General features: G+C 30.2%; 92 protein-coding genes, 1 tRNA gene and 2 pseudogenes (1 of these 95 running past the window's edge). 49 read left to right on the top strand and 46 right to left on the bottom strand.

What is annotated here, in order from left to right:
• Nucleotides 1-34: 34 nt before the first annotated feature.
• Entirely contained in the window at nucleotides 35-808 is a 774-nt protein-coding gene (locus tag WHD07_RS16960) for a C40 family peptidase (RefSeq protein WP_343329345.1), read from the top strand.
• A 73-nt stretch (nucleotides 809-881) separates the two neighbouring features.
• On the opposite strand, the gene WHD07_RS16955 is transcribed toward WHD07_RS16960, so the two are convergent.
• Both WHD07_RS16955 and gyrA read right to left on the bottom strand, forming a co-directional pair.
• Complete coding sequence (locus WHD07_RS16955; RefSeq protein ID WP_343329344.1) at nucleotides 882-2,165, bottom strand: tetratricopeptide repeat protein; 1,284 nt, start codon at nucleotides 2,163-2,165, stop codon at nucleotides 882-884.
• Nucleotides 2,149-4,680, bottom strand: a complete 2,532-nt coding sequence (gyrA, locus tag WHD07_RS16950; protein ID WP_343329343.1) for a DNA gyrase subunit A — start codon at nucleotides 4,678-4,680, stop codon at nucleotides 2,149-2,151. Before gyrA ends, WHD07_RS16955 begins: the two co-directional genes overlap by 17 nt.
• A gap of 275 nt (nucleotides 4,681-4,955) precedes the next feature.
• Here gyrA and WHD07_RS16945 point away from each other — a divergent pair, with 275 nt between their 5' ends.
• The 5 genes from WHD07_RS16945 (at nucleotide 4,956) to WHD07_RS16925 (ending at nucleotide 18,295) form a co-directional block, all read left to right on the top strand.
• Nucleotides 4,956-7,520: an ATP-dependent Clp protease ATP-binding subunit gene (locus tag WHD07_RS16945; protein ID WP_105047947.1), complete on the top strand. Its 2,565-nt coding sequence runs from the start codon at nucleotides 4,956-4,958 to the stop codon at nucleotides 7,518-7,520.
• Between the two features lie 229 nt (nucleotides 7,521-7,749).
• Nucleotides 7,750-11,544 carry a two-component regulator propeller domain-containing protein gene (locus WHD07_RS16940; protein WP_343329342.1) on the top strand — a complete coding sequence of 1,265 codons (3,795 nt, stop codon included), beginning with the start codon at nucleotides 7,750-7,752 and terminating at the stop codon, nucleotides 11,542-11,544.
• A gap of 176 nt (nucleotides 11,545-11,720) precedes the next feature.
• Entirely contained in the window at nucleotides 11,721-14,774 is a 3,054-nt protein-coding gene (locus WHD07_RS16935) for a TonB-dependent receptor (protein ID WP_343329341.1), read from the top strand.
• A gap of 23 nt (nucleotides 14,775-14,797) precedes the next feature.
• Nucleotides 14,798-16,384, top strand: a complete 1,587-nt coding sequence (locus tag WHD07_RS16930) for a RagB/SusD family nutrient uptake outer membrane protein (protein WP_343329340.1) — start codon at nucleotides 14,798-14,800, stop codon at nucleotides 16,382-16,384.
• Between the two features lie 111 nt (nucleotides 16,385-16,495).
• Nucleotides 16,496-18,295 (top strand): alkaline phosphatase, encoded by a 1,800-nt coding sequence (locus tag WHD07_RS16925; RefSeq protein WP_343329339.1) that lies wholly within the window; start codon nucleotides 16,496-16,498, stop codon nucleotides 18,293-18,295.
• Nucleotides 18,296-18,365: 70 nt separating this feature from the next.
• Here WHD07_RS16925 and WHD07_RS16920 read toward each other — a convergent pair whose 3' ends face one another.
• From WHD07_RS16920 to WHD07_RS16905, 4 genes are read right to left on the bottom strand one after another with little or no spacing between them, the layout of a single operon-like run.
• On the bottom strand, nucleotides 18,366-19,133 hold the full coding sequence (locus WHD07_RS16920; RefSeq protein WP_343329338.1) for a hypothetical protein: 768 nt from the start codon (nucleotides 19,131-19,133) through the stop codon (nucleotides 18,366-18,368).
• A gap of 30 nt (nucleotides 19,134-19,163) precedes the next feature.
• Nucleotides 19,164-19,901: an MIP/aquaporin family protein gene (locus WHD07_RS16915; RefSeq protein WP_343329337.1), complete on the bottom strand. Its 738-nt coding sequence runs from the start codon at nucleotides 19,899-19,901 to the stop codon at nucleotides 19,164-19,166.
• Between the two features lie 29 nt (nucleotides 19,902-19,930).
• Entirely contained in the window at nucleotides 19,931-21,427 is a 1,497-nt protein-coding gene (gene glpK / locus WHD07_RS16910; RefSeq protein ID WP_343329336.1) for a glycerol kinase GlpK, read from the bottom strand.
• Between the two features lie 36 nt (nucleotides 21,428-21,463).
• Nucleotides 21,464-23,023 carry a glycerol-3-phosphate dehydrogenase/oxidase gene (locus tag WHD07_RS16905; protein ID WP_343329335.1) on the bottom strand — a complete coding sequence of 520 codons (1,560 nt, stop codon included), beginning with the start codon at nucleotides 23,021-23,023 and terminating at the stop codon, nucleotides 21,464-21,466.
• Nucleotides 23,024-23,320: 297 nt separating this feature from the next.
• Between WHD07_RS16905 and WHD07_RS16900 the strand changes: the two genes are divergently transcribed.
• From WHD07_RS16900 to WHD07_RS16890, 3 genes are all read left to right on the top strand, one after another.
• Nucleotides 23,321-24,112, top strand: coding sequence for a DeoR/GlpR family DNA-binding transcription regulator (locus tag WHD07_RS16900; protein ID WP_343329334.1), 792 nt, complete (start codon nucleotides 23,321-23,323; stop codon nucleotides 24,110-24,112).
• Between the two features lie 247 nt (nucleotides 24,113-24,359).
• Nucleotides 24,360-25,082 carry an NYN domain-containing protein gene (locus tag WHD07_RS16895; protein WP_105047941.1) on the top strand — a complete coding sequence of 241 codons (723 nt, stop codon included), beginning with the start codon at nucleotides 24,360-24,362 and terminating at the stop codon, nucleotides 25,080-25,082.
• Nucleotides 25,083-25,265: 183 nt separating this feature from the next.
• Nucleotides 25,266-26,294 (top strand): TlpA disulfide reductase family protein, encoded by a 1,029-nt coding sequence (locus tag WHD07_RS16890; protein ID WP_343329333.1) that lies wholly within the window; start codon nucleotides 25,266-25,268, stop codon nucleotides 26,292-26,294.
• A gap of 74 nt (nucleotides 26,295-26,368) precedes the next feature.
• Here the strand turns inward: WHD07_RS16890 and WHD07_RS16885 are convergent, their stop codons facing one another.
• The 7 genes from WHD07_RS16885 to WHD07_RS16855 all read right to left on the bottom strand — a co-directional run bounded on the left by WHD07_RS16885 (nucleotide 26,369) and on the right by WHD07_RS16855 (nucleotide 34,443).
• The gene (locus WHD07_RS16885) at nucleotides 26,369-27,322 is read right to left on the bottom strand and encodes an acetyl-CoA carboxylase carboxyltransferase subunit alpha (protein ID WP_105047939.1); all 954 of its coding nucleotides are present in this window, start codon (nucleotides 27,320-27,322) and stop codon (nucleotides 26,369-26,371) included.
• Between the two features lie 74 nt (nucleotides 27,323-27,396).
• Nucleotides 27,397-28,311, bottom strand: coding sequence for a DMT family transporter (locus WHD07_RS16880; RefSeq protein WP_343329332.1), 915 nt, complete (start codon nucleotides 28,309-28,311; stop codon nucleotides 27,397-27,399).
• On the bottom strand, nucleotides 28,298-29,389 hold the full coding sequence (locus tag WHD07_RS16875) for an LptF/LptG family permease (RefSeq protein ID WP_211296695.1): 1,092 nt from the start codon (nucleotides 29,387-29,389) through the stop codon (nucleotides 28,298-28,300). Before WHD07_RS16875 ends, WHD07_RS16880 begins: the two co-directional genes overlap by 14 nt.
• A 70-nt stretch (nucleotides 29,390-29,459) precedes the next feature.
• Nucleotides 29,460-30,590 (bottom strand): tRNA guanosine(34) transglycosylase Tgt, encoded by a 1,131-nt coding sequence (gene tgt, locus WHD07_RS16870; protein ID WP_105047937.1) that lies wholly within the window; start codon nucleotides 30,588-30,590, stop codon nucleotides 29,460-29,462.
• A gap of 325 nt (nucleotides 30,591-30,915) precedes the next feature.
• A complete protein-coding gene (gene rluF, locus WHD07_RS16865; protein ID WP_105047936.1) occupies nucleotides 30,916-31,806 on the bottom strand; it encodes a 23S rRNA pseudouridine(2604) synthase RluF in 891 nt (296 codons plus the stop codon).
• 68 nt (nucleotides 31,807-31,874) lie between these two features.
• The gene (locus WHD07_RS16860) at nucleotides 31,875-33,119 is read right to left on the bottom strand and encodes a hypothetical protein (RefSeq protein ID WP_343329331.1); all 1,245 of its coding nucleotides are present in this window, start codon (nucleotides 33,117-33,119) and stop codon (nucleotides 31,875-31,877) included.
• A 1-nt stretch (nucleotide 33,120) separates the two neighbouring features.
• Nucleotides 33,121-34,443 carry a DUF4270 family protein gene (locus tag WHD07_RS16855; protein WP_343329330.1) on the bottom strand — a complete coding sequence of 441 codons (1,323 nt, stop codon included), beginning with the start codon at nucleotides 34,441-34,443 and terminating at the stop codon, nucleotides 33,121-33,123.
• Between the two features lie 247 nt (nucleotides 34,444-34,690).
• Here WHD07_RS16855 and WHD07_RS16850 point away from each other — a divergent pair, with 247 nt between their 5' ends.
• The 3 genes from WHD07_RS16850 to WHD07_RS16840 all read left to right on the top strand — a co-directional run bounded on the left by WHD07_RS16850 (nucleotide 34,691) and on the right by WHD07_RS16840 (nucleotide 37,612).
• The gene (locus WHD07_RS16850) at nucleotides 34,691-35,701 is read left to right on the top strand and encodes a Kelch repeat-containing protein (RefSeq protein ID WP_343329329.1); all 1,011 of its coding nucleotides are present in this window, start codon (nucleotides 34,691-34,693) and stop codon (nucleotides 35,699-35,701) included.
• Between the two features lie 165 nt (nucleotides 35,702-35,866).
• Entirely contained in the window at nucleotides 35,867-36,901 is a 1,035-nt protein-coding gene (locus tag WHD07_RS16845; RefSeq protein WP_343329328.1) for a sensor histidine kinase, read from the top strand.
• Nucleotides 36,902-36,904: 3 nt separating this feature from the next.
• On the top strand, nucleotides 36,905-37,612 hold the full coding sequence (locus tag WHD07_RS16840) for a LytR/AlgR family response regulator transcription factor (protein ID WP_105047931.1): 708 nt from the start codon (nucleotides 36,905-36,907) through the stop codon (nucleotides 37,610-37,612).
• A gap of 1 nt (nucleotide 37,613) precedes the next feature.
• On the opposite strand, the gene WHD07_RS16835 is transcribed toward WHD07_RS16840, so the two are convergent.
• Entirely contained in the window at nucleotides 37,614-38,216 is a 603-nt protein-coding gene (locus WHD07_RS16835; protein ID WP_343329327.1) for an alpha-ketoglutarate-dependent dioxygenase AlkB family protein, read from the bottom strand.
• A gap of 59 nt (nucleotides 38,217-38,275) precedes the next feature.
• Here WHD07_RS16835 and WHD07_RS16830 point away from each other — a divergent pair, with 59 nt between their 5' ends.
• The 3 genes from WHD07_RS16830 (at nucleotide 38,276) to WHD07_RS16820 (ending at nucleotide 44,118) form a co-directional block, all read left to right on the top strand.
• The gene (locus tag WHD07_RS16830) at nucleotides 38,276-39,151 is read left to right on the top strand and encodes a sugar phosphate nucleotidyltransferase (protein ID WP_343329326.1); all 876 of its coding nucleotides are present in this window, start codon (nucleotides 38,276-38,278) and stop codon (nucleotides 39,149-39,151) included.
• Nucleotides 39,152-39,245: 94 nt separating this feature from the next.
• Nucleotides 39,246-41,234: an excinuclease ABC subunit UvrB gene (uvrB, locus tag WHD07_RS16825; protein ID WP_343329325.1), complete on the top strand. Its 1,989-nt coding sequence runs from the start codon at nucleotides 39,246-39,248 to the stop codon at nucleotides 41,232-41,234.
• A gap of 136 nt (nucleotides 41,235-41,370) precedes the next feature.
• Nucleotides 41,371-44,118 carry a hypothetical protein gene (locus tag WHD07_RS16820; RefSeq protein WP_343329324.1) on the top strand — a complete coding sequence of 916 codons (2,748 nt, stop codon included), beginning with the start codon at nucleotides 41,371-41,373 and terminating at the stop codon, nucleotides 44,116-44,118.
• Between the two features lie 42 nt (nucleotides 44,119-44,160).
• Here WHD07_RS16820 and WHD07_RS16815 read toward each other — a convergent pair whose 3' ends face one another.
• Nucleotides 44,161-45,048 carry an IS3 family transposase gene (locus WHD07_RS16815; protein ID WP_343331022.1) on the bottom strand — a complete coding sequence of 296 codons (888 nt, stop codon included), beginning with the start codon at nucleotides 45,046-45,048 and terminating at the stop codon, nucleotides 44,161-44,163.
• An 8-nt stretch (nucleotides 45,049-45,056) separates the two neighbouring features.
• Nucleotides 45,057-45,368, bottom strand: a complete 312-nt coding sequence (locus WHD07_RS16810) for a transposase (RefSeq protein ID WP_343328339.1) — start codon at nucleotides 45,366-45,368, stop codon at nucleotides 45,057-45,059.
• A gap of 361 nt (nucleotides 45,369-45,729) precedes the next feature.
• On the opposite strand from WHD07_RS16810, the gene WHD07_RS16805 reads away from it, so the two are divergent.
• The gene (locus WHD07_RS16805; protein ID WP_343329323.1) at nucleotides 45,730-47,202 is read left to right on the top strand and encodes a vanadium-dependent haloperoxidase; all 1,473 of its coding nucleotides are present in this window, start codon (nucleotides 45,730-45,732) and stop codon (nucleotides 47,200-47,202) included.
• Between the two features lie 269 nt (nucleotides 47,203-47,471).
• Complete coding sequence (locus WHD07_RS16800) at nucleotides 47,472-48,065, top strand: hypothetical protein (RefSeq protein ID WP_343329322.1); 594 nt, start codon at nucleotides 47,472-47,474, stop codon at nucleotides 48,063-48,065.
• 128 nt (nucleotides 48,066-48,193) lie between these two features.
• On the opposite strand, the gene WHD07_RS16795 is transcribed toward WHD07_RS16800, so the two are convergent.
• Nucleotides 48,194-49,162 carry an IS110 family transposase gene (locus WHD07_RS16795; protein ID WP_343328560.1) on the bottom strand — a complete coding sequence of 323 codons (969 nt, stop codon included), beginning with the start codon at nucleotides 49,160-49,162 and terminating at the stop codon, nucleotides 48,194-48,196.
• A 355-nt stretch (nucleotides 49,163-49,517) separates the two neighbouring features.
• Between WHD07_RS16795 and WHD07_RS16790 the strand changes: the two genes are divergently transcribed.
• The 4 genes from WHD07_RS16790 to WHD07_RS16775 all read left to right on the top strand — a co-directional run bounded on the left by WHD07_RS16790 (nucleotide 49,518) and on the right by WHD07_RS16775 (nucleotide 52,011).
• Nucleotides 49,518-50,195 carry a hypothetical protein gene (locus WHD07_RS16790; RefSeq protein ID WP_343329321.1) on the top strand — a complete coding sequence of 226 codons (678 nt, stop codon included), beginning with the start codon at nucleotides 49,518-49,520 and terminating at the stop codon, nucleotides 50,193-50,195.
• A 156-nt stretch (nucleotides 50,196-50,351) separates the two neighbouring features.
• On the top strand, nucleotides 50,352-51,050 hold the full coding sequence (locus WHD07_RS16785; protein WP_343329320.1) for a hypothetical protein: 699 nt from the start codon (nucleotides 50,352-50,354) through the stop codon (nucleotides 51,048-51,050).
• Nucleotide 51,051: 1 nt separating this feature from the next.
• Entirely contained in the window at nucleotides 51,052-51,267 is a 216-nt protein-coding gene (locus WHD07_RS16780) for a DUF6140 family protein (RefSeq protein ID WP_343329319.1), read from the top strand.
• A 165-nt stretch (nucleotides 51,268-51,432) separates the two neighbouring features.
• The gene (locus WHD07_RS16775; RefSeq protein ID WP_343329318.1) at nucleotides 51,433-52,011 is read left to right on the top strand and encodes an NAD(P)H-dependent oxidoreductase; all 579 of its coding nucleotides are present in this window, start codon (nucleotides 51,433-51,435) and stop codon (nucleotides 52,009-52,011) included.
• Nucleotides 52,012-52,139: 128 nt separating this feature from the next.
• Here WHD07_RS16775 and WHD07_RS16770 read toward each other — a convergent pair whose 3' ends face one another.
• Nucleotides 52,140-53,108 (bottom strand): IS110 family transposase, encoded by a 969-nt coding sequence (locus WHD07_RS16770; protein WP_343328560.1) that lies wholly within the window; start codon nucleotides 53,106-53,108, stop codon nucleotides 52,140-52,142.
• Nucleotides 53,109-53,484: 376 nt separating this feature from the next.
• On the opposite strand from WHD07_RS16770, the gene WHD07_RS16765 reads away from it, so the two are divergent.
• The gene (locus WHD07_RS16765) at nucleotides 53,485-54,348 is read left to right on the top strand and encodes a type II CAAX endopeptidase family protein (RefSeq protein WP_343329317.1); all 864 of its coding nucleotides are present in this window, start codon (nucleotides 53,485-53,487) and stop codon (nucleotides 54,346-54,348) included.
• Between the two features lie 99 nt (nucleotides 54,349-54,447).
• On the opposite strand, the gene WHD07_RS16760 is transcribed toward WHD07_RS16765, so the two are convergent.
• Entirely contained in the window at nucleotides 54,448-55,416 is a 969-nt protein-coding gene (locus WHD07_RS16760; protein ID WP_343328560.1) for an IS110 family transposase, read from the bottom strand.
• Nucleotides 55,417-56,291: 875 nt separating this feature from the next.
• Here WHD07_RS16760 and WHD07_RS16755 point away from each other — a divergent pair.
• The 4 genes from WHD07_RS16755 to WHD07_RS16740 all read left to right on the top strand — a co-directional run bounded on the left by WHD07_RS16755 (nucleotide 56,292) and on the right by WHD07_RS16740 (nucleotide 59,024).
• The gene (locus WHD07_RS16755; RefSeq protein ID WP_343329316.1) at nucleotides 56,292-57,446 is read left to right on the top strand and encodes a hypothetical protein; all 1,155 of its coding nucleotides are present in this window, start codon (nucleotides 56,292-56,294) and stop codon (nucleotides 57,444-57,446) included.
• 195 nt (nucleotides 57,447-57,641) lie between these two features.
• Nucleotides 57,642-57,770: a hypothetical protein gene (locus WHD07_RS16750; RefSeq protein WP_343329315.1), complete on the top strand. Its 129-nt coding sequence runs from the start codon at nucleotides 57,642-57,644 to the stop codon at nucleotides 57,768-57,770.
• A 46-nt stretch (nucleotides 57,771-57,816) separates the two neighbouring features.
• The gene (locus WHD07_RS16745) at nucleotides 57,817-58,128 is read left to right on the top strand and encodes a transposase (RefSeq protein WP_343328339.1); all 312 of its coding nucleotides are present in this window, start codon (nucleotides 57,817-57,819) and stop codon (nucleotides 58,126-58,128) included.
• 8 nt (nucleotides 58,129-58,136) lie between these two features.
• Complete coding sequence (locus WHD07_RS16740) at nucleotides 58,137-59,024, top strand: IS3 family transposase (RefSeq protein WP_343330977.1); 888 nt, start codon at nucleotides 58,137-58,139, stop codon at nucleotides 59,022-59,024.
• Between the two features lie 46 nt (nucleotides 59,025-59,070).
• Here the strand turns inward: WHD07_RS16740 and WHD07_RS16735 are convergent.
• A pseudogene (locus WHD07_RS16735) lies at nucleotides 59,071-59,670 on the bottom strand (IS110 family transposase); the annotation flags it as partial.
• 486 nt (nucleotides 59,671-60,156) lie between these two features.
• Between WHD07_RS16735 and WHD07_RS16730 the strand changes: the two are divergent.
• Together WHD07_RS16730 and WHD07_RS16725 are read left to right on the top strand one after the other, a co-directional pair.
• The gene (locus WHD07_RS16730; RefSeq protein WP_343329314.1) at nucleotides 60,157-61,233 is read left to right on the top strand and encodes a Fic family protein; all 1,077 of its coding nucleotides are present in this window, start codon (nucleotides 60,157-60,159) and stop codon (nucleotides 61,231-61,233) included.
• Between the two features lie 154 nt (nucleotides 61,234-61,387).
• Nucleotides 61,388-62,569: an alpha/beta hydrolase gene (locus tag WHD07_RS16725; protein ID WP_343329313.1), complete on the top strand. Its 1,182-nt coding sequence runs from the start codon at nucleotides 61,388-61,390 to the stop codon at nucleotides 62,567-62,569.
• 42 nt (nucleotides 62,570-62,611) lie between these two features.
• Here WHD07_RS16725 and WHD07_RS16720 read toward each other — a convergent pair whose 3' ends face one another.
• Together WHD07_RS16720 and WHD07_RS16715 are read right to left on the bottom strand one after the other, a co-directional pair.
• Complete coding sequence (locus tag WHD07_RS16720; RefSeq protein WP_343331022.1) at nucleotides 62,612-63,499, bottom strand: IS3 family transposase; 888 nt, start codon at nucleotides 63,497-63,499, stop codon at nucleotides 62,612-62,614.
• Nucleotides 63,500-63,507: 8 nt separating this feature from the next.
• Nucleotides 63,508-63,819 carry a transposase gene (locus WHD07_RS16715; RefSeq protein WP_343328339.1) on the bottom strand — a complete coding sequence of 104 codons (312 nt, stop codon included), beginning with the start codon at nucleotides 63,817-63,819 and terminating at the stop codon, nucleotides 63,508-63,510.
• A gap of 18 nt (nucleotides 63,820-63,837) precedes the next feature.
• On the opposite strand from WHD07_RS16715, the gene WHD07_RS16710 reads away from it, so the two are divergent.
• Nucleotides 63,838-64,116, top strand: coding sequence for a hypothetical protein (locus WHD07_RS16710; RefSeq protein WP_343329312.1), 279 nt, complete (start codon nucleotides 63,838-63,840; stop codon nucleotides 64,114-64,116).
• Nucleotides 64,117-64,246: 130 nt separating this feature from the next.
• Here the strand turns inward: WHD07_RS16710 and WHD07_RS16705 are convergent.
• Nucleotides 64,247-65,178: pseudogene (locus tag WHD07_RS16705) on the bottom strand (IS110 family transposase); the annotation flags it as partial.
• Nucleotides 65,179-65,239: 61 nt separating this feature from the next.
• Between WHD07_RS16705 and WHD07_RS16700 the strand changes: the two are divergent.
• The 7 genes from WHD07_RS16700 to WHD07_RS16670 all read left to right on the top strand — a co-directional run bounded on the left by WHD07_RS16700 (nucleotide 65,240) and on the right by WHD07_RS16670 (nucleotide 72,271).
• Nucleotides 65,240-65,551 (top strand): transposase, encoded by a 312-nt coding sequence (locus WHD07_RS16700; RefSeq protein WP_343328339.1) that lies wholly within the window; start codon nucleotides 65,240-65,242, stop codon nucleotides 65,549-65,551.
• A gap of 8 nt (nucleotides 65,552-65,559) precedes the next feature.
• Complete coding sequence (locus WHD07_RS16695; protein ID WP_343330977.1) at nucleotides 65,560-66,447, top strand: IS3 family transposase; 888 nt, start codon at nucleotides 65,560-65,562, stop codon at nucleotides 66,445-66,447.
• Nucleotides 66,448-66,921: 474 nt separating this feature from the next.
• On the top strand, nucleotides 66,922-67,788 hold the full coding sequence (locus tag WHD07_RS16690) for a helix-turn-helix domain-containing protein (protein WP_343329311.1): 867 nt from the start codon (nucleotides 66,922-66,924) through the stop codon (nucleotides 67,786-67,788).
• 84 nt (nucleotides 67,789-67,872) lie between these two features.
• Nucleotides 67,873-68,739 carry a nuclear transport factor 2 family protein gene (locus WHD07_RS16685; protein ID WP_343329310.1) on the top strand — a complete coding sequence of 289 codons (867 nt, stop codon included), beginning with the start codon at nucleotides 67,873-67,875 and terminating at the stop codon, nucleotides 68,737-68,739.
• A gap of 11 nt (nucleotides 68,740-68,750) precedes the next feature.
• Nucleotides 68,751-69,410, top strand: coding sequence for an oxygen-insensitive NAD(P)H nitroreductase (gene nfsB / locus WHD07_RS16680; RefSeq protein ID WP_343329309.1), 660 nt, complete (start codon nucleotides 68,751-68,753; stop codon nucleotides 69,408-69,410).
• A 212-nt stretch (nucleotides 69,411-69,622) separates the two neighbouring features.
• Nucleotides 69,623-70,612: an IS30 family transposase gene (locus WHD07_RS16675; protein WP_343329308.1), complete on the top strand. Its 990-nt coding sequence runs from the start codon at nucleotides 69,623-69,625 to the stop codon at nucleotides 70,610-70,612.
• A 249-nt stretch (nucleotides 70,613-70,861) separates the two neighbouring features.
• Nucleotides 70,862-72,271, top strand: coding sequence for a glycoside hydrolase family 28 protein (locus WHD07_RS16670; RefSeq protein WP_343329307.1), 1,410 nt, complete (start codon nucleotides 70,862-70,864; stop codon nucleotides 72,269-72,271).
• A gap of 251 nt (nucleotides 72,272-72,522) precedes the next feature.
• Here WHD07_RS16670 and WHD07_RS16665 read toward each other — a convergent pair whose 3' ends face one another.
• Nucleotides 72,523-73,701: an AIR synthase related protein gene (locus WHD07_RS16665; RefSeq protein ID WP_343329306.1), complete on the bottom strand. Its 1,179-nt coding sequence runs from the start codon at nucleotides 73,699-73,701 to the stop codon at nucleotides 72,523-72,525.
• Between the two features lie 73 nt (nucleotides 73,702-73,774).
• Nucleotides 73,775-75,958 carry a glutamine synthetase III gene (locus WHD07_RS16660; RefSeq protein ID WP_343329305.1) on the bottom strand — a complete coding sequence of 728 codons (2,184 nt, stop codon included), beginning with the start codon at nucleotides 75,956-75,958 and terminating at the stop codon, nucleotides 73,775-73,777.
• A gap of 168 nt (nucleotides 75,959-76,126) precedes the next feature.
• Here WHD07_RS16660 and WHD07_RS16655 point away from each other — a divergent pair, with 168 nt between their 5' ends.
• From WHD07_RS16655 to WHD07_RS16640, 4 genes are all read left to right on the top strand, one after another.
• Nucleotides 76,127-77,152: a glutamine synthetase beta-grasp domain-containing protein gene (locus WHD07_RS16655; RefSeq protein ID WP_105047854.1), complete on the top strand. Its 1,026-nt coding sequence runs from the start codon at nucleotides 76,127-76,129 to the stop codon at nucleotides 77,150-77,152.
• Between the two features lie 184 nt (nucleotides 77,153-77,336).
• Entirely contained in the window at nucleotides 77,337-78,962 is a 1,626-nt protein-coding gene (locus WHD07_RS16650) for a sensor histidine kinase (RefSeq protein ID WP_343329304.1), read from the top strand.
• A complete protein-coding gene (locus WHD07_RS16645; protein ID WP_343329303.1) occupies nucleotides 78,955-79,581 on the top strand; it encodes a response regulator transcription factor in 627 nt (208 codons plus the stop codon). Before WHD07_RS16650 ends, WHD07_RS16645 begins: the two co-directional genes overlap by 8 nt.
• Before the next feature lie 124 nt (nucleotides 79,582-79,705).
• Nucleotides 79,706-80,005: a hypothetical protein gene (locus tag WHD07_RS16640; protein ID WP_343329302.1), complete on the top strand. Its 300-nt coding sequence runs from the start codon at nucleotides 79,706-79,708 to the stop codon at nucleotides 80,003-80,005.
• An 81-nt stretch (nucleotides 80,006-80,086) separates the two neighbouring features.
• Here the strand turns inward: WHD07_RS16640 and WHD07_RS16635 are convergent, their stop codons facing one another.
• Nucleotides 80,087-81,019, bottom strand: coding sequence for a calcium/sodium antiporter (locus WHD07_RS16635; RefSeq protein WP_343329301.1), 933 nt, complete (start codon nucleotides 81,017-81,019; stop codon nucleotides 80,087-80,089).
• Nucleotides 81,020-81,723: 704 nt separating this feature from the next.
• Here WHD07_RS16635 and WHD07_RS16630 point away from each other — a divergent pair.
• From WHD07_RS16630 to WHD07_RS16610, 5 genes are all read left to right on the top strand, one after another.
• Nucleotides 81,724-81,954, top strand: coding sequence for a DUF2007 domain-containing protein (locus WHD07_RS16630; RefSeq protein WP_105047849.1), 231 nt, complete (start codon nucleotides 81,724-81,726; stop codon nucleotides 81,952-81,954).
• Nucleotides 81,955-82,015: 61 nt separating this feature from the next.
• Nucleotides 82,016-82,089 (top strand) — tRNA-Arg (locus WHD07_RS16625).
• Nucleotides 82,090-82,520: 431 nt separating this feature from the next.
• Nucleotides 82,521-83,009: a hypothetical protein gene (locus tag WHD07_RS16620; protein WP_343329300.1), complete on the top strand. Its 489-nt coding sequence runs from the start codon at nucleotides 82,521-82,523 to the stop codon at nucleotides 83,007-83,009.
• 611 nt (nucleotides 83,010-83,620) lie between these two features.
• Nucleotides 83,621-86,917 (top strand): Eco57I restriction-modification methylase domain-containing protein, encoded by a 3,297-nt coding sequence (locus tag WHD07_RS16615; RefSeq protein WP_343329299.1) that lies wholly within the window; start codon nucleotides 83,621-83,623, stop codon nucleotides 86,915-86,917.
• 11 nt (nucleotides 86,918-86,928) lie between these two features.
• Nucleotides 86,929-90,729: a hypothetical protein gene (locus tag WHD07_RS16610; protein WP_343329298.1), complete on the top strand. Its 3,801-nt coding sequence runs from the start codon at nucleotides 86,929-86,931 to the stop codon at nucleotides 90,727-90,729.
• A gap of 307 nt (nucleotides 90,730-91,036) precedes the next feature.
• Here WHD07_RS16610 and WHD07_RS16605 read toward each other — a convergent pair whose 3' ends face one another.
• From WHD07_RS16605 to WHD07_RS16575, 7 genes are all read right to left on the bottom strand, one after another.
• Nucleotides 91,037-92,233, bottom strand: a complete 1,197-nt coding sequence (locus tag WHD07_RS16605) for a primase-helicase family protein (RefSeq protein ID WP_343329297.1) — start codon at nucleotides 92,231-92,233, stop codon at nucleotides 91,037-91,039.
• 2 nt (nucleotides 92,234-92,235) lie between these two features.
• Entirely contained in the window at nucleotides 92,236-92,574 is a 339-nt protein-coding gene (locus WHD07_RS16600) for a hypothetical protein (protein ID WP_343329296.1), read from the bottom strand.
• Nucleotides 92,574-92,909 carry a helix-turn-helix domain-containing protein gene (locus WHD07_RS16595; RefSeq protein WP_343329295.1) on the bottom strand — a complete coding sequence of 112 codons (336 nt, stop codon included), beginning with the start codon at nucleotides 92,907-92,909 and terminating at the stop codon, nucleotides 92,574-92,576. Before WHD07_RS16595 ends, WHD07_RS16600 begins: the two co-directional genes overlap by 1 nt.
• 109 nt (nucleotides 92,910-93,018) lie before the next feature.
• Nucleotides 93,019-94,071 carry a hypothetical protein gene (locus WHD07_RS16590; RefSeq protein ID WP_343329294.1) on the bottom strand — a complete coding sequence of 351 codons (1,053 nt, stop codon included), beginning with the start codon at nucleotides 94,069-94,071 and terminating at the stop codon, nucleotides 93,019-93,021.
• Nucleotides 94,072-94,077: 6 nt separating this feature from the next.
• A complete protein-coding gene (locus tag WHD07_RS16585; RefSeq protein WP_343329293.1) occupies nucleotides 94,078-95,322 on the bottom strand; it encodes a site-specific integrase in 1,245 nt (414 codons plus the stop codon).
• A gap of 327 nt (nucleotides 95,323-95,649) precedes the next feature.
• The gene (locus WHD07_RS16580) at nucleotides 95,650-96,639 is read right to left on the bottom strand and encodes an ISAon1 family transposase (RefSeq protein ID WP_343331012.1); all 990 of its coding nucleotides are present in this window, start codon (nucleotides 96,637-96,639) and stop codon (nucleotides 95,650-95,652) included.
• The gene (locus tag WHD07_RS16575) at nucleotides 96,626-96,976 is read right to left on the bottom strand and encodes an ISAon1 family transposase N-terminal region protein (RefSeq protein WP_343328804.1); all 351 of its coding nucleotides are present in this window, start codon (nucleotides 96,974-96,976) and stop codon (nucleotides 96,626-96,628) included. Before WHD07_RS16575 ends, WHD07_RS16580 begins: the two co-directional genes overlap by 14 nt.
• Nucleotides 96,977-97,249: 273 nt before the next feature.
• Here WHD07_RS16575 and WHD07_RS16570 point away from each other — a divergent pair, with 273 nt between their 5' ends.
• The gene (locus WHD07_RS16570; RefSeq protein WP_343329292.1) at nucleotides 97,250-98,134 is read left to right on the top strand and encodes a ChaN family lipoprotein; all 885 of its coding nucleotides are present in this window, start codon (nucleotides 97,250-97,252) and stop codon (nucleotides 98,132-98,134) included.
• Nucleotides 98,135-98,226: 92 nt separating this feature from the next.
• Here WHD07_RS16570 and WHD07_RS16565 read toward each other — a convergent pair whose 3' ends face one another.
• The 6 genes from WHD07_RS16565 to WHD07_RS16540 all read right to left on the bottom strand — a co-directional run bounded on the left by WHD07_RS16565 (nucleotide 98,227) and on the right by WHD07_RS16540 (nucleotide 108,110).
• Nucleotides 98,227-99,672: a M16 family metallopeptidase gene (locus WHD07_RS16565; RefSeq protein WP_343329291.1), complete on the bottom strand. Its 1,446-nt coding sequence runs from the start codon at nucleotides 99,670-99,672 to the stop codon at nucleotides 98,227-98,229.
• 10 nt (nucleotides 99,673-99,682) lie between these two features.
• Nucleotides 99,683-100,999: a pitrilysin family protein gene (locus WHD07_RS16560; protein WP_343329290.1), complete on the bottom strand. Its 1,317-nt coding sequence runs from the start codon at nucleotides 100,997-100,999 to the stop codon at nucleotides 99,683-99,685.
• A gap of 53 nt (nucleotides 101,000-101,052) precedes the next feature.
• Nucleotides 101,053-102,636, bottom strand: a complete 1,584-nt coding sequence (locus WHD07_RS16555) for a DUF6850 family outer membrane beta-barrel protein (protein ID WP_343329289.1) — start codon at nucleotides 102,634-102,636, stop codon at nucleotides 101,053-101,055.
• Nucleotides 102,620-103,861, bottom strand: coding sequence for a DUF4876 domain-containing protein (locus WHD07_RS16550; RefSeq protein ID WP_343329288.1), 1,242 nt, complete (start codon nucleotides 103,859-103,861; stop codon nucleotides 102,620-102,622). The genes WHD07_RS16555 and WHD07_RS16550 overlap by 17 nt, the downstream gene beginning before the upstream one ends.
• A 40-nt stretch (nucleotides 103,862-103,901) precedes the next feature.
• Nucleotides 103,902-106,790: a TonB-dependent receptor gene (locus WHD07_RS16545; RefSeq protein ID WP_343329287.1), complete on the bottom strand. Its 2,889-nt coding sequence runs from the start codon at nucleotides 106,788-106,790 to the stop codon at nucleotides 103,902-103,904.
• A gap of 153 nt (nucleotides 106,791-106,943) precedes the next feature.
• A complete protein-coding gene (locus WHD07_RS16540; protein WP_343329286.1) occupies nucleotides 106,944-108,110 on the bottom strand; it encodes a FecR family protein in 1,167 nt (388 codons plus the stop codon).
• 121 nt (nucleotides 108,111-108,231) lie between these two features.
• Here WHD07_RS16540 and WHD07_RS16535 point away from each other — a divergent pair, with 121 nt between their 5' ends.
• Nucleotides 108,232-108,810, top strand: a complete 579-nt coding sequence (locus WHD07_RS16535) for an RNA polymerase sigma-70 factor (protein ID WP_343329285.1) — start codon at nucleotides 108,232-108,234, stop codon at nucleotides 108,808-108,810.
• A gap of 272 nt (nucleotides 108,811-109,082) precedes the next feature.
• Here the strand turns inward: WHD07_RS16535 and WHD07_RS16530 are convergent, their stop codons facing one another.
• The 6 genes from WHD07_RS16530 to WHD07_RS16505 all read right to left on the bottom strand — a co-directional run bounded on the left by WHD07_RS16530 (nucleotide 109,083) and on the right by WHD07_RS16505 (nucleotide 112,228).
• On the bottom strand, nucleotides 109,083-109,262 hold the full coding sequence (locus WHD07_RS16530; RefSeq protein WP_343329284.1) for a hypothetical protein: 180 nt from the start codon (nucleotides 109,260-109,262) through the stop codon (nucleotides 109,083-109,085).
• Between the two features lie 114 nt (nucleotides 109,263-109,376).
• Nucleotides 109,377-109,649, bottom strand: coding sequence for a hypothetical protein (locus WHD07_RS16525; RefSeq protein WP_343329283.1), 273 nt, complete (start codon nucleotides 109,647-109,649; stop codon nucleotides 109,377-109,379).
• Nucleotides 109,650-109,651: 2 nt separating this feature from the next.
• Nucleotides 109,652-109,927 (bottom strand): ATP-dependent Clp protease adaptor ClpS, encoded by a 276-nt coding sequence (locus WHD07_RS16520; RefSeq protein WP_105047834.1) that lies wholly within the window; start codon nucleotides 109,925-109,927, stop codon nucleotides 109,652-109,654.
• A gap of 10 nt (nucleotides 109,928-109,937) precedes the next feature.
• Entirely contained in the window at nucleotides 109,938-110,774 is an 837-nt protein-coding gene (prmA, locus tag WHD07_RS16515) for a 50S ribosomal protein L11 methyltransferase (protein ID WP_343329282.1), read from the bottom strand.
• An 80-nt stretch (nucleotides 110,775-110,854) separates the two neighbouring features.
• The gene (gene tpiA, locus WHD07_RS16510) at nucleotides 110,855-111,613 is read right to left on the bottom strand and encodes a triose-phosphate isomerase (protein ID WP_158838163.1); all 759 of its coding nucleotides are present in this window, start codon (nucleotides 111,611-111,613) and stop codon (nucleotides 110,855-110,857) included.
• A 114-nt stretch (nucleotides 111,614-111,727) separates the two neighbouring features.
• The gene (locus tag WHD07_RS16505) at nucleotides 111,728-112,228 is read right to left on the bottom strand and encodes a TlpA disulfide reductase family protein (protein WP_343329281.1); all 501 of its coding nucleotides are present in this window, start codon (nucleotides 112,226-112,228) and stop codon (nucleotides 111,728-111,730) included.
• 103 nt (nucleotides 112,229-112,331) lie between these two features.
• Here WHD07_RS16505 and pyrF point away from each other — a divergent pair, with 103 nt between their 5' ends.
• The gene (pyrF, locus tag WHD07_RS16500; protein WP_343329280.1) at nucleotides 112,332-113,147 is read left to right on the top strand and encodes an orotidine-5'-phosphate decarboxylase; all 816 of its coding nucleotides are present in this window, start codon (nucleotides 112,332-112,334) and stop codon (nucleotides 113,145-113,147) included.
• A 4-nt stretch (nucleotides 113,148-113,151) separates the two neighbouring features.
• A complete protein-coding gene (locus tag WHD07_RS16495; RefSeq protein WP_343329279.1) occupies nucleotides 113,152-113,934 on the top strand; it encodes a helical backbone metal receptor in 783 nt (260 codons plus the stop codon).
• A gap of 231 nt (nucleotides 113,935-114,165) precedes the next feature.
• On the opposite strand, the gene WHD07_RS16490 is transcribed toward WHD07_RS16495, so the two are convergent.
• Nucleotides 114,166-115,343, bottom strand: the 3' portion of a protein-coding gene (locus tag WHD07_RS16490) for a RagB/SusD family nutrient uptake outer membrane protein (RefSeq protein WP_343329278.1). 439 nt of this gene lie beyond the right edge of the window; only the last 1,178 of its 1,617 coding nucleotides appear in the window; the start codon falls outside the window, past its right edge — the gene reads right to left on this strand; the stop codon is at nucleotides 114,166-114,168.

The raw sequence follows: 115,343 nt of genomic DNA, 5'->3' as shown, positions 1-115,343 counted from the left end.
AATAACTTAGAACTTATAATTCAAAACTCATAACTTGTTATACGGCATTTGTAATTTAAGCATGGTTCCTTTAAGAACTGAAGAATCAGACCAATCTGAAATGACTAGTCAGGTTTTATTTGGTGAAACTTTTGAGGTTATTGAAAGACAAAAAGATTGGAGTAAAATTCGCTTAACTTTTGATAACTACGAAGGTTACATAGATAATAAACAATACACAGAAATTAGTACAGATTTCTTTTTAAAATTAAAAACTGAAAAGCAATATTTTTCAGGAGAAATGATTGATTTTATTACCAACAGTAAAAACGAGTTAACCACCATTCCGTTAGGTGCCAACTTACCTTTTTACAATGCAGGAAAACTGCAAATAAACTCAGAATTATATCTCTACGAAGGCAGTGTTGTATCAGAAAAAAAATCTAAAAATGAAATTACACAAACTGCTTTTAATTATTTAAACACACCATTTTTATGGGGAGGAAAAACTCCTTTTGGCATTGATTGTTCTGGCTTTACACAAATGGTATATAAACTTTGCGGACATCAACTTTTAAGAGATGCAAAGCAACAAGCCACCCAAGGTGAAGTATTAAGTTTTATTGAAGAAAGTGAAGCTGGTGATTTGGCTTTTTTTGATAATGAAGAAGGAGAAATTATTCATGTAGGTATCATTTTAAGTGATTATCACATTATACACGCTCATGGTAAAGTTAGAATTGATACTTTAGATCATAGCGGAATATTTAATGCTGAACTTCAAAAACATACACACAAACTTAGAATTATTAAAAAAATGATTTCTTAAATTAAAAAAAATCAGACATAAAAAAAACCGAAACTAAAAATTAGTTTCGGTTTTTTTATTAAAAAGGTCTTAATTATTGACCTCTCATTTCTTTATAAATTGGTCTTAAAGCATCTGCTTCAGAAGTCATTTCTAAAGTATCATAAATATTTAAAAGTGTACTTACAGTCCCCTCTGTTCTACCAAGCTCATCTGCTTTTATAATATAAGGTAATGCTTCTTTACAAATTTCTTTTAATGTACCTTCTAATTCTGTATATTTTTTATCATTCGATAAATTTTCATTCATCTCATTAATAACATCAATTCTTTTGTTTAAAATGGTAACCCCTAAGTTTAAATAAGCATCTCCGTATTTAGGATCTAATTCTATCGCTTTTTTATAAAAACCAATAGCTTCTTCAATTTTATTTTCACCAGCATTTACAACTCCTAAATTAAAAAACAAAGTAGGATTTGTAGGATCTAATTTTACAGCTTCTTGCATTAAGGCTCCAAACTTATCCATTTGCTCTAGCTTAATGTACATTTGAGCTTGATTTAATAATAAATTGATATCTTTTGGATTCGCTTTTCTAGCTTCCTCTAAAGCAGCAACAGCTAATTCTGGTTTTCCTTGGTTTACATATATATAACCAATATTTTTGATAATTTCTGCTTGTTTAGATTCAGAAACTTTTTTACTAGGTTTTATATATTTACCAAACTTCACCATTGCATCTCTATTTGCTTTGGTTCCCATGTTTTCTTCTTTACCTGTTTCTTTATTTACAGCAATATATTGAGTTGTAATACCCGTATATTTAACATCTTGTAATTCTTTATAGTATTTTAAAGCACTATCGTAATCTTTACCTAAAGAAGAACTTAAAGCAGCGTTATATAAAAAAGAAGTATCAGTTGGACTTAATTTATACGTTAAATAAAAATTATTTGTCGCTTTTTTGTAATCTTTTCCATTATAAGAATCAATTGCTTTTTTAGATACAAATTGTATTAATTCGTTTAATTTAGGTTGAGCTTCTTTTGTATATTTTTGCTTTCCTATTTCTTTCTCATAAGAAATTAACTTATTGTATGCAGCCGCTGCTTTTTCTACGTTAGATTTTCCGTACGCAGATCCTTTTAAAAAGAAATATTTTGCTTTGTACTTTGCATCCATTGAGTCTTCTGCGCCTTCTAAACCAGCTAATGCTGCTTTTGCTTCTTTAAACGCCCCTTTTTTAATTGCCTTTTCGGCAGCTTTAAGTTCATTCTTCTGCGCAAAAGATGCTATTGATAAAAAGCCAACTGTTAACGCTAATATTTGATTTCTCATTTTACTAATTATTAATTTATTGTTATTCTTGATTTTCATTTGAATCATTTTCAATTTCCGTGCCACTTTCTGTTTTTCCTTCTACATCATTTACTACTTCCTCTTCTTCTACTTCTTCATCGTGAGCTACTTTTGCTACGGCAGCAATGCTATCTGAATCTTTAATATTTATTAAACGAACTCCTTGTGTTGCACGTCCCATAACTCTTAAATCTTCTACAGCCATTCTAATAGTAAGACCTGATTTATTAATAATCATTAAATCATTAGAATCATCTACATTTTTAATTGCCACTAAATTTCCTGTTTTTTCAGAAATATTTAAAGTTTTTACACCTTTACCACCACGATTAGTAACACGATAATCTTCTAATTTAGAACGTTTACCATATCCTTTTTCAGATACAACAAGAATATTACTTTCCATGTCATTTACAGCAACCATACCAATTACCTCATCGTTATCATTTTGTAAAGTTATTCCTCTTACACCAGAAGCAGTTCTTCCCATTGGACGAGTTTTTGCTTCTTCGAAACGAATAGATTTACCTGATGCTAATGCTAACATTACTTGACTATCTCCTGTAGTTAATTTTGCTTCTAGCAACTCATCTCCGTCCTTAATAGTAATAGCATTAATACCATTAGTTCTTGGTCTAGAATATTGTTCTAAAGAAGTCTTTTTAACTTGACCTTTTTTAGTTGCCATAATTACGTAATGGCTATTAATATAGTCTTCGTCTTTTAAGTCTTGTGTTACTAAGAATGCTTTTACTTTATCGTCTTGCTCTATGTTGATTAAGTTTTGCATTGCTCTACCCTTGGTATTTTTACCACCTTCAGGAATTTCATAGACACGCATCCAGAATACTTTACCTTTTTGAGTAAAGAACATCATATATTGATGGTTTGTACCAACAAATAAATGCTCTAAGAAATCTTCATTTCTTGTTGTAGCTCCTTTTTGCCCTCTACCTCCTCTATTTTGAACTTTATATTCTTCTAGATTTGTACGTTTTAAATACCCTGCATTAGAAATTGTTACCACAACTTTTGTATTAGGTATCATATCTTCTATACGCATATCTCCACCAGCATATTCTATTACAGATCTACGCTCATCACCATACTTATCTTTTATGTGTAATAACTCATCTTTAATAATTTGGTAACGTCTAGGTTCGTTTGCTAAAATATCTTTTAAATCAGTTATTGTTAACATAATTTCATCGAACTCTGCACGTAATTTATCTTGTTCTAGTCCTGTTAACTGACGCAAACGCATTTCTACAATTGCTTTTGCTTGAATTTCTGTTAATTCAAAACGCTCAACTAAAGCTTCTCTAGCTTCATCTGCATTATTAGAAGCTCTAATAATTTTTATAACTTCATCAATATTATCAGAAGCAATTATTAATCCTTCTAAAATATGAGCTCTTGCTTCTGCTTTTTTAAGTAAAAATTCTGTTCTACGAACAACAACTTCATGTCTATGCTCTACGAAGTAATGAATTAATTCTTTTAAATTTAATTGCTCTGGTCTTCCTTTTACTAATGCAATATTATTTACACTAAAAGAAGTTTGTAATTGTGTGTATTTAAATAATTTATTTAAAATGATATTAGGTATTGCATCACGTTTTAATACATATACAATACGCATTCCATTTCTATCAGATTCATCACGAATATTCGCAATTCCTTCTAATTTTTTATCATTTACAAGTTCGGCCGTTTTTTTAATCATTTCCGCCTTATTCACTTGGTAAGGGATTTCCGTAACAATAATGCACTCACGCCCCTTAACCTCTTCAATAACCGCTTTAGCACGCATTACAATACGTCCACGACCTGTATGAAATGCATCTCTTACACCATCGTAACCATAAATAATTCCTCCTGTAGGAAAATCTGGTGCGGTAATATGCAGCATCAATTCATCAATCTCAATATCTCTGTTATCTATATACGCAACAGTACCATTAATAACCTCTGTTAAATTGTGTGGCGCCATATTTGTTGCCATACCTACTGCAATCCCAGAAGCTCCATTTACCAATAAATTAGGGATACGAGTTGGCAATACGGTTGGCTCTTGCAACGTATCATCAAAGTTTAAACGATGATCTACCGTATCTTTTTCAATATCAGCTAACATATCTTCTGATATTTTCTGCATTCTAACCTCAGTATAACGCATTGCTGCAGGACTATCCCCATCTACAGAACCAAAATTCCCTTGGCCATCAACCATCATGTAACGTACACTCCAATCTTGCGCCATACGCACCATAGAATCATATACAGAAGTATCTCCGTGTGGGTGATACTTACCTAAAACTTCCCCTACAATTCTTGCCGACTTTTTATATGAACCTGTTGCTTTAATGCCCAACTCATGCATACCAAATAAAACCCTTCTATGAACTGGCTTTAAACCATCTCTTACATCTGGTAATGCTCTTGAAACAATAACCGACATCGAGTAATCGATGTACGCAGATTTCATCTGTTCTTCAATGTTAATCGGAATTAACTTTTCTCCGTCTGCCATAAATATATTTTGATTAATATTACTTCACTTTTTTAAAACAAGGCAAGATACTATTTTTCCTTGTCTCTACAAAGGTTTTAGCACTTGTAATTAAGTAGAGTTATCAACATTATTTAATAATTTTTAACATTATTTTATTTGCCTGATTTACAAGAGTTTTCTACTTTAGTATCATAGTCAAACTGTCAGTATTTTACCATTGGCACCTTTTTTGTAATTATCTATAAAAAAAAAGGACTAAATTTACAACACATCAATTATAGACAGAAAGAAATATGGACGATAATTTTTCACCAAAGGTCAGAGATGTAATTACTTTCAGTAAAGAAGAGGCGCTACGTTTAGGGCAAGAGTTTATTGGAACAGAACATCTTTTACTCGGATTAATAAGAGAAGGCGAAGGAAAAGCAATAGAAATACTAACAGCATTTAATGTTGATTTAATTTTGTTGCGCAAAAAATTAGAACAACTAAATCCTGCAAATCCTACTTTTTTAGAAAGTACAGGTAAGCCTAGTTTACGATTAACAAGACAAGCAGAAAAAGCTTTAAAAACAACTTTTTTAGAAGCAAAATTATATCAGAGCGAATCTATAGATACGGCACATTTATTACTTTGCATCCTAAGAAACGAAAATGACCCAACCACAAAGTTGATTCATAAATATCATGTGAATTATGAGGAAGCGAAAGCGCTTTACAAACAATTACATGTAGATGATTTAGAAGCAGATTTACCAATAAATCCTATTGCAGAAACTCCTTCTGATGATGAATACGCGTCAGAAAAATCGAATCCTTTTGATCAACCCCAAAAAGGAAAAACCGTAAAAAAATCGAAGACTCCGGTATTAGATAATTTTGGTAGAGATTTAACAGATTTAGCAGAAAAAGGAAAATTAGACCCGGTTGTTGGTAGACAAAAAGAAATTGAAAGAGTTTCTCAAATTTTAAGTCGTAGAAAGAAAAACAATCCAATGTTAATTGGAGAACCAGGTGTTGGTAAATCTGCCATAGCAGAAGGTTTGGCTTTGCGAATTATCGAAAGAAAAGTTTCGAGAATTTTATTTGACAAACGTATTGTTTCTTTAGATTTAGCAAGTTTAGTAGCTGGCACAAAATATCGTGGTCAGTTTGAAGAACGCATGAAAGCCTTAATGAATGAGTTAGAAAAAAATGATGATATCATTCTTTTTATTGATGAAATTCACACCATTGTTGGTGCTGGTGGCGCAACAGGTTCTTTAGACGCTTCTAACATGTTAAAACCTGCTTTAGCAAGGGGAGAAATACAATGTATTGGCGCAACTACGTTGGATGAATTTAGAACAAACATAGAAAAAGATGGTGCTTTAGAACGTCGTTTTCAAAAAGTAATTGTAGATCCAACTTCTGTTGATGAAACGATTCAGATTTTACAAAACATCAAAAACAAATACGAAGAACACCACCATGTAAATTACACAGATAACGCTATTGAAGCTTGTGTAAAATTAACCAATAGATACATGACAGATAGATACCTACCAGACAAAGCTATTGACGCTTTAGATGAAGCAGGTTCTAGAATTCATATTACAAACATTGTGGTTCCGCAACAGGTTTTAGAACTTGAATCTCAATTAGAAATTATTAGGGACCAAAAAACAAAAGCTGTAAACGGACAAAAATACGAGGAAGCTGCTAGGTTGCGTGATGATGAAAAAAACATGGAAGCTGCTTTAAATTCTGCCCAAAACCAATGGGAAGAAGACTCTAAATTAAATAGAGAAATTGTAACTGAAGATAATGTTGCCGAAGTAGTTTCTATGATGACAGGCATTCCTGTAAACAGAGTTGCAGAAGCAGAAACTAGCAGATTACACGAATTACCTGCCTTAATTAAAGGAAAAGTAATTGGACAAGATGACGCTGTTACCAAAGTTGTAAAAGCAATTCAGCGTAACAGAGTTGGATTAAAAGACCCTAACAAACCAATTGGTTCTTTTATTTTCTTAGGACAAACAGGTGTTGGTAAAACACAATTGGCTAAAGTTTTAGCACGTGAGCTATTCGATTCTGATGATTCTTTAATTAGAATTGACATGAGTGAATACATGGAGAAATTTGCTATCTCTCGTTTAATAGGAGCGCCTCCGGGATATGTTGGCTATGAAGAAGGTGGTCAACTAACAGAAAAAGTTAGAAGAAAACCATATTCTGTTATCCTATTAGATGAAATAGAAAAAGCGCATCCAGATGTATTTAATATGTTGCTACAGATTTTAGATGATGGACATATTACAGATAGCTTAGGGCGTAAAATTGATTTTAGAAACACCATAATTATTATGACTTCTAATATTGGTGCACGACAATTAAAAGACTTTGGCGGCGGAGTTGGTTTTGGTACCTCTGCTAAAACAGCACAAGCAGATGAACATGCTAAATCTGTACTAGAAGGCGCTTTAAAGAAATCTTTTGCTCCGGAGTTTTTAAATAGAATTGATGATGTAATTATATTTAACGCTCTAGAAAGAAACGATATTCATGAAATTATAGATATTGAGCTAGATAAGCTATTACACAGAATCTCTGATTTAGGCTATACATTAAAACTAAGCGAAAAAGCAAAAGATTACATAGCAGACAAAGGTTTTGATAAAAAGTACGGTGCAAGACCACTTAAAAGAGCCATACAGAAATACATTGAAGATGCTTTGGCAGAAGAAATTGTAAACTCTAAACTCTACGAGGGAGACACCATAACAATGGATTTGGATGAGAAAGAAAACAAACTCACCATTAAAATTGAAAAAGGCGAAAAGAAACCTGAAACAAGAACAGAAACAGAGTCTTAAAAATAGTAAAAATCCCAAACGAAAGTTTGGGATTTTTTTAGTTATAAATAGCACCTTTCCTAATTCGAACAATTGATTATTATTGCTCCAATTAAAAAAAACGATAGCACAATAATATTCTTCTTAACAATAACAAACAAAACTTCGTTAATAGTTTCCTTTAACTTAACACAACCTTTATATTCAAGTCATTTACTAGTTATACCCTTGTTGGTTAATAACAAAAGTAATGACAAGGATTTCTTTATTAATTTGCTTTATTACACTACAAGCTTTTACACAACAAATTAAATTTAAAAATTTTACAACAACAGATGGATTATCAAACAATTCTGTAGTAGATATCGAAAATGATATTAATGGAGGTCTATGGATTGCCACTTGGGACGGCCTAAATTATTATGATGGATTTAATTTCACCATTTTTAAGCACGATATAACTACTCCAAATTCTATTGCAGGTAATTATGTTACTAAAATTAAGCGAGACAAAAATGGAAGTATTTGGATACTTACAGAACACTCTAAAGTAAGCAGATACCTTGGCAATAAAGAGTTTAAAAATTACACATTCAACAGCAAGGTTCATAATATCTTTACATCAAATAATGGGAATATTTTAGTCCAAACAGAAAATGATTTTTATGAATTTATTTTAGGGAAATTTCAAAAAATAAATCAATTAAATAGAAATACAGAAAACAACTCTTTAAAAAAAATTCTATTAGCTAAATATCCAAATCTAATTATCAATAATATTTTAAAAGATAAAAGAGGTAACATCTGGTATGCTACCCGTAAAAACGGGTTGTTTATTCTAAAAAACAAATTAGACAAAGGAAACAAATACCACATAGAAAACTACACTAAAAACCCCTACTCTACAGAAAGCTTTAAAAGCAACGAAATAGAAACTTTACACGAAGATTTATTTGAAAACATTTGGCTTGGTTTAAAAGATGGCGGAATGTGTATGGCATATTCAAACTCAGAAAAAACACTATCCATTGCTCCACACCCAATAGAATTCCCAAACTTACCTAATGAAACTTTACGCGCAATAACAAGAGACTCAAAAGATAAACTGTGGTTAGGCTATTATACAAAAGGTCTTTTTTATTACAACACTACTTCTAAAAATTATCAAGAATTCTTAATAAAAGAAGCTACAAATCAACCAGATTGGAAACGCATAAGATCTCTATTTACAGCTTCCGACGGCACTATTTGGGCAGGTACTTATGCAGGGATTATTAGAATAAAAACAAATAACACATACACCTTATACAGTTCTAAGAAAAACAAAAAGATACCAAATGATAGAAATTACTCCATATTTGAAGACAATAATAAACAATTATGGATTGCTTGCTGGGGAGGAGTCGCTAAATTTAATTTAAACACAAATAACTTCGAAAATTTTTACGGTCAAGATTTAATTTCTAAATATCACATTAGAAACTTAAAGTTTTTTAATAACGAACTTATTCTTGCTACAGAAAATAACGGCTTACAGTTATTAGATGTAAAAAAAGGAAAAATAAAAACCTTAGAAGTACAAAAAATTACATCTAAACATACAATTATAAATTCCGATACAAAACAAATTAACTTAAAAAATAATGTATTACACTCCATAAATACTAATACAGGTCTCTTAAATAACAGTACTTACGCTGTATATAAAGATACAAAAACAAACTATTATTGGATTGCAACCCTTGGAGGCCTAAGTATCTACCACAAAAAAAAAGGCATCATTAAAAATATTACTGAAAAAGAAGGACTCCCCAGCCAATTGGTATATGGTATTCTAGCTAATAAAGATGACGTTTGGGTAAGCACCACAAAAGGCATTGCTGTAATTAGCAAAAAAGGATTTCAAGTAAAATCTTTTTACCCAAAAGGAGGATGGCAAGTCTCTGAGTTTTCTGAAGGAGCTTATTATCAAAATGCTAAAGGCGATTTGTATTTTGGAGGCATCAACGGATTAAATTACTTTAACCCCAACAATATTCAATTTAACAAACCTAAAGCAAAAATTAAATTACTGATTGATGATAATGAAAATTACACGTCTTATATTGTAAAAAAACACAACAAAAATCACATTGATATTCGCTTAATTCCTATTCGGTTCCCTAAAAAAGAAGCAAAAAACATTTTCTATAAATTAGAAGGAAGAGACACCAATTGGCTTTTGCTAGACATCCATGATAAAATAAGTTACCAAAATTTAACTTCCGGAAACTATAAGTTTCTTATCAAACAAGGAATTGAAAATAAAGAAACATTACTTTTTTCACTTAAAATAGAAAAAGCCTTCTACAGCACCATATTATTTTATATCCTATTATCTATTGTATTACTAATCACATTTATCATAATAATCTACATTAAAAACAAAACTGCAATTACGCAACAAAAAAAACTGGAAAGCAAAATTATTGCCCGCACTAATATTATAGAAAATCAGAAAAAAAATCTAGAGACCGCTAACAATCTATTAGATGAAAAAAATAAAGAAATTTTACTTCAAAAAGAAAAACTATTAAAACTGCACAACAACCTTAAAAATGAAGATTTTGAAATTGAAAAATTTAAAACCTTTGTTTTATTAGAGTTTCAAAAACCTATTTCTAAAATCATAGAAAGAGCAAATTTATTATCAGAAAATCACGACAACAAAAATCATATTTTAGACCAATCTAACAAAATAGTCAATCTAATTTCTGAATGGAATTACCTAGATCACGTAAAAGATATTGCCCACTTAAAAACCTCAACAATTAATTTATTTCCTGTATTAAAAAACAGCATTCATTATTTAGAAAAATCTTTACAAACCAATAAGGTAAATTTTAACTTTACCATAGACACCTCTATTAATTGGGTAGAAATTGATGTGTTACGTTTTAAACTAACACTGCAGTACTTTTTTAATGATATTAGTAAATATTCCGACAGCGGAAGTAAATTAGACCTAAATATCAATAGTAAAGACTCATTTTTAGTTATTGAAATTTCATCTAACAGTAACCTTTTAAAGAATAATTGGTATAGCGTTTTACACTACAGCCCCTATTTTAAAGCATTGCAAACACTTTTAACAGATTTAAAAGGAACAATCACCAACCATAACTTAGAGCAAGAATTTAAAGTAGCATTACAAATACCCATTACAAAAATGAGCACAAGAAACAAACCAATAGAAACCATTTCTTGGAAACATTTTAACGAGCAAAATATTTTATCCAAAGACAAAAAAAATGTATTAATTTTTAGTGATGAAGAAAGTTTTGCAACTGCAAATCAAATATTAAAACACAATGAGTATAATTTAATTTTCGAAAACGAAGCAAGTAACCTAAATTCTATTACAAAACAAATTCAGACAGATATTATTGTGTTTTATCAAGTCAACTTCTCTAAGGATCTTTTATATTTCATCAATAATTCTGATGAAATTCAAATTAAAAAAACACCCATAATTTATATATCAGAAGAAATTAATCACCAACTACAAGAACAATTGTTAGAATTTGGCATAGACACTGTTATTCAGCTTCCGGCAAGTGAATCTTTTATTCTAAAAAAAATAGACTCCTTAATAAATAGAAAATATACTCACACTAAAGAAAACAAGTTTCAACAAACAATATTCGACATCTTAACAGATAAAGACCTTATTATAACCGCCAATGATAAACTGCTAAAAAAGAGTTTAGAAATAATAAAAAAAGAACTACACAACCCTTCATTTAATGTTGAAATGCTCGTAGACCTATTAAGTATCTCTAGAGTTAAATGTTATCGATTATTTAAAGAGCGGTTAAAACAATCTCCTTCTGATGTAATAATGTCTCTTAGATTACAAAAAGCAGCAGCTTTATTAAAATCACAGAAATTAAATATCTCAGAAATAAGTTTTGAATGCGGTTACAATGATCCTAAATATTTTGGTCGTGCTTTTAAAAAATATTTTGATAAAAGTCCAAAAGAATATAAAGAACAATTTAGTTAAACACTTTGTTACTGTAAGATTTCCCCAATGTTAGCTAAGTGTTACTGCATCAAAACCACACGTAATTTGTTGCTTTTTCACACTAATTCGAATGATTAATCCTCCTTTTAGAAACAAAAACACCCTTTACCACACTTTCCTTAAAGTAGTTTTATCACAAATAAAAACACATATCAATGAAAAAAATTTATCTCTTTTTAATGCTTGCTATAGGTTGCACTTCCTATTCTTTTGCGCAAGTATCCGTAACCGGTAATGTTACCTCAAGTGCAGACGGAATGCCAATACCCAATGTTACCATTGTTTTAAAAGGACAAGTAACAAAAGGAACATCTACAGATTTTGATGGGAATTTTTCTATTCAATTAAATGATGAAAAAGGCATTTTAATTTTTTCTTACCTAGGATACCAATCAAAAGAAGTTTCCTATTCTGGAAACCAAACCTTAAAAATAGCTTTAACTGAAGAAGCTAATTCTTTAGATGAAATTGTATTAATTGGTTACGGATCTTCTAAAAAAGGAGATTTAACATCTGCAATTTCAACCGTAAACAACATTAAAAGCCTATCTTCTAGACCGGTTTCTAATTTCACAGATTTTTTACAAGGAAATGTTGCTGGTGTTACAGTAACACAACAAGGTGGAGACCCAAGCTCTAGCGCAAATATTGTTATTAGAGGTTATGGATCTGTAAATTCTGAATCTCCCTTAACAATTGTTGACGGAGTACCTTATTATGGACCAGCAATTAACCCAAATGATATTGCATCTGTTTCTGTTTTAAAAGACGCATCTGCAGCGGCAATATACGGAGCACAAGCTTCATCTGGAGTTATTGTTATTCAGACTAAAAAAGGTACTGTAGGCAAACCACGGGTAAGCATAGATGTTTATTCTGGGTTAAAAAACGCCTCTAACCTACCTACTCCACTAAACGCTGCACAACAAGCAAATGTTTATAATTTAGCTGCCGATAACGGCGGAAGCACAAGACAATCTGCTCATGATGCTGCTCAAAACCCTTGGGGACAAACCACAAGAACAAATTGGATGGACGCAATTTTTAGAACAGCAGCCACACATAACGTTAACGCCAACCTTAGTGGAGCAAGCGAACACATAAATTACATGTCATCTTTTGGATACAATAAAACCGAAGGTGTTTTACTAGGTACACAATCAGAGAGATATTCATTTCGTATAAAAAGTGATTTTAAATTAACTGATAAAATTACATTAGGCGAAAACTTGTATTTTTCGAACACAGAAGCTGTAGGAACGAATACTTCTAGTGGATATTCTGGTTCTATTTTAAGTGCATTATACATGCCATCTGCAGCACCTGTTTATGATGATGAAAATGAGTTCCACGGGGTTGTTCCTTACAACTTATCACAATTTGCAGGAGCCTATGGAGATGTTTACAACCCTGCCGCGTTACTATTAAGACCAACCATTAAAAATCCAGTAACATTTATTAATACAAATGTATTTTTAGAATACAAAGTACTTGATGGCTTAAAGTTTAAAACAAATTATGCTTTTAGTAAAACTACAGAAAACTTTAAAGCGTTTTATCCTAAAAGACCAGAATTAGGCCGTACAAGTCTAGAAAACTCCCTAACACAAAACAACAGTGTAACTAATAGATGGGTTTGGGATAACCAATTATCTTATACCAAATCTTTCGGAAGACATAACATAAACCTTACCGCTATTTACTCTGCTCAATTTAGCGATTATGAATACACAACACAAACGGGTAAAGGCTTTAGTAACGAAGATCCCTTTAACCAATATATCGCAAATGCTTCAGAAATATCTAGCTACGGTTCTAGCGCTTATGAAGACGCTTTGACATCTGCAATTGGTAGAGCCATGTACAATTATGATGGAAAATATTTTATAAGTGGTAGTATTCGTAGAGATGAAACTTCTCGTTTAGAAAAAAACAATCAATCAGGTGTATTTCCTGCAGCTTCATTTGCATGGAAAATATCTAAAGAAGATTTTTTCAACTCTAAATTTATAAATGATTTAAAATTTAGAGCTTCTTGGGGACAAATAGGAAACATTCGTCCAGTAGGTCATTATTCTTTTGATGTTCCACTTGGTAGCCAAACTTTAATTATCGGTGAAGATGGTTTACAAAATGACAAAGGTGTCTATGTAGGACAACAATCGAACCCTAATTTAGAATGGGAAACATCAGAATCTTTAGATTTTGGAATAGACACACAATTATTTAATAATAAATTATCACTAACGCTTGATTATTTTCAGAAAACAACCAAAGGGATGATTTTAGCAGGTTTAGAAGATGAACATCAAGGTACGAGTGCTGCAGATGTAAACGGTGGTGAAGTTAAAAATACAGGTTTAGAAATTGCTGCTAATTACTCAAATACTATTGGAGATTTAAAGTTTTCTTTAAACGCTAACGCATCAACCTTAAATAGTAAGTTAGTAAACCTAAAAGGATATAATAATAGTGGCATCAATTATATTGCGCATAATGATAACGTTAGAAGCGTACTATCTCCATACAGATCTGTAGTTGGTAAAGAACTATTTTCTACATTTTTAGTACCTTATCTAGGAATTTTTCAATCTCAAGATGAAATTGATAATTACACAAAAGACGGAAAGCTAATACAACCACACGCAGTAGCCGGAGACTTAAAATTTAAAGACACCAACAATGATGGAACTATAAACAATGACGATAAAGAGTTTATGGACAGTTACCAACCTAAATTAACATATAGTTTTGGTCTTAACTTTGATTATAAAGGATTCGATTTAGGAATGATTTTTCAAGGAGTTTCTGGTGTTAAAGCATTTAACGGATATAAATACGTTGCCTACAACGCCTCTTTACAAGGTTATAATTTAGACAGTAGAATTTTAAATGCATGGTCAGATACAAACACAAATGCTACTATACCTATAATCTCTACAACAGATAACAATCATAATTTTGGTACTACTTCTAGCTGGTACCTAGAAGACGCGTCTTATTTAAGGTTTAAAAACATTACACTTGGTTACACAGTGCCTAAACACTTAATTAACAACACTAATCTACGCGTTTACATTTCTGCTGAAAACTTATTTACAATAACAAATTATTCAGGTATAGATCCTGAAATAGGTGGTAAAGGTTTAGATGTTGCAAAATATCCTGTAGCAAAAACAATCTCAGCAGGCTTATCATTAAAGTTATAAATTAATTAAAAAAAATCAAGAAAATGATTACAAAAACTTTTAAAGCAGGACTTGTTTTCCTAAGCTTTATTTCTTTAATACTAACATCTTGTACTGATGAGTTTACCAATTTAGAACCTCTAGGAAACTCTTCTTACAGCAACTTTTGGAAAAGCGAACAAGATGCCCTAGAAGCAACCAATAGCATGTATTTTTATATGAAAGATGAAGATACATTTTCTAGAGGATTTATGTGGTACATTAACGCTTCTGACGATATGGTAACAGGTCGAATTAAGGACTATGCAGATAACACTAAAAACTTTAACCTTACAGGAGACGAAAGTGGTTTAAAATCTATCTACTCTAAATGCTTTAAAGTGATTCGTAGAGCCAATGATGTTTTATTGAATGTACCTAATATGGACATTAACGAAACCTTAAAAAATAGACTTTTAGGAGAAGCTTATTTTATGAGAGGCTTTTACTACCATTGGCTTTCATACCATTATGGTGATGATAATTTAAATGGAGGTATTCCTATTATTACTGTAGAAAACATGAATAACGAAGCTGGAAGCTACACTAGACCTACAAGTGTAGTAGAAAATTATGCCCAAATTATAGAAGACCTTAACAAAGCAAAAGACTTGTTACCTTTATATACAGAGTACAACGCTAACGATTATGGTCGTGCTCATAAAGATGCGGCATTAGCCTATATTGCAAAAACGTATTTATATTGGGCACAATACGATGCTTCTAAATACGCAGATGCCGTTGTTGCTTGTGATGCTGTTACAAACTCTGGCTCTGGTAGAACTTTAATAAATACAGGGAATCCAGATAAAGATTTTAGGCTATTACACAGTCATTTAAATAATTGGACAAGTGAATACATTTGGTCTGTAGATTCTGGTATTGAAGGAGGTAGCAAATTACCTGGAGTTATGTTAGAGAACAAAGGCTGGGGAACTTATAATGGTTGGGGATATTTTCAACCAACCCAAGAACTTTATGAAGCTTTTGAAAATAACGATGCTAGAAGAGAAGTTACTATTCTTAAATTTGGTGATGAATTTCAGTTTTTTGGAAAAACAAAAATATATCAATCAGAAAATTCTTTGTCAGGTTTTCAATTCAATAAATACATGTATGAATATCAACAAGAAGACCCAATTGGCACCGACGTAAACCCTGATGGCGATTCACCTACCACTACTTATAATGTACCCCTGTTGCGTTATGCTGAAATTTTATTAATAAAAGCAGAAGCCTTAATTATGCAAGGAAAAAATGGTGACACTCCTTTAAACTTAGTCAGAGCTAGAGCAGGACTTACTGCAATTTCAAATGCAACCATCAGCGATTTAAAACACGAAAGACGCGTAGAACTTGCTGGTGAATACGCAGATCGTCACTTTGATTTAGTGCGTTGGGGAGATGCTGAAGAGACATATAGCAAACCCTTACATGGTAGAATTCATTATGATAGAGCAAACCCTAATTCTACTTATACAGTTGAAGAAATTTGGCCTGCTAGAAATTTTGACGCTTCTTACATGCATGTTTGGCCAATACCTAACAACGCTGTAAATTCATCAGGAATTGCACCAAACAAAGGCTGGTAAACCTAAATTACCTTCTTTAAAAAAGGTGTTGAATCTTTTCAACACCTTTTTATATATAATAAAATAATGATTTCTTTTTCCTCAAAGAATTCATCAATAAATAGTTTTAAAATGATACAAAACCTAAAAACTTTATTTATTTTAATGGCAATCTTTTTTAGTTTTAATAACAAAAGTATTGCTCAGAATAAAACAATTGTTCACTCCCATAACGACTACAATCAATCGGTACCTTTTTGGAATGCTTTTGCAAACGGAGCAACTTCTTTTGAAGCGGATATTTTTCTAAAAAACAATAATTTGTATGTCGCTCATAATTATGAAGATATCTCTACATCAAAAACATTAGAAGCATTATACTTAAATCCATTAGAAACCGTACTTAATATGAAGTACAAAAAGAATGAGCAATTAATTCTTTTAATTGATATTAAATCGGATGCTAAAAAAACTTTAAATAAACTGGTAGAAGTTTTAAAAAAACATCCTACTATCCTCAACAACAATCTAATTAAATTTGTTATTTCAGGAAACAGACCTAAACCTTTAGAATATGTAAATTACCCAAACTTTATCTTTTTTGATTATCAAGAATTAGAAAAACCTATTTCATCAGAAGTTTGGAAAAAAGTTGCCATGGTTAGTTTAAATTTTAAAAACTATTCTAACTGGAATGGAAAAGGAAGATTAACTCATGATGACTACAAACGCGTTTCTGATATTACAAAAAAAGCAATTCAAACAAAAAAGCTTTTCCGTTTTTGGGGAACTCCAGATTCTAAAAGAACTTGGAGATCTTTGTCTGATATTGGCGTAAACATCATAAATACAGACCTACCGTTTGAATGCGTCAATTATTTTAAATCTTTACCTAACAGATTGGTTACTGCAACTTCATTTTCTAAAGTATACAAACCAACTTTTAAATCAGACAAAAAACAAACACCTGTTAAAAATATCATTTTATTAATTGGTGATGGAAATGGGTTGGCTCAGATTTCATCAACAGCACTTATTAATAATGGCGAATTATCCTTAACTCAATTAAAAAGTATTGGTTTTATAAAAACACAAGCAGCTGACGATTTTACAACAGATTCTGCTGCTGCAGGTACAGCTTTAGCAACTGGTAAAAAAACAAACAACAGAGCCATTGGTACAGATATAAATGGTAAATCTTTAGAAAATATCACTGAGATTTTACATAAGAAAAACTACAGTACTGCTGTTATTACAACAGATAATATTTTAGGAGCAACACCAGCTTCATTTTACGCACACGCAAAAGACAGATCCGACAACGCTACAATTTCAGAAGATTTAATCAATAGTAAATTAAATCTTTTTATCGGAGGAGGTTCATCGACTTTCAAAAACACAAACCTTACCAATGACTTTAAAATAATTTCATCTATCAAGGATTTAAAAAACACTACGGATGATAAAGTAGGAATTTTTATGTCTGAACACGGAATGAAATCTATTATTGATGGTAGAGGACATATGTTAGCTGAAGCAACCAAAACCGGACTTGAGTTTTTAAGTAAAAAAGAAAAACCGTTCTTTTTAATGATTGAAGCTGCCAAAATAGATCATGCTGGTCATTCTAACGATACTGCAGGAATTTTAGCTGAGTCTATAGATTTTGACAAAGCCATAACCGAAGCACTCACTTTTGCTGACAACAATCAAGAAACTTTAGTGATTATAACAGCAGATCACGAAACCTCTGGTTTTAGCATTCCTCAAGGTAATGTAAAAAAACATCAAATAGAAGGTTATTTTGCATCTTACGACCACACAGGAATCATGGTTCCTATTTTTGCGTACGGACCTAAATCGGATGAGTTTCAAGGTATTTACGAAAACAATAAAGTCTTTTCTAAAATTCTTGAAGTTTTAAAGAAATAAAAACATTGATAAATCAAAAAATCCCAAACGAAAGTTTGGGATTTTTTATTCACTAAAAACAAATATTTCTTTAAAAAAGACTAAAAGCCAATTGAACTCTTGCATACTTTAAAGAAGGATTCCAAAGTACAGTAGTTGAAACAGGCAAACCATAGTCTCCCAACATTACTGTTTTAGAAGCTGTAAGTCCCACATTTACTAAATCAAAATTTTCTTGACCATCACCATACAAATGCGTATCACCGTTTAAAGAAAATCCCGCTCCCACAAATCCATCTAAATTAACTTTAGCATCTTTAACCAAAGGATACGAAACCTGAACATACGTAGAATAGCGTTGTTCAAAATCTATATTTTGATCATATTGACCATCTTTACCCCCATACAACAAAACATCTGCTTCTAACGTTAAAGGAAAACTTTCTCCAAAATTATAAGACGTTCTTAAATCTAATAAATGTCCAGAAGTTTCTTTATCATAATCCCAAACATCTGGATTAATAGCTCCTCTTGTGTTATACAAATCCCATAAAGCTAAAGACAATCCATTTTTTGCATATTGTACATAGTAATTTATTTCTTTATAAGAAGTACCATCGCTTTCATTAGAGAAAGACATACCTCCCCAAAAACCAGTTGTAAAGCTACCTGATTTATTCAGTTTAATCGAGGTAAAAACTGCAACCATCGGTTTATCTGTTATAATCAACCCTCTCCAAAGGTGATTTGTTTTAACATCAACACTAAAGTCAATTGGACTCTCTTTCAATTCTTTATTTTGAGCAATACTTATCTGTGCCGCAAATGCAGCTACAAGTATTAATAATACTTTTTTCATTTTATTTATTTTAAAATTTATCGAATAGCTTTACAACAAAGCAACATATAATAACGCTGCTAATACACAACCAATAACAGGCCCTACAATAGGTATCCACGCATATCCCCAGTCACTACTTCCTTTTACCGGTAAAATTGCATGCATAATTCTTGGTCCTAAATCTCTTGCTGGGTTAATTGCATAACCAGTAGTACCTCCTAAAGACAAACCAATTGCCCAAACCAAAAACGCTACAGGAATCGCTCCTAAAGACCCCAACCCAATTACCGCACTTGCATCGATATCTCCAACAAGATCAATACTTGGTCCTGCTAAATAAAGTATTACAAAGATTAAAACAAAGGTTCCAATAATTTCACTCATTAAATTTGAAAACGAATTTTTAATTGCTGGCCCAGTACTAAAACAAGCTAATTTTCCACCTTCATCATCTGTTGTTTTAAAGTGATCTTTATAAAACACCCACACTAAAAACGCACCTAACATAGCGCCTATCATTTCTCCTGCAAGATACTCTGGCACCAAACCCCAAGAAAGCTTTCCTGCCGTTGCCAAAGCTATGGTTACCGCCGGATTTAAGTGCGCACCACTCGAAGGTCCTGCAACAATAACCCCTACAAATACAGCCAATGCCCAACCTGTAGTTATTACAATCCAACCCGAACTATTTCCTTTTGTTCCGTTTAAAACAACATTAGCAACAACTCCATTACCTAATAGAATCATTAACATTGTCCCTAATATTTCTGCTACTAAAATTGACATATTTTAATTTTTTATTATTAAACAATTGATTAATCCTCTATCCAGTTTTGAGCACATGCCACTGCTTTATGCCAGTAATGCAGCATTTTATCAACTTTCTCTTTCTCCATTTTAGGAAAAAACTCTTTATCGACAATCCATTGCGCCTGAATATCATCAACACTATCCCAATAACCTACCGCTAAACCGGCTAAATATGCAGCCCCTAAAGCAGTTGTTTCTAGTGTTTTTGGACGAATAATCTTAAAACCAAATAAATCTGATTGTATTTGTAATAATAAATCACTTGCTGCCGCTCCACCATCAACTCTTAACTCGATACTTTTTTCTCCAGCATCCGCCTCCATCGCCTTAACAATATCATACACCTGAAAAGCAATTCCCTCTAAAGTTGCACGTGCAATATGAGCATCTGTAGTACCACGAGTAATCCCAAGCATTGCCCCACGAGCATATTGATCCCAATAAGGAGCACCTAAGCCAGTTAATGCAGGCACAAAATAAACACCTCCATTATCTTCTGCCATATCTGCTAAATGATTTATACCTGGAGCTGTTCTTACCATTCTTGCTCCATCACGCAACCACTGAATCGCTGCACCACCTACAAAAACACTCCCTTCTAAAGCATAAGTAGTTTTCCCTTTAATCTTCCAACCAACGGTTGTTAATAGGTTGTTTTCTGAATACACCGCTTTCTCACCTGTGTTCATCAATAAAAAACACCCTGTACCATACGTGTTTTTAACCATACCAGGTTTTGTACACATTTGCCCAAATAAAGCCGCTTGCTGATCCCCTGCAATACCTGCAATTGGAATTTTTGTAGAAAATAATGTGGTAGCTGTTTCCCCATAGACCTCGCTACTTTCTTTAACAGAAGGTAAAATAGATTTAGGTATATTAAATAACTCTAATAACTCCTCATCCCACTCTAGGGTATGAATATTAAGTAACATTGTTCTACTAGCATTAGAAACATCAGTAATAAACATTTTCCCTCTTGTTAGCTTCCAAACCAACCATGTATCCACAGTACCAAAACACAGTTTTCCTTCTTCCGCTCTTTCTCTTGCTCCTTCAACATTATCAAGAATCCATTTTAATTTAGTTGCAGAAAAGTATGCGTCTAAAACCAAACCTGTTTTCTTTTTAATCATATCAATATGACCTTCTTCTTTTAGCTGGTCGCAATATTTTGCTGTTCTTCTATCTTGCCAAACAATTGCATTATATACAGGTTCGCTTGTTTCTCGATCCCAAACAATGGTTGTTTCTCTTTGATTTGTAATACCTATTGCCGCAATTCCCTCTCCAGAAATACCCTCTTGCGCAGTAACTTCTGCTGCTACAGAAATTTGTGAAGACCATATTTCATTAGGACAATGCTCTACCCAACCTGGTTTTGGAAATATTTGCTCAAAAGGTTTTTGAGATGTTCTAACAATTTCACCGTTATGATTAAACAGAATTGCTCTAGATGATGTTGTACCCTGATCTAATGCTAAAATTAATTTTTCTTTCATCTTTAGTTAATTGGTTTTAATTAAAATTGTTTTTATTTATAAAATATAATTAGAAGTTACTTCTAGATAAGCTGCCACTTGATCTTTCTCCCAACTTAAATCTTTCCCTAATTCTTTTGCCATTATTTTAGCAACCTTAGGAGCCATTTTTATACTTTCTTTTGCATCCAATAATTGACAACGAGTTCTTCTTGCTAAAAAGTCTTCAACAGTTCTCGCCATCTCATGCTTAACCGCCCACACAACTTGCGCTTCTATTACTTTTGATGACGGACTAATAAAACTCTCTAGATTCTCATCTTTTGCTAGTTTTAACATTTTTTCTTCATCCGAACCATAGAAATAAAAAGGTTTTGTAAAATCTACATTTTCTTTATATCCATGAATCTTTAAGTGTCTTGTTTTTGTAGGAATATGAGACCAACCATGTAATTTTTCTGACTTATTTACTAAGTCTTCACCCATTTTTCTAAAAGTAGTCCACTTACCACCAACCATGGTTAGCATACCCGATTTTGACGTATAAATTTTATGACTTCTAGAAATTTCTTTTGTTTTATCACTATGTCCTTTTGTCGCTGCTAAAGGACGTAAACCTGCAAACACACTTAAAACATCACTTCTTTTAGGGGCTTTTGTTAAATATCTACTTGCTGTACTTAATATAAAATCTACTTCCTCCTGAAGCGCAACTGGCTCTAAAGACTCTTTTTCTATAGGCGTATCTGTTGTACCCACAATAACCTTATCGTGCCATGGCACTAGAAAAAGCACCCTACCATCATCGGTTTTAGGTATTGTTATCGCGTCATCACCTGGTAAAAATGATTTATCTAAAATTAAATGCACCCCTTGACTCGGAGCAATTGTTTTTTCTGCTCCCGGAGCATCCATCTGTAAAATATCATCTGCAAACACACCGGTTGCATTTACAACTTGCTTTCCTTTTATTTCATATTCTTTCCCTTCTTCCTCATCATGCACACGAACACCCGTTACCTTACCATCTGAACCCTTTACCAATCCTGCAACCGAACAATAGTTAACCACTACCGCCCCCATTTCTACACAATTTTGCAAAACATTAATAGCCAAACGACTATCATCAAACTGACCATCATAATAGACAACACCTGCAGATATTTTATCTGGGTTGATAAGAGATATACGTTTTAATGTTTTTGCTTTTGATATTCTTTTAGACCTACCCAAACTTAGCTTACCAGCCAACAAGTCATAAAACGTTAAACCAACGGTATACAAAACCTCATCATACAAACCATGCGTAGGTATTATAAATGACTGACTTTTAGTTATATGTGGTGCATTTTTTAACATCAACCCTCTCTCTACAACCGCCTCTCTAACCAAACCAACATCTCCTTGCGCCAAATATCTTACTCCACCATGCATCAACTTTGTAGCTTTACTTGATGTTCCTTTTGTAAAATCTGATTTTTCTAACAACAATACAGAGTACCCTCTTGCCGAAGCTTCTAAAGCAACACCAATACCAGTAGCCCCTCCACCAATTACAATGAAATCAAACTCTTTAGTATTGCTACTTAACTTTTTTATCATTTCACTTCTAACCATAATATCTTTTATTAATTATTTGTAAACTTCTGATTGTAAAGATATCATCTTTTTAAAACAAAACGAAACATTTTGAAACAATTTTTTTGTAATTTTTCGAAACATTAGGTTTCATAAGGCTTTAAAAAGAAACAAAATGATAACATAAGCAACAAAAAAGGTAATTAACACTTTCTTTTTATTGTTTTTAACCCCAAAAACGAAACTTTAATATCGAAAAAATATTTCAAAACGTTCATAATTTTCTTTTACGGGAATTTTATTAACTATATTTGTTACACAAAAAAAATTAATAAAATGGGAATTAACATTGCTGAAAGACATAAACTAATTCTAAACAAACTAGAAAAAGAAGGACATGTTACGGTATTAGACTTAAGTAAGGAGTTTAACGTTTCTTCGGTAACCATTAGAAAAGACTTAAAACTTCTTGAAGAATTAAATTTACTATTTAGATCTCACGGTAAAGCCATTCAAATAAACCCTTACACACACGAAAGAACCGTTAACGAGAAGGAAAAACTTCATCAAGAAGAAAAAAACAAAATTGCCACAAAAGCAGCCGAATTAATTGAACCTTTTGACAGTATTATTCTAGCATCAGGAACTACCATTATACAAATGGCTAATCAAATTAAACCTACTCAAGGAATCACGGTTTTAACAGCATCTTTAAATGCAGCTTTAATTGTTTCTGAACTTCCTGACGTAGAAGTTATTCAACTTGGAGGTACTTTAAGAAAAAGTTCATCTTCTATTATTGGACCATTTGGAGAAAAAATGCTATCTGAATTTACATGTTCAAAACTATTTTTAGGTGTAGATGGTATAGATCTAGATTTTGGGCTAACCACCACAAACACCATGGAAGCATCTTTAAACCAAGTAATGATAAAATCTGCTCAAAAAATTATCATTCTAGCAGATTCTTCTAAATTTGGAAAAAAAGGTTTTGGCAGAATTTGCGGACTAGAAGAGGTAGATCAAATAATTACAGACTCCGGAATAGATGATAACTATAAAAATAAATTAACAAAACTAGGCATAGACGTTTTAGTTGTAGATGGACCTATAATTAAAACCAATTAAACAATACACACATACATAAATCTCAAACTTTGTTTGGGATTTTTATTTTAAAACAACCATTTATACTTGTTGATAAAACAATTACCTAAAAAAATAATAACCAAGACAACACACCCCTAAAAACAACTGTTATTCTTATTGATTTTTTGAAAGCAAAAAACTAACTTTACTTTTTACTCATTACAAAAAAAGTATTGTAAAGCGCATTTTCATTTTACACAACTAACAATCAAATAAAACAACTACTATGAATATCGCAGTTCTTATAGACGGAGACAACATACCTTCTGCCCACGTAAAAGAAATGATGGAGGAAATTGCTAAATACGGAAATCCTACTATTAAAAGAATTTATGGAGATTGGACGAGTCCGCATTTATCTAAATGGAAAAACCTTTTATTACAAAATGCCATTACCCCCATTCAACAATACGCATACACTACTGGTAAAAACGCAACAGATTCAGCAATGATTATTGATGCCATGGATATTCTGTACTCCGAAAAAGTAAATGGATTTTGCTTGGTTTCTAGTGATAGCGATTTTACAAAATTAGCTACTAGACTAAGAGAAGCCGGAAAACAAGTAATTGGTATTGGAGAAAAAAAGACTCCGAATCCTTTTATTGTTGCTTGTGATAAATTTATTTATATCGAAATCATTAGAAAGCAAACCGAAAAGAAAGAAAATACACCTCAAAAAGATAATGAAAAAGATAGTGTAGATAAAATAACATCTAAAGTAATTAAACTAATCTCTTCTACTATTTCTGATTTATCTGACGAAGATGGTTGGGCATTTTTAGGTGATGTAGGAAGTTTACTTCAAAAAAAGCAACCTAATTTTGACTCTAGAAACTATGGTTTCGATAAATTAACTCCACTTATTAAATCTATCGGTAAGTTTGAATTAGAACAAAGAGAAAACACAAAAAGCCGACATAAATTAATTTTTGTAAAAAATAAATAAAAAGCCCGTATTAAAAACACAAGCTTTTATCAGAAGAAAAAAATATCTAGATTATTTATCAAAAGTAAATCTACAGGCTACACTCAAATAATCATTATTTTAAACTATTATTTCGATTCTATTTTAACTATTTTTATTTATAGAGAAGTGATATCTTTGCTTTTAAACTTAAGAATTTAAAAAATGAAAAAAATAAGTCTTGCACTTTTTACCATGCTAGTAATTGCTTCTTGTACAAAAGAACATTCTAAAGAATACATTTCTTTATCAGGAAAACTAGAAAACAATAAAGATTCTATTATTACAATTTCTGGCAGAACAGGTGTTGTTAAAACCATTGACATTAAAGAAGATGGTTCTTTTAAAGATACTTTAAAAGTTTCCAAAATAGACATCTACACTTTTCAAACAAGTAAAGAAAAAAGAGCTCCAATTTATTTAAAAAATGGGTTTGACATTACTGTTAACGGTGATGCAGATAAATTTATGACAAGCTTTACATATTCTGGAAACGGAGCTTCTAACACAAGCTTTATAATGGCTCAGTTAGAAAAAAGTCAGAGTATAGGAAACCCTGCTGATATTTTTGCTTTAGATAAAGATGCTTTTGACACAAAAGTAGGTTTATTAAAAAAAGAATTTGATAGTATTTTAACTTCTTACAATGATTTAGATAGCTCTTTAGTTGACATGGCATCTAAACAAAACACACAAATGTTTGAGTATTTTGAAAAAACGTATGAATCAAACAAGAAGATGGCAAAAGGAAATGCTTCTCCTAAATTTGAAGGTTATAAAGACGTAAAAGGAGGTGAAAAATCTTTAGACTCTTTTAAAGGGAAATACGTGTATATAGATGTTTGGGCAACTTGGTGCGGACCTTGTATTAGAGAAATTCCTTCTTTAAAAAAGATTGAAAAAGAATACCATAATAAAAACATTGAATTTGTAAGTATTTCTACAGACGAATCTAGAAGAAGTGGTGGAACTTGGGAAGCTGCAGAAAAAAAATGGAGAGATTTTGTAAAAGAAAATGAATTAAAAGGAGTACAACTTTGGGCAGGACAAGATTTTAGTTTTCAACAAGCATATCAAATTTCTGGTATTCCAAGATTTATTTTAATTGATCCACAAGGAAACATTGTAGATGCAAATGCACCAAGACCTTCTGATCCTAGATTAAAAGCTCTATTAGAATCTTTGGATATTTAATATTACACACAAGCATAAAAAAAAGCGAAATCTAAATTTAGATTTCGCTTTTTTTTATGCTTTACTTCTTTTTATTATTCTTTATAAACACCCATTGCTGCATATTTATCCATTCTTTGCATAACTAAATCGGTATCATTTAAATCTTTTAATTCTTCAAAAGCAGAAAGAATTTGCTCTTCAACAGCTTTAAAAGCTCCTGCTCTATCCGTATGTGCACCACCAATTGGCTCTTCAATAATTCCGTCAATTAATTTTAACTTCTTCATATCAGTACCCGTTAATTTTAATGCAGCAGCAGCCTGTTCTTTATACTCCCAACTTCTCCATAAAATAGAAGAACAAGATTCTGGAGAAATAACCGTATACCAAGTATTTTCCATCATATACACTCTATCACCAACACCAATACCAACAGCTCCACCAGACGCTCCTTCACCAATAACAATAGTTATAATTGGCGTTTTTAAACGTGTCATTTCTAATATGTTTCTAGCAATAGCCTCACCCTGCCCACGTTCTTCGGCCTCTAAACCAGGATAAGCACCTGGAGTATCTAATAAGGTAACCACAGGGATACCAAATTTCTCTGCCATTTTCATTAAACGTAACGCTTTTCTATATCCTTCAGGATTTGCCATCCCAAAATTTCTGTACTGACGTGTTTTTGTATTATACCCTTTTTGTTGACCAATAAACATAAAAGATTGATCGCCAATTTTACCAAGCCCACCAATCATGGCTTTGTCGTCTTTTACATTTCTGTCTCCGTGAAGCTCCATAAAAGTATCTCCACAAATGGCTTTAATATAATCTAAAGTATAAGGTCTATTAGGGTGTCTAGATAACTGAACTCTTTGCCAAGGCGTTAAGTTTTTATATATATCTTTCTTAGCTTTTTCTAGTTTTTTGTCGATTTTTTTACAAGTAGCACTTACATCTACATCACTTTCTTTACCAATTAATTGGCACTTATCTAGTTGATCTAAAAGCTCTTTAATCGGCATTTCAAAATCTAAATACTCCATATTGTAATTATTTGATTTTAGTTGTTTGAATAGACAAACATACTATAAAATTCGTTGTTTTTTAAAAAAAGAAGCTACTTTTTTCTAACAGCTTTCTCTTTCAGTTTATTTCTGATGACCGTTTTATTTTTTATAATTCCGTTTAACAAAACGACAAACAATACTATAAATGCCCCAAAATAAAATTCAGGATTCATTTTTTCTTTATCACCAAAAATAAAAAGCGCCAAAATAATTGCATAAATAGGCTCTAAATTAACGGTTAACATTACTGTATAAGGTGATATATATTTCATTACTTGAACTGACGCTATAAAAGCATACGCTGTACAAATACTACTTAAAAGCAAAAGATACATCCAATCTGATGTTGATATATTAAAAAAGGCAACCGAAAAACTGTTTGTAACCAATAAATAAATAGTAATGCAAAGCACTCCAAAAAACAATTGATACAAAGAAATAATTTCTGCCGTATATTTTTTAATAAAAAGACCATTAAGAACCGCAAACAAGGCACTTAAAAACGAAGAAATTAGCGCATAAAAAATACCTAACTGGTACTGACTTTCAAAGTTAAAAATAATGTAAAGTCCAAAAATAACCACCAAACCTAATACTATTTCTAAAGACTTAATTCTTCTTCTAAAAAAAACAGGTTCTATTAAAGCTCCAAAAAAAGCACCAGTGCTCATAGTTACCAGGGCTACAGAAACATTAGAAACCTTTATCGCTTTAAAGAAAAAGACCCAATGCAACGCAATAACAACACCTGTTACAAAAAACTTAACAAGTCCTTTTTCATCAACTTTAAATGATTTCTTTCTAAAGATAAAATACAGTACAATAAAAATAACTGCCAAGGACATTCTATACCAAACTAACGGTATAGCATCTAAGTTAATTAACGCTCCTAAAATTGCTGTGAACCCCCAAATAAAAACAATAAGGTGTAACAGTAAATAATTTTTTAATTTACTTTCTTGCATTTAAATAGAGATATATGGCTAAACAACCAAAAACAATATTAGGTAACCAAACATAAAGCAATGAGTTTACCCCAGCTACAGCACCTAAAACCTCAGCTATTTTCATTAAAAAAACATACAAAAACATAATACCAATACCTAGTGCCAAATTAACACCCGTACCACCTCTTCGTTTTCTAAAAGCCAATGCTACTGCTATTATTGTTAAAATATAAGAAGCAACAGGTAAGCTTGTTCTTTTATGAAACTCCACTAAATACGCATTTAAATTTTTAACTCCTCTTTTTTTAGAAACACCAATAAATTTTAACAACTCATTAGAAGGCATTTCTTGTGCTAAAGCAGATTTATAAATTAAATCTTTAGGTGTAAAGTTAAAAACGGTATCTATTTTAACACCTGAAAAAATACTATCTCTGTCTTTAAAAATCTTACGTAGTTTCCAGTTAGACAAAGTAAAAGCAGAGTCTTTATCACTGTACTTTATTCTATTTGCAACTAATTTAGATTTTAATTCTATACCATCATAAACTTCTGAGGTAAAATCATACCCCGAATTAGATTCTGTATCAAAACTTCGTATAAAAATGTACGTACTGTCAGTTAGCTGTAAACTAAACTCTTTTACATATTTTAACTCGTGTTTTTGCCTACTATTTTGAATGTACTCTTTTTCGAATTTCTTTCTTTCCTTACTACTATTAGGTACCACAAAATGATTCATTGCTAAAGAAACAATGGTAATTAAAGTAGCTCCAATAAAATAAGGATATAAAAAACGGGTAAAAGAAACCTTTGCATTTGTAATGGCAATAATTTCTGTATTGTTTGATAATTTAGACGTAAATAAAATTACAGCAATAAATAATGCCAAAGGCATAAAAGTATTTGCATAATAGATAATGAAATTTTTGTAATACTCATCTACAATTTGGTAAAACCCTAAATCTGTATGTTCTAAAAAATTATCAATCTTTTCTGATATATCTATAGCAATAGCAATAGGAATCAAGATTAATAAGGTAAACACAAAAGTTACCAAAAATCGTTTTAATATGTACCAATCTATAATTCTCACTTATCGTTGTGTAATTGTTTATTTGTTTAATAGCGTAACCTGTTTACTGCTACTGAAAAACGGCTTACTTTTAAAGCCTTTTATCCATTTGTTTTACCATCATGTCTTTCCACTCTCTAAAATCTCCTGCTAAAATATGTTTTCTTGCTTCACGAGTTAACCAAACATAAAAACCTAAATTATGAATAGAGGCTATTTGTTTCCCTAACATTTCTTTTGCAGCAAAAAGATGGCGTAAATAGGCTTTTGAATACATGGTATCTACCCAAGTAATCCCCATATCATCTATTGGAGAAAAATCTTCTGCCCACTTTTTATTTTTGATGTTGATAGAACCATGTGCCGTAAACAACATTCCGTTTCTAGCATTTCTAGTTGGCATAACACAATCGAACATATCGATACCCAAAGCAATGTTTTCTAAAATATTAATTGGCGTACCAACTCCCATTAAATAACGTGGTTTATCTTCTGGTAAAATTTCTGTTACCACTTCTGTCATTGCATACATTTCTTCTGCAGGTTCACCTACAGAGAGACCTCCAATTGCATTTGCTTGTTGCCCTGAATTTGCAATATATTCTGCAGATTGTCTACGCAAATCTTTATATGTACTTCCTTGCACTATAGGCATAAAGGTTTGTTCATAGCCATATTTATAAGGTACTTTATCTAAATGACTGATACATCTATCTAACCATCTATGCGTCATGTGCATCGATCTTTTTGCGTAATTATAATCGCAAGGATATGGTGTACACTCATCAAACGCCATAATAATATCTGCACCAATGGTACGCTGTGTTTCCATTACGTTTTCTGGTGTAAAAAAGTGCATAGAACCATCTATATGACTCTTAAACTTTACGCCTTCTTCGTTAATTTTTCTTCTTCCAGAAAGTGAATATACTTGGTAACCTCCAGAATCTGTTAAGATATTACGGTCCCAGTTCATAAACTTATGCAAACCACCTGCTTTTTCTAAAATATCCATTCCTGGACGTAAGTATAAGTGATAGGTGTTTCCTAAAATAATATCAGGATTTATTTCGTTTTTAAGTTCTGTTTGATGGACACCTTTTACGGTTCCAACAGTACCCACGGGCATAAATATTGGCGTTTCAATTTCTCCATGATCAGTAGTTATTACTCCTGCTCTTGCCTTACTCTTTGGGTCGGTTATTTTTAAGTCGAATTTCAATCGTATAAATTTTGATGATTCTTGTAATTAAAATTAATCACAAAATTAAGAACGTGTATCATTACTTTGTTCTCTAATTTATTTATTCTAAAAACAAATAAACTTTATTTTCATTGCTGGCAAAGATACTATTATTTAAGAATTGGTAAATAAAATGAAGTGTTATAAAAAACGAAAAGTTACAGCCCTACTTTTATTGGCAAAAATGCGCGTTAAGGATTGCAACGAAAATCCTTTTTTATTTTTTTTTAATAAAAAAGATTGCAGCCTTTCTACTTCGCTCAAGATAAAATCCAAGCCTGACCTGAAAGGGAACGCCCAAAAACTACCAGCGTTTCTTTTTAGCTGAAAAACCGCCACTATTTCTTTTACTTTTTGGTGATGATTTTCTAAAAGAGGCACTTTTTTTATTAAAATCGTTTTTAGTTGGCGCTTCTCTTTTTTTAGAAGTTTGTTTTTTGGGTTTTTCTTTAACAACAGATGCTTCTTCTGTTTTAGAAGAGGTAGAAATCATTTTATTAATTTCGCTCATTTCTTGTTCTGTTAATTCTCGCCAATCTCCTGCTTGCAAATATCCAAGCTCTACATTCATAATTCTTGTACGTTTTAACTTGGTTACTTCATAACCTAAATACTCGCACATTCTACGAATTTGACGATTTAAACCTTGTGTTAAAATGATTTTAAAAATTTTACCACTTATTTTTTCTACCAAACATTTTTTTGTCATGGTACCTAAAATAGGAATTCCATTCCCCATTTTTTGAATAAATTCATCTGTAATTGGCTTATCTACAGAAACAAAATATTCTTTCTCGTGATTGTTACCTGCTCGTAAAATTTTATTTACAATATCACCATCGTTTGTAAGAAATATTAATCCTTCGGATGGTTTGTCTAAACGCCCTATTGGAAACAATCTTTCTGGATAATTTACATGCTTTACAATATTATTTGGTTCTCTATCATCTGTAGTAGAAACAATACCAACTGGTTTATTTAAAGCGATGTATAAAATTTCGTCTTTCGGTTTTACAAGTCGTCCATCAAATTTTACAACGTCTTTTTCTCCTACTCGGTTTCCTAACTGAGTGGGTTTACCGTTAATTGTAATTCTGCCTTCTTTTATATATTTTTCGGCTTCTCTACGAGAGCAAATACCAGAAGAACTTATATATTTATTAAGGTTTGTAGATTTTTTATTTGTATTGTCCAAAGAAAATAATTTTATGCAAAAGTAAGTATAAGATTATAATTTTATGGCTCTAAAATTGTTATTCTTACCTAATCTATCTTTCTTTGATCAAACCATTTACCCACAAAATTTAAGTTTAAAGTAATTTTATGAAAATTCTCTTTAATTAATTTGTTTTCTAAAGTACCTTCTCTACCATACGAATAAGAGATATTAAAATAATCATTGCTATATTTTTTCATAGGCAAACCTACACCGAAAGACACAAAATAACTATCTATTTGTTGATTGGATATTTTTAAAAAACCTGTGTTATAGTTTACACCTGCTCTATACTTTATATTAGACCAATAACTGTATTTTTCTTTTGCGGATACAAATTGTACACCAAAGGCATAAATAGATTGGTTTGCATAACTCTCGTTATTTTGCTGCTGATTGGTATCGCTCCAAAGTAATTTGCGATAATCTAAACTAGTGGTAATTTTTTTATTGATGACCGATGTAATTCCCACTCCGTAAGTAAACGGAAGTTCAAAATTATCTAAATCATTTTCCACCTCACTTTCTATAGCTATTGATGTTCCGCTAGAAGATGTTTTGTATGATGATCTTGTTTGTGACCCGCTTAATGATGTAGGTAGTTCTAACGTACCACCTAATGTAGTTTCTACTCCTTTAATGGTAGGTAATTTGTATTGTAAACCTGTTTTTAGCTTTACACCTCCATAATCATTTTGATCGCTAATAGATACTAATGAGCCTGCATAAGCCAAACTTTCTTGATTTATAGAACCAAAAAGGAAAGACACATCTACACCAAAAGATAGGTTTTTAATCACCTTAAAACCGGTGGATAAATAAAATTTATTCAATCCTCCTTCTCCTGTTACCCTTGTAATATAAACATCTGTAAACCCTTCGATGGAATTTTCAACATCTATATTATAACCTGTTTTTGTAAAAGGAAGCAGCCCAATACCCACACCCCAATCTTTTTTTATAGGAAATGCAATGGCAATGTGTGAGATATTTCCGTTTGTAGAAGATTCACTAACACTACTAGTTTTTAAAGTAGAATACGTACCGTTTAAACCAAACTCATACAAGAACGATTTTGGTAAAATACCACTTAAACTCGCTGGGTTGAATAAATTTATTTCAAAAGGATTTGCTTGTGCAATTCCTGTATTACCTAACCCAGTTAAACCTCCGGTTGCTGTTTTGTTTTCTACCCCTAAACCAAACAAAGAATAAGGTGTATTTGTATTTACTTGTCCCAATAAAATATTTACGGATCCAATTAACACTATTAATAGTAGGCTCTTTTTCATCTTAATAGTTTAAAAATTTTACTGATAATTTTACCTCGTTATTTGTACTTGGATCATTTTCTATGACCAACTTATGCACTTCTTTTGTGTAATCTTCATACTGAATCATTAAGGCATAATTTAAATCTTCTTCTGTATAAAGAATATTTTCTACAAAGCCACTTAAATCTACCGTGTAGTAGGTGTTTTTATCAAACTCATCATTATCATTAATTAATATGGCAGAAGCAAGGTTGCCATCTATATCTGTTAGTTGTTCTATCATTCTATTTTTATGATCTACCACAAAAACCGATAACGATTCTGGCAAAGGGTTATCTTCATTATAACTCCCTAACAAAGGATTAAATGTTAAGGCTGCACTTAAGGCTGTGGCATTTTCGTACAATTCAGAGAGTCTTTTTATAGAAGGAATTTCTATTCTTGGAGAAACACCAATACCTCCTTGTGCAAATAATAAATTATTGGTATTTGCACTTAATTTAATTTCTTCTCCATCCTCAAAATCTCCTACAGTGCTATTAGAGAAGTTTCCTTCAATTTCATTAAATTGTTTTGCTGCATTAGAAACTGCAAAATCTATATAAAAGCTATTATCTTCACTATCATCATCTTTTAGAGTATAATACAATCGCATACCAGAATTACCTGATAAACCCGCTGTTATTTGTGCATTAAAACCTAAGATATGGCTATTTACTGTTGCATCTGGCACTATTGCTATTCCTTTAAAATATTGTAAAAAATCATCTGTTGTATTAATGTCATTATCTACTATCTTATCAAAAATTTCTTCTCCTAGAACATCATCCATTTTAATAAATAATGAATCTGTGGTTCTATTAGGTCTTGGTATGAATGAAATTTGTCCTAAAATATCGGCATCATATTTTAAGGAAGAAGTATTGTAAAAACTACTATTATCTTCTGTTTCTACTGTCTCCGTAATTCTGTGTAACTTATAGGTTTGTATTTTAGTTGTATCACCATAATAGTAATTATCATAATTTAAAATAAACCCAATAGAATCATACTCTGCATTAGTACCAATAGAAAAATTAGTAGTTATTAATTGTAAATATGATTTTGCAGATAAACTACCTAAGTTTTCATCAACCACATTGCCCAATAAAATTCTATTGGTACCAGATGTAACAATAGAATCTCGTTTAAAAGTTCCTGCTTTTACGGTAAACGTATCTATTACCCTAACCTGAATATTGTTTTCTATAAAATCGCTTCCAACTTCATAAACCGTAGTATCATCTGTTGCACAGGATATCAGAAAAACAAAACTTAAAACACCTATAATTAAATACCTCATTTTACTTTTTCAGCAAAAGTATTAGGGGCGTTTTCATTAAAAATCACAAAATATATAAACGCTATTTTTTTATAGACTTACCACTAAAAAACACCTCTAAACCCAATTATTAACACCTTTTAAGAAAATTAACATTTGGTTTACATGGTTATCTGTAAAATACCCTTGTTTGTCTATTTTGTACTTTTTTAAACTAAATAGCTTTTACGTTTGCCAAATAATTATGCAAATGAATAAATTAAATCTAATGAGAAAAACAAATTTAAAGCACAAGAGTCGTATGCTTTTTTTAGCAACATTACTAATGTCTCTATTTTTTATAGGGTGTAGTAGTGATGATGAAGACGACGATGAATATGGAAACTGGGTAGAAAGTTCTACTTTCGATGGAAACTCTAGAGCAAACTCTGTAAGCTTTACCATTGGCACAAAAGGATATTTAGTTACCGGTCATGATGGTGATGATTATTTAGCTGATACTTGGGAGTATAATTCGGATAATGATTATTGGGTAAAAAAAGCTAGTTTTCCGGGAGTTGCAAGAAGTGCTGCTGTTGGTTTTTCTATAAACGGAAAAGGATATTTAGGTACAGGTTATGACGGAGAAAATAGGTTAAATGATTTTTGGGAATATGATCCATCATCAGATACTTGGACACAAAAAGCAGATTTTGCAGGAACCGCAAGATATGGAGCAATCGCTTTTACTATTGGTAACGATGGTTATATTGGTACTGGTTACGATGGCAGCGAACAAAAAGATTTTTGGAAATACAATGTAGCTGCAAATACTTGGGAACAATCTGTTGGTTTTGGTGGAGAAAAGCGTCAAAATGCGTCTGTTTTTACCATTAATGATGTAGCTTATATTGGCTTAGGAATTCATAATGGTGCCTACGAAAAAGATTTTTATGCTTTTAATGGTACTACCTGGACAAGGTTAACAGACCTAGATGATGATGAGGACGACGATGATGATTATGAAATTCTATTAAGCAGTGGAGCCGCTTTTTCTTTAAATGGAAAAGGATATGTAACTACCGGTATTTCTGGCTCTATTACCACAGAAAGTTGGGAATATGACCCAAGTACCGATACTTGGGAAGAGTTACCGGTATTTGAAGGAACTGCAAGACAAGATGCTTCTAGCTTTACTTTCGATTCGAAAGCTTTTGTTTTAATGGGTAGAAGTGGTAGTTATTATTTTGATGATGTTTGGGAATTTAGACCAGATGAATTAGAAAATGAAGACGATTAAGTTTTAGTAAACTTATTTTTCTAAATACATAGAAGATTAAAAATGAAGGCAATAATTTAAAACTCCTTCATTTTTAATCTTTTTTTTGTGATAAAAACAACAATTCTTTGGGAGACTTTTAAGAAACCTCCTTCATAGTTTTGCAATTATTAAATAACGCATAGTTTGAATACAACATTAAAAAAACTGAATACAAAAATTCTTATTCATAGCCTTATTTGGCTTTTATTCTTATCAATTACTGCTATTCAATCGTATGCACGCTTTAGCACTATACCTAATGAATTTTACATTTTAAATTTTATTTTTATTGCTGCTTTTTATCTAAATTATTTGGTGTTGATTCCTAATTTTTTATTGAATAAAAAAATTGTTCTATACATTGTAATTTCTTTAGCAATTATATTTTCTGTAATTTACGGAATAGAATATTTTCTAAAAATTTCCTTAAAGCCACCTTTCCACAATAATAACTTCATTCGTAATTTCCAAAGACACCGACAAAATAGTATCAATTTAAGACCTCCTATTTTACTACTCTTATTTTTTGCTTTAAGTACCTGCGTTAAACTTGTAGCCGAATGGTATAAATCAGAAAAAGAAAGAACTTTAATTGCTTCTCAAAAAGTAAATTCTGAATTATCTTTTTTAAAAGCACAATTAAACCCACATTTTCTATTTAACTCTTTAAACAGTATTTATTCTTTAGCTAATAAAAAATCTGACGATACAACTGTAGCCATTGTTACACTTTCTGAACTCATGCGTTATATGATTTACGAGGCCAATGAAGAATTAATTTCCTTAGAAAAAGAAATAGATTACATAAAAAACTACATCTCTTTACAATTGTTACGATTAAAAGATTCTAGTGGTGTAAAAATAAATATTCACGGAGATTTAAATTACAAAATAGAACCTTTACTCCTTATTTCTTTTATAGAAAATGCCTTTAAATACGGAACCGATTATAAAGGAAAAACAGATATTTCTATTAAAATTTCTACCAATAACGATCAATTACAACTAGTGGTTTACAACCTTTCTTCTTTGCAAAATGCCATCAATAAAGATTCTGGTATTGGGCTAGAAAATATACAAAACAGGTTAAACTTATTATACCCCAAAGCACATACTTTAAAGATTACAAAGACTAAAAAATCATTTGAAGTTCTCTTAAAAATCAACTTAAAAAAATAAATTATGAAGTGTATAATTATTGATGATGAACCTTTAGCACTAGAACTATTAGAAGATTTTATTTCTAAAATTCCGTTTTTAGAGTTAGTCGCTTCTTGCTCTAACGGATTTGAGGCCACTAGTTTTTTACAAGAACAAAAAATAGATTTAATTTTTACAGACATAGAAATGCCTAATTTCTCTGGAATCGATTTTATAAAATCTTTAGAAACAAAACCGATGTTTATTTTTACCACTGCATACTCTCATTATGCTGTAGAAGGTTTTAATTTAAACGCCATCGATTACCTTGTAAAACCCATTCCCTTTCATCGATTTTTAAAAGCAGCAACCAGAGCTCAAAATTTATTAAAATCAAAAAACGAAGAAGAAATACCTGTTGCAAAACAAGAAACGAATCCTGAATTTATTTTTGTAAAATCTGAATACGAAAACCTAAAAATAAATTTGTGCGATATTAAATATATTGAATCTTTAAAGGATTATATTAAAATTCATACGCATAAAGAAAAACCTATTTTAACACTCAGCAGCCTTAAAAGCTTTGAAGAAAAATTAGGAAAAACAAACTTTATACGTGTACATAAATCCTTTATTGTTTCTTTAAAACACATTTATTCTGTGCAAAGAAATAGAATTATTATTGATGATAATTGGATACCGATTGGCTTAAATTACCGTGAAGAATTTATCAAAAAAATTGATCATTAATTTACAATTCTATTGTTCTAAAAGTTAGGTTAATTCTTGGTGAATTTACTTTTTTTGTAGGTGGCAATCTATGAAGCCAATGGGTTTGAGTACCTTCTCGCATTATTAATAAACTTCCTTTTTCTAACACAATATCTATTCTTTGCTTGTTCTTTTTATGCTTAAAAGAAAACTTACGATCGGCTCCTAAAGATAACGACGCAATAGCACCATTTTCTCGTAGCATTTTTTCTCCATCAGAATGATATGCCATTCCTTCTGCTCCTGTAGGATATAAATTTAACAAACAAGAATTATAGGTTGCTCCACTTTCTCGTTCTACAATTTCTTTTAGCGCCAACAATTCTTCAGTAAAAATATTTGCCCTTTTTGTTATTTTAGAATAGGTATAAGAATATTCAGATTCTCCATACCAAGCGACCATTCTTTTGGTGATGATTTTTTTACCAAAAATAATTGCTTCATCATTTTTAAATTGAATGGTTTCCATCAATTTTTGATAATAAAATTCACATTGTTTTTTATCTAAAACAAGTCCGTAATAATTGGTAACCCCATCAAAAGGTAAAATATTTTTGATGCTTTCTGTCGAGAATAAATCCATAAAATAAAAATACTAATTAAACTTGAAATGATTACTTTTAAACCATTAAATAAGATTCTATGCACAATAACTTAATCATATTAGCAGGTGGCGCTTCATCAAGAATGAAAAAACCTGCGACTTCTAAAAACCTAAATTCAAACGAAACTGAACAAGCCAACAATAGAAGTAAGAGTTTAATTAGTTTAGATAATTCGGGTAGACCTGTGTTAGATTACCTTTTATTCAATGCTAAAAAAGCGGGTTATAAAAACATCTATATTGTAATCAATGAAAAAGGTGGTTTGTTTAAAGAGTTTTACGGAAGTAAAGATAAAAACAACAATTTTAACGGCCTAATTATTTCTTTTCCCATTCAATATATTCCTGCAAATAGAGAAAAACCTTTTGGCACTGCTGATGCACTTTTACAAGCAGTAGAGCAGTTTCCAGAATTAAACAATCAATTTTACACGGTTTGTAATAGTGATAATTTATACTCTACAAAAGCACTACGTTTCCTTAGAGAAACGGACTATAACAATGCATTCATCTCTTATAACAGAGACTCTTTAGAGTTTCCTTTAGAGCGAATTTCTAAATTTGCTCTCACCAAATTAAACGAACGTAACGAGTTGGTCCATATTCTTGAAAAACCATCAGAATTAGATGTTCCTAATTTTTACGATAGAGAACAAAAGTTAAGAGTCAGCATGAATATTTTTAAGTTTGAGGGCAAAGAATTTTATCCTTTTTTAAAGAATTGCCCTGTGCATCCTACAAGAAATGAAAAAGAAATGCAAACTGCGTTGTTAAATTATATTACAGAAACCGATAATAAAGTTGTCGGAATTCCGCTTTCAGAACATGTTCCAGATTTGTCTTCTAAAGACGATATTGCCATTGTAAAGGCATATCTAAAAAAGAATTATACTACTTTAGATTGGAATGCTTAATAAAAAAAACCTTGCATTCTTAAAACTTAAAATTGCATTTTAAAACTTAAAAAAATACGGATACTTTGTTTAAAAGTATCCGTATTTTTACAGCATGGAATTTAAATTGGTATCAGAGTTTTCTCCTACGGGAGATCAACCACAAGCAATAAAAGAACTTACTAAAAACATTAAAGGTGGTGAAAAATATCAAACACTTTTAGGGGTAACAGGTTCTGGTAAAACTTTTACCGTTGCCAATGTGGTAAAACAAGTAGACAAACCCACCTTAGTTTTGGCACACAACAAAACGTTGGCAGCTCAATTGTATTCTGAATTTAAACAATTTTTCCCTGAAAACGCTGTAGAGTATTTTGTGTCTTACTACGATTATTATCAACCTGAAGCCTACATTCCGGTAACGGGAACTTTTATAGAAAAAGATTTATCTATTAATGATGATATCGAACGTTTGCGTTTAAGCACCACTTCTTCCCTACTTTCTGGTAGACGAGATGTGTTAGTGGTGGCTTCCGTTTCTTGTTTGTATGGTATTGGAAATCCCGTAGAATTTAAGAAAAACGTAATTCCTATTCATGTTGATCAACAAATTGCACGAACAAAATTTTTACATCAATTAGTACAAAGTTTATATTCTAGAACAGAACACGAAATAAAAAGTGGAACCTTTAAAGTAAAAGGCGATGTGGTTACCATTTATCCGTCTTACGGAGATAATGGCTATAGAGTCCATTTTTTTGGTGATGAAATTGAAGAAATAGAATCTTTCGATTTAGAAAACAATACAGTTTTAGAAAGCTTTAGTGAACTGACTATTTATCCTGCAAACTTATTTGTAACATCACCAGACATTTTACAAAATGCCATTCATCAAATTCAAGAAGATATGATGAAACAGGTAGAATATTTTAAAGAAATAGGAAAACATCTAGAAGCAAAACGTTTAAAGGAGCGAACTGAGTTTGATTTAGAAATGATTCGTGAATTGGGGTATTGTTCTGGTATAGAAAACTATTCTCGTTATTTAGACGGACGAGAACCTGGTACAAGACCTTTCTGCTTGTTAGATTATTTTCCGGATGATTATTTAATGGTGATTGATGAAAGCCATGTTACCATTCCGCAAACGCATGCTATGTACGGTGGCGATAGAAGTAGAAAAGAAAACTTAGTGGAATATGGTTTTAGATTACCAGCCGCAATGGACAATCGCCCTTTAAAATTTGATGAGTTTGAAGGGGTACAGAACCAAGTAATTTATGTTTCCGCAACACCTGCAGATTATGAATTAGAAAAAACAGAAGGTATATTTGTAGAGCAAATAATTAGACCTACAGGCTTATTAGATCCTGTAATTGAAATTCGCCCAAGTTTAAACCAGATTGATGATTTAATTGAAGAAATTCAGGTTCGTGTAGAAAAAGACGAACGTACTTTGGTGACGACATTAACCAAAAGAATGGCAGAAGAACTGACAAAATACTTAACAAGAGTAGCTATTCGTTGTCGTTATATTCATTCTGATGTAGATACGTTAGAGCGTGTAGAAATTATGCAAGATTTGCGTAAAGGTATTTTTGATGTTTTAATTGGAGTTAATCTTTTGCGTGAAGGGTTAGATTTACCAGAAGTTTCTTTAGTAGCCATTTTAGATGCCGATAAAGAAGGTTTTTTAAGAAGTCATAGATCTATAACACAAACCGTTGGTAGAGCCGCAAGAAACGTAAATGGTTTGGCAATATTATATGCTGATAAAATGACCAACAGCATGCAAAAAACCATTGACGAAACAGAAAGAAGACGTGAAAAGCAAATTGCCTACAACACCAAACACGGCATTACTCCGACTCAAATTAACAAAAAAATTGACGATACTTTGTCTAAATCTGCCGTTTCTAGTTATCATTACGACAACGCAAAACAAGTTGCTGCAGAACAAGATTTACAGTATTTACCAAAAGAAGAAATCGAAAAACGCATTAGAGATAAACGCAAACAGATGGAAGCGGCCGCTAAAGAATTAGACTTTATTGTTGCTGCTAAATTGCGTGATGAAATTGCGGCTTTGAAGGAGAAATTGTAAGGAAAATAGATAAAATAATATTTTACACCTTGTACTTAGTGTTTGAAAAACCAAAATTAAATAACACTGGAGATAACAGAATAAAAGGTTTTATATTTACATTAGTGTTGGCATAAACATCAATTTCACAAAAAAAATGGCATCACGATACATAAAATCAAAAATTGTTAAACGCTTATTTGCTGATACAAATGGTAGATGTGCAGTTTGTAATAATTCAATAATTAGAGAAAATGCAGTAATTGGAGAAATTTGCCATATTGAGGCTTTTAATAAAGGAGGGGCAAGATATAATACTTTTCTTAAAAAAGATAAACTTAATGAATATGAGAATCTTTTAGTTCTATGCCCATCTTGTCATACAGTAATTGACAATCGAGATAATCAAGTAAAATACACAGCAAAATATTTAAATGAATTAAAACACAATTTTTCTAAAAAGAATAGGGAAAGTAACTTTATAATTGATGATGCACAAATTGAAAAAATTGAAAAAATATTTGCAAGGAAACTAGAAGAAGAATTACTTGACATCAAACTTTTAATAAACCAAATAAATTCTGATACATGTTTTAATAAAATCGAAAATTATTTTAAAGACTCTTCAAAATACACACCATCAATTCAGGATATCAAACATTTTATTTTCAGCACAGAAGAAAAAAAGTTTATAAATGACTCTATCAAAAAAATACAAAAAGGCAACATATCAAATATTTTAATTTCAGGGATCCCTTCTTGTGGTAAAACAACCTTTGCTATTAAATTATCGAACCATTTAGACAAGTCTTACCTGTCTAGATACTTAGATTTAAAATCCGAGAATTCACTTACCAACATTAAACAAGATATAAAGACACTGATAAATTTTCCGTCCCTTTTAATTTTAGATAATATCCATTTAGAATATAACGTGGCTTGCGAAACCTACAAGTTTTGTCAACAATATAAAAACCTAACTTTACTATTCATTTCTAGAGAAATAGATAAAACTTATAAAATTGATAACTTATCAGGAATAGATTTATTTGAACTTTCAGATTTAAAATTTATTGTAAACCCAACTCAAAACCGAAATGAAAAAATTCAATCCTTAATAAAAAACCGACAGAAAAAAATATTAAATACGCAAGGAATTATTTCAAACACAGGAGATTTAAACAAAATATATTATATTATAAATAGTAGTCTTTTAAAGCTAAACATATTATTGGATATCTGGGAACAAAATCCAACAAAGCAACTTGATGACATTGATGATACAGAACTTAGCAAAATCATAAATCGAAGATACTTTAGTAATTTTACTTTTAGTCAACGAGATAGTTTAATGCTATATACCTGTATTAATCAATTTGAAATTGGTTTTTACTTCCAAAATTCAGATAGAGATATCGAACAAATTCTAAGGAAAGAAGGATTAATAATACAATCAAAAAATGATAATTATTCTTTTTTCCATTCAAGTTTTTCTAGACTATTGCTAAACTCATTAATCCAATCCGATAGTAACTATAAAATTAATTATCCAAATGGATTTTATGATTTTGAATTAAAAATGTTTTTTAAATATTTTTCGTTTTTTAATGAAAACGGTCGTTCTGGATTCCCTCCAAAGATTGGAAGTTTATTAAATAAGTTAGCAATAAATAAGGGAAATAAGTTATTTATTAAGCTCACATCTTCCAAATTAGTTAAAAATCAAATCATAAAGTATTTTAATACTCTCCCAATCACAGATGAATTTATTATTTTCTTCAATAATATTCAAAAACTTAATAAAATTGAATTTGATTTTTATAAAGAAAATTTAGTTTTAAAAGATAATAGCATAACAAATTTCTGGGATAAATTTAAAATCAAGGACGCTTTAGATTTTAGAAAATTTTTAACTATTCATTCAAGTAAAAACCTTTCTAGATATAAAAAATCAATGGAAGAAATTGATGAGAATGATTTAAAGAAAATTTTATATTCATCACAGTTAAATGATTTAACATATTGTCTAAGATCTGTTTCAGATTTTGACAAGCCATTAGCTATCAAATTAGTTAATTATTTATCAAAAGAAGAGTGGATTAATATTTTTCAAAAAGCACCTTTTTTATCAATTTCAAACTCTATTATAGAGATTTCTCAATTAAAAGGCAGGAAATATGCAATTGAAATTTTGAACGAGATAAACATAAAAAAGACTTTATTTGATGTTAAATATTTACCAATAGCAAACCTTACAAAATCTATATCCGAATTTAAAAGAATTGAAGGCAAAATACCTAGGTTATTAATAAACGAATTAGATATCAGTTATTTTCAAAATATTGTAAAAACTACTCCGCTAGGTAAATTAAGTAAATCCCTTAAGGAGCTATATCCTTTTGACAGAAAAGTTATTACTTCAGTTGTTAATAGTTTAGAAATTGATTTTCTTCTTAAAAATTTAAAAGAATATAATTTAGCTAATCTTGCTACAATTATATCAGAACTATATGACATATCAAATGATAAAATACTAAAACTAATAGATAATCAAAATTTTGTTGATTTAATTAAAATAAAAATAACCCAAGAAACAAAATGTAGCCATTTATCAAAATTTATAGCAGTTTCAGCTAAAATTAACAAGACTTTTACCGATAGATTAGTAAATGCTTTTCCTTCCAAAATTTTAGACAAAACACTTAATAACTGCACATTGAGAGAACTTTCGGATTTACTTGGCTCTATATCTAAGTTACCCTCTAACATGATTTTAGCTAATAAAACCTTTAAAACTATACCTAATAAAGAAATCGTTAGAAAAATAGCTCAACGCGATTTTAAAATAACTGATTTTCAATCTTTTTTCAATCAAATTTCAAAAATAGATAAATTTATGTTTTGACCCCTATAAAACAAGAGTAATCTTTTAAATTTCGATTATTAATTAAGCTGTTAAATTTTTCATCATAATTAGATGTTTATCTGTATTCCATTTTTCCATTGGGGTTATACGTCCCAACAATCCGTGAAGTCTTCTATTGTTATAAAATTTCACGTTTCGTTTTAATATTTGCTCTATTTCACCAAAATATTGATAGTCGAACCTTTTAAAAACTTCTTTTTTTAATATTCCGTGATACGCTTCTATATGTGCATTTTCCTCAGGTGTTGCAATGTGTGTAAATTCTTGTTGTACTCCGATTAAACCTAAGTATTCACGTACTCTTTTAGCTATAAATTGGCTTCCATTATCACTTCTAATAACTACATTATTGGGGTAATCATAATCTTGAAACAACTCAGATAGTAATGTAATAACGTGATGCTGTTTAATGGTAAAAGAAAAATAGTCTTTTAGTATTCTACGAGTATGAACGTCTATGACCGAGAGTAAATAAGCATTCTTTCCTACACTTGGTATCCAAACCATTTTTATATCCATTTCCAGGCATTCTAAGGGCTTAGAAGTGTGAACTTTTCTGAACTTTACAAACTTGCGTCCTGAACCACTTCTATCTATCCTATTATCTAGTTTGAGTAAGCCTTCTTCTTTCATAATTCTATATAGTTTTTTATGATTTATAGTGTACCCCTCTCTTTTTAAATAGCTGGTCATTAATCGATAACCACAATCTATAAACTCATGCTGTAAAATTTCTTTTATAGCTGCAACTACATCGTTTTGTAATACAAAGCCTTTGGTCTTATGAAAAGTTTCTTTAGTTGGCTTATTTCCTTTTTTACCACCACTAGGTTCTCTGTAGTAACTACTCTCTACAATACCTACCATTTTTAGGATTTTTGTTTTGCTACACTTATATTTTTTATAAATTGCATTGACTAAATCTTTCTTGGATCGGACGTTCCAAACTTTTTTTTTAAAAGTTCTCGTTGTACTTCAAGCTCAATTTCTCTATCACTTAATAATTTTCTTAAAACTCGATTCTCTTCTTCTGCCTCTTTAAGTTCTTTACTCTTGGTATCATAAGTTACCTTCAAACCTGCTTCTCCTTTGTGCTCAAACTTCTTTCGCCAACTGTAAAATGTTCCAGTGCTTACACTGTATTTTCGGCAGGCTTCTACAATACCTATTTCTTCTGAAACTGATAGAATTTCTAACTTCTGTTCTAATGTCCATTTCTTGTATTTCATATCTCAAATATATTAGTTTTGAAATTTAAAATATCACTCCGAACTATTAAGGGGCTAAACTACGGAGAAATGAGCAGAACGAAAACGTAAAATGATAAATTTTAACAAATAGAGAAACATTTATGATTTTATCAATTATTGCGGATTTGAGAATTGAATCGGTACGATTTTTTAGCAATGGAATGAAAAGCCACTAAAATACAACAACGCGCATAAAAAATTGCTTTATTCAGTAAAATAGAATGGTTCTAAAACAAAAAAATAATATATTTATACGCCTGAAAAATTACGATTTCAAAAGTCGCAACTTTTCATGCTCAAACCCGTTGTGTGTCATTAAAAAAAACAAATCAAAATAAAAATGAAAAAAACGATTTTACTTTTTATTACATCCCTAATCCTTTTTGGCTGTAAACAGAACCAAAATCAAAAGGAACACCAAAGTTCAACAGAAACATTTGAACCTAAAGGAGTTGATAATATCGCCTATAAATGGGGATATATGGCATTGACCGCCCAAGCCAATGATACTGAAAAATTCAAACCAAGACCGACCGTCACTTCTCGGTATTTGGGTTTAATATTTGTTTCTGTATTTGATGCTTGGTCGATGTATGACGAAAAAGCTGTTCCTGTTTATCTTGAAGGCGTTGATAGAAGACCATCAAAAGAACAGACCTTGAAAAATAAAGAAATTGCCATTAGTTATGCCGCATTTGGAGCAATGAATGAATACTATTTTTCAGATAAACCATTGTTTGCGGAATTTATGAAAGAATTGGGCTTAGACCCAACAAACAAATCATTGGATCCCACAACACCTGAGGGTATTGGTAATTTAGCTGCAAAAGCAGTAATTGAAGCTCGAAAAGGAGACGGCTCTAATCAATATGGTGAAGAAGCGGGTTCTAATGGCGAACCATATTTTAATTACGTTGGATATGAGCCAGTTAATTCCGCTGATAAAAATGTTGACCCTAACCGCTGGCAACCTAAGTATTTTTCTGACGGGAAAGGTGGAAAATTTGCACCAGGATGCTTAACTCCATTTTGGGACAAGGTCAAACCTATTGCCCTAAAATCAGGAGACCAATTTCGACCTGGACCCCCTCCAATGATTGGTTCGGAACAACTGGAAAAAGAAGTTCGAGAAGTTATAGAATTACAATACAACCTAACAGATTATCAAAAGGCATTGGTAGAGTTTATGCGAGATGGTCCACAGTCTGTACAACAAGCGGGGCATTGGCTAAAATTTGCCCAAGATGTTTCTCGAAGAGATAATCATACACTTGATGAGGATGTAAAAATGTATTTTTATAATCAAGTGGTTGCCATGGATGCCTTCATAGCTTCTTGGGATTCAAAAATGTTTTACGATTATGCCAGACCTTATGCATTGGTCCATCAATATTATGATGAACAGAAAATCAAAGCTTGGGGAGGAGAAGGAAAAGGAATGATGGAAATAAAAGGAAATCAATGGAGACCTTATTCACCTGAAACATTTTTATGCCCTCCTTTTCCAAGTTATACATCGGGGCACAGTACCATTAGTGGAGGCTGTGCAGAAGCTTTAAAATTGTGGACGGGTAGTGACAAATTTGGCTCTGAAGCACAATTAGTAGCAGGTGCAATGACAGAACCTGACAACTTGGGAGACACAGTTACTTTGAAATTTCCAACATTCACAGAAACAGCAGAAATGGCTGGTATTTCGAGGGTATTGGGAGGTTATCATATTCAATCCGATAATGTAGCAGGATTAGAATTAGGAAGAAATGTGGCAAAGGAAGCATGGAAGTTTTACAAAAAACATATAGGAGAAGAATAACAACACACAACAATGTATATAAAAAATAGGCAAAATAGTAGTAATATCAAGGCTTTTGGCTCGCATCAAATTTTGTGTTTAACTGAAAGTATGCGCTTCTAAATCGCCTACTTTTCATATACTAACCGTTGGCAACAAGTTAACCAAACCAAGAAACTGATTGACTAACCATAAAGTATCGTTTACTCAATAATGAATATCATTCACTCATTATTAGTTTTGAAATAACTAAACATATTTTAAATTTGAATTATTAAATCCAAACAGATATGAGAAAAATTATTTTTGCTTTAATATTACTGTTCGTGACTTTTAATTCGTTTAGTCAAGAGATTATCGGAAAAAAATCTACTGCGAAAACTAACTATTCAGAAAATTCAGAAATAAAAGTTTTCGTAAATGATACTTTAGATAAATTTCATCCTAACAAAAAACCAGCTGGAATTTTTGTGAATGAAATTTTTGTAGGAGATGAAAATATTTTAAACGTAATAAATTCGGAGAAAATAGAAAGTATAAATATTGAGAAAGAAAATTATACTCTTAACGGAAAAGAATACTATGGGAAAATTATTCTAAAAATGAAATCGGATTATATTCCAAAATTTATAACTTTAAAGGAACTTATTACAAAACATTTAGAATTAGACAGTAAACCACTTATTTTTCAGATTAATGGAGATGTAATTAACCAAGATTACAATGACTATTTAATTGACGAAAACTTCATCTTGAAAATTATATCAAATAAAATCAAAACGTCTGATAAAAATATTGAAATTAATTTAGTAAAACTAATAACAAGGACAACTGAAAACATAAAAAAAGCAAATACAATCCGAATTAAGGGAACGGAAATATAAAACCAGTTGCCAACAAAGAACTGAGCTAAAAAACAACTCTTTTCTTCATTAAATTTACGCACTATTATTTTAGGCTCATAATGCTATGAATTCGTATTTTGAGCTTTTATTTTTTATGTAAATACTACTTATTTTGATAAAACAGAAACGTACGTTTCGTCATATGGTAAACCTGATTTTGCAATAGCAAAACTCTGTTTTATCAGTTTATTTGAAACCGCTATTAAAGCCAATTTCTTACTCTTACCCTTGTTAACAATTCGCTCATAAATCTCGCGACATCCTTTATTATGCTTGCAAGCTGTAAAAGCACAGAGAAACAAGAGGTTGCGTAACTTCCTATTTCCAACCTTACTTATTCTACTTCTTCCACGTACACTACTCCCAGATACTCTTATCGTTGGAGTAATTCCTACATAACTACATAATTGTGAAGCTGTTTCAAATTTCTTAAATCCATCAGTAATTACAATTAAAAACAATGCCGTTTTCAATCCTATTCCTGGAATACTAGTTAGCAATGTTAACTGTGCTTGTTGGTCTTGTTTTACTAATGATAGTACTTTTGTTTCGATTCCTAAAATCTCTTTGTCTAAATGTTTTTTAGTCCGTTTTAATGAACCATAAACCCACTTAGAGGGAATCCCTAAAACTTCTTCTCCGTGGATTTTATTCTTAACCGCTGTGCGTTTTTTAATATCACTATCTAATAACCTAAACAACTGTAAACACTCACTCTGAACATTAGTAAGAGCCGTATACAATGGAACTTCATTGATACTTCCATATTCACAGATAGCCTTTGCATCACTTTTATCCGTCTTTACTTTAGATAATTTCATTTGGATAAAACGCTTTACAGACAAAGGATTTACCACCGATACAAAAATGCTTTGTTTGTATAAAAACTGAGCTAATCTGTAATGGTAATAACCTGTTGCTTCCATAATAACTAATGAGTTTTTAGGTAAACTTTTTAAAAAGGTTTTAAACCCTAATTCATCATTTTTAAATTGATCATGACCATTTGTACTTCCATAAACATCAAAAACGTCTTTACTGATGTCAACTCCAAAAATTTCCTTATATTTATTCATAAGAACTGATTTATGAAAGAATAACCTACTTTTACTCACAACAACTTGAAATCGAGATCTAGGTCTCACAGAACTGAACGTGATTGTTAGTAGAAAAGAGAGAGGATTATCAATGTTGTCGAAGTCTTGGCTTCACCGTGTATATTAACCTTAATTCTCTCTTTTATTCTTTCTGATTTATATACTTAAATTTAGTCTTTTATTATAAAATGCTAACTTAAGCCGTATATAATCCATTGCTAGTGAGAGCCTACTTACGAAAATCCTCGCGGATTTTCTATTCGGTTTTTATTTGCTAAATTAGTTGTTTAAACACGCCACTAATCATACACAAACACGTTAGAGCACATTTAAAATGAACTTTGGAAATATAAACATAGAAGAACCGAATATTTGTCCACATTGTCACGTGGTAAATGAACCCGAATTTAAACATATGGAACATACCCATAGTTTGGAAGAAAATAGGCAAATAATTACACTTTGGAGATGTACTCACAGTAAATGCAATCGACACTTCCCAATACTATATGAAAGATTTGAAGGGTATAAATATGAATTTATAAGATTTTTAGATGGACTTCCAAAAGGACCAGAATGGCCAGAACCAATATTAAATCTAAAAAGCGGAAATAATGAAGATATAGAAAAGGACTTACAATCCAGATTTATTGAAACATACCTACAGAGTCTAACTGCTGAAAATGAAGGATTATATGAAATAGCGGGAATGGGTTTTAGGAAATCTGTTGAATATTTAGTGAAAGATTGGGCAATTCAATCAAATCCAAAAGATGCAGAAATAATAAATAAACTATGGTTGGGTGAAGTTATTAAAAAATATTATGAAGGAGACTTAAAAGGAATTTTAGAACGAGCAAGTTGGTTGGGGAACGACCAAGCGCATTATAACAAACTTTTTGAGGAATATGATATTAAAGTTTTAAAGGAATTAATAAATCTAATTATGGTTGAACTTGATAGGCAATTCAAATTGAAACACTATAATGAAACTATCCAAAAAAGGAAATAAAAACGTGCTCTAACACCGTACAAAATTAATTGCTTGCTTTTTGCTCACTTACGAAAATCCTCGCGGATTTTCTTTGTCAGTAATTATTTATTAAATTTATTACTAAACCACGCAACTAACCTTGTACAAACACGTTGGCAGTAATTACTCAAAAAAATGGAAAAAGAAAATATTGAAAAATGGAAAAATGAAGTTTACAAATATTTAAATTCAATTAATCAAAAACTTTTAAAATCTGAAAAATCTAAAGAATTATATTATGGTTTTGAAGTTATTGACGGAAAAATAATTGAAAAACCTGAATTTTTATTTATAGGAATTAATCCTGGAGCAGGAAATGGAGAAAAAAATTACAAAATAAAATTAGAAACTGAAAGAATTTCTTATTTAGACCACTTTGATTACTATTACAAATATGCATTAGCAAAGCAAACAGTTGAGTTATTGAAATTATCAGGATTTTCAGAGAGTGAAGTAATTTCTAAATTGGAAAATAATTGTGTTAAAACTAACCTTTATCACATCATAACTCGTCAAGCTTCTGAAATAAAAAAATGTATCAATCAATCTGAAGTTTCATTCAAAGATTATTTTAATGAGTCTTGCAAGTTTTGTATTTCTTTAATCAAAATAACTAAACCAAAAATTGTAATTCTTGAAGGAAAAGATGTTTTTAATCAAATAATTGAAAACTGCTATGAAAAATATAATCAATGGAATAATGAATTGAATATTGGCTATTATTTTTCTGAATCTGAAAATATTCATTTTTTGTCCTACAAAAGAATATTCAGTAATATTTTGGAAAAGGAAAATTTAGCAGTTAAACTTAAACAAATCATAAAAAACAAATAAAATGGCATTATTTAAAGCAATAGTAAAAAGTAATAGAATTTCTAACGGAGTAAGATTAGAAAAAGGAATGAGTGTCGAATTTGTTTCTTCATATGGAAATCCACTTGCTACAAATGGCGGAAAAGATTTAATTGACGCTTTTATGAGAGCATATGGAGTTGACTTGAAAAAAGCGTGTGCAGTTAATTCATCATATATTGAAGTAAAGAAAATATAAACTACTGCCAACACCGTATAAACTTTATTGCTAGTTTTAGCTCACTTGGGAAATTCCTCCGGAATTTCGCCGTTCGTGTTTTATTTAGTAAATTCATTGCCTAAACCACGCAACAAAGCTTATACAACAACGTTGGCAGCAAGTTAAGAAACGACACGAGCAAGAATGAAAAAGATATTAATAATTAACGGACATCCTGATAGCGAAAGTTTTTGTGCTGATTTGGCCATTAGTTACAAGAATGGAGCTGAATTGACAAAAGCAGATTGCAAATTAGTTAACTTGATTGATTTAAAATATGATTTGAATCTGCATTATGGATATAGAAAAAGAACAGAACTTGAACCTGATTTATTACAAATACAGCAAGATATATTAGATGCAGACCATTTGGTATTTGTCTATCCGACTTGGTGGGGGACTTACCCTGCATTATTAAAAGGATTCATAGACAGGGTATTTCTACCAAAATATGCTTTTAAGTATCGAGATAATTCTTTGCTATGGGATAAATTACTGAAAGGTAAATCGGCAAGATTGATTGTGACTATGGATACGCCTAAATGGTATTATTCATTGATTTATAAAAATCCTGGACACAATTCAATGAAAAAAGGAATCTTAGAGTTTTGTGGAATCAAACCAGTAAAGGTTACAGCTTTGGGCCCGATTAAATCATCGAATGAAAAGAAACGACAAGATTGGATTAACAAAATTGAGAAACTAGGACAAAAACATAAATAAAACCAGCTGCCAACAAAGAACTGAGCTAAAAAACAACTCTTTTCTTCATTAAATTTACGCACTATTATTTTAGGCTCATAATGCTATGAATTCGTATTTTGAGCTTTTATTTTTTATGTAAATACTACTTATTTTGATAAAACAGAAACGTACGTTTCGTCATATGGTAAACCTGATTTTGCAATAGCAAAACTCTGTTTTATCAGTTTATTTGAAACCGCTATTAAAGCCAATTTCTTACTCTTACCCTTGTTAACAATTCGCTCATAAATCTCGCGACATCCTTTATTATGCTTGCAAGCTGTAAAAGCACAGAGAAACAAGAGGTTGCGTAACTTCCTATTTCCAACCTTACTTATTCTACTTCTTCCACGTACACTACTCCCAGATACTCTTATCGTTGGAGTAATTCCTACATAACTACATAATTGTGAAGCTGTTTCAAATTTCTTAAATCCATCAGTAATTACAATTAAAAACAATGCCGTTTTCAATCCTATTCCTGGAATACTAGTTAGCAATGTTAACTGTGCTTGTTGGTCTTGTTTTACTAATGATAGTACTTTTGTTTCGATTCCTAAAATCTCTTTGTCTAAATGTTTTTTAGTCCGTTTTAATGAACCATAAACCCACTTAGAGGGAATCCCTAAAACTTCTTCTCCGTGGATTTTATTCTTAACCGCTGTGCGTTTTTTAATATCACTATCTAATAACCTAAACAACTGTAAACACTCACTCTGAACATTAGTAAGAGCCGTATACAATGGAACTTCATTGATACTTCCATATTCACAGATAGCCTTTGCATCACTTTTATCCGTCTTTACTTTAGATAATTTCATTTGGATAAAACGCTTTACAGACAAAGGATTTACCACCGATACAAAAATGCTTTGTTTGTATAAAAACTGAGCTAATCTGTAATGGTAATAACCTGTTGCTTCCATAATAACTAATGAGTTTTTAGGTAAACTTTTTAAAAAGGTTTTAAACCCTAATTCATCATTTTTAAATTGATCATGACCATTTGTACTTCCATAAACATCAAAAACGTCTTTACTGATGTCAACTCCAAAAATTTCCTTATATTTATTCATAAGAACTGATTTATGAAAGAATAACCTACTTTTACTCACAACAACTTGAAATCGAGATCTAGGTCTCACAGAACTGAACGTGATTGTTAGTAGAAAAGAGAGAGGATTATCAATGTTGTCGAAGTCTTGGCTTCACCGTGTATATTAACCTTAATTCTCTCTTTTATTCTTTCTGATTTATATACTTAAATTTAGTCTTTTATTATAAAATGCTAACTTAAGATGTATATACAAAATAGGCGAGATAGTAGTAAATTCAACGGTTGTAGCCCGCTTCAACATCTTATCGGTTTGATAGGTTTGAAGCCCGCAATCGCCTACTTTGCATATACTATACGTTGTGGTTAATTAAAAACCCGAACATAATTCAAATAAAATGAAAGATATTGGAATGAAAATGAATACGACTGGAAGAATCTTTCTATTTATGATATCGTATTTTATTTTTGTTGGAATATTCCAATATTTTGGAACTTTAATTGCGGGAACTGAATTCGGAAATTTAGAATATGTAGAAACGTCAACTGAACAATTGATAATTAGTTTTTTTGATTTAATTGGCACTTTTTTTATTATTTGGCTTTTTATGAAATTTGTAGATAAAGAGCAGTTTATTCAACTTGGATTTCAGACTAAAAATAGATTGAAAGATTTTATTATTGGAATTATAATTGGTCTAATAATAATGACAATAGGCTATTTTCTACTAATTTACTTTAAAGAAATATTTTTTCTAAAAGTTAATTTTAAATTGGAAGAATTAATAAAATCAATATTACTTTTTACGATTGTAGCTATTGTTGAGGAAACTCTTTTTCGTGGTTATATTTTAAAAAACCTAATGAGTTCATTTAATAAATATACAGCACTAATTCTTTCATCAATTTTATTTTCTATAATGCACGGGTTGAATCCGAATATTAGCCTATTCTCTTTATTTGATTTATTCTTAGCGGGAATTGTTCTTGGCTTGTCATATATCTACACTAAAAACTTATGGTTTCCAATTGCAATGCATTTAAGCTGGAATTTATTTCAAACACTTCTTGGATTTAATGTTAGTGGTCAAGACACTTATTCAATTATTGAATTTAAAACAAATGAAAGTAATTTAATAAATGGCGGAGCTTTTGGTTTTGAGGGTTCGTATTTATCAATAATAGCTGAAATTTTAACTATAATCGGAATTGGAATATATTACAATAGAAAAAAAACTAACCACAACAAAGAACTGAGCTAAAAAACAACTCTTTTCTTCATTAAATTTACGCACTATTATTTTAGGCTCATAATGCTATGAATTCGTATTTTGAGCTTTTATTTTTTATGTAAATACTACTTATTTTGATAAAACAGAAACGTACGTTTCGTCATATGGTAAACCTGATTTTGCAATAGCAAAACTCTGTTTTATCAGTTTATTTGAAACCGCTATTAAAGCCAATTTCTTACTCTTACCCTTGTTAACAATTCGCTCATAAATCTCGCGACATCCTTTATTATGCTTGCAAGCTGTAAAAGCACAGAGAAACAAGAGGTTGCGTAACTTCCTATTTCCAACCTTACTTATTCTACTTCTTCCACGTACACTACTCCCAGATACTCTTATCGTTGGAGTAATTCCTACATAACTACATAATTGTGAAGCTGTTTCAAATTTCTTAAATCCATCAGTAATTACAATTAAAAACAATGCCGTTTTCAATCCTATTCCTGGAATACTAGTTAGCAATGTTAACTGTGCTTGTTGGTCTTGTTTTACTAATGATAGTACTTTTGTTTCGATTCCTAAAATCTCTTTGTCTAAATGTTTTTTAGTCCGTTTTAATGAACCATAAACCCACTTAGAGGGAATCCCTAAAACTTCTTCTCCGTGGATTTTATTCTTAACCGCTGTGCGTTTTTTAATATCACTATCTAATAACCTAAACAACTGTAAACACTCACTCTGAACATTAGTAAGAGCCGTATACAATGGAACTTCATTGATACTTCCATATTCACAGATAGCCTTTGCATCACTTTTATCCGTCTTTACTTTAGATAATTTCATTTGGATAAAACGCTTTACAGACAAAGGATTTACCACCGATACAAAAATGCTTTGTTTGTATAAAAACTGAGCTAATCTGTAATGGTAATAACCTGTTGCTTCCATAATAACTAATGAGTTTTTAGGTAAACTTTTTAAAAAGGTTTTAAACCCTAATTCATCATTTTTAAATTGATCATGACCATTTGTACTTCCATAAACATCAAAAACGTCTTTACTGATGTCAACTCCAAAAATTTCCTTATATTTATTCATAAGAACTGATTTATGAAAGAATAACCTACTTTTACTCACAACAACTTGAAATCGAGATCTAGGTCTCACAGAACTGAACGTGATTGTTAGTAGAAAAGAGAGAGGATTATCAATGTTGTCGAAGTCTTGGCTTCACCGTGTATATTAACCTTAATTCTCTCTTTTATTCTTTCTGATTTATATACTTAAATTTAGTCTTTTATTATAAAATGCTAACTTAAGCCGTGTATAATTAATTGCTTGGTTTTAGCCAATTTACGAAAGTCCTCGCGGACTTTCTATCTGTGTTTTATTTACTAACTTTAGTGCTTAAAACACGCAACTAATCATACACAACAACGTTGGCAAAAACTCGGGAAAGGCGCCGAAATAAAGTCTGTTTTATAAATTTACTTCTTGCTTTTCCTCTCTTTTCAAAACCCAATTTCGGAAAATGTAGAAATTTAAAATTTATGGAACAATCTCTCGCTCGTGAAATTTTGTAAAAATTGGAGAGTTTGAAAAATTTAATAAAATGGAATTTACTCAAACACTGAAAATCCAAAATTGCGGAATTTTCACTCAAGCCTTGAATTTAGCAAGTTTGCGGAATTTAGCAAAATACGGAAAAACAAAATGGTGGAATTCTTACTCAAACTCTGAATTTAGCAAGTTTACGGAATTCTCACTCAGAGTTTGAATTTTGAAAAAAAAGAAAATTATGAAAAAGTTGAACGAAATAAAAAAATCACGCATTTGCCAACAACTTGTATAAAAAATTGCTACTTTTAGCTTAAACAAAGGCTGTTGCATTTTTGTAAACTTCTGAATTTCCGTTGGAAATTCCTCGTTCACAAAAATCGCAACTTTCCATACAAAAATACGTTGCCCACAATATGAAAAAAATCCTGCTAATATTAATAATTTCAGTAATTAACAAATCATTTAGTCAGAATAGATTGAAAGGAATTGTATTGAATTACGAAACTAAAGAACCTATTGAATATGTTGATATTTATAATAAAAATAATTTCACTTCAACAAATTCTGAAGGACGATTTTCATTCACTTCTCAAAGTGATTCAATTAAAATTAGATTAATTGGTTACGAACAGATATACACGACTTTTAAAAAAATAAATAATGACACAATATTCCTAAAAAGCAAGTTTGAGGAATTAGATGAAATTTTTTTAAGTAATACAAATCCAATTATAAAAGTATATAAATCTGTAGCAGACAACTATCCTACTGAACCTTATTCAGAAACATTTTTTTTAAGATGTTATATAAGAAAAAACGGAAAGTTACTAAAGATACAAGATTTGAATGGTATTGTAAATCGTAAAACACTTTTTGGTACATCTGAAAAACCTATGCCAAAAAAAAATTATATGGCAAATATTAGGAATGTAAGAAAAGCTGGAATTTACGAAGAAGATGTTTACTTTAAAATGTATAATTTAAAGCAAATATTTGACGAAATTGGTGGAGTTGGTCTTAATATTAAAGAATATGATTTCAATGAAAACGTATCAAAAGACAAAAATTTTGTAAAGTATTCATTTTTCCCAAAGTCAGAAAGTAAATCTAAAAACGAAGGACATTATCTAATAAACAAAAATAATAATGCTTTTACAGAATTTCACCTAAAACAAATAGATACCACAAGTTCTTACACAGAAAACAGAGGAATTAAGTACAGAACGACAAGTTATGGGAAATCAATTTTTTTTAAAGAAAATACTAATTGGAATAAGTATTTCATTCATAAAGCAAAAATAAACGCTGAAACCGAAGTTATTGATAAAGATGGCGTGAAAAATATTTATAATGTATCATATTCTTTTATTGTTTTAGAACAAAACAAAATTGAAATAAATAAAAAACAATCAATTAACAAAGACATTTTTAAATTTAAAAAACCATTTAGTTCAGAATTTTGGAAAAAACAAGAATATTTATTACTTACGAAAGAAATGAACGATTTTTTAGAAACAATAAAAGGTTCAAACAATGAATTTAAAACTACTACAAATATTGAGGAATAATACTGTGGGCAACACCGTATATAATTTATTGCTGGCTTTTTGCTTACTTGCGAAAGTCCTCGCGGACTTTCTTGGTCGGTAATTATTTACTAAATTAGTTGCTTGAAACACGCAACAAACCATATACAACAACGTTGCCATTCATTGATAAAAAAACTCGAAATAGAAGGAAATATTAACTAAAACATTAAATAAATGAGTAAACCTTTAACATTAATAGTTGGAATATTAGCTATATCAAATGTCCTTTATAGTTTTTGGGCTAACCAACAATCTGAAAAAATTTTTGGACTTGAAATGAATATTTGTAGTTTAGCCCCTTAATAGTTCGGAGTGATATTTTAAATTTCAAAACTAATATATTTGAGATATGAAATACAAGAAATGGACATTAGAACAGAAGTTAGAAATTCTATCAGTTTCAGAAGAAATAGGTATTGTAGAAGCCTGCCGAAAATACAGTGTAAGCACTGGAACATTTTACAGTTGGCGAAAGAAGTTTGAGCACAAAGGAGAAGCAGGTTTGAAGGTAACTTATGATACCAAGAGTAAAGAACTTAAAGAGGCAGAAGAAGAGAATCGAGTTTTAAGAAAATTATTAAGTGATAGAGAAATTGAGCTTGAAGTACAACGAGAACTTTTAAAAAAAAAGTTTGGAACGTCCGATCCAAGAAAGATTTAGTCAATGCAATTTATAAAAAATATAAGTGTAGCAAAACAAAAATCCTAAAAATGGTAGGTATTGTAGAGAGTAGTTACTACAGAGAACCTAGTGGTGGTAAAAAAGGAAATAAGCCAACTAAAGAAACTTTTCATAAGACCAAAGGCTTTGTATTACAAAACGATGTAGTTGCAGCTATAAAAGAAATTTTACAGCATGAGTTTATAGATTGTGGTTATCGATTAATGACCAGCTATTTAAAAAGAGAGGGGTACACTATAAATCATAAAAAACTATATAGAATTATGAAAGAAGAAGGCTTACTCAAACTAGATAATAGGATAGATAGAAGTGGTTCAGGACGCAAGTTTGTAAAGTTCAGAAAAGTTCACACTTCTAAGCCCTTAGAATGCCTGGAAATGGATATAAAAATGGTTTGGATACCAAGTGTAGGAAAGAATGCTTATTTACTCTCGGTCATAGACGTTCATACTCGTAGAATACTAAAAGACTATTTTTCTTTTACCATTAAACAGCATCACGTTATTACATTACTATCTGAGTTGTTTCAAGATTATGATTACCCCAATAATGTAGTTATTAGAAGTGATAATGGAAGCCAATTTATAGCTAAAAGAGTACGTGAATACTTAGGTTTAATCGGAGTACAACAAGAATTTACACACATTGCAACACCTGAGGAAAATGCACATATAGAAGCGTATCACGGAATATTAAAAAAAGAAGTTTTTAAAAGGTTCGACTATCAATATTTTGGTGAAATAGAGCAAATATTAAAACGATACGTGAAATTTTATAACAATAGAAGACTTCACGGATTGTTGGGACGTATAACCCCAATGGAAAAATGGAATACAGATAAACATCTAATTATGATGAAAAATTTAACAGCTTAATTAATAATCGAAATTTAAAAGATTACTCTTGTTTTATAGGGGTCAAAACACCTGGAATACTAGTTAGCAATGTTAACTGTGCTTGTTGGTCTTGTTTTACTAATGATAGTACTTTTGTTTCGATTCCTAAAATCTCTTTGTCTAAATGTTTTTTAGTCCGTTTTAATGAACCATAAACCCACTTAGAGGGAATCCCTAAAACTTCTTCTCCGTGGATTTTATTCTTAACCGCTGTGCGTTTTTTAATATCACTATCTAATAACCTAAACAACTGTAAACACTCACTCTGAACATTAGTAAGAGCCGTATACAATGGAACTTCATTGATACTTCCATATTCACAGATAGCCTTTGCATCACTTTTATCCGTCTTTACTTTAGATAATTTCATTTGGATAAAACGCTTTACAGACAAAGGATTTACCACCGATACAAAAATGCTTTGTTTGTATAAAAACTGAGCTAATCTGTAATGGTAATAACCTGTTGCTTCCATAATAACTAATGAGTTTTTAGGTAAACTTTTTAAAAAGGTTTTAAACCCTAATTCATCATTTTTAAATTGATCATGACCATTTGTACTTCCATAAACATCAAAAACGTCTTTACTGATGTCAACTCCAAAAATTTCCTTATATTTATTCATAAGAACTGATTTATGAAAGAATAACCTACTTTTACTCACAACAACTTGAAATCGAGATCTAGGTCTCACAGAACTGAACGTGATTGTTAGTAGAAAAGAGAGAGGATTATCAATGTTGTCGAAGTCTTGGCTTCACCGTGTATATTAACCTTAATTCTCTCTTTTATTCTTTCTGATTTATATACTTAAATTTAGTCTTTTATTATAAAATGCTAACTTAAGCCGTATATAATTTATTGCTAGTTCTAGCCTACTTACGAAAATCCTCGCGAATTTTCTATTCGGTATGTATTTGCTAAATTAGGTGCTTAAAACACGCAACAAACCATATACAAACACGTTAGCAAAAATACCTCAGTGAGCTCGAAAAATATAATGTAAAGAAAACTAAAATAACTTATCATTTAAAATTATTATGTAAAGAAAAGTCCATTTTCTTATCATTATAAATTACCTTTGTTAAGAAAAATAGAATTTCTTATCATTATGAATGACTTTAAACTTGAAAAACTTCCTTTAAAAAAAGACATTGAAACAAAAAATGTTCTTAAAAAATTAAATGAAGCTCATAGAGCATTAGCTGAATTAAAAGGTTTAGTATCTAGTATTCCAAATGAAAATATCCTAATCAATACTTTAGGGTTACAAGAAGCAAAAGATAGTTCCGAAATTGAAAATATCATCACAACACACGATGATCTTTATAAAGCTGAACTAAATTTAGATGGAGTAAAATCGTTAGATGCTAAAGAAGTTCAAAATTATATTTCTGCATTAAAAATTGGGTATTCATTAATTTCAAAAAGAAATATTTTAACAAATAATGACATTATCCAAATACAATCTGAATTAGAAAAAAACAATGCTGGTTTTAGAAAAGTTCCTGGAACTGCATTAAAAAATGCTAAAACTGGAGAAACAGTTTATACTCCGCCACAAGACCCTGAAACTATAAAAAATTTAATGTCTAATTTAGAACAATTTATTAATGACGATACTTTATCTGACTTTGACCCAATAGTAAAAATGGCTATTATACATTATCAATTTGAAAGTATCCACCCTTTTTATGACGGTAATGGTAGAACAGGAAGAATTATTAATGTGCTTTATTTAGTAATGAAAGATTTACTCGATTTACCTATTTTATATTTGAGTAGGTTCATTATCGAAAATAAAGCTAAATATTATGAATTATTACAAGAAGTTAGAATAACTGACAATTGGGAAAATTGGTTAATCTATATTATCAAAGCAGTCGAGCAAACCTCTAAACAAACTATAATTCTAATAAAAGATATTCAGAAATTAATGCTTGAATATAAACACATAATTAGAAATAATTATAAATTTTATAGTCAAGATTTATTGAATAATTTATTTCAACATCCATACACAAAAATTGAGTTTATAGAAAGAGATTTAGGAGTATCAAGAATTACAGCTGCTAATTATTTAAATAGACTTGCGAAAGACGGAATTCTAACAAAACAGAAACTTGGAACAGGAAATTACTATGTCAATGAAAAATTATATACGATTTTAACAAAAAAAGTACTTTAGCCAACAACGTGTAGTAAAAATTGCTAAATTAGTGCTTTACCAAAAGTTGTTGCTTTTTTATTCACTTCTATTTTCCTGCGGAAAATAGCCGTTCACTTTAATCGCAACTTTTCATAACACAAATACGTTGTGCATAATTTTACAGAATACATATATGAAATTGATAATTAATATTTTTAGTTTTTTCCTAATTACATCATTTGCTTTTGGTCAAACGAAAAGTAAAATCGAAATAAGTTCTTTAGAATATAATATAGTCGAATTAAAATCAGAATATTTTCCAAATGAAAATAGAATTATAAAAATATTTTTGCCTAAAAATTACGATATCACAAAAAAATATCCAGTTATCTATACTTTGGACGGATATAGTCTTTTTGATTTAACAGCAAAATATGTTGACCAATTAAGCAAACTAACCATAGAGAATGATTATGATGTTGCGACAGATGTCATTCCTCAATCAATAGTTGTTGGAATTTATCATAATAATAGAAATAAGGAAACAACACCTAATTTTAGTAAATACTCAGATGGAGATGAAACTTTTTATTTGGAGGGTTCTGAAAAACTAAAAAACTTCTTGTTCGAAGATGTTGTTCCTTACATAAACACAAAATACAATACTTCAGGATATAATTCAATTATAGGACACTCAAATACAGCTCACTTTGTAATATGTTTACCATTTCAAAAAAACAATCCATTTAATGGGATTATCTCACTTTCATTGAGCGGAGAATCCGAAAATTTTAAAAGAAAAATAGAGCCTTATTTAACCACAAATAAAAAGACAAATATATTTATTGGCTATGGCACGAAAGATTATGATTTTAATGAATTTGCAAAAGACTTAAAAGGCAAAGTTTTTAATAACAATTTAAAAATTAGTGAATTTAATGCTAACCATAATGAAATGCCAGCAATATCTTTGATACAAGGCATAAAATTCCTCTTTAATGAATACAGAAACATTGAAGATTTCTATATAGAATCGAATAAAGAAAATTTTGACATAAGAGAATATCTTAAACTTTATCATTCAAAGAATAAAAAGCTCTATGGAATTGAAACTCAAATTAAAGAAGTTGATTTTTATTCTTTAATACAAATGAGTATAAATACCAAAAATAAAAAAGCACTCAATCAAATTATTGAATACGATTCAAAAGTAAATGGATATCCAACACAAACACACACTCTATTTTTTTATAATAAGCAAATTGGTGATTTTGAAAAAGCTAATTATCTTGCAAATAAAATAATGAACAGTAAAGACGATTTAGAAAATAGAATTCTAAATGCAAATTTGGAATCTTATTATGATTTGTTTTGACCCCTATAAAACAAGAGTAATCTTTTAAATTTCGATTATTAATTAAGCTGTTAAATTTTTCATCATAATTAGATGTTTATCTGTATTCCATTTTTCCATTGGGGTTATACGTCCCAACAATCCGTGAAGTCTTCTATTGTTATAAAATTTCACGTTTCGTTTTAATATTTGCTCTATTTCACCAAAATATTGATAGTCGAACCTTTTAAAAACTTCTTTTTTTAATATTCCGTGATACGCTTCTATATGTGCATTTTCCTCAGGTGTTGCAATGTGTGTAAATTCTTGTTGTACTCCGATTAAACCTAAGTATTCACGTACTCTTTTAGCTATAAATTGGCTTCCATTATCACTTCTAATAACTACATTATTGGGGTAATCATAATCTTGAAACAACTCAGATAGTAATGTAATAACGTGATGCTGTTTAATGGTAAAAGAAAAATAGTCTTTTAGTATTCTACGAGTATGAACGTCTATGACCGAGAGTAAATAAGCATTCTTTCCTACACTTGGTATCCAAACCATTTTTATATCCATTTCCAGGCATTCTAAGGGCTTAGAAGTGTGAACTTTTCTGAACTTTACAAACTTGCGTCCTGAACCACTTCTATCTATCCTATTATCTAGTTTGAGTAAGCCTTCTTCTTTCATAATTCTATATAGTTTTTTATGATTTATAGTGTACCCCTCTCTTTTTAAATAGCTGGTCATTAATCGATAACCACAATCTATAAACTCATGCTGTAAAATTTCTTTTATAGCTGCAACTACATCGTTTTGTAATACAAAGCCTTTGGTCTTATGAAAAGTTTCTTTAGTTGGCTTATTTCCTTTTTTACCACCACTAGGTTCTCTGTAGTAACTACTCTCTACAATACCTACCATTTTTAGGATTTTTGTTTTGCTACACTTATATTTTTTATAAATTGCATTGACTAAATCTTTCTTGGATCGGACGTTCCAAACTTTTTTTTTAAAAGTTCTCGTTGTACTTCAAGCTCAATTTCTCTATCACTTAATAATTTTCTTAAAACTCGATTCTCTTCTTCTGCCTCTTTAAGTTCTTTACTCTTGGTATCATAAGTTACCTTCAAACCTGCTTCTCCTTTGTGCTCAAACTTCTTTCGCCAACTGTAAAATGTTCCAGTGCTTACACTGTATTTTCGGCAGGCTTCTACAATACCTATTTCTTCTGAAACTGATAGAATTTCTAACTTCTGTTCTAATGTCCATTTCTTGTATTTCATATCTCAAATATATTAGTTTTGAAATTTAAAATATCACTCCGAACTATTAAGGGGCTAAACTATGATTTCTATATTAATGATCTTAAAAATACCGAAATGGGAATTGCTTTTTTTCAACAAGGTCAAAAGAAATTTAAAGACAATCAACTTGAATTCAGTTATTTCATAGCTAAGGCTTCTGTTGAAAACAATACCCAAAAAAGATTAGGGAAAACTAATTTAGAATATTGTTTAAAAAACTATAAAGAGAATAGATATTTTAGAAAAATTGATTTGAAGGAATTAAAAGAAGAGTAAAAAAACTATGCACAACAAAGAACTGAGCTAAAAAACAACTCTTTTCTTCATTAAATTTACGCACTATTATTTTAGGCTCATAATGCTATGAATTCGTATTTTGAGCTTTTATTTTTTATGTAAATACTACTTATTTTGATAAAACAGAAACGTACGTTTCGTCATATGGTAAACCTGATTTTGCAATAGCAAAACTCTGTTTTATCAATTTATTTGAAACCGCTATTAAAGCCAATTTCTTACTCTTACCCTTGTTAACAATTCGCTCATAAATCTCGCGACATCCTTTATTATGCTTGCAAGCTGTAAAAGCACAGAGAAACAAGAGGTTGCGTAACTTCCTATTTCCAACCTTACTTATTCTACTTCTTCCACGTACACTACTCCCAGATACTCTTATCGTTGGAGTAATTCCTACATAACTACATAATTGTGAAGCTGTTTCAAATTTCTTAAATCCATCAGTAATTACAATTAAAAACAATGCCGTTTTCAATCCTATTCCTGGAATACTAGTTAGCAATGTTAACTGTGCTTGTTGGTCTTGTTTTACTAATGATAGTACTTTTGTTTCGATTCCTAAAATCTCTTTGTCTAAATGTTTTTTAGTCCGTTTTAATGAACCATAAACCCACTTAGAGGGAATCCCTAAAACTTCTTCTCCGTGGATTTTATTCTTAACCGCTGTGCGTTTTTTAATATCACTATCTAATAACCTAAACAACTGTAAACACTCACTCTGAACATTAGTAAGAGCCGTATACAATGGAACTTCATTGATACTTCCATATTCACAGATAGCCTTTGCATCACTTTTATCCGTCTTTACTTTAGATAATTTCATTTGGATAAAACGCTTTACAGACAAAGGATTTACCACCGATACAAAAATGCTTTGTTTGTATAAAAACTGAGCTAATCTGTAATGGTAATAACCTGTTGCTTCCATAATAACTAATGAGTTTTTAGGTAAACTTTTAAAAAGGTTTTAAACCCTAATTCATCATTTTTAAATTGATCATGACCATTTGTACTTCCATAAACATCAAAAACGTCTTTACTAGTTTAGCCCCTTAATAGTTCGGAGTGATATTTTAAATTTCAAAACTAATATATTTGAGATATGAAATACAAGAAATGGACATTAGAACAGAAGTTAGAAATTCTATCAGTTTCAGAAGAAATAGGTATTGTAGAAGCCTGCCGAAAATACAGTGTAAGCACTGGAACATTTTACAGTTGGCGAAAGAAGTTTGAGCACAAAGGAGAAGCAGGTTTGAAGGTAACTTATGATACCAAGAGTAAAGAACTTAAAGAGGCAGAAGAAGAGAATCGAGTTTTAAGAAAATTATTAAGTGATAGAGAAATTGAGCTTGAAGTACAACGAGAACTTTTAAAAAAAAAGTTTGGAACGTCCGATCCAAGAAAGATTTAGTCAATGCAATTTATAAAAAATATAAGTGTAGCAAAACAAAAATCCTAAAAATGGTAGGTATTGTAGAGAGTAGTTACTACAGAGAACCTAGTGGTGGTAAAAAAGGAAATAAGCCAACTAAAGAAACTTTTCATAAGACCAAAGGCTTTGTATTACAAAACGATGTAGTTGCAGCTATAAAAGAAATTTTACAGCATGAGTTTATAGATTGTGGTTATCGATTAATGACCAGCTATTTAAAAAGAGAGGGGTACACTATAAATCATAAAAAACTATATAGAATTATGAAAGAAGAAGGCTTACTCAAACTAGATAATAGGATAGATAGAAGTGGTTCAGGACGCAAGTTTGTAAAGTTCAGAAAAGTTCACACTTCTAAGCCCTTAGAATGCCTGGAAATGGATATAAAAATGGTTTGGATACCAAGTGTAGGAAAGAATGCTTATTTACTCTCGGTCATAGACGTTCATACTCGTAGAATACTAAAAGACTATTTTTCTTTTACCATTAAACAGCATCACGTTATTACATTACTATCTGAGTTGTTTCAAGATTATGATTACCCCAATAATGTAGTTATTAGAAGTGATAATGGAAGCCAATTTATAGCTAAAAGAGTACGTGAATACTTAGGTTTAATCGGAGTACAACAAGAATTTACACACATTGCAACACCTGAGGAAAATGCACATATAGAAGCGTATCACGGAATATTAAAAAAAGAAGTTTTTAAAAGGTTCGACTATCAATATTTTGGTGAAATAGAGCAAATATTAAAACGATACGTGAAATTTTATAACAATAGAAGACTTCACGGATTGTTGGGACGTATAACCCCAATGGAAAAATGGAATACAGATAAACATCTAATTATGATGAAAAATTTAACAGCTTAATTAATAATCGAAATTTAAAAGATTACTCTTGTTTTATAGGGGTCAAAACATTTACTGATGTCAACTCCAAAAATTTCCTTATATTTATTCATAAGAACTGATTTATGAAAGAATAACCTACTTTTACTCACAACAACTTGAAATCGAGATCTAGGTCTCACAGAACTGAACGTGATTCTTAGTAGAAAAGAGAGAGGATTATCAATGTTTTCGAAGTCTTGGCTTCACCGTGTATATTAACCTTAATTCTCTCTTTTATTCTTTCTGATTTATATACTTAAATTTAGTCTTTTATTATAAAATGCTAACTTAAGCCGTATAAACTTTATTGCTGGTTTTTGCTAATTTACGAAAGTCCTCGCGGACTTTCTTGGTCGGTAATTATTTACTAAATTAGTTGCTTAAAACACGTAACAAACCATATACAAACACGTTAGGCACAAGGCGAAAGAAAACAACAGAACTAAAAACAAATTGAAGGAAAAGATTCAAAAATACGATTTCAAAGAAGGACTTCCTCAAGAGTTTGAAATTATAGATTTCGACTTTCTTTTTAACGAATTCTCTGAAGAAATCAAAAAACCGCATAGGTCAGAATTCTATCAAATTTTATGGTTTCAAAAAGGCAAGCCAACACATTTGGTCGATTTCAATCCAATAAAAATTAAACCGAACTCATTACTGTTTATTAACAAAAATAGTGTCCAACTTTTCGATTACAAAACAAGATTCAAAGGAAAAGCAATTTTATTTACAGATAATTTTTTTTGCAAGACCACTGCTGATACACAATTTATAAGAAACAGTATTTTGTTTAATGATTTACTTTCTATTTCTCAAATCAATATATCAAATTCAATTATCGAAACAACATTTCAGCAATTAAAAATTGAATCGCAAAACCTGAAAGATAACTACCAATCAGATATTTTACGAAATGACCTAAGAAACCTTTTATTGCATTCCGAAAGAGAAAGAAAAAAACAAGGTTTTATAGAATTAAAAAAAGATAATAATCTTGAACTAGCATTGTTATTTAAAACCTTATTAGATGACAATTTCGTAAACCATAAAAAGGTTAGCTTTTATTGTCAACAAATGCATTTGACACCAAAAAGACTTAATCAAGCTACGTCTAAAGTTTTTGGAAAAACACCTAAAAATATCATTGACAGTAGAGTTCTGTTAGAATCAAAAAGATTATTGGCTCATACAAACGAAAGTATAAAGGAAATTGGGTTTTTATTAGGCTTTGAAGAACCAACTAACTTCATTAAACACTTCAAAAAACATACTAACAAAACACCTGTTGAATTTAGAGCAGAATTCAATTTGGCGTAAAAGTATCATTCAAAGGACTTTTTTTATCGTTTCTTTTCTTCTACTTGATTGCAACTTTGTAGTATCAATTTAAAACAACTAATAATGAAAAAGATACTATTAAGTGCAACGGTAATTTTGGCAATAGGTTTTACAGCCTGTAATAGTCAAAAAACAATTTCAAACAATAAAAAAGAAGAAAAAATGGAAATTTCAAACAAAGAAAAAGTAATTGCTCTTTTAAAAAGCATTGAGACTGGTGCTCAAGAACCAGCAGGATACATTAACCCAAACAATTACATTCAACATAATCTTGGAGTTGCAGACGGACTTGCAGGATTTGGTGCATTATTGCAACAACTTCCTCCAAACTCAGCTAAAGTAAACACAATTAGAACTTTCGAAGATGGCGATTTTGTTTTTACTCAAACCGATTATAACTTTTTTGGACCAAAAATCGGTTTCGATATTTTTAGGTTCGAAAATGGACAAATAGTTGAACATTGGGATAATTTGCAAGAAAAGCCTTTAAATCCAAATCCAAGTGGACATACTATGATTGACGGGACAACTGAAATTGAGGACATTAACAAAACTGAAGAAAATAAAGCATTGGTCAATAATTTCGTGAATGACATCTTAGTAAACGGTAAAATGGAAAAGTTGGCTGGTTATTTTGATGGCGACAATTATATCCAACACAACCCTCAAATTGCAGATGGACTTTCAGGACTTGGAAAGGCATTGGAGTACATGGCTTCTCAAGGTATTATAATGAAATATAACAAAGTGCATAGAGTTTTAGGAGAAGGTAATTTTATATTGACTATTAGCGAAGGTACGTTTGGAGATAAACACACCTCGTTTTATGACTTGTTTAGAGTTGAGAATGGAAAAATAGCTGAACATTGGGATGTAATGGAAACTATTCTGCCAAAAGGTGAATGGAAAAATAGTAACGGTAAATTTTAATACAAGAAACTATGGACATTATAAAAACATTAAATTGGCGATATTCTACAAAATCTTTTGATGCTAACAAAAAAATATCATCCTCTGATTTTGCTAAGGTAAAAGAGATTTTAAGGATGAGTCCTTCGAGTACCAATCTTCAACCTTGGCATTTTGTAATTGCTGAGACCGAAGAAGGTAAAAAACGAATGGCCAAAGGGACACAGGATTTTTTCATATTTAATGAATCAAAAGTTTTAGATGCCTCTCACGTAGTTTTATTTTGTTCAAGAATAACTGCTGATGAAGAGTATATGCAAAAGCTGCTAGAATCTGAAGACAAAGACGGAAGATATCCAAATGATGAAATAAAACAAAATGTAAATGGAGGTAGAAATGTTTTTGCCGACATCCATAAATACGATTTGAAAGATTTACAACATTGGATGGAAAAACAAGTGTATTTAAATATTGGTAATTTCTTACTAGGTGTTGCTACTCTTGGCATTGATGCTTGCCCTATGGAAGGAATTGACATAAAAGTATTAGATGAAGAATTTGGTTTAAGAGAAAAGGGATTTACAGCTATAACAGCGATTTCAATAGGTTACAGAACTGAAAGTGATTTTAATACAACCGATAAAACTCCAAAATCTAGATTACCCGAAGATGAAATAATTACAGTTTTATAGTTGGAAAGCCCAGTGCCTAACAATGTATAAAAGCAATAGCGGTTCAGGTGCAAACTTGAACCGTTTTTGTGTTTAAATAAGTATCTTGTCATCCCAAGGGTAAGTGCATTTAATCCGCTATTGCTCTTATACTAACCGTTGCAAGTAATTGGCGGAAACCACCCTCCATTCAATAACTTAACGCAACAAATCTAAAATTATAGATTTGTAAAATGGAATTAAAAAAACATAGAAGATTAACTTTAAAAGAAAGAGTGATTATTCAGACACTTTTAAAGGAAAAAAAGACTAAATCTTATATAGCAATTAGACTTGATAGATCTCGTTCAACTATCGGTAGAGAAGTTAATAAATTTGTAACAGAACCAGGTGAAAAATATGATGCTGATTTAGCTCATTGGTGTGCTAAATCAGATTATTTAAACAAGAGAAATTTAGATAAAATAAGTACATATTCTTTACTTAGATATTTTGTGTACAAAGGTCTTTTATTAAACTGGACTCCTGAACAGATTTCTGGAAGACTAAAAGAATTATATCCAAATGACCCTATAATGTCTATTTCGCATGAAGCTATTTATAGACACATTTATACCAGACCACAAGCGCGTTTAAACAAAAAATTAATCAAACTATTAGTACGTAAAAAAACAAGGCGTAGAACTCCTAAAAAAAGACGTGGTGGTGGATCTAAAATAATAAACCAAGTAAGAATTGACAGTAGACCACAGCATATTGAACTTAGAAATGAAGTCGGACATTGGGAAGGTGATTTAGTCATTGGAAAGAACCATAAAAGTGCAATTGGAACTATAGTAGAACGCAAAACTAGATTTACTTTAATTGTAAAATTAGAGTCTAAAAAAGCAGGTGAAGTAGCCAATGAGTTTTCTAAAATATTAAACAAATTAAATCCTATCTATAAAAAAACAATGACGTACGACAACGGAATTGAAATGGCAAGACACGAAAAAATTACTCAAAATACAGGAATGAAAATATACTTTGCTCCCCCCTATTCTTCCTGGGAAAGAGGAACCAATGAAAATACGAACGGACTCATTAGAAGGTACCTGCCAAAGGGAACTAATTTTAACCAAATTGACATTATTCAAGAAAAATTGAACAACAGACCTCGAAAAATTATTGGTTATAAAACACCTAAAGAAATGATGGATTTAGAACTTAAATTTGTAGCTTAGTAACATCAAAAAACATAAACGTTTTGTTGCGTTACAACATTGAATCCAAGCATTTAAATACAAATCATATCGAAAAAATAAACTAAATTTACCTGAACTAACAATTTAAAAACAAACATAGTTCAAAATATTTTTTGCCTTCTAAACGGCTAAAAAAATAGTTTGAACGGTATAAATTAACCTAAAAAAAGGTCAACCTATATCAGGATAATACATATTTTAGGACAAGACACAATTTATAAACATATAATGAAGATACTTAAATCAATTATTCTATTACTAAGCATATCATTTGCAACCAACGCCAGGGATTTCAACATATCTGATTACAATGCAATTAATGATGGAAAAACACTGAATACAAAAGCAATTCAACAAGCTATTGACGAATGTACTTTATCAGGAGGTGGAACAGTAAAAATTGATGGAGGTGGTATTTATGTATCTGGTACTATTTACCTAAAAGATAATGTTTCATTACACATTGAAGGAGGTACAACATTGCAGGGAAGTCCAAATTATAACGATTACACACAGGGCACTTACAAAATGATGTATCAGTACAGTACAAACATGGACCGCTGTTTCATATATGCTGAAAACTCAAAAAACATAAGTATTGTAGGGTTTGGAACAATAGATGGAAATGGACATTTAGAAAACTTTGCCCATGGTGCAGGTCGCCCAATGCTAATTCGTATGTTAAAATGCCAAAATATTCACCTAAACAATATTAATTTAATCAATCCAGCAAGTTGGACTTCCGTTTTTTTATACTGCGATAATATTGAAGTTTCAGGAATTAACATCTATAGTCGTGCTAATTATAATGGTGATGGACTGGACTTTGATGGCTGTACCAGGGTTCGGGTATCAAACAGTAACTTCGATAACAGTGACGACTGCATCTGTCTTCAGACTTCACGCTCCGATAAGCCTTGTAAAGATATTGTTATAACAAATAATATATTTCGATCTAAATGGGCAGGCATTAGAATTGGTTTACTTTCAAAAGGTGACATTGAATCAGTTACCGTAAGTAATTGTACATTTAGAGATATTGAAGATGCTGGTTTAAAAATACAACAAAACGAGGGTGGTGAAATGAAAAACATGACCTTTTCAAACCTAGTAATGGAAAATGTTCCTAGACCAATTTTTATGACATTTTGCCAACAAAGAATGAGTGTAGATACTCCAAAAGGCCAAATAGAACCTATTAAGCGAATGCATGGTTTCTATTTTAATAATATAATAGTTGATAATTCTAAAGGAGATAAAAATTCAGCGATTTTTATTACAGGACTGCCTAATCATAAAATAGAGGATACCTCTATTAAAAACATTAGATTCATAGTTTCTGGAGGAGGAACAAAAAAGGATGCTTCAAAAATTGATTCTGTAAAGGAATTTACATCTGAGGTCATGGGTGTTCATTCCCCTGAATTTTATTCGATTGGAACTTTGCCGGCTTCTGGAATTTTTGTTCGTCATGCCGCAGGACTTCACCTTGAGAATATTAATCTAATAATAATAAATGAAGATGAAAGACCTTCTATAGTTTTAGATGATGTGACAGGTTTTTACAGTAGTTTTCTAAAAAACAACGGAAGAAAAATTGACAATATTGAGATTGTAAATTCCAGTAAAAAAGAATAACGTGCTACAACAATTGGTATGTTTTATTGTTTGGTTCTAGCACACTTACGAAAATCCTCACGGATTTTCTTGTTCAGTAATTATTTACTAAATTTAGTACTTAAACAAAACATACTAAAAACCGTTGGCATTCATTAAACACCGAACTGCCTCCATTAAATTAACTTTAAGCAAATATTTTAACAATAAAAAAACTCGAAATACTTTTAAAAGTATTTCGAGTTTTTAATTTTATTATTGTTTAATGTCTTTTAATACTCAAAAACACCAAACTCACTTGTAATAGTCAGTTTTTTAGTTGCTGAAGGTTCTACTCTACCTATAATTTTAGCATCTACGTTAAACGATTTTGAGATGGCAATAATATCTGCTGCAATTTCTGGAGAGACATAAATCTCCATTCTATGCCCACAGTTAAATACTTGGTACATTTCTTTCCAATCTGTTTTAGATTGTTCTTGTATCAACTTAAATAAAGGCGGAATCGGAAACATATTGTCTTTTACAATGTGTAACTCATCTACAAAGTGTAATATTTTTGTTTGCGCACCACCAGAACAATGTATCATTCCGTGTACAGTATCAGAATTAAATTCTGATAAGATTTTTTTAATTATTGGCGCGTACGTTCTTGTTGGGGATAACACCAATTTACCTGCATCTATAGGAGAATTTTCTACCTTGTCTGTTAATTTTGTATTACCAGAGTACACTAAATCTTTAGGTACAGCAGCATCAAAACTTTCTGGGTATTTTTCTGCTAAATATTTATGAAAAACATCGTGTCTTGCAGATGTTAATCCGTTAGACCCCATACCTCCATTATATTCAGTTTCATAACTTGCTTGTCCAAAAGATTCTAAACCAACAATTACATCACCTGCTTTTATGTTTGCATTATCAACAACATCTGTACGTTTCATTCTTGCTGTTACGGTAGAATCTACAATAATGGTACGTACTAAATCGCCAACATCTGCCGTTTCTCCTCCGGTTGAATGAATCGTTACTCCAAAACCTTTTAAGTCTTCAATTAACTCTTCGGTTCCGTTTATAATTGCTGATAAAACTTCTCCTGGAATTTTGCTTTTATTTCTACCAATAGTAGAAGACAACATAATGTTATCTGTTGCTCCAACACATAAAAGATCATCAATATTCATTATTAAAGCATCTTGCGCAATGCCTTTCCAAACAGAAATATCTCCAGTTTCTTTCCAATACATATACGCTAAAGAAGATTTTGTACCCGCTCCATCTGCATGCATTATTAGACAATAATCATCATCGTTTGTTAAATAATCTGGAACAATTTTACAAAATGCTTTTGGAAACAAACCTTTGTCTATATTCTTAATTGCATTGTGTACATCTTCTTTTGATGCCGAAACACCTCTTTGTGCGTATCTTTTAGAAACTTCTTGACTCATTTTGTTGTGTTGTAAGTTGCAAATTTAGTCTTTTACACAAAAATTCCTACCGTAAAGTAAGATGTTTTTATGATTATCGTGTAAATAATAATTCTCTATACTTTGTAAGTGGCCATAAATTGTCATCTACCATGGTTTCTAATTCATCGCAATGAAACCTTATTTCTTTTAGAAATGGTTTTACTTTAAGACAATAATATTCTGCACATTTTAAGCCCGTATATTTATTAGCTTTCAATTTTTCTTCTTCCATTTTAATAACCAAAGCATTTATTTGAGTAATATGTTTAGAAATCACCATAATTAACTCTATTTGTTCTTTGGCGATGTTTTTATATTCCTCACCAAAAATTTCTTTTAGATTTTTAGTATTTTCTAATAACGTATTTTGATAAATTATAGCTGTTGGCACTACTTGATTTCTAGCAATATCTGCCAACACACGCCCCTCTATTTGTACTTTTTTAGTATAAGATTCTAAATCAATTTCATAACGAGCTTCTAGTTCTATACTACTCATTACCTCCATTTCTTCAAACAACGCAATTGCTTTTTCAGAAACCTTTACTTTTAAGGCTTCTGGTGTTGTTTTATAATTACTTAAGCCACGTTTTTTAGCTTCTTTTTCCCACGCTTTACCGTAACTATCTCCATCGAAACGGATGGCTTTTGAATCTTTTATATATTCTCTTAAAATATTAAAAACAGCTTCATCTTTTTTTAGATCTTTTTCCTCTACCAAAGCATCAACTTCTATCTTAAATTCTTTTAATTGTTTTGCTACAATGGTATTTAAAACAGTCATTGGTATGGCACAATTAGCCAAAGAACCAACAGCCCTAAATTCAAACTTGTTTCCTGTAAATGCAAAAGGAGATGTTCTGTTTCTATCTGTATTGTCTAATAAAATTTCAGGAATTTTACCGATAATATTTAGCTTTAAATCTGTTTTTTCTTGCGGAGATAACTTTCCTTTTGTTACGTTTTCTAACTCATCTAAAACGGCAGATAATTGGCTACCAATAAATACAGATATAATTGCAGGTGGAGCTTCATCAGCACCTAAACGGTACTCATTACTTGCAGATGCTATAGAAGCTCTTAACAACTCTTCGTAATTATAAACCGCCTTAATAGTGTTTATAAAAAAGGTAAGAAACTGCAAGTTTTTCATTGGTGTCTTACCAGGACTTAACAAATTAGTTCCGTTACCTGTAGCTAAAGACCAATTGTTATGTTTACCAGAACCATTAATACCCGCAAATGGTTTTTCATGAAATAACACCTTAAATTTATGTCTTCTAGAAACTTTTTGCATTACGTCCATCAACAAAGAATTATGGTCTACCGCTAAATTTGCCTCTTCAAAAATAGGTGCAATTTCAAACTGATTAGGTGCTACTTCATTATGCCTTGTTTTTACAGGAATTCCCAATAACATACACTCTTGCTCTAAATCTTGCATAAAACTCATAGCCCTTGCAGGAATGGTTCCAAAATAATGATCGCCTAATTGCTGCCCTTTTGCAGGAGAATGCCCTAATAAAGTTCTACCTGTTAATTGTAAATCTGGTCTTGCAAGCATTAAAGCATCATCAATTAAAAAAAATTCTTGCTCCCAACCTAAGGTTGCATTTACACTACTTGCATTTTTATCAAAATATTTACAAACAGCCGTGGCATGTGTATCTATAGCTTGTAAAGCTCTAAGTAAAGGTGTTTTATTATCTAATGCTTCTCCAGTATAAGCCACAAAAATAGTAGGAATACAAAGTGTGGTTTCGTAAATAAAAGCTGGTGAAGTAGGATCCCAAGCTGTATATCCTCTTGCTTCAAACATATTTCTAATACCTCCATTAGGAAAACTTGATGCATCTGGCTCTTGCTGAACGAGTTGCTCTCCATCAAACTTTTCCATGGCTAAACTACCGTTTATAGACTCAAAAAAAGCATCGTGCTTTTCTGCAGTTGCCCCTGTAAGTGGCTGAAACCAATGCGTATAATGGGTAGCACCTTTAGACATTGCCCAATCTTTCATACTCACCGCAACTTGGTCTGCAATCTTTCTATCTATTTTGGTTCCATGCTCAATTGCATTCATTACACTTTCATAAGCAGCACGTGTAAGATACTGTTGCATAGCATATTTGTTAAATACATTTTGTCCAAAAAGTGTTGACCTTTTTTCGTTTTGAATCACTTTTACAGGACTTCTCTGTAGTGTTTCTTGCAAAGCATTGAATCTAATCCTTGACATATTATTAAAATTTTCTACTTATTTTTAACTTTAAACAAATATACCCTTTAGAAATTAGGGATAAAATTATTTTTTATGCTTTTTAAATATTTACCCCCTCTTTTTTTTGATATGTAACTAAATTATTTGATTTTTGTAGAACGAACATCACATAAACAATTATATATTATGGCAAAAATTAAATTAGAATACATTTGGTTAGACGGATATTTTCCAACTCAGAATATGAGAAGTAAAACCAAAGTTGAAGAGCATGAAAACTTTCAAGGAACTATAGAAGAGCTAGATAATTGGTCTTTTGATGGTTCGTCTACAAGACAAGCTTCAGGTGGAGCTTCAGACTGTTTACTTAAACCTGTTGCAATCTATCCAGACCCTGCAAGAATTAATGGTTACTTAGTAATGACAGAAGTTTTAAATGCAGATGGTACTCCTCACGTTTCTAATGGTAGAGCTACTATAGAAGATGAAGATGATGATTTTTGGTTTGGTTTTGAGCAAGAATATTTCATAATGGATACAAAAACACAATTACCTTTAGGTTTCCCTATTGGTGGTTATCCAGCTCCACAAGGAATGTATTACTGTTCTGTAGGTGGTAAAAATACACATGGTAGACTTCTAGTTGAAGAACATGCAGATTTATGTATTGATGCAGGTTTAAATTTTGAAGGAATTAACCAAGAAGTAGCATCTGGACAATGGGAATTTCAATTATTTGCCAAAGGAGCAAAAAAAGCAGGTGATGAAATTTGGATTGCTCGTTATTTATTAGATAGATTAACAGAACAACATGGTTACTATATTGAATATCATCCAAAACCATTAGGTAAAGATATGGATTGGAATGGTTCTGGTATGCATGCAAACTTCTCTAACACTGTTTTAAGAACTTGTGGTTCTAAAGAAACATATGAAAAAATATGTGAAGCATTTAGACCTGTTGTAAAAGAACATATTGCTGTTTATGGTGAGTTTAACGACCAACGTTTAACAGGTGAACATGAAACTGCTTCTATACATGATTTCTCTTACGGAGTTTCAGATAGAGGTGCATCTATTAGAATACCTATTATCACTGTAGAAAAAGGTTGGAAAGGTTGGTTAGAAGACAGAAGACCTGCTTCTAATGGTGACCCATACAAAATTGCTGGTAGAATTATTAAAACTGTAAAGTCTGCTAATATTAACTAATTTTTAATATTTTAATTTCTTAAAGAATCCGTTTTCTTAACTGAAAACGGATTCTTTTTATTTACAGAATCACCAAACTAATAACAGATTAATTAAATATTTTTATTTATAATATATTTGCCTAAAGACTTACATTAATTATTCTGCTGTTAGCATGAAAGTAAAAAAATGGATTTTATTAATAATGAACACACTGGTAATTTTTGTAGTTACTGCTGTGTCTTTAAGCTTTTATTTTGAATTCTCTAAAGTTTTAGACCAACGTATCTTATTGCACTTAAACTCTATTAAAACACTAAAAAAAATACAATTAGAACGTTTAATAGACAAAGAATGGAATGCCTTTAATTACACTAGTCTCCCTAAAAATACGATTATAAAATTACCTGAAAACAAGTTTTTAACTCCTGGTATTTATGATTTAACAGACTTACACCCAACAAAACAGACTTCCGTTGGGTTGATAAAAATTAAAGATAGTATTCGATATTTAAAAATTATTTCTTATCAAAAAATAAAACAAATCTTATTAGAACGAACAGGAATGGGATCTAGCGGAGAATCTTACCTTGTAGGATCTGATTACAGATTACGTTCTCAGTCTCGATTTTCCCCTACAATTACCCCTTATAAAATAGCTGCAAAAACAAAAGGAACCACCAATGCTTTTAAAAAAGGAAATGGAAATGGTGTTTTTTTAGATTATAGAAATATAAAAGTATATAGTGTATACAATCCTTTACAAATAGGCAATTTAAATTGGGTAATTCTCTCTGAAATTGATGTAGATGAAGTTACCATTCCGCTGCAAAAAATGCGTTTAAAACTGGTTATTCTAACTTTAATTATTATTACCATATCCATAATACTATCGCTGTTTTTAACAAAAATAATTACAGAACCTATCAAAAAAATACAGAATAGCATCCTTTTAATGGTTAAAGGCGATTATAAAAACAATTTATCTATAAAAAATAGTCCTACAGAAATCATAGAAATAGCCAATGCTTTAAACAATCTAAAAGCGATGTTATCTGGAGCCGTTGCTTTTTCTATGGATATAGGAGAAATGAACCTAACATCAGAATATCAACCTAAAAGTAATTCTGATTTATTAGGACACAGTTTATTAAAAATGCGAGAAAAACTGGCTTCTTATAGAAATATAGAAAAAGAAATAAACCTATCTACTAAACGCTATCTGGTAGAAGGCCTCGAAAACGAAAGAGCGAGATTAGCTAGAGAATTACATGATGGTATTGGCCCATTATTAATAACAGTCAGACTTTATATTCAGAATAATATTTATGATAAAACTCATAAAGAAACCATGAAGAATATGATTGATACCACAATTACCGAAGTAAGACAGATGACAAATATTTTAATGCCCACAAGCTTAGACAATTTTGGCATTGGTGTTACACTTATTAACTACATTAATACGATTAAAAAATCTATTAAAGCTTCTATATTCTTTGAAGATCTTACAAAAAAAGAAAAATCTAAGATCAACAAAAAACAAGAAATAAATCTTTTTAGAATAACACAAGAGTTAATTAATAATTCAATTAAACACTCTAAAGCTACAGAAATAAGAATTACATTAACTGAGTTTAATGATTTTTTATCTTTATATTATTTTGATAACGGTATTGGTTTTGATATTAAAAATGTAACCATGGGCGCAGGTATTTCTAACATAAAAGAACGAGTAGAAATTTTTGACGGTACTTTTCTAATAGAATCGACTACCAATAGCACTGTTTTTGAAATTGAAATGCCTATAAAAAACGATAAAAATGATTAAAATTGTAATTACGGATGACCATAATTTATTTAGAATGGGGTTGGCAGAACTTCTTAAAAAGCAAAAAGATATTGATGTTATTGCCGAATTATCTGATGGTACAGAGTTTTTAAATTTTTTATCAGAAAAAAATGATATTGATATTGTTTTACTAGATATAAACATGCCAAATCTAGATGGTTTTGAAGTTTTAAGAAAATTAAAAAAGCTAAATAGCATTGTAAAACCAATTATCTTATCGATGCACGATGATGGAAACTACATTGCCAAATGTGCTAAAAACGGAGCTTTTGGATACCTACTAAAAAACACCGATGAAGATGAGCTTCTTAAAGCTATAAGAATTGTTGCAAGAGGAAAAAAATATTTTAGCCATCAGATTTCTGAAAAGATGATTAATTTTATGTCTGCACAACACACTAGTCAAAAAAAATTATCAAACAAAGAATCGGAAGTTTTAACCCTAATTAGTAAAGGCTTAACTACAAAAGAAATTGCTTCAAAATTATTTGTTAGTTCTAGAACCATAGAAACGCATCGTGCTAATATCTTAAAAAAACTAGAAGTTAAAAACACTGCATCTTTAATTAAAAAAGCAACAGAAAACAACCTTATCTAAATTTCTTATCCGTATAAATACGGATGCAAAATACCAATATTCTTATAATAGCAGAACACCACTTTCTAAAGTATTTTTACAAAAGCTAAATGATAGTATTTAGTATAATTTAAAAACTTTTATTATGAAAAATACAAGTTTAATTGTAATGTTATTATTCGTTTCAGTATCGGTATTTGCTCAAAAAAGAAATGAATTTACGGGACCAGAGCATAAAAATTACAAACCTTGGATGAACAAAGCAGAAAAGACATTAGTATTTAAAAATACAAGTAAAAAAGCATTAAAAGGATCTGAAATAAAAAACCAAAAAATGTGGGAAACCAGTAATAAAGATTTAAAATTAATCTCTTTTACCAAATCTAATAAAACCAAACTAACAGGACCTGCATATAAAAATTATAAGCCTTGGAAAAAAGACTAAACTTACTTTAATTTCATCTTTAAAAAAACTCTTGTATCTTTTCTATACAAGAGTTTTTTTTACAACGTAACTTAAAAACAGTTACACTGTTACATATAAAAAGGCCAAATATGCTATTAATAAAAGCACACCATCTTTCCAATTTAAACGATATCCTTTCGGTATAAAAACCAAAGGCAATACGATAAAAGAAATTCCTAACATCCAAAAAATATCATTTGTTAACAATCCTTGATCTTTAACCGCTACAGGTGTTATTATCGACGTAATTCCTAAAACCGCTAAAATATTAAATACGTTAGAACCAATAAGGTTTCCTAAAGAAATTGCTTTTTCTTTCTTTAAAACGGCTATAATAGACGCTGCAAGCTCAGGAATACTGGTTCCTATAGATACTACTGTAACAGCAATTACTCTTTCACTTACCCCAAACTCTAACGCTAAAGAAGTAGCCCCTTTTATCAATAATTCTGAACCACCCCAAAGACCTAGACCTCCAAGAACTAAAAAAAGTGCAATTTTATACAATGGCAAAGGCTCATCATCTTCTGGCACCTCATCTAAAACAGCAGTTTTTTGAAAACGCAATAAATATATTAGAAAGATTACTAAAAAAGAAAACATAATAATCCCTTCATTTCGAGTTATTACATTATCTCCACTTAAAAAAAAGTACAATAAAACAGACGCAATCATCATAACCGGCCAATCTGTTTTGTAAAAACTTTTTTGAACATTCATGGTTCCAAATAATAAAGTAATTCCTAAAACCAAGCCTAAATTAGCAATATTAGAACCAATTACATTCCCCAAAGCTAAATCAGATGCTCCACTTAAAGCAGCATTAATACTTACAATAAGCTCTGGTGCCGAAGTTGCAAAAGAAACAACCGTCATACCAATTACTATTTTAGGAATATCTAATTTTAAAGATAAAGCAACCGCCGATTTTAACAACCAATTACCTCCTAAAATTAACAATACCAAACCACCTATTATTAATAAAAAATTCATGTGTTATAGTTTTGGGCGAAGATACATTTTTATCACTTTAAGAAGAAAAGAAAAAATGAAAAGCCCCAAATAAGCATTTTAAAACACCCTTTTTCCTTTGCTATAGAAAAAAAGCAAGTGCACACGCCTTTAAATACTACAACTTTTACACATAAAACCCAATTATCACTTACAATAAATCACAGTATTCAAGCAAATAAACTTACATATTAAAACTAAAAACACTTTAACTGTTATAAATAGAAAATCAATTTAATTAATAAGTAATTGTTCTTTTGGTAGTAAGCCTTCAATGGTTATATATTGATAAGACAATTTCGAAATTGACCAAAATTATTAACTTAAAAACCCAAATTACTATGTTTATTATCTTAATTAAATTTACTGAAACCATCTCTGATCTTATATTTGAAGTTTTATTTTAACAAAAAAAATAACGCAACAAAAGAGGAAAAGAAAAAAAAGTAACTTATCTTTAAACAACTCAAATTTTAAACCTTGAGTTGTTTATTTTAGTAAATTTAGTCGTTTATTAACGACTAACAAAAAGCAAGTTTTAAAACACTTGTAAAAATAAAAAAATGAACCTTACCTTCCTTCTTAAAACAAGGATTGGATATTCTAAAGCGACTAAAATTCAACCAATAATTGTTGGATAGATGGCTTTTATTACTAAAAACTCATTAAACTAAAAAAACAATATTATGTTAGAAAAATATACAAAAGTGTTTACTGATAATTCTATATTAGTAAATCGATTACACTCCTTATTAAAAGAAGAAGGCATTGACTCAAGAATAACCGACCGCGTAGAATCTGGAAGGTTAGCAGGTTTTGGTGTTCCTACTAATTCTGTAGAGTTATTTATACATAATACCGATGTAGAAAAAGCGCAACCAATTATAGATTCTTTTAAAAATAAAATAAATTCGTAAAAAAAAAAGACAATTCTCTTTCCATTATCAAAAAATGATATTATATTTGCACCCGCTTAACGGCCATGTGGCGCAACTGAATAGCGCACTTGATTACGGCTCAAGAGGTTCTAGGTTTGAATCCTAGCATGGTCACTTGAAAACCAGCACTTTACAACGCTTTTGTAAAGGCTGGTTTTTTTATTTGCCCACAATTTGCCCACAAAACAAGAATTAACCCACCTTTATTTTTCTTTAAAAAAGTATTTCTAACCCCTTATGTTTATTAGCTTGTATTAAAAAACTGATATGCCTATTAAAAACTGACTACTTTTTAAACAAAAAAAAATCACCTTCCACTACCCTCATTAAATTACAAAGGCAAGCCTTAAATTTCATAACTTCTAAATAAAGAAGTAAAACAAATCAATTACATTAAATAACAAGAACCAAAACAAAACTTTCCTACTAAGATTTTAAAAGAATTATAAACTACAAATAAAATCATATTATTTTATCCTTTTACTGAATCCCGTAAACCTTAAGCAATAGATAAATGTAATTTTACCTACTAAAAATCTTAAATTATGAAAACAGTAAAAAGACTTTCGTTTTTAATTTTATTAATTACAACCCTTATGTCTTGCGTTCCTGCAAGAACCGCTATTACCTCACCAGAAGCAGCAACAAAAAATGTTGATACACAATCTGACAAAAACTCTAATTTTATTAAAGCTAATGAATGGATGGTTCAAACATTTAATAATGCAAAAAGTGTTATTCAGTTTAAAGATAAAGAAGCTGGAATTGTAAAAGGTAAATACGTTATGAAAGAAGGAACTATTAGCACAAGTCCTTATGTTAAAAGTATACCAACCTTTTTCTCTGTAATAACAATTAGAGTAAAAGATAACGCTTCAAGAATAGAAATAGAAGCACCATCAGGAATGTATTCTCAAAAAGCTATGGGAGTAGAATATGGTTTTACCGAAGAAACTTTTAAAACGGAAGCAAATCGTTTGATAAATGAATTTGAAATTTACATGAAAAAAGCTTCTACAAATGATAATTGGTAATTAAACTACTTTTTTGAGCAACAATAAAAAAGCCCTTACAGTATTAAACTTAAGGGCTTCTTACAATAGGAATTAAAATTAGGAAATAACAAAACTCAAAAAAAAGTAATGCAAACCATTTTTTAATAGTATTGCAACAACATTGCTTTAATGTTATACAAAACAACTCAAAACATTAATAGTACAAATAAACATATCCCTAAAAGTAAAAAGTATTGCAGCAGTAATACAAAAGTATTGCTCCTCTTTATGAATCTATTTTTATTTTAAAGTAAAAAGGATTGCTAAAAATTCACAAAAAAACATAAAACCACATCAAAATAAAGTATTGTGTTACAAAAACAGAAAAGTATTGCTCTAATTGATGCTACAGTACAAAATTATCAGACAATACTACTTTTATCGTTGCAATACAAAAAGTATTGTTTCTAGATTAAATTGTTATTTAAACAAAATAACAGTCCCCAAACAATAAAAAAAAAGTATTGCAATCTTAAATTTTAAAACCAACAATTAAAAGAAAGTGTATTATTTAAAATTCAATAGTAAAAAAGACAGTAATGTATTATTAAAATTATATTTTTAATGTTCAAAAAAATTGCAAGCTATCAATGTCATTATTCCAACCATCAGTTTTAAAGGAGCAACTAAACTTACAAGATAAAGAGGTCATTAAAAAAGCATATAACAAATATGTAAAATACTTCTTAAACCAAACTATTCAAGAAAATATTAGAAGCTCTAAAGAAGAAGAATATCAAGGTATTTTTTTAACAGAGTTATTTGTAAATATTTTAGGATATACATTAAAACCAAAAGCAGACTTTAATTTAGTTGCAGAATATAAAAACCAAACCAATTCTAGAAAAGCAGACGGAGCAATACTAAATAAAAGTATTGCAATTGGTGTTATAGAATTAAAAGGTACAAACACCAAAGACTTAGAAAGTATACGCAAGCAAGCTTTTGATTATAAAGCAAATCAAAAAGGGAGTGTTTATGTAATTACTTCTAATTTTGAAAAATTACGTTTTTATATAAATGATGCTACAGAGTTTGAAGAGTTTAATTTATTTGAATTAACTCCAGAACGTTTTGAACTATTTTATTTATGTCTACAAAAAGACAATATCATAAACAATGTTCCTTTAAAAATTAAAGAAGCATCTATTGTACAAGAAGAGAAAATAACCAAAGAATTTTACAAAGATTACTCACTTTTTAAAAGAGAGCTATATAGAGATTTAGTAAAGCAAAATGCTAAGAGATTAAAATTAGAAGCGTCATTGCGAGGAACGAAGCAATCTGTTGATGAACAATCTAAGGAAGAAACGCTAGAGCAACAACAATTAGAAAAAAACGTAAAACTTACCTTATTTAAAAAATCTCAAAAACTTATAGATCGTTTCTTATTTATTTTCTTTGCAGAAGACAGAGGTTTATTACCCTCTAATAGTACAGAACAAATATTAGAAAAATGGAAAGCAGACTTAGATTTTGGTGATGAAAGACCTCTTTACAATCTTTTTAAGCAATACTTTAGTTTTTTAGACAAAGGAAGACAAGGTACTAAGAGCAGAGGTGAAATTTACGCTTATAACGGCGGTTTATTTAAAGAAGATACTTTACTAGACAATTTAGAAATAGATAATGAACTACTCTACAAACACACCCACAAATTAGCAGGATACGATTTTGAAAGTCAGGTTGATGTTAATATTTTAGGACACATTTTTGAAAACTCTTTAAATGAGATTGAAAGTGTAAATGCAGAAATTGAAGGAGCTAATTTTGATAAACAAACCAGCAAGCGTAAAAAAGATGGTGTTTTTTACACACCAAAATACATTACCAAATACATTGTAGAAAATACAGTGGGTAAATTGTGCATAGAAAAAAAAGTAGCATTAGGTATTAAAGAAGAAGAATACTTTAAAGGACGTAAGAACAGAAATAAGACCACAATTGCTAAATTAGTAGACTTATTAGACACCTACAGAGATTGGCTCTTACAATTGACTATTTGCGACCCTGCTTGTGGTTCTGGCGCATTTTTAAACCAAGCATTAGATTTTTTAATAAAAGAACACACCTATATAGATGAACTAAAAACAAAAGTATTAGGTGGTGGTTTACAGTTTTCTGATATTGAAAACACCATTTTAGAAAACAATATTTTTGGGGTAGATTTAAACGAAGAATCTGTAGAAATAGCCAAACTATCCTTATGGCTACGTACAGCGCAACCCCGCCGTAAACTAAACAACTTAAACTCTAATATTAAATGTGGCAACTCATTAATTGATAGTAAAGCCGTTGCAGGTAATAAAGCCTTTAATTGGTTAGAACAATTCCCTAAAGTATTTGAAAAAGGTGGTTTTGATGTGATTATTGGCAATCCACCTTATGTTAGACATGAGTTAATCACTATAATAAAACCATATTTACAGAAAAAATTTAAATGCTATAATGGTACAGCAGACTTGTATACATATTTCTATGAGAAAGGAATAGAAATATTAAATGAGAATGGTGTTTTTAGTTTTATAACACCTAATAAATTCATTGAGTCTAACTATGGTAAAAATCTAAGACAATATTTGAATAATTTCAATATTATTGAGATTGTCGATTTTGGAGAATTACAAGTTTTTAGTGATGCATCTACTTTTCCATGTATATTCACTCTTAATAAAAAAGCTTCTTCCATATTTAGTTATTCGAAAGTATCATCATTAGATTTCACTGATTTAAAGCAGGTAATAAATAATTCAGCAATAAATATAAAACCAAAAAATTGGATATTTATACCTAAAATGGAAAGTGATCTATTAAATAAAATATCTTCTTTAGGTAAAGAATTGAAAGAGTATGTTGGTGGCGAAATTAAATTTGGCCTTAAAACTGGACTAAATAAAGCATATGTCATATCCAGTCAAAAATATCAAGAATGGCTAAAAGTTGACCCTACCATTAGCCAAGTCGTAAAACCATTTATAAACGGTACTGACTCACGGAAGTATTTTATTGAAGAATCCAACGAATATGTTATAATGGCTAAGATAGGTACAGACCTTAGCAAGTATGACTTAGTTTATAATCACCTAAAGAGTTTTAAAAAAGAATTAGAAAAAAGGTCAGATAAAGGGAATCTATGGTATGAATTCCGCACATGTTCCTACTATAATTATTTTGAAGCTTCTAAAATTATTTACCCTGATATAGCCTTAGAGTCTCGGTTTTCCATAGATGCATTGGGACGTACACCTAATGCTACTTTATTTTTGATTCCAAGTGATAATAAGTTTTTATTAGGTGTACTTAATAGTAAGGTTAGTTGGTTCTACCTTAAAAATAATTGTCCTGTTATTGGAGATAAAACCAATAGAGGCAGATTAAGGTTAAAAACAGCTTACATATCCAAATTGCCAATAATTGATATTTTAGATGAATCTATCAGAAGCAAGTTTATTGAGTTAGTTGATAAAATCATTAAGAATAGTCAAAATTTATACTTTTTAAGCAAGAAATTCGAGAACTATTTAGGACATAAATTCCAACTCCAAAAACTCTCCAAAAAACTACAAAATTGGCACGAGTTAGAATTTGGAGAATTTATAAAAGAGTTAAACAAAGCCATAAAAGCTAATAACAAATTACGAGAAAAAGCCGCTTTAATAGATTTAGGTGAAAAAGAAGGTGAGCTAAAAGAAGGTACCCCTTTTGTAATAGTGCCAACACTAACAAAAAAAGACGAGTTTGAGTGGTTAGACCTCTTTGAAGAAAACAAACAAAAAGTACAAGCCTTACAAGCCCAAATTAACCAAACAGATAAGGAAATTGATGCTATGGTTTATGAATTATATGGTTTAACGGATGATGAAATTAAGATTGTAGAGAATAGTTAATACACCCAAAAATGAATTCAATTACTTTAGAAAATATAACCAATTTAAAAGCAGAACAATTAACTCAACTTCTATTGATGCTTTTGCATTTAGAACACAAGAAGTACAATTTTCCTAATTGTTATATTAGTGTACCTCAGAATATAACAACTCCAGACGGTGGAGAAGATGGAAGAATAACAACAACAGATTACAAAGATTCAAGATGGATTGTTGATGTTTTTTGCCTAATTCAAGCTAAAGCAACTTCAATGTCTAGGGTACAGTGTAAAAAAGAAATTTTAAATACAAAAAATGACGCTTTAAAGGTTCAAGTTAAAGAGGTTTTTGATAAAAATGGCACTTATATATTATTTACAACGGATAATTATGTTGAGCAGAATTTACAAGACAGAATTGATGGTTTTAGAGAAGCTGTAAAGTCGGTTGAAAGTGAAGAATATAGCAATAATGTAAAAATAAAAATTTATGATGCTAATTTCATAAAGGATTGGACAAATGAATATATTTCCGCTGTTTCTTATGTTCAGTTATTGTGTGGTATACAAAGACCCCTTGGACTTCAAATTTGGGATGAATTTAAATCTTACAAAAGCAACCAATCGAATTTTAAAACTAATCCTACATTAAACTCTGTAATCGAACAAATTAGAAATAATATTTCAAAAAAAAATATAAGAATTGAAGGAGTATCTGGTATTGGTAAATCAAGATTAGTTTGTGAAGCATTGTCACCTGGGGACAAAGATGCATATGGAAACTATGATTTGGTAAGGAAATCAATTTCAGATAGTGTTATATATTTTGATTTAGGAGTAAAAAATAATGCTTCATCTATATTAGACTTCATAAAAAGTTTAGGCACAACACATCCTGCTACACTTGTATTAGATAATTGCGAACCTATTTTTCATCAACAATTTCTTATAGAGGCGGAAAGAACTGGAGGAGTAATTAATATTATATCTATAGATTATGAAAAATGGTCAAACTCAGATTTTCTTGAATGTGATAGAATTGAGTTGAAAAGTGAATTTTATAAATCTGTCGTTGCTGATATTCTGAAAGAAGAGTATTCCGAAAAACTTAGTGATTCTGCTATAAATTATCTTATTGAATTCTCTGAAGGGAATCCTAAAATGGCAATTAAATTTGTAGAGTCTGCACTACGTGAACAAAATTTAGGTACAAGCTTTGATAATGATTTAGTTAAAAAATTAATTTTTGGAAGAAGTGAATATAAAAATGGTGAATTTGAGGTATTAAGATTTTTATCTGCTTTTAAATATTTTGAATACCCTTCAGATGAATATTACAACATAAATCCCCAACATTATAATACCTTATTAGAACATATTGAATACTTTTCATTAAAATTAGATATTAAAAAACAAATAATAAGGGAAATAATTTTAAAGTTCATAGAAAAAGGAGTGTTAGAACGAAGAGGGCACAAAATTATTATAAGACCAAATCCTTTATCATTAAAATTATCGTTATTATTTTGGCAAGCTTTAGCTCCTCCAGAATATGAAGGTTTTGTTACTAATTTACCCACAACATTAAAAAATCCAGTTGTAGAACAATTACAACAATTAGGAAATAATGATACTGTAAAAGATTTAATTGTAAAGTTTTGGGGTGTTGATGGAAATTTTTCTACAGAGGAAATTTTAAATTCTAATATGGGGTCACGCCTTTTTCGCTCAATTGCAACCGTGAATCCTGAGGCGACTGTTAAGGTATTAACTAAAAATTACTTAAATCAACCTAAAGAATATCTTGAAACTAAAGTAGAAGGAAGACAAAACCTTGTTTGGGCATTGGAAAAATTATGTTTTAGAAGAGAAACTTTTATTGAGTCTGCAAAGGTTTTAATGTGTTTTGCTGTTGCTGAAATTGAAACATATTATTCCAATAACGCTACGAGTTATTTTACACAACTTTTCAGAATATATTTAGCTGGAACTGAAGTTGGTTATTCTCCACGAATAGAAGTTTTAAAATGGGCTTTAGAAAAACAAGATCCAGATTTTAATGCTTTAGTAATAAAAGCTTGTGAAAGAGCATTCACACCGATATCAAATCTACACAAAATGGGCGGTGCAGAAAATCAAGGAGGTCTCCTGCCATTAGAAGATTATAAACCTAATTCAGCTATAGAAATTAATGAATATCGAGAAAAAATATTGGAATTATTGTCAAGTTTTATTTCTCATAAAAATGAATTTCAATTCTCCGCCCAAAGAGTTATTTATAGTAACATATCTGATTTATTTGAATTCAATTACGATATAAATAATCTTAAAATTATTATTGATATAATATTTGAAAACATTGTAGATAGAGATAATTTACTAAAAAGTTTATACGCTCAAGTTAGCTTTATAAGAATAGATGAACCACAAAGACAATTTATTAATGATTATATAGAAAGGTTAAAAACTAATTCAATAGAAGAAAGAATATTATATAATGTCTCTGAACCAAAAATAATTATACGAACGATAAAAGATGAGGACAGTTATAGTAATAAAGGTAAAAGACTTGCTGAAAAATTTGCCGAAGATGTTATCTATGAAGAAATTGATATTCGTCCATATTTCAAAAACCTTTTAACAGGTTACCAATATAATACATTTGATTTTGGAAAAAAACTTTCCGAATTAAGTATTTATAATCAAGATTTTATTGATGACCTTATATCTGTGGTCTTAACACTTGAAAATAAGCCACATAATTTATCATTTTTATTTGGCTACATTTCGGTTTTAGAACCAGAAAAAATAAATGAAATCTTTAATATTTTCATTTCCAAAAAATCATCCTTTGCGTTTAATATTTTACGCTTTATTGATATTAGTTTTGAAAACGTTTTGAAACTTATTGATTTAGTTAAAAATCATAATATTCAATCAAATAAATTAGATATAATAAAATATGATGTTGTAAAATTAAATCCGAATGACTTAATAAAATATTTTGGTTTAATTAAAAATTTAGAAAATGGTCATATTTTAATATTGGATGCTTTTAGTAATGTATTATGGGTTTCTAGAAACAGTCAATTGGAAATAAACGAAAGCATATTAAATTATATTAAATCAATAGTTAAAGAAGAAAATTTATTAATTAATATCAATTCAACTAGAACAATAGACTTATACTCTTGGGAGCAAATGATGGCGTTTTTGATAAAAAAATTTCAAGTTGAAATTTGTAAGAATATAGCAAACCAAATTGTTGAATATCAAAAATCATTATCGCTTTTATCAAGTGGAGAGCCTCATATAGCAAACATAGCTAATTTAACGTTAGATATTGACTTTGAAAATTGCTGGAATATTTATTCAAAATTAATACTAGAAAAACATACAATTGAATTTTGGAATATTTTTGATATGAGTTTCATAAGTGGCGTGACCGCAAAACATCCATTTTTTTGTAACAAGATTAGAAATAAAAAATTATTAAGCTGGCTTTTAATAAATAGAGAAATAGCACCTTGGGTAATTAGAGTGGCTCCGCTATTTGATGAAAATGGTAAAGATTGGTTTTTATTTACAGAAGAATTAATAAATATTTTTGGTAAGGACAAAACTTTTATTAATGAATTATCTAGTAATCTTCATTCAATGACTACTTGGGGGTCTAGAGTTCCTTTTCTAAAATCAAGATTAAAATTAGTTGAACAACTTAAAGATCATAAAATAAAAGAAGTCCAAGAATGGGCTATTAGTGAGGTAGAGACTTACCAAAAAAGAATAAAAATTGAAGAAATAACAGATGAAGAAGGTTTTTTAGGACTTTAGAAAAAATAATTTGAAAGGAAACGAACTACATTATTAATTTTTTACAAGTTTCAAATGTACAGTTTATAATACCTGTATATCAACAATCTGTTGTTTTTATATGTTTGTGTTGTTTAAATAAAGAAAACACAACATTTTTGTTGTTGGGTTGACAAACGACTCTATCCTCACTATTTATAAGGTTTTTAGGAAGACACATTAGTTCAACAACATGTCAACACAAATTTGAATGTATTTATGTTGACTTATTGTTGAAATATTGTTGTTACACCTCCACCCTACTGCCACTACTTTTACCTTTAAAAAATCAACAATCAACAGAGCTCTTGATAAAATCTTCTTTTTTAAATTCAAAATACCTTCCTTTTTTAGTTTCATAACTAACAATTGATTTTTGTCCTAAACTTTGAGATAAAAAATATATTTTATAACTACCATTCTTAGGCTCAATACCATAATCTAATTTAAGAGTACTTGAAACTTTATTACGGATAGTTCTTATATTGCTTTCTATTAATTTACGCAATAAATCTGATGCAGTATATCTTAAAATATCTACTTCAAAAACCACAAAATCATCAATTAAAATCTCTTTTATCTCCTGGCTTAAATACGTCTTATTGCCTTTTACAACTTTATCTAAGGCTGGTGTATAAATCTGTTCTTTTGTAAACCACATTCTTGTCTGTCTTTCTGTTTTAATTTTTCTCGTATTTAGAAAACACAAAAACTGCGGAATTTCATTCTGTAACTTTTTAAGCATATCCACATCTTCTTTCCCAAACGAGTTTACTTTAATCACCCAATACCTTATTTCTTTTTCATCAATTTGGATAAAGTTTTCTTCATTATTGGAACACAAAATAAATTTTCCAAAAAAATTCGTTTCAACTTTATCCTTACCTTTAGATTCTACTTTATAAGTACTAGCAGTAGATAGGTTTTTAATACGTTCACTATCTTCTCTTTTGTCAAGTAAAACTTCATCTACAGAAATAATAAGTTTAGACGCCCAATCACTATTAAATCTACTTCTAAAATCCTCATTTTTATTAATAGTCATATTTCCTTGAAATATCAATTTTAACCAATTTAAGAAAGAAGTTTTACCCGTATTTCGTTTATCACTAACCAAACATAAAATAGGTAAAATCTGGATTGGTTTTTGCCATAATATGGTTAAATAATCAATACCTAACTCATACTGTTCTCCAAAAATATGCTCTAAAAACTCTATTGTTTTAGGAAACTCTCCTTTTATAAGTTTATGCTCAATCTTCTCATATTCGTTGTAAAAAGAATTAATTTCTTGTTTATAATTTCTATGATCTGGTATTGTAATAAAACCATCATATTTTTTTATAGTTTGAAGATAATCCCTACCATAATCAGTAATTATTTCTCCTTTATTCCATTTTCTCAATACCTTAATAGTATCGCCGCTCAATAATGGAAAATTACAGGTTTTATAATAGTCGGTTCCTATTCTTTTAAAAGTATCCATAATTAATTTGCTTTACCTATTTTACCATGAATACTTATTCTTCGCTCCTTACCTTTTTCACAATCCTTCCAATCTAAATAGAGTACTACACCAGTTGCATTTTTATCTATTGAAAAACTTTCATCAATCACATTCTGAATCGCAATATGATCGTAACGCGGATTCTCGTGAATAAGTAACATTACACCTTTTAATTGCGAACCGAAATAATCTAATGTTCTGCAAAGTGTAGTATCTAAAATTCTTTCTACTTTTAATCTTTGAAATTCCGTTAACATTCTTTCTAAAAGAACAATAGATTTTTTTGTAAGAGCATTGTCTTTTGCTTGATAATCTTCCATTACTTTCTTGTTTTAGTTCTATTAGACAAAAAAGCATCTGTATCTGCTTCAATTTCGGTAAGTGTTTTTTGCTTTCCTTGTTTTATCCAATCTGTAATTTCAGATTTAAAGAAAAATAGCCCCTCCTTCTTTTTGTGATAAGGAATTTCGTTGTGTCTGCAATACTTATATATAGTTTGCACCTTATAACCAACCAATTTAGCGACTTCAGCAACCCTAATAGGCTTTTCTTCACCAACTGTTGTTTCTGCTTTATTTAGCAATAAAGCTTTTAATTCTTTGAGGTCTTTTTTTACCTCTGCAACATCTAGTTGTGTTTGTTCAAATGGAATCATAATTTTTAAATTTTAAATTAATTCTTCCACAATAGTAATAGACAACACAAGGGTTTCAAAGCCTTTCGAAAAGTACGTATCATAAACGTATATCTGCAGCAAATCCGTACTACTTCCGTACTTTATAATAGTGTCTAGCAAAATTATTCACTACTTTATCACTTTGAAACCCCTCGAAGTAATTTCCTAAAAGTTCTGCATAAATAGACTGTTTTCCATGCCTTTTTTCAACAACTTCTTTATAATAAATATAAAAGATATTTGTAATACCACTAATATCTTGTTTTAAAAATACAAACCTCTTCTTTGGCAGCTCCTTGTTTTGAAATGCGAGTATTAGATATTTTTCTAAATCCTCATTGCTTAAATACCCCTTTTTAACTAATGAATTCTTAAAATAATCATATACTACATTGCTTTCAACTTCATCAAAATTATTTATAAATTCAAATTGAGGTAAATCAGAAAACAAACTACTCCCCCCTTCTTCTTTTTCTAGAGCTTTTATTTCTTTAAAATATTCTATTTTATTATTAAAAAACTTATTGAGTACATTAAAAAAACTATCCTCTTCTAGTGATTCTATTTCCCCTAGATTACTAATTCTAATTTTTAAATCAAATAACAAGTCTTTAGCATCATACAAATCTTTAAGATTTTCAAGAGAGGTTCTCCCTTTAAACCCTTCACTTAAACACACTAAATAATAATCAAAAAAAAGTTTTGTAATTCTCTCAAAACTAGAGCACCAAACATTATTTAAAATATAAAATTGATTTAAAAATTCAATACTTAATTGCTTTCTATCTCTCTTACTTAAACAAAACCCCATATTATGAACCTCTATAATAAACATAGATATAGAACTATAAACATTATTACTTAAATTAGAAAAACAATCCAACCTACATTCTACACAAGTATCTTCAGAAAGCTCTACTTTAAAAAAAGATAACTTTGGTTCTAATAACTTTAATTTTTCTTTAAACAAAGTATCATCATCAACATATTCTCGAAGAAGGCAAACGTGGTTTTTTTCTACTTTTTCATCAGTATAATTCAAGTATTTATTAATAATTTCATCTTTACTTAGATTTTCGTCTCCGAATTCTAAGCTTCCATATCTATTTCTAATTAGAATATTTAATTTCTCTAAAATCATATCAATTTAAAAATCCATTATAGTGTTAGCAAATTCTTTTTTAGCTTCATCTTCAAACCCTGCAAAGTAATTTTTAGTAACACTTAGGTCACTATGATTTAAAGCTTCGCTTATAAACTCCATACTTGCACCTTTTCTTAAGGAATTTGTAGCAAAAGAATGGCGAGCATAATAGAAGCTGATATCTTTAGGTAAATCGTTTGCTATTGCAATCCTTTTAATATGATCGTTAATATAACGATTGAAGTTCTTAATCTTCTTGTATTGTGTTTCAATATCATCAGCTGCATCTACAATATCAAAAACAAAACTATCTTTCTTTGTATTGCAATACTTTTTTATAACACCTTTTGTAAAATCAGTTAAGTAAATTGTTATCACACTTTTTTCAGCAGATTTGTCAAATGTTTTAGCTCTGTAATATGAAAATTTATCTCCTTTTATATCTGAATATTTTAAAAGGGCAATATCTTTTAAATTCATACCATTGCAAGCAAAACTAAAAAACCAAAAATCTTTACATTTTGCTTCATTCTCATTTAACGTTTTAGCATTAAATAATAATTTTAATTGAGCCGAATTTAAAGCCTTTTTCACTTTTTTAGTTCTTGGTATTTTGTATTTATTTTTACCAAATGGATAAATATCATTGATAATATCATTATTCTCAATTGCAATATTAAATACCGCTCTTAATGTTCTTGTATAAATTGCTATAGTTGTATAACTTTTACCTTTTTTAAGCATAAATTTTTCATACTCTTTTAGCCAACTAACATTAATAATACTAAAAGTAAGTTTATCTAAATTCAACTTCTTCTCAATTTCGCTAAATTCTTTTAAGGAGTTTAAAGTGTATTTATAACTTTGTGCAGTACCTATTTTATTATCATCCGTTTTATTTTTAATAATAGTATCAAAATAATACTTTACGTTATATTTATCTGTTGATTTTCTAAAGAATTTAGTTTCAAATTGCTCAAAATCAAAAACAGTTAAATGTTTTGCCACTTCATTTGCTCTCGCTTCTATTCCCTTTAATTTTAGTTCTAATTCTTTTTTAGCACCTCTAAACTTTAAATTATCTGGATTTTTCCAAAGCTCAACAAATTCTTTTTCTTGTAAATCAACATCTAAAGGATAGCGTTTATCTTTTTTAAGCTGACGATTAAATACTCTTAATTTTAATGGATAAGTTCCATCACTCTTTAATCGCCTTTTATCAAGCACTATCGATATGGCATAAATCATAGATAATTATTTTTATCAAAGATAATCATTTGCCCACGATTTGCCCACAAAAAACAATAATAAACATATAATAGACAACAATAAACAATAACTAAAAACACCTAAATAACTGATAATCAATAACAATAACATAATAAACAACAACAAACAAATAGTATTATTTTTGATTACGGCTCAAGAGGTTCTAGGTTTGAATCCTAGCATGGTCACCAACAAAACCAGTACTTTCCAACACTTTTGGAAATTACTGGTTTTTTCATTTGCATACTATTTGCCCACTTTTATAGATTTAAGAGGGTCAAGTCAAAAAGTTGTGGGATTTAAAAATTACGCAAAAATGGTGCTAAGTCTAAATAAGAAAAAATCCACATTCCTTACGCTTCTGAATTGGGTTCTAAAGTCTTTAATTTTAGCATTGAATGATTCTGCTGATGCATTTGTACTTCGATTATCAAAATAGTTTAAGATATTTTGATAATGTATCGACATCGTTCTAGCTATCGTGCTGAAGCTTTTAAACTGTGCCTGTCTTACTTTTTCATCCCATTTAGCAAGTCTTATAAGTGCTGATGTTTTATCTTTAGTGTTATTGAATATCCAATATAGATTTTGGCATAATTTGTATGCTTTCTCTATATCAGGATATTTTTCAAACAGTATTTCTGCTCTTATAGATTGATTTTTAGTCCATTTACTACTTGATTTATATAATAGATATCTGCTTCTAGCTAATAGTTGTTTGAGTGTATCTCCATTAGGTAATAATTTTGGGGTGTATTTTAAAGATTTACTTCTGGTAATTTCAATGGCATCATTCTCAGTATCAATCGCTTCCCATCTATGTTTAATTCTTATTTCTTGCAGTGCATCTAATGCTAATTTTTGCACATGAAAACGGTCTATTACTAAGGCAGCGTTTGGAAAGGATTTCTTGACTATAAGGCCCATATTACCCGCCATATCCAAGGTTACTTCCATAACTTTCTTCCTATGTTTTAAAGGAATTTTGTTGAGTATTTTTATGACAACTTCAGCTTTAGTTCCTTTGATCATGGCTACTATTGCGCCTTTCTTTCCTTTAGCTGATTTATTTGTTATTATGGTATATAAATCACCGTTGGAAAAGGCAGTTTCATCAAGTGATAAGTGAGTCCCTAAATTCTTTGCAAACAATAACCAATCTGTTGCGTGCTTCTGTTGATCCCAAGCTTTAAAATGACTTAAATAATCTTTATACTGTCTTTGTAAACTTCTAGGATTTACCCCGTAGAAATTAGCTACAGTACTTGTGCTAGTAGCGTTATTACTGACTGATATCTTTTAAAAAAGCAGCAAATTCACTAGTTACTCTAGTGCCTTTTGCTACTAATTGCCAATCTCTTGTAACTACTTTTTTAGAATTTTCCTCAACCCAACGTCGTCTAATAACATGTAGAAAAACGTTTTTACCTCGAATTGGAAAATCTTGAATAGTCGCTTCAGGAAAAAAGCCTTTAGAATTTAATTTAAGTGCTTTGAATTCTTCAGGAATCGTATTTAATTCTGTGAAATGGAAATGGAGTTCTCCATTTTTAAATTCGTGTTTCGTTAATTTAAAATAGTCAACAAGAATTTCTGGTAATAATAGTTTTGTTAGTTCAATTGAAGTATTCAAAATAGAGGTTTATTAGAAAGCAAAGTTCATGCTTTTTAATTTACTCCACAACTTTTTGACTTGACCCATTTAAGACAATTTACTCAAAAATATATTTATTTTTTTGCAGAACACTTACTTTATTTCTTACAACGAAAAACAAAAAACAGCATCCTAAAAAAGTTACATACAACGCTCATAATAATTATTATTTAAGCTGTTTTATTTAACAGACCTTTAACGGAACACTGTTAAATCATCCTCTAATTTTGCAATAATAAACAATAAAAAAACATGAAATATTTACTACTAACTAGTTTCTTATTACTCTCTTTTATCAACACCTCAAAAGCTCAAAGTAAACCTGCCTACCAATTATTTAAAAATAATGGAAAGACTGCTAATTATAAAAAAATGATTAAAGATCTTGCGGATAGCGATATGGTGTTTTTTGGCGAATACCACTACAACCCTATTGCTCATTGGTTACAATTAGAGGTTAGTAAAGACTTGTTTGAAATAAAAGGAGATTCTTTATTCTTTGGAGCAGAAATGTTAGAAAGCGGAAATCAATTAGTTTTAAATGAATATTTATCAGGCTTATATCCAGAAAGTAAGATGATTCCTGAAATGACCCAAATGTGGAATAATTATAACACCGACTATAGACCTTTGGTTGAATTTGCTAAAGAGAATAAACTTCGTTTTATTGCTACGAACATACCAAGAAGATATGCCTCTTTAATTAGTAAAAAAGGAATAACCGCCCTAAAAAAATTAAGTCCGGAAGCACTTGCTTTAATTGGCCCAGATTTAGAAACTTATTTTGACCCTACCGTAAAAGCGTACGCAGAAATGGCGGATAATATGGGAGGACATGTGCCTCCAAATATGTTAAATATACAAACTGCTCAAGCTGCCAAAGATGCTACAATGGCACATTTTTCTCTTAAAAATTTTAAAAAAGGAGATTTATTACTTCATATAGAAGGCTCTTATCACTCTAATTACGAACAAGGTATTATTTGGTGGATTCATAAGATTAAACCTGGTTTAACCTTAAAATCAATTACAACGGTAACAGCATCTGAGTGGAGTAAATTAACAAAAGAAGAAAAAGAAACCATAGCCAATTATATAATTGTTGTTGCAGATAATATGACACAAACAGAAAACTAATTATGTGAATTTAGTATTTGTTTTTAATGAAAAAATCCCAGAATAAATTCTGGGATTTTTTTTATCAATAATAAAAAAAAGGGGCAATAAGTTTAATTTATTTTATTTCCTTTCTCATCAAAATACAATACATCTCCAAATCTCTCTAGAGTTCCTTTGATGTCTGAAACTTTACCTTTAATATAAATAACCGATTTAAAAGGGTCAATGTATTTTTGAGACATTTCCATAATATCATCTACATTTACTTGATAATATTTTTCAACTTTACTTTGTAAATAATCATCAGGAAGATGATATACATCTTTTTGCATTGCAAACGTAATATAAGGAATTGGCGATATAGCATTTAAAGACCGTGTATAACTACCAATTAAACTATTTTTTGCTATTTTTAAATCTAAAGCACTTACTTTTCCATTTCTTAATCGCAACATTTCTAATATAATATTTTCTATAGCATAAGCTGTTTGATTGTTACGTACAGTTGTAAACACAGACCCTCTACCTCCTACTGCAGAAGTACCAACAGATGATCGTATAAAATAGCAAAGTCCTTTATCTTCTCTTAAATTTTTGTATAAATATGATAATTGACTTGCGCCAAAAATTTCATTTAATACTTCTAATTTAATGTCATCTTCAAAATAAGTATATGCATCGCCTAAATGCCATCTAAAAGATATTTCTGACTGAACTGCATTTGGAGCATCAACAACTACAATTTTTCGTCTTTTAATAATAGAAGTTTTTTTATCTAAAGGATTGTCTTTAACATACGGTTTGCCTGATTTCCAATTCCCAAAATAACGAATCATTAAATCTTTACACTCTTTTTCTGTAAAATCGCCAACTACTACAATTAATGAATTATTAGCTACAATTCTATCATTTTTAAAGTTTATAACAGCATTAATTGTTAAATCGTTGTAATTTGCTTCTACCGTTTTTTTTGTTTTTACAACTTTTTTAGCACTTCCAAATAATAAAGAATCTACAACTGCTTCTAGAGAGAATTCCTTTTTATGGCTAGTTACTTTGGTAATTTTCTTACCCTGTTTTTTTTCCTGTTCTTTTTGTTTCTCAACTATGTATTCATCAGTAATAATAGGATGTAATAAAGCATCAACATATACATCTAATAATTGATTTATATCTTGTTTCATGCCTTTTATTGTACCACCATACATTGTAGTATTAGACATAGCTCCGTAGTAATTTGCTATAGAATCAATTTCTCCATTAGGGTATTTCTCTGATAGTTTTTTTGAATATGCCGTGCTTAAAACTTTCTTTTCCGCCAGTCTTGTTTCTTCATCATAACCAGGTAATTCGATATTTACAGATATCGTAAATTTTGGATACTCTTTAACGGGCGCCAAATAAATACGAAGTCCGTTTTCTAGTTCTATAGGTATTAATATACCTACATTTAATTTTACAGGTTTATCTGCTTCTGGAGGCATAGAACGATCTACTTGTGCAAGAGAAGGAAAACTGCAACAAATTGCGAATATTAATATATAAATGCTTTTCATTTTTTATAAATTATTCTGGGTGATACACAATTACTACTTGGTTATTTTTATCTAGATATTTTTTAGCAACTCGCTGAATATCATCAGTTGTTACATTGTTAAAATTCTCTATAAGACTTCTAATATCTGTTGTTTTAGGATACAGGTGATAATAATTAGTTACCTTATCTGCAAATGTTTCTGCATGATAAAAATAGTCTACATAAGCAGATTCGAACTTCTTTTTAACCCGTTGTAATACATTAGCATCTACAGGAGTATTTTTTAAAAGAGTTATTTGTTCCTCTATTTTTTGAAGTAAATATTCCTCACTATTTTTATTTTTAACATTTGCATTAATACGCAAAGAACTTTCTTTTTCCCAGAAATCTGATGAAGCTTTTATACGTTTAATGATTGTATCTTGTTTTAAATCTAGATGATTTTCAAAATAAGAATAATCACTATCGCCAGATAAAATAGCTGTTAGTATTTGCATAACTGGCGCATCTGGATCACTTTGTGCCATTAACGGATATCCTACTACTATAGATTCTTCTTTTAAACCTTTTACAGTTCTTTCTGTATGTTTTTCGAGTCCAGAGATTCTATTAAATTTCTTAGGTCTTTTTATTTTTTTCCCTTTCGGAATGTCTTTAAAATAAAGTTTAATCCATTTTTTTGTTTCCTTAATATCAATATTTCCAGACACTACTAAACAGGCATTATTAGGAATATAATAGGTTTTAAAAAATGTATCAAAATCTTCTTTAGAAGCAATATTAAGATCATCCATAGAACCAATCATATTGTGCCCATAAGTTTCATCAGAAAACATTTTAGACATCATTTCAAAATAAGAATTTCCTAATGGTTTATTGTCATAACGCATTCGTTTTTCTTCCTTAACAATTTCTCGTTCACGATTAATACCTTCTTTAGTAATTATCGGATGTAGCATTCTTTCCGACTCTACCCAAAGCCCTAATTTATACTCATGAGCTGGCAATAATTGATAGTAATACGTAACATCGTAATTGGTATATGCGTTGCAATATCCACCGGCATTTAAAATTATATTTTCTAATTCTCCTTGAGGGATATTTTTTGTTCCATGAAATAAAAGGTGTTCGTAAAAATGAGCATACCCAGTTTTACCAATTTCTTCGTTTTTAGAACCAACATGGTACTTTGTACCTATAATTACATTGGGTTCGTTTACATCTTTATGAAGAATAACATGCAATCCGTTTGCCAAATCATATTCTTCAAAATGAACATTATTCATCTTTTGCCCCAAGACAAACAACGGAATAAAAATGATGAAAATATTAAATAACTGCTTCATTTTTTAATTTAAATTATTATGAATATTAGTAATTATTTAAGCTAGAAAATACATTAAAAAAACAATTTAAGACCAAGTACTAAACTTAGATAATCATCATTTTTAGATACATAATTTACCGCTTCATTAGATAAATTTGTTGCTTTCCAATAATCTCCTGTAATAGAACATTCTAATTTATTTTCATTTTTAAGTTTTACATCAAAACCTAATTTTGTATTAAAATTAAAAGAACCTGTACCTATATAATCTGCAACACTATTACCAATCCAATCTACATAAATATTGTTGGCAGCAAATGGATTATGTTGCATGTCTACCACATGATGATATAACCCTGAAAGGTTGGTAAAAAATGCTACTTTGTTAGAAATATCCTTATGCAAACCTAGTGCAACTGTTGGCTCTAAAAATTGATAATCGAATTGATACGCATAGTTTAAATCTAACTGCTCTACATTACTATATTTTATCCCCAAGCTAAGTTTATTTAATAGTTTTTTATAAAATATGATGTTTGCTTCTGTTTTAAAATTATAGTTTGTAGCGTTAAAGTTTTTAGCATAATACGTACCAGTTTCTTGCCAAACTTTACCTTTCCCTTTTAAATATTCTGCATTTAAATTTATTGATAATAAGCTGTTTTTATGATACTGATTAAACACAACATTAAATTGTTGATTTAAAAAACTGTACTTGGTTAATTCATCATTCTCTTCTACTCTTACAATGTTTTTATCAATCCATTTTTCTACACCATATTTAGTAGAACTTTCTACAGATACATCCCAATTATTTTGTTTTAAAAGCCATTGCAATTGCAATTGAGGAATGACTCTTTTAGTTTCAAAACCATTATTGATATTTTTAATATAAGATCCTAAACCTGTATTTAAATAAGAGTTTGCGGTAACATCTGTATTATTTTCCGGAAACTTGTTTCCTAACTCAGAATCAGTTTTAAAAAGCTCAGCACCTAAAGCAACACTCAGTAAATGTTTTTTATTAAACTGATAACTAGCAGATAATTTTCCGTTAATTTTTAAAGCAGTTAACTCGTTTCTAGTATCTGTTTTTCTAAAGTAAAAATTGGTATCATAATTTAAATACCCACCCAAACTAAGTTTAGTATTTATCTGATGAGCCGCACTTACTTCAAAATTATAATTTTGATGATTCCACAAACCTGTTGTTTTCTGAAAAAAATAGTAAGGAGAATTATACTCTGTAATACCATAAGTTAAATTATTTTCTACATCTTCAATTCTGGTATTTAAATATTCTAAACTACCGTAAAATGTCCAATCTGTGTTTTCTAAATTAGCTAAAGAAGCGGTCTTTGCAAACACCCCGTTTTGCTTTTTATATTCTTGCGGATGTCTTAATTTTCCTTCAGCATATAAATACTTCACTTCTCCGTAAGAAAACTTCTGAAGGTTCGCTTGATTGATTAAGGACGGAATTTGAAAATACCTGTTTTTAAATAACTCGAATTGAAAGTCTCGCTCTACAACAGACAAACTATCTATAGTTGTTGCTTTTTGAGAAAAAGTACCGAACACACAAAACAATAAAGAGAATGCTAAAAACATTCTCTTTATTATTACATGGTTTACTTTATTAATTATTGTAACCATATTTATCTGGGAAAGCAATTGCTTCAAAATCTACTGTTGAATTATTTGTATCTAATAAAATAGTTCTACCAAAACGAGCAGTTGCTACCTCATCTACTTTTCTTCTAGAGCTTAAACCCGTGTAAGAAATTGCTCCATCGGCAGTTAAATAAGTAAACCCACCGTCTATTGTAGAAGGCATACGTTTAAAATCTGCAGATCCAGAATTATCTAAAATATCTACTCCATCAATTACATTATCAACAGAAATTTTCATTAATTTAGAGGTAGTTGTAGATCCTGGTGCTGTATAATCTACAATACCTGTAGCATCAAAACTTGCATCACTACTAACCAAAACGATACTTCCTGGTGTAGATAATCTAAAGAAATTAGTTCCTTCAAACATATAAGTATTCGTCATGTTTGGTACTGCTGGATTATCAAGTTCAAAAAAAGCATTTCCTGCACGCCCTTGCGCTTCTAACCAATCAATTGAATAATGCTCTAATGTAGCATCTGTATTGTCTAGCTGAGCATCTGGCGCAGTACTTCCTTCTTTATAATTAACAGCGTTCAATGCTATTACAATACTTTTTCCAGCTTCAACAGCATAATCAGTTCCATTTCCTGGTATTTGGCTCATTACATCTGTATATACATAATCTGTATCTGTTAATACAGTGTAAATTGAAGTAGATCCGGTAGCGCCTGAACCACCAAATAAATTAGCAATATACATACCATCTGCATATAACGTTTCTGATGAATTGTTAAAAATCTCTACAAACGAATCTTTAAATAACGTAATATAACCATTACCAGCTGTATATACTTCTTTAATAACTAAACCTCCGTTTTGGTTAACCGCATTTACTTCAACAGATGTTGCTACAGTTTCTTGTTTTGCTACTATAATGTTATTTGCAGTACCACTTAAACTATAATCATCTGTACTATGTGCTACTACCACTGTATAAGTACCAATAGAAATATCAGAAAAAGTTGCCAAACCATTTGCATCTGTGTTCATGGTTAAAGTAGAGTTATCTATAGTTTGCGTTATAGTAACATCTACATCTTCTAAAGAAATATCATTTAGACCACTTGCTAATGTTACTTGAACTTCTAAATTCCCTAAATTAGGAATATCATCTTCACTATCACAACTAATTGTTATCGATATTAACAGAAATAATGCGATTAACTTTGTTAGACCTAGGTGTTTTAAAATTGTTTTTTTCATGTTCTTGTTTTACGATTATTTATTTATTTTTATTGGGTTATTATTTAAGTAATAAGGTTACATTAAAACCTACAGATATTTTATTATTCAGTTTTCTTCTACTTCCTAAATATTCGTAAGTTGGGTTGTACCAAGGAGCGTTATTGGCATAAAAACTAAAAGAATGACCTTGTTTAGATTCTTTACGTATTTGTAAATTAAAATTACTATAAAACGGAGTTTCAGTTAGTGTAAAGGAATTTGCATCTCTTTTTAAATCATCAAACTCGGCATTCATTCTATTTTCTACAGGAATATCAATATAGTTTCCGTTAGCATCATAATATGCAAACGGATATAAGCTAGCCCCTATATTTTCGCTACTTTCTTTAAAATTTAGTTCTGCAGAAAGTGTTAATACAAATCGTAAAGCAGGTATATGCTGTATTAACGTTAGGGTACCGAAACTTCTAATAGCTTTTCTTAAAGAATTTTCATAAACTCCATATCTTACCGAATTATCACCAACAACATAATTTGATTTATCAATATCAAAACCTTTATCCGTTACAATACTTTGTAAATAACTGTATCTAAAATTAAATTGCGTATTGGTTGCTTTTATTTTTTGCGGATTTAAGGTAACCTCTACACCATCGGTAGACTCGTAATAATTATTATTCATCACTTTTACCGTTCTAGGAATGTTATTTACTTCCCCTGTAGGTGTAACCGTTGGTTGTTCTCCTGTAGGTGCATCTATAACTTCATAAACAGATTTTGGCAATAACAACAACTCATCTGTCGTACTTATTCCTCTACGCATGTCCTTTTTAAAATACGTAAAATTAAAATTCATAAAAGAAGGAGACCAATCGAACCCAACTTCTTTTAAATCAGAATAATTTGGTTTTAAATGTTCATTAGTAGGTTGATACACATAAGTGGTAACTACCGCTAAACGTTCATCAGGATTTTCTGCATAGTATTGAAAATTAATATAATCTATATATGATTTTCCAGGATATAACTGAATCATTGCTGGTGCTTTATAAGAAACTCCCCAAGCAGCTTTTGCCGTAAAATTATGATGTTTAGATGAAAACGACATTCTTGGAGACAACAAATTATAACGCTCCAACATATTATCATACCTAAGTCCTAAATTTAATTGTTGCTTAGACGCATCTCCTGTACGTTTTATAATGGTTTGATGATATGCAGAAAAAGTTTTAGAAGCCGGAATTTTCTCAAAAGTAGCAGATCTACTTCCTGCAACATCTTGCGTATGTGCAATATTACCCGTTGCAACTCTCCCGCTTCCTGTATTGTCATCAAAAGAATATTGCAAACCTGTTTCAAAATTGAAATCTAAATTTCTATAACTGGCATTTTGAGAAGCATCTATTCTTCCATTGATATTTACAGGTTTTCCTTTTATATCTCTAGTTTGATTAAAAGCACTTGGAGAATAATTAGTAAAATAAGTACCACTTTCTAAAGATTCTATAATAGGAAAAGGACCATTAATAATATAAGTATCGTAAAAAGAATGCTGGTTTACAACATTACCACTAAAATTATAATTTATTTTCCCTAAAACGGATGATGAAAAATCTCCTGAAAGCGTTAATTGATAAGAAGTACTTTTAACATCTGCATCATTTTTAAAAACTTCTTCTGGCTCATGACGGTTACCATCATCTGAATGCCCAACCCTAAATGATGTAAAATGATTCCATTTTAAACCTTTAAAAACTGGTAATTTCCAACGCAATCCTAAATTAAAACTTTGATAAAATAACTTACGCTCTGTAGGTGAACCCGAAGAATATGCATACGATAAATCGGTATTTAAAACGCCGAATTTATTTAATTCATATCCTTTTGCAACCGAAGCTTGGTAATTGGTAGATGTTACATTTGTAGAAACAATATAAGGAGATTTACCTACTTTACTTTTTACTAAAATTCCTCCGGAAGATAAATTACCGTATTTTGGAGAAGCTACACCCGCTATAACTTCTACTGATTCTACATTTGCTAAAGTGATACTTCTTAAATCTACACCACCACCAACAACAGCTTTACCCCCGTTTAAAGTTGATGAATTTTTTGCTTGCATATTAGCATCTGTGCTAATTGCAGCTCCATCTAAAATAATTGCTGTACCAAAAGAATTGTAATCAGAAGAAACAGCACTTCTAATATTGGCTTGTTTTTTTGTAGTTAAGTTAGACTGCTCTACTTTATTACCCGGAAGTAAACTTAACACATCAGATAAATTCATTGCCTGAACCTGCTTTATCGCCTGACTTCCTATTTTATAAGTAGAACTACCTTCTCTACTTATCGTTTTTTTAGCAACCACCACAACCTCATCTAATCCTAACAAATCTTCATTTAAAGTAACCTTAATATTTGCTAAATCTTGCTGTTCAGATAAATCAAACTCTTCTGTTTTAAAACCTAAAAGACTAACTGTAACTTTAAAATTTTTATGAGGCAACTCCATAGAAAACTCCCCTTTACTATTTGTAAAAGTTCCCATATTTAAATCTGCAACTATTACATTAACATCAGCAAGTGGCTCGTTATTAGCATCAACAATCTTACCTCTAATTTCTACTTTTCTAGTAGTAGCTCTTTTTGCTATTACAATCGTATTGTCTTTAAACAACTCAAAACTATAATACCTTTTAGGTATAGCATGTAATAACAATCTGTTTGCCTTAATAACACCTTCTTTTAAGTGTACAGCAGGCAATTCTTTAAACATATCAGAACGATAAATAAACGTATAATCTGTTTGTGCTTGAATAATGTCAAAAATTTGATCGACAGTTGCGGTTACCTCCTTGTTTATTTTAATTTCTGCATTCTGAGAGATCACATCTATTGAAGTAAAACTAAACACTGTAGAACAAAATAATAAAAATACTGTCCTCATAATAAAAGTTTGAGCTTGCTTTTTGAGCAACTCTTGAGTAAAATTAATTTTCATAAATTTGTAAGCTATTAGTTAAGCATTTTAATTAATATTTATTTTGGGACAAAGCTTGATTACTTTGAGCGGTATAAACTTTGTCCCTTTTTTAATTTTTTATTTTAGAATTATTTTTTTACCATCTACTTTGTAGTCTAAATTTACATTTCTTTTAATAGGTGTTAAGATTTCTTCAAGAGTCCTTTTTTTACTTAAAACACCATTAAACTTAATGCTTTCTAGTTTTTTGTTTTCAAAAACAATATCCACATCATACCATCTAGATAATACTTTCATAATGTCTTTTAACGTTTTATTTTTAAAAGAAAAAACACCTATTCTCCAAGCAGTTTCGTTGTAAACATTTACTTTTTTAACAACTATATTTCTTGTTTCTTTATTTAAAATAGATTGTTGCCCTACATTTAAGTTTTCTGTAAAACTAGCTTCACTTACAGTTACCTTACCTTCTGCCAATGTTGTATAGATATTTGTTTCATCTTTATAGGCCTTTATATTAAATTCTGTTCCTAAAACTTCAACCTCTTGTAAATTAGAAATTACTTTAAAAGTAGCTCCTTGATGGTTTTTACTAGAAGAAACATCAAAATAAGCTTCACCATAAACCAACTCTACTTTTCGTGTTTCTCCTTCTTTAAAAGAAACCGGGTATTTTAGTTTTGTTTCAGAGTTTAACCAAACTTCTGTACCATCTGCTAAAACTACATGAAATTCACCTCCCCTTGGGGTTGTTAAATAATTGTATACTATTGTTTTCGAATCAATTTTCTGAGGTACAATTTCTTCCTCTTTGTGGTATACAATTTCTTCACCATTACTTACAACAGAATTGGCTGTATAAACCTTACCTTCTTCTAAAACAATATTAGAACCATCATCTAGCGTTAACGTTGCTTTATCTACACCAGAAGCTACCGTTGTTTTAAAAGTGTTTAAAACCTCTTTAGATTGTTGTTCTTGATTGTAAAACACATATAGATAAGAAAACATAAAAACCACTGCAGCAGCAGCAGCAGCAGCATATCGATACCAAACAGATAGCGTTCTTACTTTTGATTTCTTTTGATGATCAATAGCATACCTTACCTTTTTATAAGCTTTATCTAAATCTGGTTTATTCATTACCGTATTTATATCATAAGAAGCTTTAACGTATTGCTCAAAAGTCTTTTGATTTTTTTCCTCTTTTAGCCACAACTTAAGTTCTTCTAACTCTAAGTTAGTTATTGTATTGGCTATATATTTTATTATTATTTTCTTCAACAGATTGACTGTTTTTTTAAATTTATATTAACAATACGTGCATTTTCCATTATACCCTTAGTTAAAATCTAATTATTTTTAGGATATTTGTATTTTCTTAAAAAAATCACCCCCAATTAATTTGAAAATTTTTTTAGACGACTCCATACTAGCTGATAATATTAAAAAAAATGATGAAAAAGCATTTAATACACTGTTTGACCGCTACTATAAAAAGCTTTTAGACTATGCCTTAACTTTTACTCGAGATTTACAAGAAGCAGAAGATATTGTACAACAGACTTTTATAACACTATGGACAAATAGAAAAAAAATAGATGCTAATAAATCGATTAAAAGTTATTTATACAGAATTACCCATAATAGTTATATAGACGCCTACAGAAAACAAAAACACAAAGAAACCTTTTTCGATGAAATTAAAGAACGTGCTTTAAGAGATCGAGTTAATGATGACGATGAAATAATAGAACAACGCATCGCTAAATTAAAAACAGTAATTGAATCTCTACCAGATAAGTGTAAAGAAATTTTACAAATGAATAAATTTCAAGGACTTAAACACAAAGAAATCGCAGACTTATTAGATATATCCGTAAAAACAGTAGAATCTCACATGAATACTGCTTTTAAAAAAATACGTAACGCTTTTAAAGGTGATGATTTTTTTTTATTCTTTCTATATAAATTTATGCGCTAATTATTAATCTTAAAAAAGTACTTTTTCAACTTTTAACATCCGTCCCTTTGCTTAATTATATTTGATTTTACATCATATTTAAAGATTAAATCAATTTATATTTTCTTTAAAAATATACCTTACTATTTTTAATATTATTTTAGCAAATATAGTTTATTACTTTTATTTAGACTCAATTAAAATAATATTTTTAAACATAAAAAAAAGACAAATAAAAAAGACCTTGAACAAATGTCCAAGGCCTTTTCGTCTAACCAAACTTAGTATAAAAACTAACTACTACTATCTTTAAGAATCTTTTTAGATCCATATATTAATCCTATTATAAATAACACTCCTGTTACACCATCTATAGGTAAACCTGGAGGAAAAGAAGGTCCTGAAGGAGCTGGAACATTTTGTCCAAATCCTAAAACAGGTAGTATAAAAATCATTACTACTACTAATATCAAATTTTTGATCATCTTATACTATTTCTTATTTATATGACCCCTATTAGTTTTAAAAGTCACTGCAAATAAAAAATAAATTAGGCTTTTTTGTATTTAATTTCGACGAGAGGTCGATTAATGAAGATATTGCTTGATCATTAGACGATGAGCAGGTATGCTCTTATCGTAGTTTTCTACTAATAATTCTAAGATTTCTGGTGATTTTGTACCAACATCTTTTTTCTGCTGATATCTTGAAACATATAAATTATAAGAAGCTCCATTTTTTTCAAAAATTAAAAAATGCGTTTCATTTAATTCTGTAAAACTAATTTGGTTACCAGAAAAGGTATCTGATGTATCTAAAAAGAATGGTGAAAACTCGTAATACTTAAAAACATTTTCCATAGTTATACCAATTCTGCAGATAAACCTAGTTGCAATAATTTAGAACATCTTGGTTCTAGATCTTTATATTCACCAGATTTAACAGTGCATTTTCCTTTATAATGCACCAAAGTGGCACACTGTTCTGCTTGTACTAACGTATGATCACAAACATCAATTAAAGAATCAATTACATGATCAAACGTGTTTACATCATCATTATGCAACACTATTTCATGTTGATGCGTTCTTTGCTCTAAAACATCAACGTCTTCTTGTATTTTTTCTTTTGTACTCATCATCACAAAATTACAATTTATTGTATTTTAATGCAACCCAATTATTTCGTTCGATAAAAGTTTCTAATTTTAAATTATATTTAGAAACTTCTGCATCTATAACCGGGATATCATCTTGATAAAAACCGCTTAATAAAAGAACTCCTTTGTCATTTAAACAGTTTGCATACGCTTTCATATCCATCAATAAAATATTTCTATTGATGTTTGCAATAATCACATCATACTTTTTATTAATTAAAAGCGATGCATCTCCTTCAAAAACCGAAATATGGTTACAATTATTTCTTTCTACGTTTTCTATTGAATTCTCGTAACACCAATTATCAATATCTATGGCATCAATAGGATTTGCGCCTTTCATTTCAGCAAAAATTGCTAAAATTCCGGTTCCACATCCCATATCTAATACTTTTTTATTTTCTAAATCTAATTGTAATAAATGTTGTACCATCATGTGTGTAGTTTCATGATGACCTGTACCAAAACTCATTTTTGGTTCTATTACAATATCATATTTTAAATTAGGATTCTCATGAAATGGCGCACGAATACTTACCACATCTTCTACCTGAATAGGAGAAAAATTCTTTTCCCATTCTGCATTCCAGTTGGTTTGCGCTATTTCACTCTGGTTGTATTCAATAGAAAACTCATCAGAATTTAAAACAAAAACATCCTCTAAAACGGCGGTATTCCAATCATCTTTCTGAATGTAAGCTGTTACTCCGTTTTCGTTTTCAACAAAACTCTCAAAACCAACCTCTCCTAATTCTGCAATTAAAATTTCTGTTCCAGGTTCTTTTGGTGTTACTGTAAAATTGTATTCTATATAAATATTGTCCATAAACTTTCTTGTAAAAAAAATGCATCAAGATTTTTAAAATCTCGATGCAAATTTATTGTAAATATCTTTAAATACGATGCTTAAATAGCTTTAATAATTCCTGTAAAGTCATCTACGTTTAAAGCAGCTCCACCAATTAATCCTCCATCTACATCTGGTTTAGAAAAAATTTCTTCAGCATTCGCAGGTTTTACACTTCCTCCGTATAAGATAGACACTTCATCAGCAACTTCTTTATTATATTTTTTGGCTACAATACTTCTAATAAAAGCATGCATTTCTTGTGCTTGTTCTGCACTTGCAGTTTCTCCTGTACCAATTGCCCAAACTGGTTCGTATGCTAAAATAATACTTTTCCAAGCATCTGCTTCTAAGTGAAATAAAGCATTAGAAATTTGACTTTCTACTACAGCAAAATGGTTATCAGATTTTCTATCTTCTAACAGTTCTCCAAAACAGAAAATAGTTTCTAAATCATTTGCTAAAATAGCATCTACTTTTGCTGCTAAAGACGCATCTGTTTCATTAAAATAAGTTCTTCTTTCAGAATGCCCTAAAATAACGGTTTTAATTCCGATTGCTTTTAACATATCTGCAGAAATCTCTCCAGTATACGCTCCGTTTTTAGCTTGGTGCATATTTTGTGCAACCACTTCAATTTTAGAATCTTTAGCTGCTTTTAAAGAAGCAGATAAATTTACAAAAGTAGGAGCAACAATTACACGAGTATTTTTTAACTTCTCTTTTTTAATTGCTTTTTTTAAATCTTTGATAAGTTTTTTACTTTCTGACTTATCATTATTCATTTTCCAGTTACCTGCTACTATTTTTGTTCTCATAATTATTATTTTATCACCTAAAAGGTTCTTGTTAATGTTTTTTTAATTTGGATGTAAATTTAAGAAATGGAAAGACAAAAAACACTTAGAAAAGTAAATAGTTACGATAACGTTTTATATAGATTTTTTTAATGCCTCAATAACGTCTTTATCCGCAGCATCTGTGGCATTAAATAAAGAAATCCCTCCGTTTTCATCTACAACAACATATCTCGGAATCCAACTCACATTAAAAAAATCGACTAAATCTCCTTTTTTCATTCCTTTTGGTAAATTGTAATGCTCACCAATAACATTGTAACGCTCCACGCCTCTTTTCCAAGATCCTTTTTTTACATCAACAGATAAAAAGAGATAAACCACCTCCGGAAATTGTTTTTGCAATGCTTTTACTTTTGGCATTCCTGCAATACAATCTCTACACCAAGAAGCCCAAACATCAATAAGTATCTTTTTTCCTTTATGTTGCTGCAATACTTCTTTAAATGTTAAAACCTCATCATTTATATTATATACGTTTTCATTTAATGCCTTTTCAGAAAAAACAGTTGGTTTTTCTAAATTACAACTCATAAAAACAGCTAGTAAAACTAAAATAGACACTTTTTTAAACATAAATTTATTTTTAATTTTGGTCTTCTAAAATTTCTAATACTTACAATTAGACACTTTATTTAAAAACAAAAATACCTACTTTTGCGTAACTATTAAAAAACCAATGACAACACAAGAACTTATTGCCCAAATTAAAAAGAAAAATTCATTTTTATGCATCGGATTAGATGTGGATTTAAACAAAATTCCATCGCACCTTTTAAAAGAAGAAGATCCTATTTTTGCATTTAACAAAGCAATTATTGATGCTACCCATCATTTATGTGTTGCTTATAAACCAAACACAGCTTTTTATGAAGCATACGGTCTTAAAGGTTGGCAATCTCTAGAAAAAACCATTCAGTATTTAAATAGTAATTACCCAGAAATCTACACCATTGCAGATGCAAAACGCGGCGATATTGGCAACACTTCAACCATGTATGCAAAAGCTTTTTTAGAAGATTTAGCGTTCGATTCCGTTACGGTTGCTCCTTATATGGGAAAAGATTCTGTAGAGCCTTTTTTAGCTTTTAAAGACAAGCACACTATTATGTTGGCATTAACTTCTAATGAAGGTGCTTTCGATTTTCAAACAAAAGAAGTAAATGGTAGAGAATTATATAAAGAGGTTTTAGAGACTTCTAAAGGATGGAAAAACTCAGAAAATTTAATGTATGTTGTAGGTGCTACAAAAGCAGAATACTTTAAAGAAATTAGAAAAATTGTACCAAATTCTTTCTTGTTAGTTCCGGGTGTTGGTGCACAAGGTGGTAACTTACAAGATGTTTGTACATATGGTTTATCAGAAAATATAGGTTTACTAATCAACTCTTCTAGAGGAATTATTTACGCTTCTAAAAACGAAGACTTTGCAACTAAAGCTGCGATAAAAGCAGCAGAATTACAACAAGAAATGGCAGAAATTTTAAATCAATAATTAAATGCAGGTTCAAGATCAAATAGGCAGAATATTGGCGTTTAAAAAAACACCAAAACGGATTATTTCTCTTGTACCGAGTTTAACTGAATTACTGGTAGATTTAGGTTTAGAAGATTCTATAGTTGGTATTACTAAGTTTTGTATACATCCTGTAAACTTAAAACAAACCAAAACAATTGTTGGTGGAACAAAGAGTATTAATGCTGATAAAATTAAAGCTTTAAAACCTGATATAATTCTTTGTAATAAAGAAGAAAATAGTAAAGAAATTGTAGAAATTTGCGAAGCAATAGCACCTATACATGTTTCTGATCTTTTTACGATTGATGATAATATAGAATTGATCAATCAATATGGAATGCTATTTTCTAAAGAAAAGGAAGCTTTAGAAATGAATACCGAAATTAATTTTAAACTCACTGAATTTAAGGAATTCATCAAAAACAAAGAAGCTAAAAAAGTAGTTTATTTTATTTGGAAAGATCCTTGGATGGCTGTTGGGAACACAACTTTCATCAATCACTTATTGCAATTAAACAAGTTTGATAATATCTATCAACATGAAGAACGTTACCCTGAAGTTGATTTAGAAAAAATGAAGCTAAACGTCAATTTAGACTTCATATTATTATCTTCAGAACCTTATCCTTTTAAAGAAGAACACATTTTAGAAATAGAAAAATTCTCTTCTAAAGCAAAAGCAATACTTGTAGATGGCGAAATGTTTTCTTGGACCGGAAGTAGATTATTAAAAGCCTTCGATTACTTTAAAACCCTACATTAAAAAAATACTCATTTATAAAACCTTGCTAAATAAAAAAATCTCTTTGTTTTAAAACAAAGAGATTTTTTTATAAATATTTTTTTTTACAAAACTTAGTCTTGCAACGCAAATACTTGTTTTAACAAAGCAGAAGTTCTTAAACCTGCTTTTACTTTTCACAGAACATCTTTCATAAAAAAAACCACCTTAAAAAAGGTGGTTTTACTATTTAATAAAGTTAAAAATAACTTCTTAATTTTGATCTGCTTCCGTTAAATTCGGGTTTGCATCAATTTCATCTTGTGGAATTTTCCAAATCCAAGCATCATTTAAAGAAGGTTTTGCTTGCATAAAACCATCTCTATATAAGTTATCATCAGCTCCAGAGTTTGTTAAATCAATCCCTTCATCCCAACGGATATGGTCATGAAAACTAAATCCTTCTCCATAAAGCTCTACTCTTCTTTGCCACTTAATGTGCTCCATTAAAGCATCTTTAGTAGTATAAATAGATGAATCATAAGCTGAATCTCTTGAAGATCCAAAAACTTGAAGTACTGCTTGAGCACCAGTAATATCAGATTGCATTGCTTTAGCTTCTGCTTCTATTAAATACATTTCTGAAGCACGCATATAAATAACGTCATCTGGATCTATCGTTCCTGGATTTTTCTGTAAAAACTTAACAGCCATGTAAGGGTGTGTATTATGACCTGTAGTCATTCCGTATTTAGTTATAATAGCTTCCCAAGCATCCCAAAATTCATCTGAAGAATCATAGTTTGGATCTGTCTCATAACTACCTCCTTCTCCGTTAGAAGCAGAAGAGTTTGTATTTGGAGCCAATGGTAATGCCATATTAATTCTAAAGTCTGTAGATGGAATTGCATCATACACTTCTTTATTTATTAACTTAGGGTTAGATCTATTTTGACTACCATTAAATGTAGGGCTAATAAAATAGAAAAAAGATTGATAATAGTTTGTCTCTGAATCAATAACAGTTCCTCCCCAAATTACTTCAGAAAGATCTACAGTATTAAAACCAGATAACCAATCAGCCTCATCTAACAAAGGAAAACCTGCTCGTGCTGCTATTGCTGCGTCTGCTGCGTCTTTCCAGTTACCTTGAGTTAAATCTATTCTTGCTTTTAAACCATGAGCTGCATTTATAGATAAATGAGATTTATTATCTGGATCAGAAGCACCATTAAAATAAGTAATAGACTTTGCAATATCATCATTTATTTGGTCATATACTACCTGTACAGTTGCTCTACCTTCACTAGTAAAAGGAGCACCTGTAACCAACAATAAAGGAACACCAGGGTCTGTAGCAGGAGTACCAATTAAATAGCCTTTTGCAAAAGTTGATACTAATTGGTGATACGCCCAAGCTCTATAAGCATAAGCTTGACCAAGAATATTTC

The organism is Polaribacter staleyi, from assembly GCF_038024045.1.
GTDB lineage: Bacteria > Bacteroidota > Bacteroidia > Flavobacteriales > Flavobacteriaceae > Polaribacter > Polaribacter butkevichii.
Note: the sequence above shows the minus strand (reverse complement) of the source record. Positions and strands in the feature narration are given on the sequence as shown.

Excerpts from the sequence above, each read along its gene's own strand:
- WHD07_RS16955 (WP_343329344.1), bottom strand. The coding sequence starts at position 2,165 with ATGAAAATCAAGAATAACAATAAATTAATAATTAGTAAAATGAGAAAT.
- gyrA (WP_343329343.1), bottom strand. The coding sequence starts at position 4,680 with ATGGCAGACGGAGAAAAGTTAATTCCGATTAACATTGAAGAACAGATG.
- WHD07_RS16945 (WP_105047947.1), top strand. The coding sequence starts at position 4,956 with ATGGACGATAATTTTTCACCAAAGGTCAGAGATGTAATTACTTTCAGT.
- WHD07_RS16940 (WP_343329342.1), top strand. The coding sequence starts at position 7,750 with ATGACAAGGATTTCTTTATTAATTTGCTTTATTACACTACAAGCTTTT.
- WHD07_RS16935 (WP_343329341.1), top strand. The coding sequence starts at position 11,721 with ATGAAAAAAATTTATCTCTTTTTAATGCTTGCTATAGGTTGCACTTCC.
- WHD07_RS16930 (WP_343329340.1), top strand. The coding sequence starts at position 14,798 with ATGATTACAAAAACTTTTAAAGCAGGACTTGTTTTCCTAAGCTTTATT.
- WHD07_RS16925 (WP_343329339.1), top strand. The coding sequence starts at position 16,496 with ATGATACAAAACCTAAAAACTTTATTTATTTTAATGGCAATCTTTTTT.
- WHD07_RS16920 (WP_343329338.1), bottom strand. The coding sequence starts at position 19,133 with ATGAAAAAAGTATTATTAATACTTGTAGCTGCATTTGCGGCACAGATA.
- WHD07_RS16915 (WP_343329337.1), bottom strand. The coding sequence starts at position 19,901 with ATGTCAATTTTAGTAGCAGAAATATTAGGGACAATGTTAATGATTCTA.
- glpK (WP_343329336.1), bottom strand. The coding sequence starts at position 21,427 with ATGAAAGAAAAATTAATTTTAGCATTAGATCAGGGTACAACATCATCT.
- WHD07_RS16905 (WP_343329335.1), bottom strand. The coding sequence starts at position 23,023 with ATGGTTAGAAGTGAAATGATAAAAAAGTTAAGTAGCAATACTAAAGAG.
- WHD07_RS16900 (WP_343329334.1), top strand. The coding sequence starts at position 23,321 with ATGGGAATTAACATTGCTGAAAGACATAAACTAATTCTAAACAAACTA.
- WHD07_RS16895 (WP_105047941.1), top strand. The coding sequence starts at position 24,360 with ATGAATATCGCAGTTCTTATAGACGGAGACAACATACCTTCTGCCCAC.
- WHD07_RS16890 (WP_343329333.1), top strand. The coding sequence starts at position 25,266 with ATGAAAAAAATAAGTCTTGCACTTTTTACCATGCTAGTAATTGCTTCT.
- WHD07_RS16885 (WP_105047939.1), bottom strand. The coding sequence starts at position 27,322 with ATGGAGTATTTAGATTTTGAAATGCCGATTAAAGAGCTTTTAGATCAA.
- WHD07_RS16880 (WP_343329332.1), bottom strand. The coding sequence starts at position 28,311 with ATGCAAGAAAGTAAATTAAAAAATTATTTACTGTTACACCTTATTGTT.
- WHD07_RS16860 (WP_343329331.1), bottom strand. The coding sequence starts at position 33,119 with ATGAAAAAGAGCCTACTATTAATAGTGTTAATTGGATCCGTAAATATT.
- WHD07_RS16855 (WP_343329330.1), bottom strand. The coding sequence starts at position 34,443 with ATGAGGTATTTAATTATAGGTGTTTTAAGTTTTGTTTTTCTGATATCC.
- WHD07_RS16850 (WP_343329329.1), top strand. The coding sequence starts at position 34,691 with ATGAGAAAAACAAATTTAAAGCACAAGAGTCGTATGCTTTTTTTAGCA.
- WHD07_RS16840 (WP_105047931.1), top strand. The coding sequence starts at position 36,905 with ATGAAGTGTATAATTATTGATGATGAACCTTTAGCACTAGAACTATTA.
- WHD07_RS16835 (WP_343329327.1), bottom strand. The coding sequence starts at position 38,216 with ATGGATTTATTCTCGACAGAAAGCATCAAAAATATTTTACCTTTTGAT.
- WHD07_RS16830 (WP_343329326.1), top strand. The coding sequence starts at position 38,276 with ATGCACAATAACTTAATCATATTAGCAGGTGGCGCTTCATCAAGAATG.
- uvrB (WP_343329325.1), top strand. The coding sequence starts at position 39,246 with ATGGAATTTAAATTGGTATCAGAGTTTTCTCCTACGGGAGATCAACCA.
- WHD07_RS16820 (WP_343329324.1), top strand. The coding sequence starts at position 41,371 with ATGGCATCACGATACATAAAATCAAAAATTGTTAAACGCTTATTTGCT.
- WHD07_RS16810 (WP_343328339.1), bottom strand. The coding sequence starts at position 45,368 with ATGAAATACAAGAAATGGACATTAGAACAGAAGTTAGAAATTCTATCA.
- WHD07_RS16805 (WP_343329323.1), top strand. The coding sequence starts at position 45,730 with ATGAAAAAAACGATTTTACTTTTTATTACATCCCTAATCCTTTTTGGC.
- WHD07_RS16800 (WP_343329322.1), top strand. The coding sequence starts at position 47,472 with ATGAGAAAAATTATTTTTGCTTTAATATTACTGTTCGTGACTTTTAAT.
- WHD07_RS16795 (WP_343328560.1), bottom strand. The coding sequence starts at position 49,162 with ATGAATAAATATAAGGAAATTTTTGGAGTTGACATCAGTAAAGACGTT.
- WHD07_RS16790 (WP_343329321.1), top strand. The coding sequence starts at position 49,518 with ATGAACTTTGGAAATATAAACATAGAAGAACCGAATATTTGTCCACAT.
- WHD07_RS16785 (WP_343329320.1), top strand. The coding sequence starts at position 50,352 with ATGGAAAAAGAAAATATTGAAAAATGGAAAAATGAAGTTTACAAATAT.
- WHD07_RS16780 (WP_343329319.1), top strand. The coding sequence starts at position 51,052 with ATGGCATTATTTAAAGCAATAGTAAAAAGTAATAGAATTTCTAACGGA.
- WHD07_RS16775 (WP_343329318.1), top strand. The coding sequence starts at position 51,433 with ATGAAAAAGATATTAATAATTAACGGACATCCTGATAGCGAAAGTTTT.
- WHD07_RS16770 (WP_343328560.1), bottom strand. The coding sequence starts at position 53,108 with ATGAATAAATATAAGGAAATTTTTGGAGTTGACATCAGTAAAGACGTT.
- WHD07_RS16765 (WP_343329317.1), top strand. The coding sequence starts at position 53,485 with ATGAAAGATATTGGAATGAAAATGAATACGACTGGAAGAATCTTTCTA.
- WHD07_RS16760 (WP_343328560.1), bottom strand. The coding sequence starts at position 55,416 with ATGAATAAATATAAGGAAATTTTTGGAGTTGACATCAGTAAAGACGTT.
- WHD07_RS16755 (WP_343329316.1), top strand. The coding sequence starts at position 56,292 with ATGAAAAAAATCCTGCTAATATTAATAATTTCAGTAATTAACAAATCA.
- WHD07_RS16750 (WP_343329315.1), top strand. The coding sequence starts at position 57,642 with ATGAGTAAACCTTTAACATTAATAGTTGGAATATTAGCTATATCAAAT.
- WHD07_RS16745 (WP_343328339.1), top strand. The coding sequence starts at position 57,817 with ATGAAATACAAGAAATGGACATTAGAACAGAAGTTAGAAATTCTATCA.
- WHD07_RS16730 (WP_343329314.1), top strand. The coding sequence starts at position 60,157 with ATGAATGACTTTAAACTTGAAAAACTTCCTTTAAAAAAAGACATTGAA.
- WHD07_RS16725 (WP_343329313.1), top strand. The coding sequence starts at position 61,388 with ATGAAATTGATAATTAATATTTTTAGTTTTTTCCTAATTACATCATTT.
- WHD07_RS16715 (WP_343328339.1), bottom strand. The coding sequence starts at position 63,819 with ATGAAATACAAGAAATGGACATTAGAACAGAAGTTAGAAATTCTATCA.
- WHD07_RS16700 (WP_343328339.1), top strand. The coding sequence starts at position 65,240 with ATGAAATACAAGAAATGGACATTAGAACAGAAGTTAGAAATTCTATCA.
- WHD07_RS16685 (WP_343329310.1), top strand. The coding sequence starts at position 67,873 with ATGAAAAAGATACTATTAAGTGCAACGGTAATTTTGGCAATAGGTTTT.
- nfsB (WP_343329309.1), top strand. The coding sequence starts at position 68,751 with ATGGACATTATAAAAACATTAAATTGGCGATATTCTACAAAATCTTTT.
- WHD07_RS16675 (WP_343329308.1), top strand. The coding sequence starts at position 69,623 with ATGGAATTAAAAAAACATAGAAGATTAACTTTAAAAGAAAGAGTGATT.
- WHD07_RS16670 (WP_343329307.1), top strand. The coding sequence starts at position 70,862 with ATGAAGATACTTAAATCAATTATTCTATTACTAAGCATATCATTTGCA.
- WHD07_RS16665 (WP_343329306.1), bottom strand. The coding sequence starts at position 73,701 with ATGAGTCAAGAAGTTTCTAAAAGATACGCACAAAGAGGTGTTTCGGCA.
- WHD07_RS16660 (WP_343329305.1), bottom strand. The coding sequence starts at position 75,958 with ATGTCAAGGATTAGATTCAATGCTTTGCAAGAAACACTACAGAGAAGT.
- WHD07_RS16655 (WP_105047854.1), top strand. The coding sequence starts at position 76,127 with ATGGCAAAAATTAAATTAGAATACATTTGGTTAGACGGATATTTTCCA.
- WHD07_RS16650 (WP_343329304.1), top strand. The coding sequence starts at position 77,337 with ATGAACACACTGGTAATTTTTGTAGTTACTGCTGTGTCTTTAAGCTTT.
- WHD07_RS16645 (WP_343329303.1), top strand. The coding sequence starts at position 78,955 with ATGATTAAAATTGTAATTACGGATGACCATAATTTATTTAGAATGGGG.
- WHD07_RS16640 (WP_343329302.1), top strand. The coding sequence starts at position 79,706 with ATGAAAAATACAAGTTTAATTGTAATGTTATTATTCGTTTCAGTATCG.
- WHD07_RS16635 (WP_343329301.1), bottom strand. The coding sequence starts at position 81,019 with ATGAATTTTTTATTAATAATAGGTGGTTTGGTATTGTTAATTTTAGGA.
- WHD07_RS16630 (WP_105047849.1), top strand. The coding sequence starts at position 81,724 with ATGTTAGAAAAATATACAAAAGTGTTTACTGATAATTCTATATTAGTA.
- WHD07_RS16620 (WP_343329300.1), top strand. The coding sequence starts at position 82,521 with ATGAAAACAGTAAAAAGACTTTCGTTTTTAATTTTATTAATTACAACC.
- WHD07_RS16615 (WP_343329299.1), top strand. The coding sequence starts at position 83,621 with ATGTCATTATTCCAACCATCAGTTTTAAAGGAGCAACTAAACTTACAA.
- WHD07_RS16610 (WP_343329298.1), top strand. The coding sequence starts at position 86,929 with ATGAATTCAATTACTTTAGAAAATATAACCAATTTAAAAGCAGAACAA.
- WHD07_RS16605 (WP_343329297.1), bottom strand. The coding sequence starts at position 92,233 with ATGGATACTTTTAAAAGAATAGGAACCGACTATTATAAAACCTGTAAT.
- WHD07_RS16600 (WP_343329296.1), bottom strand. The coding sequence starts at position 92,574 with ATGGAAGATTATCAAGCAAAAGACAATGCTCTTACAAAAAAATCTATT.
- WHD07_RS16595 (WP_343329295.1), bottom strand. The coding sequence starts at position 92,909 with ATGATTCCATTTGAACAAACACAACTAGATGTTGCAGAGGTAAAAAAA.
- WHD07_RS16590 (WP_343329294.1), bottom strand. The coding sequence starts at position 94,071 with ATGATTTTAGAGAAATTAAATATTCTAATTAGAAATAGATATGGAAGC.
- WHD07_RS16585 (WP_343329293.1), bottom strand. The coding sequence starts at position 95,322 with ATGATTTATGCCATATCGATAGTGCTTGATAAAAGGCGATTAAAGAGT.
- WHD07_RS16570 (WP_343329292.1), top strand. The coding sequence starts at position 97,250 with ATGAAATATTTACTACTAACTAGTTTCTTATTACTCTCTTTTATCAAC.
- WHD07_RS16565 (WP_343329291.1), bottom strand. The coding sequence starts at position 99,672 with ATGAAAAGCATTTATATATTAATATTCGCAATTTGTTGCAGTTTTCCT.
- WHD07_RS16560 (WP_343329290.1), bottom strand. The coding sequence starts at position 100,999 with ATGAAGCAGTTATTTAATATTTTCATCATTTTTATTCCGTTGTTTGTC.
- WHD07_RS16555 (WP_343329289.1), bottom strand. The coding sequence starts at position 102,636 with ATGGTTACAATAATTAATAAAGTAAACCATGTAATAATAAAGAGAATG.
- WHD07_RS16550 (WP_343329288.1), bottom strand. The coding sequence starts at position 103,861 with ATGAAAAAAACAATTTTAAAACACCTAGGTCTAACAAAGTTAATCGCA.
- WHD07_RS16545 (WP_343329287.1), bottom strand. The coding sequence starts at position 106,790 with ATGAGGACAGTATTTTTATTATTTTGTTCTACAGTGTTTAGTTTTACT.
- WHD07_RS16525 (WP_343329283.1), bottom strand. The coding sequence starts at position 109,649 with ATGGAAAATGTTTTTAAGTATTACGAGTTTTCACCATTCTTTTTAGAT.
- WHD07_RS16520 (WP_105047834.1), bottom strand. The coding sequence starts at position 109,927 with ATGAGTACAAAAGAAAAAATACAAGAAGACGTTGATGTTTTAGAGCAA.
- prmA (WP_343329282.1), bottom strand. The coding sequence starts at position 110,774 with ATGGACAATATTTATATAGAATACAATTTTACAGTAACACCAAAAGAA.
- tpiA (WP_158838163.1), bottom strand. The coding sequence starts at position 111,613 with ATGAGAACAAAAATAGTAGCAGGTAACTGGAAAATGAATAATGATAAG.
- WHD07_RS16505 (WP_343329281.1), bottom strand. The coding sequence starts at position 112,228 with ATGTTTAAAAAAGTGTCTATTTTAGTTTTACTAGCTGTTTTTATGAGT.
- pyrF (WP_343329280.1), top strand. The coding sequence starts at position 112,332 with ATGACAACACAAGAACTTATTGCCCAAATTAAAAAGAAAAATTCATTT.
- WHD07_RS16495 (WP_343329279.1), top strand. The coding sequence starts at position 113,152 with ATGCAGGTTCAAGATCAAATAGGCAGAATATTGGCGTTTAAAAAAACA.